Source organism: Streptosporangium subroseum, from assembly GCF_900188345.1.
GTDB classification, from domain to species: domain Bacteria; phylum Actinomycetota; class Actinomycetes; order Streptosporangiales; family Streptosporangiaceae; genus Streptosporangium; species Streptosporangium subroseum.
In genome coordinates this window covers 1-115343 of record NZ_FZOD01000005.1, presented here as the reverse complement: position 1 = coordinate 115343, position 115343 = coordinate 1, and the positions used below count along the sequence as shown (strand labels likewise).

The 115343-nt window shown below is 69.0% G+C and carries 100 protein-coding genes; 45 read left to right on the top strand and 55 right to left on the bottom strand.

All coding sequences use genetic code 11. The features are described from left to right. Window positions 1–28 precede the first annotated feature (28 nt). The gene (locus tag CHC08_RS07125; protein WP_089206378.1) at window positions 29–1009 is read left to right on the top strand and encodes a DUF4349 domain-containing protein; all 981 of its coding nucleotides are present in this window, start codon (window positions 29–31) and stop codon (window positions 1007–1009) included. Between the two features lie 62 nt (window positions 1010–1071). Here CHC08_RS07125 and hemE read toward each other — a convergent pair whose 3' ends face one another. Then, entirely contained in the window at window positions 1072–2109 is a 1038-nt protein-coding gene (gene hemE / locus CHC08_RS07120; RefSeq protein WP_089206377.1) for a uroporphyrinogen decarboxylase, read from the bottom strand. Between the two features lie 684 nt (window positions 2110–2793). Between hemE and CHC08_RS07110 the strand changes: the two genes are divergently transcribed. Together CHC08_RS07110 and CHC08_RS07105 are read left to right on the top strand one after the other, a co-directional pair. Then, window positions 2794–3390 carry a DUF3000 domain-containing protein gene (locus tag CHC08_RS07110; protein WP_089206376.1) on the top strand — a complete coding sequence of 199 codons (597 nt, stop codon included), beginning with the start codon at window positions 2794–2796 and terminating at the stop codon, window positions 3388–3390. Next, on the top strand, window positions 3387–4613 hold the full coding sequence (locus CHC08_RS07105) for a ribonuclease D (protein WP_089206375.1): 1227 nt from the start codon (window positions 3387–3389) through the stop codon (window positions 4611–4613). Before CHC08_RS07110 ends, CHC08_RS07105 begins: the two co-directional genes overlap by 4 nt. Window positions 4614–4742: 129 nt before the next feature. Here CHC08_RS07105 and CHC08_RS07100 read toward each other — a convergent pair whose 3' ends face one another. Beyond that, window positions 4743–5375: an HNH endonuclease family protein gene (locus CHC08_RS07100; protein ID WP_089206374.1), complete on the bottom strand. Its 633-nt coding sequence runs from the start codon at window positions 5373–5375 to the stop codon at window positions 4743–4745. A 446-nt stretch (window positions 5376–5821) separates the two neighbouring features. Continuing rightward, window positions 5822–6403: a TetR family transcriptional regulator gene (locus CHC08_RS07095; protein WP_245878177.1), complete on the bottom strand. Its 582-nt coding sequence runs from the start codon at window positions 6401–6403 to the stop codon at window positions 5822–5824. 84 nt (window positions 6404–6487) lie between these two features. On the opposite strand from CHC08_RS07095, the gene CHC08_RS07090 reads away from it, so the two are divergent. The 5 genes from CHC08_RS07090 to CHC08_RS07070 all read left to right on the top strand — a co-directional run bounded on the left by CHC08_RS07090 (window position 6488) and on the right by CHC08_RS07070 (window position 10852). Continuing rightward, window positions 6488–7219, top strand: a complete 732-nt coding sequence (locus CHC08_RS07090; RefSeq protein ID WP_089206372.1) for an SDR family NAD(P)-dependent oxidoreductase — start codon at window positions 6488–6490, stop codon at window positions 7217–7219. Between the two features lie 5 nt (window positions 7220–7224). Continuing rightward, a complete protein-coding gene (locus CHC08_RS07085) occupies window positions 7225–7542 on the top strand; it encodes a DMT family transporter (protein ID WP_089206371.1) in 318 nt (105 codons plus the stop codon). A 192-nt stretch (window positions 7543–7734) separates the two neighbouring features. Next, window positions 7735–8877 carry a Gfo/Idh/MocA family protein gene (locus CHC08_RS07080; protein ID WP_089206370.1) on the top strand — a complete coding sequence of 381 codons (1143 nt, stop codon included), beginning with the start codon at window positions 7735–7737 and terminating at the stop codon, window positions 8875–8877. Further along, window positions 8877–10007, top strand: coding sequence for a dihydrodipicolinate synthase family protein (locus CHC08_RS07075; RefSeq protein WP_089206369.1), 1131 nt, complete (start codon window positions 8877–8879; stop codon window positions 10005–10007). Before CHC08_RS07080 ends, CHC08_RS07075 begins: the two co-directional genes overlap by 1 nt. Continuing rightward, complete coding sequence (locus CHC08_RS07070) at window positions 10004–10852, top strand: sugar phosphate isomerase/epimerase family protein (protein ID WP_089206368.1); 849 nt, start codon at window positions 10004–10006, stop codon at window positions 10850–10852. Before CHC08_RS07075 ends, CHC08_RS07070 begins: the two co-directional genes overlap by 4 nt. A 116-nt stretch (window positions 10853–10968) precedes the next feature. Here the strand turns inward: CHC08_RS07070 and CHC08_RS07065 are convergent, their stop codons facing one another. Continuing rightward, window positions 10969–11961 carry a LacI family DNA-binding transcriptional regulator gene (locus tag CHC08_RS07065; RefSeq protein WP_245878176.1) on the bottom strand — a complete coding sequence of 331 codons (993 nt, stop codon included), beginning with the start codon at window positions 11959–11961 and terminating at the stop codon, window positions 10969–10971. Between the two features lie 224 nt (window positions 11962–12185). Between CHC08_RS07065 and CHC08_RS07060 the strand changes: the two genes are divergently transcribed. The 3 genes from CHC08_RS07060 (at window position 12186) to CHC08_RS07050 (ending at window position 16014) form a co-directional block, all read left to right on the top strand. Continuing rightward, a complete protein-coding gene (locus CHC08_RS07060; protein WP_089206366.1) occupies window positions 12186–13385 on the top strand; it encodes a thiolase family protein in 1200 nt (399 codons plus the stop codon). Further along, window positions 13382–15454 carry a 3-hydroxyacyl-CoA dehydrogenase NAD-binding domain-containing protein gene (locus tag CHC08_RS07055; RefSeq protein ID WP_089206365.1) on the top strand — a complete coding sequence of 691 codons (2073 nt, stop codon included), beginning with the start codon at window positions 13382–13384 and terminating at the stop codon, window positions 15452–15454. The genes CHC08_RS07060 and CHC08_RS07055 overlap by 4 nt, the downstream gene beginning before the upstream one ends. A gap of 95 nt (window positions 15455–15549) precedes the next feature. Beyond that, window positions 15550–16014, top strand: coding sequence for an SSI family serine proteinase inhibitor (locus tag CHC08_RS07050; protein ID WP_089206364.1), 465 nt, complete (start codon window positions 15550–15552; stop codon window positions 16012–16014). Between the two features lie 9 nt (window positions 16015–16023). On the opposite strand, the gene CHC08_RS51285 is transcribed toward CHC08_RS07050, so the two are convergent. Beyond that, entirely contained in the window at window positions 16024–17961 is a 1938-nt protein-coding gene (locus tag CHC08_RS51285; protein WP_089206363.1) for a maleylacetate reductase and hydroxyquinol 1,2-dioxygenase domain-containing protein, read from the bottom strand. 106 nt (window positions 17962–18067) lie between these two features. Then, complete coding sequence (locus CHC08_RS07040; protein ID WP_089206362.1) at window positions 18068–18949, bottom strand: AraC family transcriptional regulator; 882 nt, start codon at window positions 18947–18949, stop codon at window positions 18068–18070. Window positions 18950–19245: 296 nt separating this feature from the next. Here CHC08_RS07040 and CHC08_RS49360 point away from each other — a divergent pair, with 296 nt between their 5' ends. Continuing rightward, window positions 19246–19413, top strand: coding sequence for a hypothetical protein (locus tag CHC08_RS49360; RefSeq protein ID WP_162641950.1), 168 nt, complete (start codon window positions 19246–19248; stop codon window positions 19411–19413). Between the two features lie 73 nt (window positions 19414–19486). Here the strand turns inward: CHC08_RS49360 and CHC08_RS07035 are convergent, their stop codons facing one another. Beyond that, window positions 19487–20989 (bottom strand): amino acid permease, encoded by a 1503-nt coding sequence (locus CHC08_RS07035; protein WP_089206361.1) that lies wholly within the window; start codon window positions 20987–20989, stop codon window positions 19487–19489. A gap of 141 nt (window positions 20990–21130) precedes the next feature. Between CHC08_RS07035 and CHC08_RS07030 the strand changes: the two genes are divergently transcribed. Beyond that, window positions 21131–21787, top strand: coding sequence for a DedA family protein (locus tag CHC08_RS07030; protein WP_089206360.1), 657 nt, complete (start codon window positions 21131–21133; stop codon window positions 21785–21787). Here CHC08_RS07030 and dxs read toward each other — a convergent pair. Beyond that, window positions 21732–23663, bottom strand: coding sequence for a 1-deoxy-D-xylulose-5-phosphate synthase (gene dxs / locus CHC08_RS07025; protein ID WP_089206359.1), 1932 nt, complete (start codon window positions 23661–23663; stop codon window positions 21732–21734). The two genes, CHC08_RS07030 and dxs, sit on opposite strands and share 56 nt — an antisense overlap. A gap of 179 nt (window positions 23664–23842) precedes the next feature. On the opposite strand from dxs, the gene CHC08_RS07020 reads away from it, so the two are divergent. The 3 genes from CHC08_RS07020 to CHC08_RS07010 all read left to right on the top strand — a co-directional run bounded on the left by CHC08_RS07020 (window position 23843) and on the right by CHC08_RS07010 (window position 26235). Beyond that, on the top strand, window positions 23843–24703 hold the full coding sequence (locus CHC08_RS07020; RefSeq protein WP_089206358.1) for a neutral zinc metallopeptidase: 861 nt from the start codon (window positions 23843–23845) through the stop codon (window positions 24701–24703). Window positions 24704–24793: 90 nt separating this feature from the next. Further along, a complete protein-coding gene (locus tag CHC08_RS07015; RefSeq protein WP_089206357.1) occupies window positions 24794–25576 on the top strand; it encodes a neutral zinc metallopeptidase in 783 nt (260 codons plus the stop codon). Between the two features lie 251 nt (window positions 25577–25827). Then, entirely contained in the window at window positions 25828–26235 is a 408-nt protein-coding gene (locus CHC08_RS07010) for a hypothetical protein (protein WP_143653130.1), read from the top strand. A gap of 158 nt (window positions 26236–26393) precedes the next feature. Here the strand turns inward: CHC08_RS07010 and CHC08_RS07005 are convergent, their stop codons facing one another. The 7 genes from CHC08_RS07005 to CHC08_RS06975 all read right to left on the bottom strand — a co-directional run bounded on the left by CHC08_RS07005 (window position 26394) and on the right by CHC08_RS06975 (window position 36406). Then, the gene (locus tag CHC08_RS07005) at window positions 26394–27596 is read right to left on the bottom strand and encodes an ROK family transcriptional regulator (RefSeq protein ID WP_089206355.1); all 1203 of its coding nucleotides are present in this window, start codon (window positions 27594–27596) and stop codon (window positions 26394–26396) included. 35 nt (window positions 27597–27631) lie between these two features. After that, window positions 27632–28879 (bottom strand): sugar ABC transporter permease, encoded by a 1248-nt coding sequence (locus CHC08_RS07000; protein WP_089206354.1) that lies wholly within the window; start codon window positions 28877–28879, stop codon window positions 27632–27634. Next, on the bottom strand, window positions 28876–29640 hold the full coding sequence (locus CHC08_RS06995) for an ATP-binding cassette domain-containing protein (protein WP_089206353.1): 765 nt from the start codon (window positions 29638–29640) through the stop codon (window positions 28876–28878). The genes CHC08_RS07000 and CHC08_RS06995 overlap by 4 nt, the downstream gene beginning before the upstream one ends. 178 nt (window positions 29641–29818) lie before the next feature. After that, entirely contained in the window at window positions 29819–30946 is a 1128-nt protein-coding gene (locus CHC08_RS06990) for a sugar ABC transporter substrate-binding protein (protein ID WP_089206352.1), read from the bottom strand. 530 nt (window positions 30947–31476) lie between these two features. Beyond that, entirely contained in the window at window positions 31477–34272 is a 2796-nt protein-coding gene (locus CHC08_RS06985) for an aconitate hydratase (protein ID WP_089206351.1), read from the bottom strand. A gap of 191 nt (window positions 34273–34463) precedes the next feature. Next, complete coding sequence (locus tag CHC08_RS06980) at window positions 34464–35192, bottom strand: metal-dependent hydrolase (protein WP_089206350.1); 729 nt, start codon at window positions 35190–35192, stop codon at window positions 34464–34466. Between the two features lie 761 nt (window positions 35193–35953). Further along, complete coding sequence (locus CHC08_RS06975; RefSeq protein ID WP_089206349.1) at window positions 35954–36406, bottom strand: hypothetical protein; 453 nt, start codon at window positions 36404–36406, stop codon at window positions 35954–35956. Between the two features lie 221 nt (window positions 36407–36627). On the opposite strand from CHC08_RS06975, the gene CHC08_RS49355 reads away from it, so the two are divergent. The 3 genes from CHC08_RS49355 to CHC08_RS06965 all read left to right on the top strand — a co-directional run bounded on the left by CHC08_RS49355 (window position 36628) and on the right by CHC08_RS06965 (window position 38193). Then, window positions 36628–36780, top strand: coding sequence for a hypothetical protein (locus tag CHC08_RS49355; protein ID WP_179281927.1), 153 nt, complete (start codon window positions 36628–36630; stop codon window positions 36778–36780). A gap of 71 nt (window positions 36781–36851) precedes the next feature. Further along, window positions 36852–37631, top strand: a complete 780-nt coding sequence (locus CHC08_RS06970; protein ID WP_089206348.1) for a PadR family transcriptional regulator — start codon at window positions 36852–36854, stop codon at window positions 37629–37631. A 7-nt stretch (window positions 37632–37638) separates the two neighbouring features. After that, a complete protein-coding gene (locus CHC08_RS06965) occupies window positions 37639–38193 on the top strand; it encodes a DUF1707 SHOCT-like domain-containing protein (RefSeq protein ID WP_089206347.1) in 555 nt (184 codons plus the stop codon). 320 nt (window positions 38194–38513) lie between these two features. Here the strand turns inward: CHC08_RS06965 and mug are convergent, their stop codons facing one another. The 6 genes from mug to CHC08_RS06935 form a co-directional block, all read right to left on the bottom strand. Next, a complete protein-coding gene (mug, locus tag CHC08_RS06960) occupies window positions 38514–39107 on the bottom strand; it encodes a G/U mismatch-specific DNA glycosylase (RefSeq protein ID WP_089206535.1) in 594 nt (197 codons plus the stop codon). 63 nt (window positions 39108–39170) lie between these two features. After that, on the bottom strand, window positions 39171–40580 hold the full coding sequence (locus tag CHC08_RS06955) for a sugar porter family MFS transporter (protein WP_089206346.1): 1410 nt from the start codon (window positions 40578–40580) through the stop codon (window positions 39171–39173). A 78-nt stretch (window positions 40581–40658) separates the two neighbouring features. Continuing rightward, complete coding sequence (locus CHC08_RS06950; RefSeq protein ID WP_089206345.1) at window positions 40659–41822, bottom strand: VLRF1 family aeRF1-type release factor; 1164 nt, start codon at window positions 41820–41822, stop codon at window positions 40659–40661. A 109-nt stretch (window positions 41823–41931) separates the two neighbouring features. Next, the gene (locus CHC08_RS06945; protein WP_089206534.1) at window positions 41932–44553 is read right to left on the bottom strand and encodes a polynucleotide kinase-phosphatase; all 2622 of its coding nucleotides are present in this window, start codon (window positions 44551–44553) and stop codon (window positions 41932–41934) included. Further along, on the bottom strand, window positions 44546–46456 hold the full coding sequence (locus CHC08_RS06940) for a 3' terminal RNA ribose 2'-O-methyltransferase Hen1 (RefSeq protein ID WP_338055664.1): 1911 nt from the start codon (window positions 46454–46456) through the stop codon (window positions 44546–44548). The genes CHC08_RS06945 and CHC08_RS06940 overlap by 8 nt, the downstream gene beginning before the upstream one ends. Before the next feature lie 325 nt (window positions 46457–46781). Further along, window positions 46782–47705, bottom strand: coding sequence for an LLM class F420-dependent oxidoreductase (locus CHC08_RS06935; RefSeq protein WP_089206344.1), 924 nt, complete (start codon window positions 47703–47705; stop codon window positions 46782–46784). A gap of 146 nt (window positions 47706–47851) precedes the next feature. Between CHC08_RS06935 and CHC08_RS06930 the strand changes: the two genes are divergently transcribed. Both CHC08_RS06930 and CHC08_RS06925 read left to right on the top strand, forming a co-directional pair. After that, window positions 47852–48925 carry a glycoside hydrolase family 18 protein gene (locus CHC08_RS06930; protein WP_143653129.1) on the top strand — a complete coding sequence of 358 codons (1074 nt, stop codon included), beginning with the start codon at window positions 47852–47854 and terminating at the stop codon, window positions 48923–48925. A 256-nt stretch (window positions 48926–49181) separates the two neighbouring features. Then, entirely contained in the window at window positions 49182–49988 is an 807-nt protein-coding gene (locus tag CHC08_RS06925; protein WP_089206342.1) for a Clp protease N-terminal domain-containing protein, read from the top strand. A 31-nt stretch (window positions 49989–50019) separates the two neighbouring features. Here the strand turns inward: CHC08_RS06925 and CHC08_RS06920 are convergent, their stop codons facing one another. Then, complete coding sequence (locus CHC08_RS06920; RefSeq protein ID WP_245878175.1) at window positions 50020–51321, bottom strand: class I SAM-dependent RNA methyltransferase; 1302 nt, start codon at window positions 51319–51321, stop codon at window positions 50020–50022. Window positions 51322–51395: 74 nt separating this feature from the next. Next, window positions 51396–53438, bottom strand: coding sequence for an APC family permease (locus CHC08_RS06915; protein WP_089206341.1), 2043 nt, complete (start codon window positions 53436–53438; stop codon window positions 51396–51398). 115 nt (window positions 53439–53553) lie between these two features. On the opposite strand from CHC08_RS06915, the gene CHC08_RS06910 reads away from it, so the two are divergent. Next, window positions 53554–54219, top strand: a complete 666-nt coding sequence (locus tag CHC08_RS06910; protein ID WP_089206340.1) for a potassium channel family protein — start codon at window positions 53554–53556, stop codon at window positions 54217–54219. Next, window positions 54219–54890 (top strand): potassium channel family protein, encoded by a 672-nt coding sequence (locus CHC08_RS06905; RefSeq protein WP_089206339.1) that lies wholly within the window; start codon window positions 54219–54221, stop codon window positions 54888–54890. Before CHC08_RS06910 ends, CHC08_RS06905 begins: the two co-directional genes overlap by 1 nt. Before the next feature lie 87 nt (window positions 54891–54977). On the opposite strand, the gene CHC08_RS06900 is transcribed toward CHC08_RS06905, so the two are convergent. The 7 genes from CHC08_RS06900 to valS form a co-directional block, all read right to left on the bottom strand. Further along, the gene (locus tag CHC08_RS06900; RefSeq protein WP_420823559.1) at window positions 54978–55652 is read right to left on the bottom strand and encodes a DUF3159 domain-containing protein; all 675 of its coding nucleotides are present in this window, start codon (window positions 55650–55652) and stop codon (window positions 54978–54980) included. A 21-nt stretch (window positions 55653–55673) separates the two neighbouring features. Next, window positions 55674–56066, bottom strand: coding sequence for an OB-fold nucleic acid binding domain-containing protein (locus CHC08_RS06895; protein ID WP_089206338.1), 393 nt, complete (start codon window positions 56064–56066; stop codon window positions 55674–55676). Between the two features lie 48 nt (window positions 56067–56114). Continuing rightward, window positions 56115–56810 carry a DUF3710 domain-containing protein gene (locus CHC08_RS06890; protein WP_089206337.1) on the bottom strand — a complete coding sequence of 232 codons (696 nt, stop codon included), beginning with the start codon at window positions 56808–56810 and terminating at the stop codon, window positions 56115–56117. A gap of 139 nt (window positions 56811–56949) precedes the next feature. Next, the gene (gene dut / locus CHC08_RS06885; protein WP_089206336.1) at window positions 56950–57393 is read right to left on the bottom strand and encodes a dUTP diphosphatase; all 444 of its coding nucleotides are present in this window, start codon (window positions 57391–57393) and stop codon (window positions 56950–56952) included. Continuing rightward, window positions 57390–57563, bottom strand: coding sequence for a hypothetical protein (locus CHC08_RS06880; RefSeq protein ID WP_179281926.1), 174 nt, complete (start codon window positions 57561–57563; stop codon window positions 57390–57392). The genes dut and CHC08_RS06880 overlap by 4 nt, the downstream gene beginning before the upstream one ends. A gap of 144 nt (window positions 57564–57707) precedes the next feature. Continuing rightward, window positions 57708–58907: an AI-2E family transporter gene (locus CHC08_RS06875; protein ID WP_089206335.1), complete on the bottom strand. Its 1200-nt coding sequence runs from the start codon at window positions 58905–58907 to the stop codon at window positions 57708–57710. 405 nt (window positions 58908–59312) lie between these two features. Then, window positions 59313–61853 carry a valine--tRNA ligase gene (valS, locus tag CHC08_RS06870; protein ID WP_089206334.1) on the bottom strand — a complete coding sequence of 847 codons (2541 nt, stop codon included), beginning with the start codon at window positions 61851–61853 and terminating at the stop codon, window positions 59313–59315. Window positions 61854–61933: 80 nt separating this feature from the next. Between valS and CHC08_RS06865 the strand changes: the two genes are divergently transcribed. Continuing rightward, window positions 61934–62230, top strand: coding sequence for a DUF4235 domain-containing protein (locus CHC08_RS06865; protein WP_089206333.1), 297 nt, complete (start codon window positions 61934–61936; stop codon window positions 62228–62230). Window positions 62231–62269: 39 nt separating this feature from the next. On the opposite strand, the gene CHC08_RS06860 is transcribed toward CHC08_RS06865, so the two are convergent. From CHC08_RS06860 to CHC08_RS06840, 5 genes are all read right to left on the bottom strand, one after another. Next, window positions 62270–63577, bottom strand: coding sequence for an alpha,alpha-trehalose-phosphate synthase (UDP-forming) (locus CHC08_RS06860; RefSeq protein ID WP_476718281.1), 1308 nt, complete (start codon window positions 63575–63577; stop codon window positions 62270–62272). 119 nt (window positions 63578–63696) lie between these two features. Continuing rightward, the gene (locus CHC08_RS06855) at window positions 63697–64503 is read right to left on the bottom strand and encodes a hypothetical protein (RefSeq protein ID WP_089206331.1); all 807 of its coding nucleotides are present in this window, start codon (window positions 64501–64503) and stop codon (window positions 63697–63699) included. 81 nt (window positions 64504–64584) lie between these two features. After that, window positions 64585–64884 (bottom strand): DUF4193 domain-containing protein, encoded by a 300-nt coding sequence (locus CHC08_RS06850; RefSeq protein ID WP_089206330.1) that lies wholly within the window; start codon window positions 64882–64884, stop codon window positions 64585–64587. Between the two features lie 273 nt (window positions 64885–65157). After that, window positions 65158–66540 carry a sensor histidine kinase gene (locus CHC08_RS06845; RefSeq protein ID WP_245878174.1) on the bottom strand — a complete coding sequence of 461 codons (1383 nt, stop codon included), beginning with the start codon at window positions 66538–66540 and terminating at the stop codon, window positions 65158–65160. Continuing rightward, window positions 66537–67190 (bottom strand): response regulator transcription factor, encoded by a 654-nt coding sequence (locus tag CHC08_RS06840; RefSeq protein WP_089206328.1) that lies wholly within the window; start codon window positions 67188–67190, stop codon window positions 66537–66539. The genes CHC08_RS06845 and CHC08_RS06840 overlap by 4 nt, the downstream gene beginning before the upstream one ends. Window positions 67191–67407: 217 nt before the next feature. Between CHC08_RS06840 and CHC08_RS49350 the strand changes: the two genes are divergently transcribed. After that, a complete protein-coding gene (locus CHC08_RS49350; protein ID WP_179281925.1) occupies window positions 67408–67572 on the top strand; it encodes a hypothetical protein in 165 nt (54 codons plus the stop codon). A gap of 68 nt (window positions 67573–67640) precedes the next feature. On the opposite strand, the gene CHC08_RS06835 is transcribed toward CHC08_RS49350, so the two are convergent. Next, the gene (locus CHC08_RS06835) at window positions 67641–68435 is read right to left on the bottom strand and encodes an inositol monophosphatase family protein (protein WP_089206327.1); all 795 of its coding nucleotides are present in this window, start codon (window positions 68433–68435) and stop codon (window positions 67641–67643) included. Between the two features lie 58 nt (window positions 68436–68493). Further along, complete coding sequence (locus CHC08_RS06830) at window positions 68494–70476, bottom strand: S9 family peptidase (protein ID WP_089206326.1); 1983 nt, start codon at window positions 70474–70476, stop codon at window positions 68494–68496. Window positions 70477–70615: 139 nt separating this feature from the next. Here CHC08_RS06830 and CHC08_RS06825 point away from each other — a divergent pair, with 139 nt between their 5' ends. Beyond that, entirely contained in the window at window positions 70616–71578 is a 963-nt protein-coding gene (locus CHC08_RS06825; protein WP_089206325.1) for a ferrochelatase, read from the top strand. Here CHC08_RS06825 and CHC08_RS06820 read toward each other — a convergent pair. After that, complete coding sequence (locus CHC08_RS06820) at window positions 71569–72837, bottom strand: lytic transglycosylase domain-containing protein (protein WP_179281924.1); 1269 nt, start codon at window positions 72835–72837, stop codon at window positions 71569–71571. The two genes, CHC08_RS06825 and CHC08_RS06820, sit on opposite strands and share 10 nt — an antisense overlap. Before the next feature lie 173 nt (window positions 72838–73010). Between CHC08_RS06820 and CHC08_RS06815 the strand changes: the two genes are divergently transcribed. The 3 genes from CHC08_RS06815 to sepH all read left to right on the top strand — a co-directional run bounded on the left by CHC08_RS06815 (window position 73011) and on the right by sepH (window position 77956). Then, entirely contained in the window at window positions 73011–74201 is a 1191-nt protein-coding gene (locus tag CHC08_RS06815) for an MFS transporter (RefSeq protein WP_089206323.1), read from the top strand. 140 nt (window positions 74202–74341) lie between these two features. Further along, entirely contained in the window at window positions 74342–75658 is a 1317-nt protein-coding gene (locus tag CHC08_RS06810) for a D-arabinono-1,4-lactone oxidase (protein WP_089206322.1), read from the top strand. A gap of 558 nt (window positions 75659–76216) precedes the next feature. Then, window positions 76217–77956, top strand: coding sequence for a septation protein SepH (gene sepH / locus CHC08_RS48040; RefSeq protein WP_143653128.1), 1740 nt, complete (start codon window positions 76217–76219; stop codon window positions 77954–77956). 228 nt (window positions 77957–78184) lie between these two features. On the opposite strand, the gene CHC08_RS06800 is transcribed toward sepH, so the two are convergent. Together CHC08_RS06800 and CHC08_RS06795 are read right to left on the bottom strand one after the other, a co-directional pair. After that, the gene (locus CHC08_RS06800; protein WP_245878173.1) at window positions 78185–80170 is read right to left on the bottom strand and encodes a PH domain-containing protein; all 1986 of its coding nucleotides are present in this window, start codon (window positions 80168–80170) and stop codon (window positions 78185–78187) included. Continuing rightward, the gene (locus CHC08_RS06795; RefSeq protein WP_338055663.1) at window positions 80167–80775 is read right to left on the bottom strand and encodes a PH domain-containing protein; all 609 of its coding nucleotides are present in this window, start codon (window positions 80773–80775) and stop codon (window positions 80167–80169) included. The genes CHC08_RS06800 and CHC08_RS06795 overlap by 4 nt, the downstream gene beginning before the upstream one ends. Before the next feature lie 152 nt (window positions 80776–80927). Here CHC08_RS06795 and CHC08_RS06790 point away from each other — a divergent pair, with 152 nt between their 5' ends. From CHC08_RS06790 to CHC08_RS06760, 7 genes are all read left to right on the top strand, one after another. Beyond that, window positions 80928–81896: an ATP-binding cassette domain-containing protein gene (locus tag CHC08_RS06790; RefSeq protein ID WP_089206321.1), complete on the top strand. Its 969-nt coding sequence runs from the start codon at window positions 80928–80930 to the stop codon at window positions 81894–81896. Next, window positions 81893–82699 carry an ABC transporter permease gene (locus CHC08_RS06785; protein ID WP_089206320.1) on the top strand — a complete coding sequence of 269 codons (807 nt, stop codon included), beginning with the start codon at window positions 81893–81895 and terminating at the stop codon, window positions 82697–82699. The genes CHC08_RS06790 and CHC08_RS06785 overlap by 4 nt, the downstream gene beginning before the upstream one ends. A gap of 111 nt (window positions 82700–82810) precedes the next feature. Continuing rightward, entirely contained in the window at window positions 82811–85942 is a 3132-nt protein-coding gene (locus tag CHC08_RS06780; protein WP_089206319.1) for a DEAD/DEAH box helicase, read from the top strand. A 1-nt stretch (window position 85943) separates the two neighbouring features. Further along, window positions 85944–86165 (top strand): hypothetical protein, encoded by a 222-nt coding sequence (locus CHC08_RS06775; protein ID WP_089206318.1) that lies wholly within the window; start codon window positions 85944–85946, stop codon window positions 86163–86165. A gap of 500 nt (window positions 86166–86665) precedes the next feature. Next, window positions 86666–87139 (top strand): YbhB/YbcL family Raf kinase inhibitor-like protein, encoded by a 474-nt coding sequence (locus CHC08_RS06770; protein ID WP_245878172.1) that lies wholly within the window; start codon window positions 86666–86668, stop codon window positions 87137–87139. A gap of 183 nt (window positions 87140–87322) precedes the next feature. Then, complete coding sequence (locus tag CHC08_RS06765; protein WP_089206316.1) at window positions 87323–88867, top strand: hypothetical protein; 1545 nt, start codon at window positions 87323–87325, stop codon at window positions 88865–88867. Window positions 88868–88939: 72 nt separating this feature from the next. Then, on the top strand, window positions 88940–91189 hold the full coding sequence (locus CHC08_RS06760) for a SulP family inorganic anion transporter (protein ID WP_089206315.1): 2250 nt from the start codon (window positions 88940–88942) through the stop codon (window positions 91187–91189). 224 nt (window positions 91190–91413) lie between these two features. Here the strand turns inward: CHC08_RS06760 and CHC08_RS06755 are convergent, their stop codons facing one another. After that, window positions 91414–92079 carry a TetR/AcrR family transcriptional regulator gene (locus CHC08_RS06755; protein ID WP_089206314.1) on the bottom strand — a complete coding sequence of 222 codons (666 nt, stop codon included), beginning with the start codon at window positions 92077–92079 and terminating at the stop codon, window positions 91414–91416. Between the two features lie 109 nt (window positions 92080–92188). On the opposite strand from CHC08_RS06755, the gene CHC08_RS06750 reads away from it, so the two are divergent. Then, window positions 92189–93136, top strand: a complete 948-nt coding sequence (locus CHC08_RS06750) for an SDR family NAD(P)-dependent oxidoreductase (RefSeq protein ID WP_089206313.1) — start codon at window positions 92189–92191, stop codon at window positions 93134–93136. On the opposite strand, the gene CHC08_RS06745 is transcribed toward CHC08_RS06750, so the two are convergent. Further along, window positions 93088–93246, bottom strand: a complete 159-nt coding sequence (locus tag CHC08_RS06745) for a VOC family protein (RefSeq protein ID WP_420823558.1) — start codon at window positions 93244–93246, stop codon at window positions 93088–93090. The two genes, CHC08_RS06750 and CHC08_RS06745, sit on opposite strands and share 49 nt — an antisense overlap. Before the next feature lie 435 nt (window positions 93247–93681). Further along, window positions 93682–94137, bottom strand: coding sequence for a hypothetical protein (locus CHC08_RS06740; RefSeq protein ID WP_089206312.1), 456 nt, complete (start codon window positions 94135–94137; stop codon window positions 93682–93684). Between the two features lie 153 nt (window positions 94138–94290). On the opposite strand from CHC08_RS06740, the gene fxlM reads away from it, so the two are divergent. From fxlM to CHC08_RS06720, 4 genes are all read left to right on the top strand, one after another. Next, window positions 94291–95487 carry a methyltransferase, FxLD system gene (gene fxlM / locus CHC08_RS06735; RefSeq protein WP_089206311.1) on the top strand — a complete coding sequence of 399 codons (1197 nt, stop codon included), beginning with the start codon at window positions 94291–94293 and terminating at the stop codon, window positions 95485–95487. Window positions 95488–95613: 126 nt separating this feature from the next. Further along, entirely contained in the window at window positions 95614–96123 is a 510-nt protein-coding gene (locus CHC08_RS06730; protein ID WP_089206310.1) for a SigE family RNA polymerase sigma factor, read from the top strand. Beyond that, on the top strand, window positions 96120–97226 hold the full coding sequence (locus tag CHC08_RS06725; RefSeq protein ID WP_089206309.1) for a cytochrome D1 domain-containing protein: 1107 nt from the start codon (window positions 96120–96122) through the stop codon (window positions 97224–97226). The genes CHC08_RS06730 and CHC08_RS06725 overlap by 4 nt, the downstream gene beginning before the upstream one ends. A gap of 221 nt (window positions 97227–97447) precedes the next feature. Continuing rightward, window positions 97448–97915, top strand: a complete 468-nt coding sequence (locus CHC08_RS06720) for a hypothetical protein (protein ID WP_089206308.1) — start codon at window positions 97448–97450, stop codon at window positions 97913–97915. 90 nt (window positions 97916–98005) lie between these two features. Here CHC08_RS06720 and CHC08_RS06715 read toward each other — a convergent pair whose 3' ends face one another. After that, complete coding sequence (locus CHC08_RS06715; RefSeq protein WP_089206307.1) at window positions 98006–98647, bottom strand: LysE family translocator; 642 nt, start codon at window positions 98645–98647, stop codon at window positions 98006–98008. Window positions 98648–98743: 96 nt separating this feature from the next. Next, a complete protein-coding gene (locus CHC08_RS06710) occupies window positions 98744–99571 on the bottom strand; it encodes a helix-turn-helix transcriptional regulator (protein ID WP_089206306.1) in 828 nt (275 codons plus the stop codon). Between the two features lie 423 nt (window positions 99572–99994). On the opposite strand from CHC08_RS06710, the gene CHC08_RS06705 reads away from it, so the two are divergent. After that, window positions 99995–100522 (top strand): hypothetical protein, encoded by a 528-nt coding sequence (locus tag CHC08_RS06705; protein ID WP_089206305.1) that lies wholly within the window; start codon window positions 99995–99997, stop codon window positions 100520–100522. A gap of 18 nt (window positions 100523–100540) precedes the next feature. Here CHC08_RS06705 and CHC08_RS06700 read toward each other — a convergent pair whose 3' ends face one another. Then, the gene (locus CHC08_RS06700; RefSeq protein WP_089206304.1) at window positions 100541–101857 is read right to left on the bottom strand and encodes a cytochrome c biogenesis protein/redoxin; all 1317 of its coding nucleotides are present in this window, start codon (window positions 101855–101857) and stop codon (window positions 100541–100543) included. Beyond that, on the bottom strand, window positions 101857–102075 hold the full coding sequence (locus CHC08_RS06695) for a hypothetical protein (protein WP_089206303.1): 219 nt from the start codon (window positions 102073–102075) through the stop codon (window positions 101857–101859). Before CHC08_RS06695 ends, CHC08_RS06700 begins: the two co-directional genes overlap by 1 nt. A 110-nt stretch (window positions 102076–102185) precedes the next feature. Between CHC08_RS06695 and CHC08_RS06690 the strand changes: the two genes are divergently transcribed. Together CHC08_RS06690 and CHC08_RS06685 are read left to right on the top strand one after the other, a co-directional pair. Continuing rightward, window positions 102186–102749, top strand: a complete 564-nt coding sequence (locus tag CHC08_RS06690; protein ID WP_218825146.1) for a CGNR zinc finger domain-containing protein — start codon at window positions 102186–102188, stop codon at window positions 102747–102749. Window positions 102750–103360: 611 nt separating this feature from the next. Continuing rightward, window positions 103361–104671 (top strand): epoxide hydrolase family protein, encoded by a 1311-nt coding sequence (locus CHC08_RS06685; protein WP_089206530.1) that lies wholly within the window; start codon window positions 103361–103363, stop codon window positions 104669–104671. A 50-nt stretch (window positions 104672–104721) separates the two neighbouring features. On the opposite strand, the gene CHC08_RS06680 is transcribed toward CHC08_RS06685, so the two are convergent. From CHC08_RS06680 to CHC08_RS06655, 6 genes are all read right to left on the bottom strand, one after another. Beyond that, window positions 104722–105318: a hypothetical protein gene (locus tag CHC08_RS06680; RefSeq protein WP_143653127.1), complete on the bottom strand. Its 597-nt coding sequence runs from the start codon at window positions 105316–105318 to the stop codon at window positions 104722–104724. A 106-nt stretch (window positions 105319–105424) separates the two neighbouring features. Then, window positions 105425–106645 carry an ArsB/NhaD family transporter gene (locus tag CHC08_RS06675; RefSeq protein WP_245878171.1) on the bottom strand — a complete coding sequence of 407 codons (1221 nt, stop codon included), beginning with the start codon at window positions 106643–106645 and terminating at the stop codon, window positions 105425–105427. Between the two features lie 430 nt (window positions 106646–107075). After that, complete coding sequence (locus CHC08_RS06670; RefSeq protein WP_089206299.1) at window positions 107076–108062, bottom strand: zinc-dependent alcohol dehydrogenase family protein; 987 nt, start codon at window positions 108060–108062, stop codon at window positions 107076–107078. A gap of 315 nt (window positions 108063–108377) precedes the next feature. Further along, window positions 108378–108953 (bottom strand): TetR/AcrR family transcriptional regulator, encoded by a 576-nt coding sequence (locus CHC08_RS06665; protein WP_179281923.1) that lies wholly within the window; start codon window positions 108951–108953, stop codon window positions 108378–108380. A gap of 157 nt (window positions 108954–109110) precedes the next feature. Next, a complete protein-coding gene (locus CHC08_RS51280) occupies window positions 109111–109818 on the bottom strand; it encodes a thermonuclease family protein (protein ID WP_089206297.1) in 708 nt (235 codons plus the stop codon). 161 nt (window positions 109819–109979) lie between these two features. After that, window positions 109980–110369 (bottom strand): hypothetical protein, encoded by a 390-nt coding sequence (locus CHC08_RS06655; RefSeq protein WP_089206296.1) that lies wholly within the window; start codon window positions 110367–110369, stop codon window positions 109980–109982. A 637-nt stretch (window positions 110370–111006) separates the two neighbouring features. Between CHC08_RS06655 and CHC08_RS06650 the strand changes: the two genes are divergently transcribed. Beyond that, window positions 111007–113922 (top strand): family 20 glycosylhydrolase, encoded by a 2916-nt coding sequence (locus tag CHC08_RS06650; protein ID WP_179281922.1) that lies wholly within the window; start codon window positions 111007–111009, stop codon window positions 113920–113922. Window positions 113923–114042: 120 nt separating this feature from the next. Here CHC08_RS06650 and CHC08_RS06645 read toward each other — a convergent pair whose 3' ends face one another. Both CHC08_RS06645 and CHC08_RS06640 read right to left on the bottom strand, forming a co-directional pair. Continuing rightward, on the bottom strand, window positions 114043–114525 hold the full coding sequence (locus CHC08_RS06645) for a MarR family winged helix-turn-helix transcriptional regulator (protein WP_089206294.1): 483 nt from the start codon (window positions 114523–114525) through the stop codon (window positions 114043–114045). 65 nt (window positions 114526–114590) lie between these two features. Further along, the coding region (locus tag CHC08_RS06640; protein WP_143653126.1) for a YceI family protein at window positions 114591–115343 on the bottom strand (753 nt) is incomplete at its 5' end.

The following is a 115343-nucleotide window of genomic DNA, read 5'->3' as shown; positions in this document are numbered from 1 at the left end:
CCGCCGCCACCGGACCCGTCACAAGAGCATGAACAGATTCCGGTACGGCCCGCGCCTCGCGATCCCCCTCGCCGGCCTGGTGTTGCTGTTGTCCGCCTGCTCGGGCTCAGAGTCCACGAGCGGGATGTCCTCCACGAGCGGAGCGGCGGCACCCGCCGCCGGCATGGCGGGCGCGGACAGCGGCACCGTCGCGAAGCCCCAGGCAGGGGAATCACAGACCGACCAGTCGAAGACCAGCCAGGTGAAGGTGGTCCCGCAGGATCGGGCGATCATCTACACGGCGGAGATGACGGTCAGGGCCAAGGACGTCACCGTGGCGTCCGACAGGGCCCGGCAGATCGTCACCGCCGCGGGCGGCTACCTGGCCATGGAGAAGTCGGGCTCCTACTCCGGCGGCGAGGGCTCCGCGAACCTGGTCTTCAAGGTCCCGCCCGGCGTCTATCCCAGCACCGTCGACCGCCTGGGCAAGGAGCTCGGCGCGCGTGAGTCGCTGCAGCAGAACACCGAGGACGTCACCGAGCAGGTGGCCGACGTGGAGAGCCGCCTGAAGTCGGCGAAGGCCGCCCTGGACTCCCTGCGCACGCTGATGAAGAGGGCCGAGACGATCGGCCAGGTGCTGGAGGTCGAGCGCGAGGTCTCCAACCGAGAGAGCGAGCTGGAGTCCCTCCAGGCCAGGCAGAAGTCCCTCGCCTCGCAGACGAGCATGGCGACGCTGACGCTGAACCTGGTCGGCCCGGCGACCGTGATCCCCGAGGTCGAGGAGGAGCCCTCCGGCTTCCTCGCCGGGCTCAAGGCGGGCTGGAGCGGCTTCGTCACGGCCGTCAAGGTCGCCCTGACCGTCCTGGGCGTGCTGCTGCCCTGGCTGCTCGTGATCGTGCCCGCCTGGCTGCTGGTGGCCTTCGTGCTCCGCCGCAACAGGAGGAACGAACCGCCGCGGGCTCCACAGCCCACCGTCCGTCCGGGCGAAACCGAGCGGGAGGAGGACCCGGTTCCGTACGAACGGTCATGACCCGCGCCCGCGGTGCTCGCGGGCGGCCCCTCCGGGCCGGAGACGGGCCCGGAGACGGGGGGTCAGCGGGCCGAGGCCTCGTGCACAAAATCCGTGAGGCGGGCGAGCTGGTCGGGGTCGGTGCTGGGCAGCACGCCGTGGCCGAGGTTGAAGACGTGTCCCTCGGCCTTGGCCGCGCGGGTGAGGATGTCGCTCGCGCGGCGCTCCACGACCTCCCAGGGGGCGAACAGGATCGTCGGGTCCATGTTGCCCTGCAGCGCCTTGCCGGGGCCGACCCGCCGGGCGGCCTCGTCGAGCGGGACCCGCCAGTCGATGCCGACCACATCGGCCCCGGCCTCGCCGAGCAGGCCGAGCAGCTCGCCGGTGCCGACGCCGAAGTGGATGCGCGGGGCGCCCAGGTCGGCCAGGCCCGCGAAGATGCGGCTGGTGTAGGGGAGGACGAACTCCCGGTAGTCGTCGGGCGACACCGCGCCGACCCAGGAGTCGAAGAGCTGGACGGCGGAGGCTCCGGCGGCGAGCTGGACGCGCAGGAACCCGAGGGTGATCTCGGTCAGCCGGTCCATCATGGCGTGCCACAGGTTCGGCTCGCCGTACATCATGGCCTTGGTGTGGTCGTGGTTCTTGGAGGGCCCGCCCTCGATCAGGTAGGACGCCAGGGTGAACGGCGCGCCCGCGAAGCCGATGAGCGGGGTGGCTCCCAGCTCCTTCGTCAGCGCCTGGACGGCCTCCGTGACGTAGGAGACGTCGTCGGGCTCGATCGGGCGCAGAACCTCGAGCGCGGCGGCGTCCCTGATCGGAGCGGCCACCACCGGGCCGATTCCGGGCTTGATGTCGAGGTCGACGCCGATCGCCTTGAGCGGCACCACGATGTCGCTGAAGAGGATGGCCGCGTCCACGCCGTAACGACGGACCGGCTGCATCGTGATCTCCACGATCAGGTCCGGGGTGGCGCAGGCGGTGAGCATCGCCACGCCTTCGCGCAGAGCCCGGTATTCAGGCAGCGAACGGCCGGCCTGACGCATGAACCACACAGGCGTGTGGGAAACGGGCTCGCGGCGGCAGGCGCGCAGGAACGGAGAGTCGGCAAGCTCGGGAGTCACCCCCCCAGGGTGCCACGTCAAAGGGCCGGTCCGCTCATCAAGGCTGTTGACCGGCGCACTGAGTACGAAATCACCGGTTATTCGATGAGATTGCGCCTAACAACACATAGACAGTTCCAAGTGCCGATAATGATCGCGTCTTACCCGTTTGGAGTACTTCGTCCTCCAAAACCCGATGTCAGCACGCCTTAGGCGGCGCTGGACGGCACGACACGATCATGTTTCCGGGTACAGTTCCTCCCATTGGGGAATCTGGCCCAGCCCCCGGCTGGTCCAAATGTTCGCCAAGTCACCGCGCGGCATCGATTCCTACACCACTTTCGGGACACGCCGAGCACGCTGCGCGGAAATGTCGGCGCGACGTGCCAACGTCGGACCACGACCCGACGAAAGGCCCGTGCGATGTCCACAATGTGGAGTTCACCCGAACGTCGCGGTGAGCACTGTGCTTCCTGTGCCGACGAGCGGGTTTTCGAGCAACCACCCTGCCTCGACGGCCACCAACCGGGCGAATGTCCCGAGTGGGCCTGCGTCGAGTGCGGTCACGCGCTCTTCCTGGGAGTTCCCCACGGCGGAGGCGCGTCCGCGTCCCGCAGGTCGATGGCAGCGGCTTGATCGGCTCCCATGGCTTCTACACGCACCCCAGTGGTCCCCATGCGCTCAGTTTCGACCTACTCTTCCGATATGACCCTCGGTGATGCGCCGCCCGCTCCCGCCGCCTTCCGGCGCGCGGCGGCCAGCATGCGCCCGGCGGAGGTCAGGCCGGAGATCGAGCTGGAGGACATTCCAGCGCCGCAGCGCCTGGCCCCCTACTCGGCCGCCATCGGCGCCTCGGTCTACCGCGACGACGACGAGCTCGCGGTCGGCCGCCTCATCATGCTCTTCGACCCGGACGGCCAGCGCGGCTGGGACGGCCAGTTCCGTCTCGTCGCCTACGTCCGGGCCGACATGGAGCCCGAGATCACCGAAGACCCGCTGCTCGGCCCCGTCGCCTGGAGCTGGCTCACCGAGTCGCTCGAAGCGCACGACGCCGGTTACACCGCCGCCGGGGGCACCGTCACCAGAGCGGTCTCCGAGGGCTTCGGCAACAAGGCCGAAGATCCGGTGACCACGGAGCTGGAGTTGCGCGCGTCCTGGTCCCCGCTGCAGGAGGACCTCTCCGGGCACGTCGCGGCCTGGTGTGACCTGATGTGCCTAGCGGCGGGCATACCACCCCTGCCACCCGACGTGACGGCGCTGCCGTCGCGTCGTCGCGAGGATCCGGAGCCCTTTCGAACGTGACCGACGAGACGACCGTAGTTCCGCTGCTGGAGCCCCGAGACGGAATACCACCGGTCATCGAGGGCCCGGCCGACCTCGCGCGCGTCGTGCGCGCCTTCGCCGAGGGCACCGGCCCCGTCGCCGTGGACGCCGAGCGTGCCTCCGGCTACCGCTACAGCGGCCGCGCCTATCTCGTACAGCTGCGCCGCACCGGCGCGGGCAGCGCTCTGATCGATCCGACCTACTGCCCGGACCTGTCGGAGCTCGACGCCGCGCTGGCCGACGCCGAGATCGTCCTGCACGCGGCCTCCCAGGACCTGCCGTGCCTGGCCGAGCTGAACTTCCATCCGCGTGAGCTGTTCGACACCGAGCTGGCCGGCCGGCTGCTCGGCTACGAGCGGGTCGGGCTCGGCCTGATGGTGGAGAACGTCCTCGGGCTCAAGCTGGAGAAGGGTCACTCGGCCGCCGACTGGTCCACCCGTCCGCTGCCGGAAGACTGGCTGCGTTACGCGGCGCTCGACGTCGAGGTCCTGATCGAGCTCCGCGACATCCTCTACCAGGAGCTGAAGGACAGCGGGAAGCTGGCGTGGGCACAGGAGGAGTTCGCCGCCGTGCTGGCCCACAAGACCCCCGGCCCGCGCACGGATCCGTGGCGGCGCACCTCCGGCATCCACAAGGTCCGCTCGCTGCGCGGGCTGGCCGTGGTCCGGGAGCTGTGGACGCTCCGCGACGAGTTCGCCCGCGAGTCGGACGTCGCTCCCGGCCGGGTCCTGCCCGACTCCGCGATCGTCTCCGCCGCCCTGGACATGCCCCGCACCACCAAGGCGCTCACCGACATCGCCCCGTTCACCGGCCGCAGCGCCCGCCGGCACCTGCGCGAGTGGCTGGCCGCCATCGGCGCGGCCCGCGCGCTGCCGGACTCGGAGCTTCCGCAGCCCAGCGCGGCGGGAGACGGACCTCCGCCCGCCAACCGGTGGATGGACCGCGACCCCGTGGCCGCCCGGAGACTGGCCGCCGCCAGGGCCGTGGTGGCCGCGCTCGCCGACGAGCACCACATGCCGACCGAGAACCTGATCCAGCCCGACTCCGTACGCCGCCTGACCTGGGAGCCCCCACCGGTCATCAGCGACGAGACCGTCGCCGCCCGGCTCCGTGAGCTCGGAGCCAGGGAGTGGCAGATCGAGCTGACCGCACACCCGATGGCCAAGGCCCTCATCCGCCTGGAGACCAAGGGCGAGGTCTGATCCGACCGCGAGCCGGCCCCTTTACAAAGTAGATCATAATTTCTTCCGCGGGAATCCGACGGCCCGCCGGTTCGGAGGCCCGACGCAGGGTCACAGGCCCGGGCCCGGGCCTGTGACCCATGAGCTTGTTCAGCAGGTGGCGAGCATGCTCTGCAGGGCGCTCTTCTCGGCGCTCTGCAGCTTCAGCTTCCAGTAGTACTTCACCTGGATCCACGCCCTGGCGTAGGTACAGCGGAACGAGGCGACCGACGGCTGCCACGTCGTCGGGTCCTGATCGCCCTTCGACTGGTTGACGTTGTCCGTCACGGCCCACAGCTCGGGCCCGCCCAGGTCGTTGGCGTAGGTCTGCCGCTGCGCGCTGGTCCAGGCGTAGGCGCCGGACCGCCAGGCTTCGGCGAGCGGCACCATGTGGTCGATGTCGACGTCACTCGCGGCCGTCCAGGTGGCGCCGTCGTACGGGGAGTACCAGCTGCCCGAGGTGGGCGCGCAGTTGGAGCCGGCGACCACGCCGACGCCGTCCCTCTTGAGGACGGTCTCCCTGGTGTTGCACGCGCCGCTGATGGTTATCCAGTGGTTGAACAGTGACCGGTCGTAGGAGGACTGGTTGGTTTCCGGAGCGACGGTGAGCGTCGCGAGCCGGGTGGCGGCGGTGGCCGCCGAGGGAATGCTGGGCGGGGTGGCCGACGCCGTTCCCGTGGTCAGGGAGAGCGTGAGAAAAGTCGCTGTGAGGGCAGCGAGAACCGCGGTGACGACTCGTTTCACGAGTGGCCCCTTCTGTCCGCCACCTCGGCCAGTCGGGGGGTCTGGGCTCTGCGAGGCGGGACAGACGGAACTTCTCAAGTCCTGACAAATACAGAAATGTCAGGGTTTGACGATGAGTCAAGGCGCGTTTGGTCGGATCATGCCTCTGATTCGCGAAAGAGCCCTTACGACCTGCTGCGATGCCCGGATGGAAACGACCGGACGACGCCTAACAGCGCCGAACGCGCCGTGAAACTCTGGTAAACAACCTTGCACTGGCCTCCGACTACGCCGGGCCATGTGGCCAGAAGGCACAGAGGAAAAGGGCCGGGAAGAAAACCGCTGGGCGGCGAGACACGGGGCGAATCCGTTCGATCGCACATTCCGCCCGGCTCGGGCGAACGGGACCGACCCTTCCCTTCTCCGGCGAACCGAGCCGCGTCCGGCGGCCGGAGAACGCCGGACCCTCAGGTGGCGAACCCGGCCAGCAGGTCGTCCAGCCCCGCCTTGACGCGCTCGACCGTCACCCCGCAGCCGCGCAGGCGGTGTGCGAGCAGCGGGGCGGCCAGTGGAGCCAGAAGGGCGTCGGCCAGAACGTAGGCGTCGGCGCCGGGCCTGGCCTGGGTGACGAGCATCGACAGGTGAGCGTGGTAGCCGTCGTAGGCGCCGCCGAAGCGGGCGAACGGGGCCGCGGTCTCGGCCATCAGCAACAGGTCCAGTTGCTCCACGGTCCTGTCGGTCAGAGCGTGCAGGAAGGCGCTGATGCGGGCGAACACCCCGGCGCCGGGCCCGAGGGGTGGCGGCCCCTCGATGAAGGCCTCCTGGAACTCGCGCTCTCGCTCGTCGATGAGCGCGTAGGCCAGCCCCGAACGATCACCGAACCGGCGGTACAGCGTGCCGACACCGACCCCCGCGGCGGCGGCCACCTCCGCCATCGACAAGCCCTCGACACCGTGAGCGGCGACGATGTCAGCGGCGGCGGCGAGGATCTTCACCCGGTTACGCGCCGCGTCGACCCGCTCGCGTCGCGGGTTCGTGACGAGATTCACGATCACAGGCTACTGGAGGACTTGCAAGCGGAATCAGTTCCGTTTTAAGGTTAAGCGGAACTTATTCCGCTTAAGGGAGACGCCATGGCACGCAGAGTCGCGCTCGTCACCGGAGGGAGCCGTGGGATCGGCGCCGCCATCGCCCTGCGACTGGCCGCCGAAGGCACCGACGTGGTGATCACATACACGCGCTCGGCGGAGCGGGCGGCAGCGGTCGTCAAGGAGATCGAGGCCGCCGGTGCCCGCGGGCTGGCCGTGGCGATGGAGGCCGCCGACGCCGGCATGCTGGTCTCGGCGGTCGAACGCACGGTCGCCGAGTTCGGGCGGATCGACATCCTGGTCAGCAACGCCGGTGTCGCCCCGTTCGGGCCGCTGCACGAGGTGACGCTCGCCGAGGTCGACAGCACCCTCGCGATCCACTCCCGCGCCTCGTTCGTGCTGGCCCAGGCGGCCGCCCGGCACATGGGCAGGGGAGGCCGGATCATCTGCATCGGCAGCAGTCTCGCCGAACGCGTGCCGTACCCGGGATGGACTCTCTACGCGATGAGCAAGTCCGCGTTGACCGGCCTGACCAAGGGGCTCGCCAGGGACCTGGGCCCCCGGGGCATCACGGCGAACCTCGTCCATCCCGGTTCGACCGACACCGAGATGAACCCGGCCGACAGCCCGGACGCGGAAGAGGAGCGACGTTTCACCGCCCTGGATCGTTACTGCAGCCCCGGCGACATCGCCGCCACCGTCGCCCATCTGGCGGGCGAAGGCGGCAGGAACATCACCGGAGCCGCCATCACCGTCGACGCCGGCACCACGGCCTGACCGCCATGGCCTGGGCTCTGCTCTTCCTGGCGGCCGTGCTGGAGATCGTCTGGGCCACCGCGCTCGAGCGCTCGGACGGATTCACCCGGCCCTGGCCGACGGTCGTCGGGGTGACGGCGGCGGCCCTGAGCTTCGTCATGCTCACCTTCGCGCTCAAGACGCTGCCCATGGGCACCGCGTACGCCGTCTGGGTCGGGCTCGGCGCGCTCGGAGTCGCCGTCGCGGGCATCGTGGTCCTGGGCGAAAGCGCGGCGCCCGCCCGGCTGGCCTGCCTGGCGCTCATCCTGATCGGCGTCATCGGCCTCAAGCTCCTGGACGGGTGACGGACCGGGCGCCGCCCGTGTGAGAACGGTGGGCGGAAAGTGCGCGGCTCACCCCCCGGTCGCGACGGGCATGGCCGGGGGGTGGGCGCCGACCGGGTCCCCGGAGCAGGCGAGATCGGATGAGTCTTGCCGAAGACATGGCGGCTGCCGTACCGTATGATGGAAAGCGCTTTCCCTAGGAGGCCCGAAAAGATGTCCCCGCGAAGCATCGGTGTCGTGATGAACGGTGTCACCGGCCGCATGGGTTACCGCCAGCACCTGGTCCGGTCGGTTCTGGCGATCAACGAGCAGGGCGGCGTGGCGCTGGCCGACGGCAGCCGGATCATGCTCAAGCCGGTGCTCGTGGGCCGGAACCCCGAAAAACTGGCGAAGATCGCCGCCGACCACGGCATCGCCGGCTGGACCACCGACCTCGACGCGGCCCTGGCCGACGATGACAATCTCATCTACTTCGACACCCAGGTCACGCAGGCCAGGGTGAAGGCCGTCCTCAAGGCGGTGGAGGCGGGCAAGCACATCTACGCGGAGAAGCCGATCGCCGAGACGTTCAGCGACGCCCTGGCGCTGGCCGAGGCCGCGACCGCCAAGGGTGTGAAGAACGGCGTCGTGCAGGACAAGCTCTTCCTGCCGGGCCTGCTCAAGCTCAAGCGCCTGATCGACGGCGGCTTCTTCGGCCGGATCCTGTCGGTGCGCGGCGAGTTCGGCTACTGGGTCTTCGAGGGTGACTGGCAGGCCGCGCAGCGCCCGTCGTGGAACTACCGCGCCGAAGACGGCGGCGGCATCGTCCTGGACATGTTCCCGCACTGGGCCTACGTGCTGGAGAACCTCTTCGGCCGCATCCGGTCGGTCTACGCGCAGGCCGTCACCCACGTGCCCGAGCGGGTGGACGAGCGGGGCATGACCTACCCGGCCACCGCCGACGACGCCGCGTACGGCGTGTTCGAGCTGGAGGGCGGGATCATCGCGCAGATCAACTCCTCCTGGAACGTTCGAGTGAACCGGGACGAGCTGGTGGAGTTCCAGGTGGACGGCACGCACGGCAGCGCGGTCGCGGGCCTGCGCAACTGCCGCGTCCAGCACCGCGCCACCACTCCCAAACCGGTCTGGAACCCCGACCTGCCCGCCACCGCCCGCTTCCGCGACGACTGGCAGGAGGTGCCCGACAACGCCGAGTTCGACAACGGCTTCAAGATCCAGTGGGAGATGTTCATCCGCCACGTGATCGAGGACGCGCCCTTCCCCTACGACTTCGTCTCCGGCGCCCGCGGCGTCCGCATCGCCGAGCTGGGCCTGCGCTCCTCTGCCGAGGGGCTCCGGCTTCCCGTGGAGCCGTGATGAGAATCGCGCTCCCCGGCGGGGACCACACCCTGCGCGAGCCGGTGACCTGGGCCAGGCCCGCCGGTCCCGCCAGGAGCCGCATCGCCTACGCCGCCGCCCACGTGACCGCCGACCCGCTCGGCGACAACACCCCGGGCTCCCCCGCCGTCGTGGACTGGGAGACCACCCTGCGGTTCCGCCGCCACCTGTGGTCGTACGGCCTGCGGATCGCCGACGCCATGGACACCGCCCAGCGCAACATGGGCCTGGACTGGGCGGCCACCCGCGAGCTGATCCAGCGCAGCGCCGCCGAGGCCAAGGAGTTCGGCGACCCGGCGACGCTGGTGGCGTGCGGCGCCGGCACCGACCACGCGCCGCGGGCCCGGACACTGGACGAGATCGTGGCCGCCTACACCGAGCAGATCGAGACCGTGCGCGACGCCGGCGCCGGGGTCGTCCTCATGGCCAGCCGGCAGCTCGCCGCGATCGCGCGGGGCCCCGAGGACTACCACCGGGTCTACGGGCGGCTGCTGACCCAGACGGACCGCCCGGTGATCCTGCACTGGCTGGGTGAGATGTTCGACCCGCAGCTCGCGGGCTACTGGGGCTCGGGGGACGTGGCCGAGGCCACCGCGTCGTTCCTGGCGCTGATCCGCGAGCACGCGCCGATGGTGGACGGGGTCAAGGTCTCACTGCTGGACGCCGACCACGAGATCAGGCTGCGCGCGGCGCTGCCGAGGGGCGTCAGGCTCTACACCGGCGACGACTTCAACTACCCCTCGCTGATCAAGTCGGGGAGCCACGCGCTGCTGGGCATCTTCGACGCGATCGCCCCCGCGGCCGCGGCGGGTCTCCAGGCACTCGACGAGGGTGACTACGACCGGTACGACGAGATCATGGACCCGACGGTCCCGCTCTCCCGGAAGATCTTCGAGACACCGACCTACAGCTACAAGACCGGCATCGTCTTCCTGGCCTGGCTCAACGGCCACCAGAACGCCTTCACCATGATCAACGGCGCCCAGGCGGCCCGCTCGATTCCGCATCTGTCCGAGGTGTTCCGCCTGGCCGACCGGGCCGGGCTGCTGGTGGATCCCGAGCTGGCGGTCTACCGGATGAGGTCCCTGCTGGCGGTGAACGGATTATGAGCGGGCGGAGCGAACGTCGTTTCTCGCTGAACCAGTGGACCACCAAGCGGTGGTCGGTAGCCGAGGCCGTCGACGGGTGCGTGCGGCACGGCGTCGAGGCCATCGGCCTGTGGCGGCAGAACGTCGCCGAGCAGGGCCTGGACGAGACCGTGAAGCTGGTCGCGGACGCCGGGCTCCGGGTGTCGTCCCTGTGCCGGGGCGGCTTCCTCACCTCCGGCGGCCCGGAGGCCCTGGACGACAACCGCAGGGCGATCGACGAGGCCGCGGAGCTGAACGCCGCGTGCCTGGTCATGGTGGTCGGCGGCCTGCCCGGCGTGGTCCCCGGTGAGCCCCTGGGCACGATCTCCCGTGACCTGTCCGGAGCGCGGGAGCGGGTCGCCGAGGCGTTGGCCGTGCTGGCGCCGTACGCGGGCGAGCGGGGGGTCAGGCTGGCCCTGGAACCGCTCCATCCGATGTACTGCGCCGACCGGGCCGTGCTCTCCACGCTCGGTCAGGCCCTCGACCTCGCGGAGCCGCACCCGCCCGCGCAGGTCGGCGTCGTCGTCGACACCTTCCACGTCTGGTGGGACCCGCAGGTCTTCCAGCAGATCGCCAGGGCGGGCGGGCGGATCGCGAGCTACCAGGTGTGCGACTTCCTGTCCCCCCTCCCGGCCGACGTGCTGCTCGGCCGGGGCGTGATGGGCGACGGTGTGATCGACTTCGCCCCGCTGACCAGGGCCGTGGCCGAGGCGGGCTACACCGGGGACATCGAGGTGGAGATCTTCAACGCCGAGGTGTGGGCCGCCGACCCCGACGAGGTCCTGACCAGGGTCAGGACCAGGTTCGGCGAACTCATCGGAGGCTGACGCGGCCGGACGGCGCGAAGCGGCCCGCGCCGCAGTCCGCCCGGGGCCCCCGGGCCGCCCGGCCGCGGTCCACAAAGGTCCACAGAAGGCTGCGAAGGGTCGCGCCCGCGAAGTCCTCAGATCAGCTCGCGCGTGCTTTCCCGCAGGACGACCTCGCCGGCCACGGACTCCACCCGGATCCCCATGTCCTCCTCCAGGGCCAGCTCCAGCGCGCGGGCACCCATGTACGCGAGCGGCAGCCGTACGGTGGACAGCGCCGGAACCAGGTCCCGCAGCGTGACGATGTCGTCGAACCCCGCCACCGAGACGTCGTCGGGCACCCTGATCCCCCGATCCCTGAAGGCCGCCAGCGCGCCCACCGCCATCACGTCGTTGACCGCGAACACGCAGGTGGCGCCGGACACCTGGGACGCCGCCGTGTAACCGCCGTCCCGGTCGAAGGAGCCGTGCACGACCTGCGGCGCGGGCAGGCCGAGCGCGTCAAGGGCCCCGGCGAACCCCGCCACCCTGTCCCTGGCCGTGATCAGCCCGGGAGGGCCGGCGAGCACGGCGAAACGCCGGTGCCCCAACTCTGCGAGGGCCCGGGCCAGCGCGGCGGCGCCCTCGTGGTTGCTCGGCACCACCGTGTTCACGCCCAGCAGGTCCTGGCCCACGCAGGCCACCCGCCCTCCGGTGTCCCGGTAGCGATCGAGCTCCTCGCGGAGCCTGCGGGTCACGTGGGGGTCCGCGATCCGCGATCCGGCGAGCAGCACGGCGCAGACCCGCTGCGCGTTCAGGGTCGAGACGAAGGCGATCTCCCGTTCGGCGTCGCGATGCGTGGTTCCGACCATGACCATGAGCGCTTGGCTCTCGGCCACCCGCATGGCTCCGTCCGCGAGAGCCGCGAAGTAGGGGTCGGTGAGGTCGTGGACGACCAGCCCGATCACGTTGCTGGCTCCCTTGGCCAGGGTCTGCGCGGCCACGTTGGTGCGGTAGCCGAGCTGGGCGGCGGCCAGCTCCACCTTGGCGCGCAGCGAAGCTCCCACCTGCCGGGTGCTCCCGTTGAGCACCCGCGACGCCGTGGCGAGCGAGACGCCCGCGTGCCGGGCGACATCCTCGAGCGTGGCCACAGAAAACCTCCAGGAAAGCGTTTTCCAAACTGCCAGAGATGCTTTCTTCTCGCATTCCGAGCACATCGGCGAGGCGCGGCCCCAGACCCGCGCACGCCTGTAAGAAACAATCTACTTTCCTGTCCGTCCCGTCCCGCGATCTATCCGGGCACCTGGTCGCGTCAAGCGTTGTTACCGGCGAGTAGCATAGGGGTGAAGCAATCCAGCAACGAGGAGCGAACTCCGTGCCTTCGTCTCGTGACGTCGTATTCGTCGACGGTGTACGCACGCCTTTCGGCAAGTCGGGTCCCAAGGGCCTGTATGCCGGGACGCGCGCCGACGACCTGGTGGTCCGCGTCATCCGCGAGCTGATTCGGCGTAATCCGAACCTGCCGCCCGACCGCGTCGACGAGGTGGCCATCGCGGCCACCACGCAGATCGGCGACCAGGGCCTGACCCTCGGCCGCTCCGCCGCCATCCTGGCCGGGCTGCCCAAGAGCGTGCCCGGATACTCGATCGACCGCATGTGCGCCGGCGCCATGACCGCGGTGACCTCGCTCGCCGGGGGCATCGCCTTCGGCGCCTACGACGTCGCCATCGCCGGCGGCGTCGAGCACATGGGCCGCCACCCGATGGGCGAGGGCGTGGACCCCAACCCCCGTTTCCTGGCCGAGCAGCTCGTGGACGGCTCCGCCCTCGTCATGGGAATGACCGCGGAGAACCTGCACGACCGCTACCCGTCCATCACCAAGGACCGCGCGGACGCCTTCGCCCTCGCCTCGCAGGAGAAGGTCGCCAAGGCCTACTCCGACGGCAGGATCCAGCCCGACCTGGTGCCCATGGCGACCCGGTCGGCCGAGGGGGGCTGGGGTCTGGCGACGGTGGACGAGGCTCCTCGCCCCAGCACCACGCTCGACGGGCTCGGCGCCCTGAAGACCCCGTTCCGCCCGCACGGCCGGGTCACCGCCGGCAACGCCTCCGGGATCAACGACGGCGCGACCGGCTGCATCGTGGCCGCCTCCGAGGTCGCCGAGGAGCTGGGTCTCGCGCCCAAGATGCGCCTGGTCTCCTACGCCTTCGCGGGCGTGGATCCCGAGGTCATGGGCGTCGGGCCCATCCCGTCCACCGAGCGGGCGCTCCGCCTGGCCGGGCTGTCCGTCTCCGACATCGGCCTGTTCGAGATCAACGAGGCCTTCGCCGTACAGGTGCTGGCGTTCCTGGAGCACTTCGGCATCGCCGACGACGACGCCCGCGTGAACCCCTACGGTGGCGCGATCGCCTTCGGCCACCCGCTGGCCTCCTCCGGCGTGCGCCTGATGACGCAGCTCGCCCGCGAGTTCGGCGAGCGCCCCGACGTCCGGTACGGCGTGACCACGATGTGCGTCGGCCTGGGCATGGGCGGAACGGTCATCTGGGAGAACCTCAGCTGGGAAGGTAAGAAGTGACGGACATCAAGGAACTCTTCGCCGACGAGGTCGTCACCAAGGCGATCACCCGCGACGTGGAGCTGCCGTACGGCGCGGGCACCATGGCACTGATCACCCTGGACAACGGCCTGGACCACACCAAGCCGTCCACGTTCGGCCCCGGCGGCCTGACCTCGCTCGGCGAGGCCCTCGACGCGATCTCCGCCCGCGGCGACGTCGTGGCCGTGGGCGTCATCGGCAAGCCGTTCATCTTCGCGGTCGGCGCCGACCTCAACGGCGCCGCCCTGGTCTCCGAGCGGGACCAGGCACTGCGGATCGGCAAGCTGGGCCACGACGTGTTCCGCCGTCTCGGCGAGCTGGACGTGCCGTCGTTCGCGTTCGTGAACGGCGCGGCCATGGGCGGCGGCCTGGAGGTCGCGCTCCACTGCACCTACCGGACCATCTCCTCCGGCGTGCCCGCGGTCGCGACGCCCGAGTGCTTCCTCGGCCTGGTTCCCGGCTGGGGCGGCACGCAGTTGCTGCCCCGGTTGATCGGCCCGGCCGCGGCCATCAAGCTGATCATCGAGAACCCGCTCTCGCAGAACCGCATGATCAAGGGCAGGGACGCCTTCGCGTCGGGGATCGCCGACGCGATGTTCGAGCCGGCGGACTTCCTGGAGGAGTCGCTGCGCTGGGCCGCCCGGGTGCTGCGCGGCGACGTGAGCGTCTCGCGAACCGACCACACCGCCGATGACTGGTCCAAGACCGTCGCCGACGCCCGCTTCCTGCTCGACATGAAGCTGCACGGCGCCTCCCCCGCCCCCTACCGGGCGCTGGACCTGATCGAGCTGGCCCGCACCGCCTCCCGCGACGAGGGCTTCGACGCCGAGGACCAGGCCCTGGCCGACCTCCTCATGGGCGACGAGCTCCGCGCGGGCCTCTACTCCTTCGACCTGGTGCAGCGCCGGGCCAAGAAGCCCGCGGGCGCACCCGAGGCGGCCCTGGCCCGCAAGGTCACCAAGGTCGGCGTGGTCGGCGCGGGCCTGATGGCCTCCCAGATGGCACTGCTGTTCGCCCGCCGCCTGGAGGTCCCGGTCGTGCTGACCGACCTGGACCAGGCCCGGCTGGACAAGGGTGTCGGCTACGTCCACGCCGAGATCGCCAAGTTGCTCGGCAAGGGCCGCGTCTCCGCCGACCAGGCAAATCGGCTCAAGGCCCTGGTGACCGGCTCGCTGACCAAGGACGCGTTCGCGGACGCCGACTTCGTCATCGAGGCCGTGTTCGAGGACCTGGCGGTCAAGCGGCGGGTGTTCGCCGAGGTGGAGGAGGTCGTCTCCGCCGAGTGCGTGCTGGCCACCAACACCTCCTCGCTCTCCCTCACCGAGATGGCCTCCGGGCTGCGGCACCCCGAGCGCGTCGTGGGATTCCACTTCTTCAACCCGGTCGCCGTGATGCCCCTGCTGGAGATCATCCGGGGTGCCGAGACCGACGACGCGACGCTGGCCACGGCCTTCTCCGTCGGCCGATCGCTGAAGAAGTCGTCCGTGCTGGTCAAGGACGCGCCCGCGTTCGTGGTCAACCGGCTCCTGACCCGGTTCATGGGCGAGGTCATCGGCGCCGTCGACGAGGGCACCCCGCTGGAGGTCGCCGACCACGCGCTGGACGGGCTCGGCCTGCCGATGACCCCGTTCACGCTGCTGCAGCTCGTCGGCCCCGCCGTCGCGCTGCACGTGGCGGAGACCATGCACGAGGCCTTCCCGTCCCGCTACTCCGTGTCGGAGAACCTCGCCAAGCTGGTCGCGGCGGGCAAGCCCGGCGTCTACGCGCCCGACTTCTCACTGGACGCCGAGGCGGTGGCGCTCTTCTCCGGCGGGACCTCTCCGTCGACGGCGGAGGAGGTACGGCTGCGCGCGCTGCGGGCCCTCGCGGAGGAGATCCGCCTCATGCTCGACGAGGGTGTGGTCGCGGCGGCCCAGGACATCGACCTGTGCATGGTTCTCGGAGCGGGCTGGCCCTTCCACCTGGGCGGCATCACCCCCTACCTGGACCGGACCGGCATCTCCGACCCGCGCTTCCTCGCGCCGGGCGTTGCCTCACTCCCCGCCTGAGTCCTCGGCCTATCGGATCGCCGGGTAAAAAACCAGGAGAATCCTTGACGTGAAAAAACTCGGATCTTGATCCGGCAGAGGGAATCACCCCTCACATGAGAACCGTCATGATCGTGTCCGCGGGCGCGATGTTCGCGCTCGCGACCGCGCTGCCCACGACCGCCGCGCCCGTCTCGGACAATCGATCGTCGCCGCCCGTCTCGCCCGCTCCGGACGGCCGGTCTCAGCCGCCGGTGGCCGCCGTGCCCGCCGGGGAGGGCCGGTCCTCCCTGGCGCTCAGCGTCTCCGTCGCGGGTGCCCCGGCCAAGACCGCCTTCCTCGACTGCGACCGGGGTCACGGCGGCGGCGCGGCCCTCACCACGTCCTGCGACATGATCCGCAGGGTCGGCGGCGACCTGTCGAAGATGGCGTACGACATCGACATGATCTGCACCGACGAGTACGCCCCGCGCACGGTGAGAGCGATCGGCACCTGGGAGGGCAGGTTCGTCTGGTTCACCAAGACCTACGACAACGGCTGCGAGATGACCGCTCTCACCGGTGCCGTCTTCTCCATCTGAGCCGGCGGGTCAGCGCGGGGTCGCGGGGGCGAGGTGGAAGGTGTACTCGAGGGAGTGCCACGGGCCGTCCAGCTCCCGGCCGTCGGGCGCGGGGCCCTTGCGCTCGGGGAAGTCGACGACCAGTGCGTCCTTGACACCGAAGACCACGTCGGAGTCCTGGTGGGGGTCGCCGGCGACAAAGAGCTGGGTGACCAGGCGCTGCCGCCCCGGAGCGCTGATCATGAAGTGTACGTGCGCCGCCCGGTAGGCATGCCTGCCGGCGGCGTCGAGCATCTCCCCTACAGGACCGTCACCGGGGATGGGATACGCCGAGGGCAGGATCGACCAGAACTCCACCAGCCCTTCGGCGTCCGAGCGGAAACGTGCCCGCAGGGCGGGACCGTCGAGGTCATGGAGCTGGACGTCGTAGAAACCCTCGTCGTTGGACTGCCAGACGTCCACGACCGCGTCCGGCAGGGCGACGCCCTCCGGGTCGGTGATCCGTACCGAGGTCCACAGCGGTGTGCCGCTCATGCCCTGGGAGATGTCCGCCCCTACCGGTAGCGGCGGCGGGCCCTCGACGTAGAACGGGCCGAGCACGGCGGAGGGCGTGCTCTCGGCCGTACGAGAGTTGGTGAGCAGGTCGACGGCGCTGGAGACGCCGAGCGTGTCGGAGAGCAGGATGAACTCCTGCCGGGTGTCGCTGGACATCTGCCCGGTGCGGGTGAGGAACCCGATGGCGTACTGCCATTCGTCCTCGGTGAGGTCGTTGTCCGCCACGAAGCCGTGCAGCCGCCGGACCAGGTCGGTGAGCAACCGCCGCACTCGCGGGTCGGGGGTGCCGTCGAAGCTCGCCACCACCTGGTCGGTGAGTGTACGCAGCTCGGCGGTCGGCAGTGCCCGGCTCTCGGAGGCGGGCCCGCGTCCCTCCCAGGCGTCGCGGAGCAGCGCGGCGACGCCGTCTGCGGTGATCTCCCGGGGGTTGGGGTACGACGCGCCGACCGCGAGCTCGACCACCCTGGCCAGGTTCTCCTCGCGCAGGCCGAGCTCACCCAGCGAGACGGGCCCGTGCAGGGCTGAGACCAGGTCGTACACGGCGGCCGGCGCGTCCGCCGCGCCGAGGGCTCCGGCGATCCGCCGCATGGCGTCCGGCGCCGCCCCCGCGTTGTAGGCCATGACGTGCGGCAGGACGACCGTGTGGGTCGCGGCGTGCGGCAGGCCGAACGAACCGCCGAGGATGTGACACAGCCTGTGGTGCAGGCCCATGCCGACGGCGCCCAGGCAGGTGCCCGCCAGCCAGGCGGCCTGCAGGGCGTCCGCCCGTGCTTCGCGATCGGTGGGATCTGCTGCGATCCCGGGGAGGGCGGCGGACATCAGGGCGATCGAGCGCAGCGCCAGCTCGTCGGTCACCGGATTGGCCTGCGGTGCGTACAGCGCCTCGATCGCGTGGGCCATGGCGTTGACGCCGCTGGTCACCGAGATCGGCACCGGCAGGCCCAGGGTGAGGTCCACGTCGTAGACGACGGTCTCCGGCAGGATCTCCGGGGAGGACTGGGTGGTCTTGACCCCGTTGTCGGTCTCGCCGAGCACCGGCGTGACCTCGGAGCCGGCGTAGGTGGTGGGGACGATGATCTGCGGCAGGCCGGTGCGTACCGCCAGTGCCTTGGACAGACCGGTCGTCGAGCCCCCGCCGATCGCCACGACGCAGTCGGCGCCCAGCTCACGAACGAGGTCGAGGGCGGACGCGGTGACGTCGGTCGGGGTGTGCGCCACGGCCCGGGTGAACTCTCCGGCGGCCAGCGGTCCGAGCAGCTCCCGCGCGCGGGCGACCAGGCCCGCCTGGCGCGCGGTGGTCAGGACCACCGCGCGCGAGCAGCCCAGCCGTTCGACCTCCTCGCGCAGCCGAGCCAGCGTCCCGGCACCGAACACGACCCGTGCGGCCTGTCTGACGTAGGTGAATTCCTGCATGACTCGCTCCTGTCGCACGGCTGACTGTCACCACAAGTCTCGGGCCCGCGGGCGGGGAATCTCCTGCACGATCCCGCCGCCGGAGATGCACAAAAAGCGCGGGACCTCAGCCGCTCCGCCGCAGGGCGGCGGGAGTCCTGCCCAGCTGCGCCCGGAGCACGCGCGTGAGGTGTTCCTGATGGGAGAAGCCGCACCGAGCCGAGACGTCGGCGATGGGCAGCGTACTCGTGCGCAGCAGCCGTACGGCCTGCTCCACGCGCAGCCGCATCAGATACCGGTGCGGAGGTTGCCCGGTGCGGGCCTTGAAGGCGCGGGCGAACTGGCTGACGCTCAACCCCGCGACCTCGGCCATGTCCTTCAGCGGCAGGGCCTCGGAGATCCGGACGTCCAGGAGCTCCCGCACCGCGGCGAACCGCCTGTCCGTCAGCCCGGACGGACCCGCCGGTTCCGGGGACTCTCGGCGGCGCGTGCTGTGGTGCCGGGCCAGCTGCGCGGCGACCGCGACGGCCAGCTGGTCGGCATACGTCCGGTCGCCGGGCTGCCGGTCCCTGACGACCCGGTCCAGGGCCAGGACCAGCTGCTCCAGCAGCGGATCCGTGCCGCCGAACGCCTCTTCCAGCCGGACCGGCCGCCTTCCTTCTCCCGCCTCCTGAAGCGCCTCATCGGTCAGATACGCGTGCACGGTGTTCAGCGGTCCGCCCAGCTCGACGTTGAGCGTGGTCTCGGCGGGGTGCAGGAACAGTCCTCCGGCGGGCACCCTCTCCGTGGAGACGAGCCCGCGCCGCCCGCGTCGCACGGTGACCGGGCCGTCCAGATGCAGGACCATCAGGTGGCACGGCGCCCCGTCGAACGCGTCGTGGTAGGGAAGCTCCCGCTGGGTCGAGAGATACAGGCTCCCCCAGCCCAGACCCTCGCTTGTCCGGGCTGGGCGCACCCCCGGCCGCGTCAGGATGCCCTGGGTATCGCTCAGCCCCAGCTCCCCCGTCATGATGCCGTCCTCCTGCCCGTGCCGATCCCGCAGTTCACGATATAAGGCGTTTTGCACCCTTATCGGACACGAATCGAGCCACAGGTCGGTTCAGAGCAGGACATCCGCCCGGCGGCATCCCGGCGCCACGAGCCCCGGCTCTGATTCCCCATCGTTGTCCAGGCCAGGGCAAAAGATCACAACACAGGGCGCGGCTCTCGAATATTCGAACATACGAGCGGTTACATAGCTGGTGACGGGAACCGGTCGCCCGGCTGCCGCTGAATGAGAGGTCACCAAACACAAGGAGTCTCCCGATGCTGCTCACCACACGGGCCGCTGTCATCTTCGGTCTCGGAATAAGCGTCTCGGCCACCGCGGTGGCGCTGAAGCGCACCGAGGGGAAGTCGTGGCCGTCCTCACTCATGTACGGTGGCGCCACGTTCGGCGCGGTCGTCGTCTTCGCCAACAGCGTCATCTCTTGACCGCGGCGCGGGCCTGCGGACGACGACGCCGGCGAGGCGAACGACCCCGCCGGCGTCCGGATCGGCGGCGCCGCTACGACGCCGGAGCCTCGTTGGCGCTCGTAGGTCGCCGGTCCTCCGGAGAGTGCCCCGACAGCCTGCTGTGGCGGTAGCCGTACCCGATGTAGACCACGACCCCGATGAGCATCCACACGACGAACCTGAGCCAGGTCTCCACCGGCAGGTTGAGCATCAGGTAGAGGCAGGCCAGCACCGACAGGATCGGCACCAGGGGCACCAGCGGCGTCCGGAAGGAACGCGGCAGATCGGGGCGGGTGCGGCGGAGGATGACCACGGCGATCGAGACGATCACGAACGCGAAGAGCGTGCCGATGTTGACGAGCTCGGCGATCGTGGCCAGCGGCAGCAGCCCCGCCAGCAGAGCGACCACGACGCCCATGATGATGGTGATCAGGTACGGCGTGCGGTACGTCGGGTGGACCTTGGCCAGCCCGCCCGGCAGCAGGTTGTCCCGGCTCATCGCGAACATCACCCGCGACATGCCCAGCATGAGGATCATCACGACCGTCGTCAGCCCGGCCAGGGCTCCGATGCTGATCAGGGTCGCCGCCCAGGTCAGGCCGACCGCCTTGAACGCGTCCGCCAGCGGCGCGGACTCGCTGAGCCGCTGGTAGGGCTGTATGCCGACGACCACCAGGGAGACCGCGACGTAGAGGATCGTGCAGATGGCCAGCGAGGCGATGATGCCGATCGGCAGGTCGCGCCGGGGGTTGCGGGTCTCCTCGGCCGCGGTGGCGACCACGTCGAACCCGATGTAGGCGAAGAACACGATCGCCGCGGCGCTGAAGATGCCCAGGACGCCGAAGGCGACGGGGGTGACCCCGAACAGCACCTGGATCAGCGGCGCGGACAGGCCCTCCACCGCGGGGGTCTGCTTGGAGGGCGGGATGAACGGGACGTAGTTCTCCCGATTGATGAAGAACAGCCCCGCCACGATGACCAGGGCGATCACCGCGAGCTTGATCGAGACGATGATCAGGTTGACCCGGGACGACAGCTTGATCCCGATGACCAGGACCGCGGTGAGGATGAGCACGATCAGCGCGGCGGGCAGGTTGAACACCGGGTTCTCCCCGGCGATCACATCGGGCAGGGGGATCCCCAGGGACTCCAGCAGCGAGTTCAGGTAACCCGACCAGCCGACCGCGACGACCGCGGCGCCGAGCATCATCTCCAGCATCAGATCCCAGCCGATGATCCAGGCGGGAAACTCGCCGAGCGTGGCGAAGGCGAAGGTGTAGGCCGATCCCGCCACCGGCACGGTGGAGGCGAACTCGGCGTAGCAGAGCGCGGCCAGCGCGCAGACGATGCCCGCGACCACGAACGACAGGGCGACCGCCGGCCCGGACATCTCCCGGGCGACCCGGCCGGTGAGCACGAAGATGCCGGTGCCCACGATGACGCCGATACCGAAGACGGTCAGGTCGAGCGCGCTGAGGTCCTTGCGCAACCGATGTTCGGGAGCCTCGGTGTCCTGGACCGACTGTTCTACCGACTTGACGCGTAAAGCATCCATGCCGTTCACCTTGACCGTCCGGAGTCGTCGTTCTCTATGACTCAAGTCATGCCCACCCGGTCAACCGACGAACGGCAAACTCGGGGTTCTTCGGGGGAAAGTCCGGATGTCTCCGGGGTTCCCGGGCGACACCCTTGAGCCATGCTCATGGAAACTCTCGGACAGTTGGACCCATATCTGGTCGGTGCGGTGCTGCTGGCGGTGCTGGCGCTGGACGGTTCGCTGCTGATCGGAGTCGTGCTCCCCGGAGACGCGGCGATCATCGTGGCGGGAACCGCGCTGACCGGCCCCTCCGAGGTCGCGCTCGTGGCGGTCGCCGGGGTGGTCGGGTGTCACCTCGGCGCCACCGGCGGCTGGCTGATCGGCCGGCGGTACGGTTCGCTCGTCCGCCACAGCAGGGCCGGACGGTGGATCGGCGAACACCGGTGGGCCCGCGCCGAACGACTGGCCACGGGCGAGGGCAGCGGCCCCGCCCTCGCCGCCGCCTATTTCCTGCCCGTGGTCAACGCGCTGACCCCGGTCCTCGCCGGGACCCTCGGCATGTCGTACGGCCGCTTCATCCGCTGGGCCCTGGCCGGCAGCACGGTGTGGGTGAGCGCCTATCTGGTGCTGGGCTCCGTCGCCGGCGAGTTCGTCCGGAACAACGAGCACCTGATGGTGCCGGTCGCCGGATGCGTCGCCGTCGTCGTCGCGGGCCTCATCGTGATCAGCCGACGGGCCCGCGCGAACAGAGAAATGGAGATCAGCGAGCCGGCTGGTTCTCGAACTCCGGAGACCGCTTCGCGACCGCTTCAGTGATCTCGCGGGCGATGTCCTGCGAGGTCAGCCCGATCTCGCCGAGGATCTTCGCCCGCTTGGCGTGCTCCAGGAAGCGCTGCGGGATGCCGTAGGTGCGGACCGGGACATCCACGTCGGCGTCGCGCAGCGTCCGGGCGACCGCGTCGCCGACGCCACCCACCCGGCCGTTGTCCTCGACCACCACGACCAGCTTGTGCGCGCGGGCGGCCGGCACCAACGCCTCGTCCAGAGGCTTGACCCAGCGCGGGTCCACCACGGTGGCCGAGATCCCCTGGGCGTCGAGCAGGGCGGCGGCCTCCAGGCACAGCTCGGCCATCGGGCCGACGGACACGATGAGCACGTCGGACGGCACGTCGAGGTCGCCCGTGCGCAGCACGTCCATCTCGCCGAGCCGGCCGACCGCCTCGATCTCGGCGGACACCGGCCCCTTGGGGTAGCGGAGGACGGTGGGGCCGTCGTCGACCTCCACGGCCTCGGCCAGCAGCTCGCGCAGACGAGGCTCGTCACGCGGGACCGCGATGGACAGGCCGGGGACGACCTGCAGGATCGACAGGTCCCACATGCCGTTGTGGCTGGCGCCGTCGTCGCCGGTGACGCCCGCCCGGTCGAGCACGACCGTGACCGGCAGCCTGTGCAGGGCGACGTCCATCAGGAGCTGGTCGAAGGCCCGGTTGAGGAAGGTGGCGTAGAGGGCGACCACCGGGTGGAGCCCGCCGAGCGCCAGTCCGGCGGCGCTGGTCAGAGCGTGCTGCTCGGCGATGCCGACGTCGTAGAGGCGGTCGGGATAGGCCTGGGAGAACGGGATCAGACCGGTCGGGCCGAGCATCGCCGCGGTGATCGCCACGATGTCCTGCCGCTCGGCGCCCAGCCGTACGATCTCCTGGCTGAAGACGTTGGTCCAGCCGTGCGGCTTGGGCTTCTCCTCGCCGGTCAGCGGGTCGAAGACCCCGGGCGAGTGGAAACAGTCCTCGTCGTGGTTCTCGGCGGGCGAGTAGCCGGCGCCCTTCTTGGTGAGCACGTGCACGATGACCGGGCGGCGGAACCCGCGGGCCTTGCGCAGCGCGGTCTCCACGGCCTGCTCGTCGTGGCCGTCGACCAGCCCGATGTATTTCAGGCCGAGGTCCTCGAACATGACCTGCGGGGCCAGGACGTCCTTGATGCCCTTCTTCACGCCGTGCAGGGCGTCGTAGACCGGAGGGCCGAGCACCGGGACCTTGGTCAGGTTGCCCTTGACGAAGTCGAGCATGTTCTCGTAGCGCTCGGTGGTGCGCAGCGAGGCCAGGTGCGACGCGAGCCCGCCGATGGTCGGCGAGTAGGAGCGGCCGTTGTCGTTGACCACGATGATCAGCGGCAGATCCTTGTGCGCCGCGATGTTGTTGAGCGCCTCCCAGGCCATGCCGCCGGTGAGCGCTCCGTCGCCGATCACCGCGACGACCGCGCGATCGGACTCGCCACGCACCTTGTAGGCCTTGGCCAGGCCGTCGGCGTACGACAGCGCGGTGGAGGCGTGGGAGTTCTCGATGACGTCGTGCTCGGACTCGGACTGGCTCGGGTAGCCCGACAGGCCGCCCTCCTGGCGGAGCGTGTCGAACTGCCCGGCGCGACCCGTGAGCATCTTGTGGACGTAGGCCTGGTGGCCGGTGTCCCACAGGATGCGGTCGTGCGGCGAGTCGAAGACCCGGTGGAGCGCGATCGTCAGCTCGACCACCCCGAGATTGGGCCCCAGATGGCCGCCGGCGCGGGCCGTGGAGCTGATCAGCAGGTCCCGGATCTCCACGGCGAGCTGTGGAAGCTCGTCGGCGGACAGGAGTTTCAGGTCCCGTGGCCCCTTGACCGACTCCAGAAGACTTCCAGGCTGCCCGGTCCGCTCGCTCACGGAATCATCCCCTCTGTCCAGTCATCGTCGAAACGAGTGTAGTTCGCGCGGAGGGCGCTGCCTCCAAGAGGTGAGATCCTGCGCGCTTTATCCACACTTGCCCTAGCCTTTTCCTCACAATGGACACCCTCCCCCCCAGGCGACCATCGTCACTGCTCCTCGCCTCTTTAGTCTTCCTGGTGGCGGCCGCGGGAATCGTCATCATCGCCACTCCGTCCTCCACCCCCTCCAGCGCCCCACCCGCCGCCGAGGCGGCCCCGCCCGCCTCCAAAGTGGTCCCACCCCCCGCCAAGGCCCCTTCCGCGGCCAGGGTCCCCCTCGCCAAGGAGCGGGCGGCACCGAGCGGTCGCGCCGCCGCGACCGCGAGCCCCCTCTACCGGGTCGGCGCGATGCCCAAGGTCAGATGCCGGGCCGGGCAGATCCAGCCGGGGAACGCGGCTTCCTACCGATCCTTCATGACCGGCGTGAACCGGTGCCTGAACCTGGCCTGGAGGACCCAGTTCAAGAAGGCCCGGCTCCCCTTCTCCCCGCCGAAGCTCCGCTTCGTGACCTCCCAGGTAAGCAGCCCCTGCGGCCGCTGGCCCACCGGAGCGGGCGGTTATTACTGCTCCGTCAACCGCACCATATACATCGGGGTGACCCGCAAGATCTTGAAGGACGCGTACGGCCCCAACCACGCCCAGTTCATGGCACATGAGTACGCTCACCACGTACAGCAGCTCGCCGGCATCCTGCCCTACTACGGCCAGAGCTCCTGGCACGCCAAGCCGTCCGCCAGGCTCGCCCTCTCCCGGCGCCTTGAGCTCCAGGCCGACTGCCTGGCCTCAGCCTTCCTCCGCGAGGCCGCGGGCAGCCTGTCGGTCACCCGGCAGCACTGGGACGCCATGGTCCAGTGGATCTCCGCCAATGGCGACAAGACCTGGCCGCGCAACGACCACGGCAAGGGCCGCAACCAGGCCTACTGGATGGAACGCGGTTTCGCGTCCGGCTCCCCCGCCTCGTGCAACACCGGGCTCGCCTCTCCGCGCAGTGTCAGCTGACACCCCCGATCACCCGGCCGGCGTGGCCACCCTGCCCGCGCAGCTTATTTCCGCTTTACCCCGGCTTACGGGCTCCCATAGGGTTTGATCATGCGTCCCCCCATCATTGCGCTGCTGTGCGGCGTGCTGGCGAGCGTGTTGTTCACCGGTACGGCGAGCGCGGGCATCACCGAGCGGAACGGGCCGGTGCCCACCGGCGCCGCGGCCCTGATTCACAACCCGATCTACAAGACCGGGAAGCTCGACCCTGGAACGTGCCAGCAGGAGGAGTCGCTCAGCCCCGGCGATCGCGAATCCGCCCGGGTCTATCTCGAGTTCGTCCTGGACTGCCTCAACGACAGCTGGCGGCAGCAGCTCACCAAGGCCAAGCTGCCCTTCACCAAGCCCAGGTTCGAGACGACCTCCCGCCTCGGCTTCCCCACGGGCTGCGGCCCGTTCCCCAAGGACGCCCAGGCGCTCTACTGCTCCCGCAACAACAAGATCACCTTCTTGCTCAGCCCGGGGATCCTCTCCCAGGCGAACGAACTGTTCCTGTTCCAGACGATGGCCCACGAGTATGGCCATCACGTGCAGCAACTCACCGGGATCATGCGGACGTACGCCTCCCGGAAGTACAGGACCGAAAAGGAGTTCCTCGCCGAGGTCCGCAAGGTCGAACTCCAGGCCGAGTGCCTGAGCGGCGCCTTCACCGGCAGCGTCTGGCGTTCCCTGAACCGCCGCCCCTCGGACTTCACCTACGTCCTGAGCTACGCCCGCAGCACGGCCAGCCACGGCAGGGGCCAGAACGTCGCCTACTGGCTGACCCGCGGCTTCGAGCAGGAGAGCCCCGGCGCCTGCAACACCTTCTCCGCGCCCAAGTCCAAGGTCGCCTGACCACAGCCCGAGCTCGCCCGACCACCACCCGCCGGACAGACCACCCGTCGCCGTTTGTGCGCGACGGGTGGTTCTTTTTCCCACCCGGTGGAACCGCCGCCACCCCGGCCGACTCGCGGACGCCACTCCGAACCGATCACGAGTGGCAAGTCGTTCGTGACCGTGCGTAGTCTGGTGCTGCCACCTGAGCGCCCTCCATGGTCACGAAACCGCCGGCTCTGGCTCCCCCTACTGTTCGACTGCGAGGAGAGATGACATTGGACGCGAACGTGGAAACGCGGGTAAAGGTCGTGGAGGGCGAGATCGTCACGCTCCGCGAGGAATCCAGGGAACATCGAGCAACCTCGGCGGCGATCATGGTCGTCCTCAGTGATCTCCGCACGATCACGAACGATCTCCGTACAACCACCAACGAGCTCCGTACGACCACCAACGAGCTCCGTACGACCACCAACGAGCTCAAGGTCGGCCAGGAGGAACTCCGTAAGTCCACCGACGAGCTCAGGATCGGCCAGGCCGAGATCCGGGAGGAAATCGGCACACTCAGACGCTCCGTCGGGAACCTTGAGGTCTCGATGAAGCGGGTCGAGGGTGACGTGGCCGAGGTCAAGGCCGGGCACATCGAGCTGCGCAACCTGGTCGCCGGCCTGATCAGGTAATGCGCGACGGCCGGCGGCGCCTCGGAGACCCGGGGTGCCGCCGGTCGGCGGCAGGCACGGGACCGCGCATGAGGACGGTCCCGCCCGGAGGTGCGAGAACGGCGAGGCCACCGGATCCGGCCGGACGAGGGCGGCGGGCGAGAGGCCCGGCGGGAGGGTCAGGAGCCGGCGCGGGCGAGGACTTCGATGGGGTCGGCGAGCACCTGGGCGAAGGCCAGTTCGGCGGCGCCGACCAGGGTGGCGTCATCGCCGAGGGCCGAGGTGCGCAGGCGCAGGTTGTCGCGGCAGGTGGGGAGGGCGTCGACGGCGAGGCGGCTGCGCACCTGGGCGGCGGAGCCGAGATAGATCTCGCGGAGCATGCCCCCGAACACGACCATCTCGGGGTTGAAGATGTTGACCAGGTTGGCGACGCCCAGACCGAGCCAGTCGCCGACGCGGCTCAGGGCCGCCTGGGCGCCGATGTCGCCGCGGTCGGCGGCGTCCACCACGGCACGGACCGCGTCCCTGCCGACGCCGGAACCGAAGAGGCCGGCCGACTCCAGCAGTGCCCGCTCCCCCACTTCGGCCTCCAGGCAGCCGAGCGAACCGCACCCGCACGAACGGCCCTTGGGGTTGACGACCATGTGCCCGACCTCGCCGCCGAAACCCCCGTGACCGCCGAGCAACTGGCCGTTGACGATCACGCCGCCGCCGATGCCGACGTCGCCGTGGAGGTAGACGAGATCGCGGCAGCCGACGCCGACCCCGCGGGTGTGCTCGGCGAGAGCGGCGAGATTGGCGTCGTTGCCCACCATGACCGGCAGGCCGAACGCCAGTCTGCGGGCCATCTCATCGGCGAAGGGCACGTCCACCGCACCCATGTTCGGCCCGAACCTGACAACGCCGTCACCGCGGGCCACTCCCCCGGAAAAGGCGGCCGCCACCCCGACGCACACCGTGTCGGCCCGGGTCTTGCGGTGCATCTGCCGCGCGAAGGCGGCCAGCGGCCCGACGATCTCGTCCAGGGAGAAGGTGCCGCGTCGCCGTACCGTCTCTCGCCGGTCCAGGATCGTGCCGCCCAGGCCGACCCGGGCGGCGACCAGCCGGTCGACGCCCACGTCCAGGGCGAACACGTAGACCCGCGCCGACTCCGGACGCACCACCAGGGACGGGCGCCCTGCCCTGCCCGTCTCCCTGGGGAGCTCCTCCCTGACCAGGCCCGCGGCGGTCAGGTCCGCCGTAAGGGCCATGATCGTACTGCGGTTGAGCCCCATCCGGCTGGTGAGTTCCGCGCGCGAGGTCGGCCCGCTCAGATGGACGTGGCGGAGCAGAGCACCAAGATTGTGGCGCCGGATCTCCTCTTGGGAGGGGCCTGCCCGCATCGCGTGAGATTCCTTCGGTGGATCGAGGTCGCTGATCACCTTAGACCAGTGGCGGCCGCCCGCTTGCGGGACAGCGCGTCCACCATGGCGGCCAGCAGCAGGACCGATCCGGTGACCATGAACTTGATTCCGGCGCTGTAGCCCATCAGGCCCATGCCGTTCTCAATGATCGCGACCACGGCGCCGCCGAGGACGGCGTCCAGCACCCGGCCCTTGCCGCCGAACAGGCTCGTGCCGCCGATGACGGCGGCGCCGACCGCGTAGAGCAGCACGTTGCTGCCACCGGTGTTGGGGTCGACGGAGCTGGCCCGGGAGGCGGCCATGATGCCGCCGACCGCGGCCATGGAGGAGCAGATCACGAAGGCGCTGATCTTCATCCGGTCGACGTTGATGCCCGCCCGGCGCGCGGCCTCGGCGTTGCCGCCGACCGCGTAGAGATGGCGTCCGAACGCGGTACGGCGCAGCACGAACGTCAAAACCACCAGCAGCACCACGATGATGGGCACCACGATCGGCACGCCCGCGAGCGACACGACCGCCGCGTTGCGGCTGCGTTCCAGGTTGAGGAAGTAGACCGCGAGCCCGCCGAGCAGGGCGAGGGCGGCCACCCGGATCGCGATCAGTGAGATCGGGTCGAAGGTCAGGCTCCGGGCGGCGCGCTTGCGGGCGCGCAGAAGCTGGAGCCCCGCGTAGGCGGCGACTCCGACGGCCAGCAGGATCCAGCCCAGCACGGGCGGGAGGTTCTTGTTGGCGATGGCGAGGATCGTCTCATCGCGGATGGCGATGATGGTGCCGCCCTGGACCAGCAGCAGGACGAGTCCCTGGAAGGCCAGGAAGGCGGCGAGCGTCACCACGAAGGACGGGATGCCGAGCTTCGCGACGATGGAGCCGAGCGTGGTGCCGATCACCACGCCGGTGAGGATGGCCGCGCCCACCGCGACGTACCAGGGCAGTCCCTGATTGCTGAGCATGATCGCGAGCACCGCGGCGCAGACCCCGCTGGCGAAGCCCGCCGACAGGTCGATCTCGCCGAGGAGCAGCACGAAGACCAGGCCCATGGCGATCACGGTGACCGCGGCGCCCTGGGTGAACAGGTTCGCGAAGTTGCCGTTGGTCAGGAAGGCGGGACGCAGGATGGCGAAGATCGTACAGAGCACGACGATGCCGAACACGGCGGGCAGCGCACCCATGTCGCCACCGCGGACCCGCTCGGCGTAGCCGCGGACGTTGGTCCTGATCGAGGGTGACTCGTGCGTACGCTTCGGGGAAATCGTGGCGGTCATACGGTGACTCCGTTGGTGAGGCCGAGGTCCCCGCTGCGGCCAGAGGTGATCAGTTCGACGACCTGCGCGTGGGTGACGTCCGAGGTCTTCACCTGGGCCGCCATCCGGCCGAGATAGAGGGTGGCGATCCGGTCGGACACGGCGAACACGTCGTTCATGTTGTGCGAGATCAGGACGACGGCCAGTCCCTGGTCGGCGAGGCGACGGACCAGCTCCAGCACCTGCGCCGTCTGTGCGACGCCCAGTGCGGCGGTCGGCTCGTCGAGGATGACGACCTTGCCGTTCCAGAGCACGGCCTTGGCGATGGCCACGGTCTGCCGCTGCCCGCCGGAGAGGCTGGCGACGAGCTGGCGGATGGACTTGACGGTCCTGACCGACAGGCTCTCCAGCGTCCTGGCCGCCATCTCCTCCATCGTGTCCTCGTCGAGGACGAGTCCGCGCTTCTGCTCGCGGCCGAGGAACATGTTCTGGACGATGTCGAGGTTGTCGCAGAGCGCGAGGTCCTGGTAGACGATCTCGATGCCCAGGGCGCCGGCGTCGCGAGGGCTGTGGACCTGGACGGCCTTGCCGTCGAACAGGTAGTCGCCGGAGTCGATCGGGTAGATCCCGCCGACACACTTGACGAGGGTGGACTTGCCGGCGCCGTTGTCTCCGACCAGCGCGGTCACCTCTCCGAGATGGACGGAGAAGTCGACGTCGTGCAGGACCTGTACGGGACCGAAACTCTTGTCGATCCCACGAAGTTCCAGTACGGGGGTCATTAGGTGCTCCCTGTGTTCATTTCCCGTAGCGAGGCCCGGGCGCCTGAGGCCTGTGCCTTCCCTCGTGGCTCGGAAGTGCTCGTGACGCGCATTTCCTCGTCCCTCGGGGCACCGTGACCGCACCCGGGCGCGGGGGCACGACCGGCGGAAGATCACCGGCCGTGCCCCCCTCAGCGCGTTACTGGATTCCGGCCTCGGTGCACTTGGCGGCGAACTCGCCGGTGCACAGCTCGTCCTTGGTCACGAAGCCATCCGCGACGACGTCCTTCACGCTGTCGAAGAAGATGGGCTGCGGGTCGAGGAGAACGGCGGGCACGTCGGCGCCGCTCTCGGTGTCCTTGACCGTGGCGGGCGCCGTGGGCTTCTCACCCTTGGCCAGGCCGATGGCGAGCGCGGACGCCGCGTCGGCCTCCTTCTTGATCGCCTTGTAGACCGTCATGCACTGGTCGCCGGCGAGGATGTTCTGCAGTCCCTGCACGGTGGCGTCCTGGCCGGTGACCGGGACCTTGCCGTTGAGGCTGTTCTTCTTCAGCACCGCGATGGCGGCGTTGCCCAGGCCGTCGTTGGCGGCCAGCACGCCGGCGATCTTCGGCTGCTCGGTGAGCATCTGCTCGAAGATCGTGCCCGCCTGCGCGTTGTCCCAGTCCGGAACCGACTGGTCCGGGCCCGCGACATACTCCTTGGAGTCGTACTTGGGCTTGAGCACGCCGTCATAGCCGTTCTTGAACAGCGTGGCGTTGTTGTCGGTGGGCGAGCCGTTGAGCTCGGCGATGATCGGCTTGTCGGCCTTCTTGTCCGTCAGGCACTTGACCAGGCCCTCACCCTGCAGGGTGCCGACCTTGGTGTTGTCGAAGCTGACGTAGTAGGAGGCGCCGCCGTTCAGCGTCAGGCGGTCGTAGTCGATGGTCGCCACACCCTGGGCCTTGGCCTTGTCGAGCACAGCCTTGCCGGTGCCGCTGTCCAGGTTGACGATCATCAGGACCGTGGCGCCGTTGGTGATCATCTGGTCGGCGATGGTCTGGAACTGGGTCTTGTCACCCTGCGCGTTCTGGATGTCGTAGGCGACACCCGCGGCCTTGAAGGCCTCCTCCAGATACTTGCGGTCCGCGGTCTCCCAGCGGGCGGAGGACTTGCTGTCCGGCAGGATGACGCCGACCTTGCCGGCGACGGCGGCGGGGGCGGACGCGCTTCCGGAGGACGCTGCGTCGCTCGGGGCAGCGGTGGTGGCACCATCGCCCCCGCAGGCAGTGAGGCCGAGGGTCATTACCGCGGCGGCGGTGGTCAGGCTGAGGATCCCCTTGCGCATGATGCACGGGTCCTTTCTTCGAAAAAGGTGGGGGGTCTGGGAGTGCGGCATGCCGAATTCACGGGGACGGCGCTCCGGGTCTCGGCTCACCGTTCCGTTGAATGTTGTTTGCGGCAACGTATTCCGCTGTTGGCCTGGAACACCAGACCCCCTGCAGGTAAAGTTTGTTGTGGCTGGTAACAATCCAGAAACGCACTCTTAACCCCAGGTGCTCTGTGCGACCAACAACAGAGCGGATACCCCGGCCAGCACGAGAATCGTGCCTCTGACCAGCCCACCGTCCAGAAAGCGCCGCAACGGCCTGGATGCCAGAAAGCCCACGACAAGAAACGGGATCAGCAGCGCCCCGGATGTCAGCGCCTGCGCGGGGAGCTTGCCGAGGAGCGCGAGAATGCCCAGCGACCGGTGTGGCGGGGAATCCGGCCGAAACGCAGAACCGCCCGGAGGGATGGTGTCCCTCTGGGCGGCTCTGGTTTTCGGGGTGTTCCCCCGATGCGGGCGGGAGCTTGCGTACGGCCCCGCCCCCCTGCTCAGCTCTTGGCGAGCAGGGAGCGCAGGACGTACTGCATGATGCCCCCGTGGCGGTAATAGTCCGCCTCTCCGGGGGTGTCGATGCGCACGACGGCCTGGAATTCCTTGTCGCCCGCCCTGACCGTCACGGTCTGCGGGGTGCCGCCCTTGTTGAGCTCCTCGACCCCGATGACGTCGAAGGTCTCCTCACCGGTCAGGCCCAGCGACTGCGCCGTCTGGCCCTCGGGGAACTGCAGCGGCAGCACGCCCATGCCGATCAGGTTGGAGCGGTGGATGCGCTCGTAGGACTCGGCGATGACGGCGCGGACGCCGAGCAGCGCGGTGCCCTTGGCAGCCCAGTCGCGCGAGGAGCCGGAACCGTACTCCTTGCCCGCCAGGACGACGAGCGGGATGCCCGCGGCCTGGTAGTTGGCGGAGGCGTCGTAGATGAAGGACTGCGGGCCGCCGTCGAGGGTGAAGTCACGGGTGTAGCCGCCCTCCACGCCGTCGAGCAGCAGGTTCCTCAGCCGGATGTTGGCGAAGGTGCCGCGGATCATCACTTCGTGGTTGCCGCGGCGGGAGCCGTAGGAGTTGAAGTCCTTGAGCTCGACGCCGTTCTCGCGCAGGTACTGCGCGGCCGGGGTCCCGGACTTGATGGAGCCCGCCGGGGAGATGTGGTCGGTGGTGACCGAGTCGCCCAGCTTGGCCAGCACCCGGGCGCCGGAGATGTCGGTCACCGGCTCCGGGGAGGCGGGCATGCCGTCGAAGTAGGGAGGCTTGCGGACGTAGGTCGAGGTCGGGTCCCACTCGAAGATGTTGCCGGTCGGGATCGGCAGCGAGCGCCAGGTCTCGTCGCCCTCGAACACGTCGGCGTAGTCGTGCAGGAACATCTCGCGGTCGATCGAGGAGGCCACGACCGCCGCGATCTCCTCCTGCGACGGCCAGATGTCGGCGAGGAACACCGGCTTGCCGTCCGAACCCACGCCCAGCGGCTCGTTGTTCAGGTCGAGGTCCATGGTGCCCGCGAGGGCGTAGGCGACGACCAGCGGCGGCGAGGCCAGGTAGTTCATCTTGACTTCGGGGTTGATCCGGCCCTCGAAGTTGCGGTTGCCCGACAGCACCGCGGTGACCGCGAGATCGCCTGCCTGAATGGCCGTGGAGATCTCCTCCTGCAGCGGGCCCGAGTTGCCGATGCAGGTGGTGCAGCCGTAGCCGACCAGGTTGAAGCCGATCTTGTCGAGATACGGCTGGAGGCCGGAGCGCTCGAAGTAGCCGGTGACGACCTGCGAGCCGGGGGCGAGGGAGGTCTTGACCCACGGCTTGCGGGTCAGGCCCTTGTCCACCGCGTTCCTGGCGAGCAGCGCGGCGCCCATCATGACAAACGGGTTGGAGGTGTTCGTGCAGCTGGTAATGGCCGCGATGGTCACCACGCCGTGGTCGATCTCGAAGCTCGTGCCGTCGGCCAGGGTGACCTGGACCGGGTTGCGCGGCCGGTCGCCGTTGAGGCCGGGGGCGTGCGGCTCGTCGCCGTTGCCTCCGTGCGAGATCGACGGGGAGTCGGAGGCCGGGAAGGACTCCTCGGAGGCCTCGTCCACCGGGCCCGGGACGCTCGGGGCGTAGTCCTTGACGGCCGCGCGCCAGGCGCTCTTGGCGTCCGACAGCGCGATGCGGTCCTGCGGGCGCTTGGGACCGGCGATCGACGGGACGACCGTGCTCAGGTCCAGCTCGATGTATTCGGAGAAGACCGGCTCCTCGCTCGCCGGGTCCAGCCACAGCCCCTGGGTCTTGGCGTAGGCCTCGACCAGGGCGACCTGCTCCGCGGGGCGGCCGGTCAGCGTGAGGTAGTCGATCGTCTGACCGTCGATCGGGAAGATCGCACAGGTCGAGCCGAACTCGGGGCTCATGTTGCCGATCGTGGCCCGGTTGGCCAGCGGCACGCTGGCCACGCCGTCGCCGTAGAACTCCACGAACTTGCCGACGACGCCGTGCTTGCGCATCATCTCGGTGATCGTGAGCACCAGGTCGGTGGCGGTGGCCCCCGCGGGGAGCCTGCCGGTCAGCTTGAAGCCGACCACGCGCGGGATCAGCATGGAGATCGGCTGGCCGAGCATCGCGGCCTCGGCCTCGATGCCGCCGACGCCCCAGCCGAGAACGCCGATGCCGTTCTCCATGGTGGTGTGGGAGTCGGTGCCGACGCAGGTGTCGGGGTAGGCGGTCAGCACCGCCTCGCCGTCCTTGCCGACGCCGCGCGTCATGACGACGCGGGCCAGGTGCTCGATGTTCACCTGGTGCACGATGCCGGTGCCCGGCGGGACGACCTTGAACTCGTCAAAGGCGGTCTGGCCCCAGCGCAGGAACTGGTAGCGCTCGCGGTTGCGCTCGTACTCCTTGTCGACGTTGCGCTGGAAGGAGTCCTGCCCGCCGAAGAAGTCGACGATAACCGAGTGGTCGATGACCATCTCGGCCGGCGCGAGCGGGTTGATCTTGGCGGGGTCGCCGCCGAGGTCGCGGACGGCCTCGCGCATGGTCGCCAGGTCCACCACGCAGGGAACCCCGGTGAAGTCCTGCATGATCACGCGGGCCGGCGTGAACTGGATCTCCACACTCGGCGTGGCCGCGGGGTCCCACTGGCTGAGGGCACGCACGTGGTCGGCGGTGACGTTCGCGCCGTCCTCGGTGCGGAGCAGGTTCTCAAGAAGGATCTTCAGGCTGTACGGGAGGCGTCCCGACCCCTCGACGGCGTCCAGCCGGTAGATCTCGTATCCCGCGTCACCGACGCGGAGCGTGTCACGGCTGTCAAAACTGTTCGCGGACACGGTTCGCCTCCCTCATCACCCTGGTGTCTGGCGCGCCGGTACTGAAGGCGCAGTTGAATCCTGCCGCACCGTCGGAGTGCCCGAGTCTGTTAGGTATGCCTAACTCGACGGCCACCTGCGGATCGCAGCGGATGTCTCGATATCAAGATATCCCTACAGATATCTCGACATCAAGTTACTCGCCAGTAAACTCACAGGGGGGCGAGGCGGAAGTACAGCAGCCCGAGAACGACGACCGAGAGCACCGGGGCGAGGAACTTCTGCTCGAACTTCTTGCCCGTCTTGATCCCGATCTTCCACGGCAGCAGCCAGTTCTGCTGGAGCGGCCACAGCACCGGGCAGCCCTTCTCCGTGCAGCAGTCTCCTAGGACGTGGATGAGACATCCGACCGCGACCGCCAGCCCCAACCAGGCATAACCCACGTTCTCACTGCGGAAGACCACGAACAGTCCGGCGGTCATGCCGATGTTGAGGATCGCCGAGGAGAACTTCTTGCCCGGGATGCCGATCCCGATCGATCGCAGCGACAGACCGATCAGCAGCACGACCATGATGTCGCGGCCGATCATGAAGTTGCTGGCCAGATAGTGGGTGCCGAACCCCATGGCGATCGCGAACGCCAGCGAATGCGTGGCGTTGCGGTGACCGCCGCTCAGCCATGCCACGACCTTGCTCAGTCCCCAGGTGATCGGCCCGAAGGTCTGCGCGATCGTCGCACTGGGATGGTCCAGGTCGGGCAGCATCGCGGCCCCGGCACAGACGATCGCCCCGGCCACGAACTCGGCCGGCGTGAGCGCGTTCACCATGATGCCGGTCTCCGTGAACCTGGAGGTCTCGGTGAGCAGCGGCAGGGCCGCCAATGCGGGCGCCACACCCAACCAGGCGATCGCTCCCGTCAGCGCGTGCGTATGCCCCATCATCGCTCAAACACCACCATCAAGATCACCCCGGGCGACTCTACGGCAAAGCCTCCTCCGGGCGGAGGACCGTGCCATTTTGCAGTATCGGTGCGTCGCCCAAGCGAGATCAACTCGCCACGGTGGCACTCTTTGCTCTTCCCCGGTTTCGCGGTCATGCGAGGGGACAAGGGCCTGTCTCGATCCGTCCGCCCGTCCGCGTGCGTCTCGCCTGGTCCGGCCCTTCGCGACCGCGCCGGCGGCGATTGCCGGCCGCGAGGACGGCGGTCACGGGGTGATCACGAATGTCTCTGCGGACGGTCTCCATGGACGGAGAACGGATGAGCCCGGCGATCAGTGCCGCCGATCAGGAAGGGTGGCGGTCCCCGGCGTCGGCAAGATCCCGGCCGATGCGGCCTTCGCCCGGAGAGAGTCGCGATCCACCGAAGATTCTTCGGTGGATCGGCGTCAGAGTCCTGAAACGACAGACGGGACCGTTCCGCACCGAAAGCACCCCCCAGCCCTTCCGGCACGGAACGAATCCCGTCTATGTCATTTGTAACGTGCAGGTCTCAATGCTTGTTCCAAAAACGGCCAAGATTTAGGTGATCTGCCTCACTTCTTCTCTGCGCAACGACAAGTTCACTTTAGGTAACGACCTCCGGGGCGGCGCGGCGGACGGGATCCGCCGCCGCCGATCCCGGGGAGAGGGCCGCCCCCGGCGCCCGGGTCGATCTCCTCGGCCCCCGGCCCGGGTCGGCACCGGGCTCTCGATCCGGGCGAGGTCAGGGACGGGTCAGGCGCCTGTAGACCACCGCGGTCGTCAGGCCGTAGACCAGGTGCGGGACGATGTCCGAGGCCCACGAGACCGCGTCCCACTCGCGCGGGTCGGTCAGCCGGAGCGCGGTGTAGGGGGCGTCGCCGGCGGCCATCCCCGCCACCGACAGCCCCAGGGCGGCCACCGGAAATGGAACGTTCCGGTCGCCCGCGAGCAGCCCGTAGAGTCCGCCGACTCCCAGGCCCACCGCGTATCCGAGCAGCGCGCCCACGCCTTCGCGCCTGCTCTCGGCGACCTCTCCCGAGCCGAGGTCGGCACCGGCCCGCTCGGCCAGCTTGCCGGCGGCCCGAGCCGGCAACACGCTCGCCGGCCGGCCGCGTACGGTCATGTCCAGATAGGTGACGATGTCCAGCGCGGTGGTACCCGCCGCGCCCGCGAAGATTCCCGCCATCAGGCTCATGAAAGTCGCCTCCTCCGCTGTGGGCTCCCCGGTAGGACGCCGCCGTACCCGGGCGGGGCGATGCGGCCGTGGAGTCGTCCGGCCCCTTCGAGGATCTCGCGGTCGGCGAGGCAAGCGATCCACATCTCTGGCCGTCGCCGCCGTCGTTTTCGAGTGATCATCACGTCATCGTGCCGCCCCTGTGACATGCGCGTTCTCCCCATGTCGACGATGAGGGCGATATGCCCGTCGTCGCCGCGACCAACCGCGCCGTCCACATCCACGGCGACGCCGACGCCCCGTTGATCGGCGCGGCCGACACGGGCGCGGTACCCCGTTCTCGATCAGGGTGCCTGACCAGCCAAAATGCCTTTTTTCACCACATGGGCTTGTAGATAGAATGCTATCGATATATCTTTGAAGCATCGAGAGCGATCTAAAGACGATCGCGAGATGAGGAGATGACATGAATTCGGCAGATGCGATGGGCGGCCAGTGGGCCGGCGTCGTCCCGCAGGAGGTCCGGCGCGAGATGAAGCGCGCGGCCAGGGAGGCCTTGCGGACCATGGCCACCGGCTGGCACCACGGAGGGCCCCACCACGGAGGACCGCACGGACCGCACGAGGGGGGACCCCAGGAGGCGGGCCCGCACGAGCACCGGCACCGCGGTCACCGCGGTCCCTTCCCCGGCGGCTTCCCCTGGGACTTCGGCCGGGGCGGCCGAGGCCGCGGCGGCCCGTTCGGCGGCGGTCCCTTCGGAGGAGGCCCCCCGTTCGGCCGGGGACGCAAGGCGAAGCGGGGCGACGTCCGCGCCGCGATCCTCGCGCTGCTCACCGAGGACTCGCACAACGGCTACCAGATCATCCAGGAGATCGAGCAGCGCAGCCAGGGCGGCTGGAAGCCCAGCCCGGGAGCGGTCTACCCGGCGCTGCAGCAGCTCACCGACGAGGGACTGGTCCTGTCGGAGGAGAACGACGGCCGCAAGACCTTCCGCCTCACCGACGCCGGCCGGGCCTACGTGGCCGAGCACTCCGACGAGGTGCGCGCTCCCTGGGAGGAGATGACGCCCGACGTCGACGGCAGCACCTGGGAGCTGATGGACATCGCCCGCCAGTCGGGGTTCGCCATGCTCCAGATCCTGCAGACCGGCAGCGACGCGCAGATCCAGCAGGCCAGGCAGACCCTGTCCGAGACCCGCCGCAAGCTCTACCAGATCTTGGCCGATGGCGACCCCGGCGAGGAGTGACCAGACCATGACGTCCCGAGACGATCTCCGCATCGGAGACGCCGAGCGTGACGCGGTGATGACGGCCCTGCGCGAGCACTACGCGCAGGGCCGCCTGACCCACGAGGAGCTCGACGAACGCCTCGAACTGACCCTGTCGGCGCGCACCGGGCGCGAGCTGGCCCTGGCCGGCGCCGATCTCCCCGACCTGCACGGCTCACACTCCGAAGACCCCCGGGGATTCTCAGATCACGACCACCGCGGACACGGGGGGCCCGGCTGGGCCTGGCGGCACGGCGGCGCGGAATGGGCCTCGCGGCACGGGGGCGCGGGCTGGGGTCATCACCGGCACGCTCCCCATCCCGGGGCCTGGCATCATCGCCACCCGGCCCGCCGGGGCGGGGCGCCGTTCTTCCCCCTCCTGATCCTCCTGCTGATCGTCGGAGTGGCGACCGCCGGGTTCGGAGTGCTGAAGTTCATCTTCCTGGCCTGGCTGGTGATGACCGTGCTGGGCATGTTCCACCGGAGGCACCGGCATCCCCGCGCCCGAGCCCGCCGGGGCAACCACCCGGGCCCTTTCTGAGCGGCTTCCGAGCCGGGACGCATATCGAGTCGCCGAGCGCGACGACGGCCGTCCCGAACGCACCGGCCGTGACCGCGGGGGCTGTGGGGGTCGTGGTCGTGTCGGCTCCCGAAGACGCCCGTCCACTCGGCGAAGACCCGATCTCCGTCGGTGGCGGGCGTCACGTCTGACGTCCTCCCCCGACTGAAGAGCGGGGATTCACCGGCGATCACCTCGCAAGGAGGATGCCTCCACGCCGTAGGCGCTCGGTGACACCGCCCCCTGATCATGGGGGTCGGGGGGCGGATATTCCCCGGTCATGCGGGTGAAGGCCGGGTTCGTTACTTGAGGGACTCCCGGAGCCGCCGCATCTCGTCCGCGATCCGGTCCAGCGGCCAGTGGGCGTTCAGGCCGCTCGGGTTGGGAAGCACCCACAGCCTCGCATCGCCGATCCTGGACTCTTGCGGCCCGATCACCGCCTTCGGTTCCCCGAACGCCATCCGGTACGCGGTGACCCCCGCCACCGCCAGCACCTTCGGCCGGACCTCGGTGACCAGTCTCACCAGCCGCTCCCCGCCCGCGCGGAGCTCCTCGGCGGACAGCTCCGCCGCCTGCGCGCTCGCCCGTGTCACCACGTTGGTGATGCCCAGCCCCAGGGAGGGGAGCAGTCCCTGCTCCTCGGGGGCCAGCAGCCGGGGCGTGAAGCCCGAACGGTACAGCGCGGGCCAGAACCGGTTGCCCGGCCGGGCGAAGTGGTGACCGGTCGCCGCCGAGTAGAGGCCGGGGTTGATGCCGCAGAACAGGACGTCCAGCGACGGCCCGAGCACGTCCTCGATCGTCCGGTCCTTGGCCGCGTCGAGGTCGGCCTTCGTCGGCCGTACGGCTCTCTCCCGAGGTGCGGCCGCCGCCGACGGCACACGCTCCGGTTCGGACATCCGCTCTCCCGAGGATTCGCGCTCCGGCCCGGACATCGGCTCTCCCGAGGACATCGGGCGAACCTATCCCATCTCCTCCAGTTTCCGGCCCTTGGTCTCCCTCACCTTGAACCACACGAAGACGAAGGACAGCACGGCGAAGAAGGTGTAGCCCACGTAGGCGCCGGCCAGGCTCCACGCCGCCAGCGACGGGAACGACACCGTGATCAGCCAGTTGGCCACCCACTGGGCGGAGGCGGCCACCGAGAGCGCGGCGGCCCTGACCCGGTTGGGGAACATCTCCCCGAGCAGCACCCAGACGACGACGCCCCACGACAGTGCGAAGAACAGCACGAAGACGTGCGCGGCGACCAGGGCGACGAAGCCCTGCGCCTCCGGCAGCCTGACGGTGTCGCCGGACGGGACGCCCGAGCTGAACGCCCACGCGGCCACGGCCAGCGCGACCGCCATGCCCGCGGAGCCGATCAGCAGCAGGGGCCTGCGGCCGATCCTGTCGACCAGCGCGATGGCGATGAACGTGCCGACGATGTTGATGATCGAGGTGGAGAAGCTGATCAGCAGCGAGTTGCTCTGGTTGATGCCGATCGACTGCCAGAGCGACGCCGAGTAGTAGAAGATGACGTTGATACCCACGAACTGCTGGAAGACCGAGAGCAGGATGCCGATCCAGACGATCGGCAGCAGGCCGAACTTCGGGCCGCGCAGGTCGCGGAGCCGGGGCCGTCGCTCGCTGCGCAGCGAGTCCTGGATCTCCGCCAGCCGCGCGTCCACGTCGGAGCTCTCGCCCTCCACCTCGGCGAGCACCCTGCGCGCCTCCTGCGTCTTCCCCGCCGCGACGAGGAACCGCGGCGACTCGGGGATGATCGTCGAGAAGAGCAGATAGAGCAGGGCCGGCACCAGACAGGCGCCGAGCATCCACTGCCAGGCCTCCAGGCCGGCCAGCTTGTTGTTGACGTTGCCCCCGGCCGTCTCCGCGATCGCGTAGTTGACCAGCTGGGAGACCGCGATGCCCAGCACGATGGCGAGCTGCTGGAAGGATCCCAGACGCCCCCGGTAGGCGGGTGGCGAGACCTCGGCGATGTAGGCGGGCCCGATCACCGAGGCCATGCCGATCCCCACGCCGGCGAGCACCCGCCAGAAGGCCAGATCCCAGACCGCGAAGGGCAGCGCCTGGCCGACGGAACTGATCGCGAACAGGATCGCGGCCACCTGCATGGTCCTCGTGCGTCCCCAGCGGTCGGCCAGTCCCCCGGCGATCCACGCGCCGAGCGCGGAGCCCAGCAGCGCGATCGCGACCACGAACCCGATCTGGACCGGACCGACAGCGAAGTGTTTCTGGATTCCGGTGACGGCCCCGTTGATGACGGCGCTGTCATAGCCGAAAAGAAATCCGCCGATCGCCGCCGCGGCGGTGATGAAGACGACGTGACCAATGTTCTCGCTGGAAGTACCCGATGGGGCGGTGCCGGCCATGACAGTCCTTTCCCCCGAAAGGAAGTATGAGACGTCAATACCCCAACCAAATACAGGTGATCACCCAGAGGTCGTCATCTACCAGCGAAGAATCGCGGCGACCCCGTCGAAATCAGCGAGAATCTCCGATGCCCCGGAGTTCAGAACGGTGACCTCCGCATCGATGTCCAGAGCTCGCTCGATCATGCGCTCACCCATCGCGGGCTCCGGGACGAGCGTCCGCTCCGACTCCCCCGGCGGGATCTCGCCGGGCAGGTGGAGCATCCCGTAGGCCGTACGGCTGCCGCTCCATTCACGGGACTCGTCCAGCAGCAGGTTCGCGACCCGGCTCTCGTTCAGCGCGTGGAGCGTGTCCCTCAGCCCCAGGGCGCCGCGTCCGCCGGCCAGCGTGGCGTCCTTGGCCCGGTTCGCCAGGTCGGTGCCGTGCCGGGTCCTGGCGGCCTTCAGGTGTGGGGCAACGTACTCGACGATCTTCGCCGAGGGCAGCGGGTCCACCACCGCGTCAACCTGGATGACGTCTCCGGTCAGCTCTCCCGCCAGGATGTCGGTCAGCTGGACGTCGCCGACCAGCACGAGCGTGGTCCAGCCCAGGGCCGCGGCATGGGTGCTGACCTGCGGCGCGTCCGCGCGCAGCAGCCTGGAGAGGTTGTCCTCGATCCGGCTGGCGAACCTCTCCCGGTGCGAGACGCCCTGCTGGGAGAACTCCGAGGGCGCGGGGCCGCGCATATCCCGCCAGTCCTCGATGTCGACCTCGTACCGCGATTTCCCGACGTCCTCGACCATGCCGTAGCGGTAGTCGATCACGCGCAGTCCGTCCCTGCACACGACGACGATCCCGGCGGGCGGTGCGGCCTCCACCGTGTTGACCAGAGGGCGCACGTAGGCCGTCGGCTCCAGCACGATCTGGTCGACGACCGGTAGCTGGAAGGAGAAGACCCTCGCCTCGCCCCCGCAGACCGGGGCGAACAACACGCGCCCCAGCCCGGACTCGGCGGGGTCGAGCAGATGCTGGAAAGGTTGATCCAGCTCAGCCAGCCGCTGGAGGACCGCCTTCTTCCGCGTCCCGTCCCTGTCTGCCATGACCCGCTCTCGCAGATCGGACAGTTCGTTGCGGAAACGGATCCGCCAGGCGGGCCGGAAGGACTTCTCCTCTCGTGGGTCCGCGTTCAGATAGAACGACAACACCCCGATCTCATCTCTGATCGAGACGACTTCCCGCAGGGCAGCGCGATCGAATTTCACTGCGTTCCTCCCTGGTGGTCGGCCCTTAAAAGCCTAAAGACCAGGGAGAAGAATTCCATCATCGCAATCCGGAATATGTCTTTCTACTTCACCTGCCTTTATCCAAAAATCACAGACGCGGATCCACCGGCTCGGATTCCAGGGCCAGGACCGCGAAGACCGCCTCGTGGACCCTCCACAGCGGCTCCCCCTCGGCCAGCCGGGACAGCGCCTCCAGCCCGAGCGCGTGCTCGCGCAGGGCGAGCGAGCGCTTGCGGCCCAGGAACCGGTGGCGCAGAACCTCCAGGCTCTCGGTGTAGTCGGGGCCGTAGATGATCCGCAGGTATTCCCGCCCGCGCACCTTGACCCCCGGCTGCACCCGGCTCCGCTGTCCCGTCGCGCCTGCGCCCGGGTCCGACCCCGCGTTCGCGCCTGGGCCCGTGTTCGCGCCCGATCCGGCCTCCACGGGCAGCTCCGGTCCCGCTCCGCTCACCACCGGGCTCTGCGCCCGGCCGTCCGGGGGTCCCAGCGGCTTGACCACCATGCCCTCCCCGCCCTCGGCGGTCAGGCCGGACCACCAGGCGGTCGCCGCGTCCCTGGACTCCTCCGAGGTCAGATCCACGAACAGGTGCCGGGTGGGCACGATCAGCGGGTCGTCGAGCCGGGACAGCATCTCCAGGTGCCAGGAGTGCGGCTCCAGCACCGCTGTCGCCCGGCCCTCGCAGGCGAGAATCTGGAACGGCGCCAGGCGCAGATCATCCAAACTGGAGACAGGCCAGCAGTAACGGGCATATGCGTCCCTGAATCGGGCAGCGTTGGTGGAGCGGCGGCGGGTGCGGTCCAGTAACAAGCCCACATCCAACCCGCGCCCGGCCGCCGCTTCCAGCACCGTGACCGCCTCAGGCAGCACCGTGCGGGCCGCGGCGCCCACCGACGCGTACTGGCTGCGGATCAGCCCTTCCGCCTTGGCCGACCAGGGCAGCAGCTCGCAGTCGAGAACGATCCAGTCCGATCCCAGCTCGTCCATGATCGGCGTGCACGCCTGCCTGAGCCGGTCCACCAGCTCGGTGGTGTCGGCGAAGAAAGGCCTGCCGGTCCGGGTGTAGACCGCCCCCGCGCTCCCGTCCACGACCCCGAACCGCGCGGCCGCCGCCTCCGGGCTCCGGGCCAGTACGGCCACCGCCCGCGAACCCATGTGCTTCTCCTCGCACACGACCCGGGTGACTCCGGCCGCCGCGAACTCGGCGAACGCCTCGGCCGGATGCTCCAGGTAGCCGTCGAGCCTGGAGGTCTCCGGCGGTGCCATCGTCGGCGGCAGGTAGACCAGCCAGCGCGGATCGACGGCGAACCGGCTCATGATCTCAAGTGCGGCGGCCGAGTTCTCCTTCCGGATCTTGATGTGACCGCCGCCGTGACGCACCTCGATGTGCTTGGCGCCCTGCACGTCCCCGATGGAGAGCACGCCCGGGTCACGGTGGCCGGGGGCGGCGAACGGCTTGACCGACTCGTACCAGACCTTCTCGGCGGGCACCGAGACGATCTCCTTGTCCGGGTAGCGCAGCGCGGTCAGCCTCCCGCCGAAGACCACTCCGGTGTCCAGGCAGATCGTGTTGTTGATCCACTCGGTCTCGGGGACCGGGGTGTGGCCGTAGACGACCATGGCCCGGCCCCGGTACTCCCGCGCCCAGGGGTAACGCACCGGCAGGCCGTACTCATCGGTCTCGCCGGTGGTGTCGCCGTACAGCGCGAAGGAGCGCACCCGGCCCGAGGCACGGCCGTGGTAGGCCTCCTTCAGCCCGGCGTGCGCGACGACGAGCTTGCCGCCGTCGAGACGGTAGTGGCTGATCAGCCCGTCCATGAAGGCCAGCGCCGCCCGCCTGAACTCCTCCGGCTCGGCCGCGAGCTGGTCCAGCGACTCCTGCAGGCCATGGGCGATCTTGACCTTGCGGCCGTTGAGGGCGCGGGCCAGTTTCTGCTCGTGGTTGCCCGACACGCACAGTGCGGTTCCGGCCGTGACCATGCCCATCACCAGCCTGAGCACGCCGGGTGAGTCCGGCCCCCGGTCGACCAGGTCGCCCACGAACACCGCCGTCCTGCCCTCCGGGTGGGTGGCGCCCGTACCGCCGGGGGCGATCTCCCATCCCAGCGTGCGCAGCAGCGTCTCCAGCTCGGAGCGGCAGCCGTGCACGTCGCCGATGATGTCGAACGGCCCGGTCAGCTCACGCCTGTCGGTCCACGACTTCTCCCTGACGACGACCGCGGCCTCGATCTCCTCGGTCCCTCGCAGCACGTGGACCCGGCGGAAACCGTCCCGGGAGATCTTGGCCATGGACCGCCGCAGGTCCTTGCGCTGCCGCCGGACCACCTGGGGCCCGAAGTTCCGGTCGGGCCTGTCCTCGTTGCGCGCGATCGCCACCTCCTCGGGCACGTCCAAGACGATCGCGTCGACCAGCACGTTGTGCTCCTTGGCCAGCTCGATCAGGCTCTTCCGCGCCTCCCACTGGACGTTGGTGGCGTCGACGACCGTGAGCAGCCCCCGCTTGAGCCGGGTGCCGACGATGTAGTGGAGCACGTCGAAGGCGTCGGATGTGGCGGCCTGGTCGTTCTCGTCGTCGGACACCAGCCCTCGGCAGAAGTCCGAGGAGACCACCTGGGTGGGGATGAAGTGCTTGCGAGCGAAGGTCGACTTCCCGCTCCCGGACACCCCCACGAGCACGACCAGGGACATCTCCGGCACGTTGATCTCAGTCATCTCCACCTCCCACACCTACGATGTTTCCAGCGTTTGCGACGTTTGCGGCGCTTACGGCGTCTCCAGCGCTTGCGGCGCTTGCGGCATCTTCAGCACCCGTGGCATTTACTGCGACTTCAACACGTGCGGTGCTTGCGGCATTTACGACGCCTTCAACACGTGCGGTGCTTGCGGCATTTACGGTGCCTTCGACACGTGCGGCGTTTTCAGCGCCCCCGCCACTGAATTTTCCGGCATTTGCGGCATTTACGGCGCTGAACAGGGCCATCTGGGTGGGCGAGCCCACCTCGGGATCATCGTCGCCGACCGGCCGGAACGCGACGTGGTAGCCGTACTCGCCGCAGACCTTCGCGGCCCACGCCTGGAACTCGGCCCGCGTCCACTCGAAACGGTGGTCGGAGTGACGCATGCCCTCCAGGAAGTCATAGCGCACGTTGTACTCGACGTTGGGCGTCGTGACGATCACGTGCACCGGCCGGGCGGTGCCGAAGACCACCCGCTCCAGCGCGCTCAGCCTGGACGGATCGACGTGCTCGATGACCTCCATGAGCACGGCGGCGTCATATCCGGCGAACCGGTCGTCGGTGTAGGTCAGCGCACCCTGGAACAGCTCCAGCCGCTCCAGCTGCCTGTCCGGCATCCGGTCGAGCTTCAAGCGCCTGGCCGCGATCGCCAGCGCCTGCGCCGACACGTCCGTCCCGGCCACCTTGGTGAATCCCGGCCGGCCCAGCAACGCCCCCACCAGCTGACCCGATCCACAGCCCAGGTCGATCACCCTGTGCGCGCCCAACTCCTCCAGCACGCCGACCACGGCCTCGCGCCGCAGGGTGTTCAGGGGCCGCTTCCGCGTCGAGTCCCCGGCCCCGCCGTCCGGCGTCACCTCGTCATCTGCGATTCCGCCGGATGGAGCCACCGCACCATCCACGGCGCCGCCGGACGGCGCGGCCCGACGATCCACCGCCCCGCCGCCCCACACCGCCTCACCATCCACGGCGCCGTCAGACGGCGCAGCCTGACGATTCGCGGCCTCGCCGTCCGGCACCATCTCGTCATGAATCGCCGGGGACCCCTCATCCCGCAGGGCACCGGCGTCCTCCTCCGGCGGGACGGAGAAGGTCTCGGCGGACTCCTCCTCGACGGGAGGCTCAAGGTCCTCCTCCACGTCGTCGCCGATCTCGGCCAGGCGGGCGAAGGCCGTGCGGGTCAGCGCCCAGCGGCGGCCAAGGTAACGGCGGGTGATCAGCCCTCTCTCCGGGTGGGCGGCCAGCCAGGACTCGCCCGCCCTGATCAGCTTGTCCACCTCGTCGGAGGCGACCCAGTAGTGCTTGGAGTCGTCGAGCACCGGAAGCAGCACGTAGAGCTGGTTGAGCGCGTCGGCCAGGCGCACCTCGCCCCGCAGCGACAGCCCCACGTAACGGGAGTCGCCCCACTCGGGAAACCCCTCGTCCAGCGGTACGGCCCGTGCCTCGACCTCCCAGCCCAGCGGCTCGAACAACCGGTGCGCCAGCTGGGGACCGCCCCTGCAGGGCAGCACAGGCAGCGCGATCTCCAGCGGAATCGGCCCGGCGGCCAGCTCCGGACGGCTGTCGCAGCGTCCGGTGCGTGCCGTGCGGAACACGTCCCCCAGCGCCACGGCCAGCAGTGACGACGCGGCGTAGGGCCGGTCGTTGACGTACTGGCCCAGCGTGTAGTCGGGCGTGGAACGGCCGCGCGAGCGCACCAGGCGGACCGGGTCGACGTCGAGCATCAACGCCGCCGTGCAGCGCTCCTCGTCCGCCTCCGGATAGAAGACGCGGGCCATGCCGTATGACTGGCCGAACTCCTGAACCCGGTCCGGATGCTTGTGCAACAGGAATCCGAGGTCGGTTGCGGGCCGTACGGTCGTGGAGATCGTTAGCAACACCCGGCTCAGTGTGCCTCACGTCCGGCAAGCCCGGCCATCGGTTAACCGTTCCGGCTCACGCCTGAGCCGCGGACTCCCGTCCACGAGCACCCTGCCGCGACGGTCACGCGCATCCGGCCCTGGATCCGTCTCTCAGACCTCGGCTCGCTGAGGACGCGGACTCCGTCCACGACGGTCCCGCGTATCGGCCCTGGGCCCGTCCCTCAGTCCTCGGCCCCTCTGAGGACGCGGACTCCGGCTGCGACGGTCACGCGTATCCGGTCGTGGGCCCGCACCCCTGGCCTTCGCCCCTTGAGGATGAAGTGCGGACCCATGGCTCTGCGCCCTACACGTGGGGCAGGACCTCGGCGGCGATGAGCTCCAGGTGGTCCAGGTCCGACAGGTCCAGCACCTGCAGGTAGATCCGCTCGACGCCCAGCTTCGCGAACTCGCCGATCTTCTCGACCACCTCGGCGGGAGTGCCCGCCAGCCCGCTCGCGCGCAACACAGCGAGGTCGTGTCCGGTGGCTTCGGCCCGGCGCGCGATCTCCGCGTCGTCGGTGCCGACGCAGACGGTCTGGGCGACGGAGAACCGGATCGACTCACGCCCCTCCGCCTCGCACGCCTGCCGGACCCGGTCGAAGGCGATCGCGGTGTCGTCCAGGGGGTGAAACGGCAGGTTGTACTCGTCGGCGAACCGCGCGGCCAGCCGTGGGGTGCGCTTGGCGCCGGCCCCGCCGATGATGATCGGCGGCTTGGGGCTCTGCACGGGCTTGGGCAGCGCGGGCGAGTCCGCCAGCCGGTAGTGGGCGCCCTCGAACGAGAACGTCTTGCCCACGGGAGTGGTCCAGAGCCCGGTGATGATCTCGAGCTGCTCCTCGAAGCGGCCGAACCGCTCGCCGATCGGCGGGAACGGGATCCCGTAGGCGGTGTGCTCGACGTCCAGCCAGCCGGTGCCGAGGCCGAGCTCGACCCGGCCCCCGCTCATCTGGTCCACCTGGGCCACACTGATCGCCAGCGGGCCGGGCAGCCGGAAGGTGACCGGGGTGACCAGGGTGCCGAGCCTGATCGTGGAGGTCTCCCTGGCCAGGCCCGCCAGGGTCGTCCAAGCGTCGGTGGAGCCGGCACCGGGGTCGCCGGAACCGAACCGCACATAGTGGTCAGAACGGAAAAAGGCGTCGAACCCCAGCCGCTCCGCGGTCTGTGCGACCGCCAGCAGCTCATCGTAGGTGGCGCCCTGCTGTGGTTCAGTGAAGATCCTCAACTTCATACTCACCATTATCCGGGCACTCCGGACGGCATCCGCTGAAAGCCCACGCCGCGACGTGAACGCTTGCTAGCGTTCAGACCTCAGCTGCAATCAGTAGTCGACCAAGCACCGATAGCGATAATCATGTCGTCGAGAAGGTGGAGCACGTGCCGGTGGTGACGGGTCGTCCCGCCGCTCGCCAGGCCCGCGAGCCGGGCACACCGCCCCGCTCTCTCGTCGTGCTGGCCTCGGCGGCGCTCGCCCTGGCAACCGGCGTCGCGATCTGGCTTCTGCCCACCAAGGCGGGCGGCGACCAGAGCGTGCCCGGCCTGGCCGCGCGGGCCGGGGTGACGGCTTCCGGACTGGCCACCAGATCCTCCGTCGGGCAGAAACCCGCGCCGGCCCCCGTCTCCCCCACCGACCGGCCGTCGGGCTTCGTGACGTTCGTGAACACGGTTCAGGATCCGCTCTTCACCCTGCCCGAGGTAGCGGGGAAGGACCACGTCCGCTGGTTCACCCTCGGCCACCTCACCACCGGCCGTAAGGAATGCGTCCCCATGTGGGGTGGCACGCAGGACGGCGAGCTCGTCGCCGATCGCCTGGGCCGTCTGCGCGCGGTCGGCGGCGATGCCGGTCTCGCCTTCGGCGGCCCCGTAGGCCGCGAACTGGCCGCCGCCTGCACCGACCTCGACCGCCTCGTCGCCGCCTACCGGCAGGCGATCGACACCTTCGACGCCACCTACATCGACTTCGAGGTCCAGGACCCGGCCAGCGCCGCGACCGTGCTGCGCCGCGCCAGGGCGATCGCGACCCTGCAACGCGAGGCCGCGGCCAAGGGCCGTCCCCTCACCGTGAGCTTCACCCTCCCGGTCACGGGAACGGGCCTGGCCCCGAGTGATCAGGCCATGCTCCGATCCACCCGCGAGGCCGGCGCCGAGATCACCGCCGTGAACCTCCTGGCCGCCGTCGGCCCCGAATCCGGGCTCGCCCAAGACCGCCTGCGCCCCGTCGCCTCGGCCGTCCGCGCCGCGCAACCCCAGATCGCGGAATCTCTTGGCGAACCCGTCGCCTGGCGCAGGATCGCGCTCACCCCCGTCCTGAGCAGCTCCCACGACCTCACCCCGGCCAACGCCCACAGGCTCATCGCCTTCGCCGGCCGCAACAAGCTGGCCTGGCTCTCCGTCAGGGGCGCCGCCCCCACCCCGAACGTCGCCCGGTTCCTCACGAGCGCGACACGCTGACGCCCCTGCCCCGAAGATCGCCCACGACAGCGGCCGGCGCTTTCGATGATCTTGTCTATGCCTCCGGCGATACGAGCGGCCGTCTCGTTTTTTCTGTCACCCCTCCACGAGATGACGAAATCCACAACCCAGGCACCGGACCGGTTCCTCTCCTATGAGAAAAGGCGCGTCACATCAAGCAACGCACTGGACAGCCACCCCCCTCAGGGGTTATGAATGGGTTATAACCCTTCAGTAACCCCATAGGGGAGACAACATGCCGAAGATCAATGTCTATCTGCCCGACGAGCTGGCCGAGGCGGTGAAGAAGGCGGGGGTGCCGGTCTCGGCCGTCTGCCAGCGAGCCCTGGAGCAGGCCGTACGGCGGGTCACCGCCATCCGTGAGACGGCGCTGAACGCCTCCGACATCGACGACCTGACCGCACGTTTCCCGCACTTCACCGCCCGGGCCCGTACGGTGATCAAGCTGTCGGTGGAGCAGGCACGGGCCCTGGGGGCGGCCGAGATCGGCACCGAGCATCTGCTGGGCGGCCTGCTGGCCGAGGGCGGCAACCTGGCCCTCCAGGTCCTGGGCGTTCTGGAGATCGAGCGCGAGGAGGTCCGGCGCCAACTGGACCGCCTGAGCCTCGAGACCCCCGGGACGTCCGGCTCCTCCGCGGTCTCCGCCACGGGCGACGACGCCGAGCTCACCTTCAGCGCGTCCGCGGCCGCGGCTCTGGAGATGACCGTCACCGACGCGACCGCCCTCGGCCACAACTACATCGGCTGCGAGCACCTGCTCCTCGGTCTGGTCGCCGAACCCGACGGGGCGGCGGGTCACATCCTCCGGGGACTGGGCGCCGAGCCGCGGCTGACCCGCCGCGCGGTCTCAGCCGCCCTGGCGGGCTACGTGCACCTGCGGGCCCAGACCCAGGCCTCCACGGCCTCCACAGCCTCCACGCCGTCACCGGCCCCCGCCGACGCGGCGAGTGCCCTCTCCGCAGCTCTCCGCGAAGAACTGCGGCCCATCCTGCGGAGGCTCGAGCGGCTGGAGGAGCATCTGAGCCTCGCGGAGGAGGCATAAGACCGATCGGGGTCACGCGCGAAATGCAGGGCTAGTCCTCTCCGGCCTGCGAAACGTCATCCGTCGCGCGCTCGCCGGTCGGGACGCCGTCCGGATCATTGATCAGCAGCGCCACGCACTCCACATGGTGGGTCATCGGGAATCCGTCGAAGGCCCGCAGGTCGGCGAGGCGGTAGCCCTGCTCGCCGAACCAGGCGAGGTCGCGGGCGAGGGTGGCCGGGTCGCAGGAGACGTAGACGATCCGGCCGGCCTGAAGGGTGACGAGACGGTTGACGACCTCGCGGCCGAGACCCGCGCGGGGCGGGTCGACGACGACCAGGTCGGCGCGCTCGATGTCGAAGTGGTCGAGGGCGTTCTCGACCCGGCCCCGCGCGAAGCGGGCCTGAGGGAGGTCGCGGAGGTTGCGTTCGGCGTCGCGGACGGAGACGGACTCGGACTCGACGCCGAACACGGCGCCCTCGGGGCCGACCGCCTCCGCCAGGCCCGCGGCGAACAGGCCGACTCCGCAGTAGAGGTCGAGGGCCCACTCCCCCGGCTTCGGGTCGGCGAACTCCAGGACCGTGCCGAGCAACGTGGCGGCAGAGCCGGGGTGGACCTGCCAGAAACCGCTGCCGGTCACCTGGAAGTCGCGCTCGCCGACGCGCTCGGTGAGGTGGTTGCGGCCGTGGACGACGCGGGTGCGGCCCTTGCCCTCGTCGACGAAGACGGCCACGCTCGTGTCGAGATCGGGCACGGCCACCGTACGGCGGGGCTTGGGGGCGACCACGACGGCCTGGTCCCCGCCCGAGGAGGCGATGACCTCGACGGAGGAGGCGTGGCGCCAGTTCATGACCTCGGCGCCGACGTTCTCCACCTCGGCGTGGGCGATCAGACAGGCGTCGATCGGCTCGATGTCGTGGGAGCGGTGCCGGCGCAGGCCCGGGACCCCGTCACGGTTGACGGCGAACTGGACCCGGGTACGCCAGCCGAGGCCGTCGGGGGCACCGGGGACCTCCTCGACGGTTCCCTTCCAGTCGATGCCCGCCAGGCGCTTGAGCTGCTCGGCGACCACGTCGGCCTTCAACCGGCGCTGGGCGTCGAGGGAGGCGTGCTGCCAGTCACAGCCGCCACAGCGGCCCGGTCCCGCGAACGGGCACGGCGGGACCACCCGGTCGGCGGAGGGTTCGAGAATCTCGACGGCGTCGGCTCGCAGGAAGCGGGTGGTCTCTTCCGTGATCTCGGCCATGACGCGCTCGCCGGGAAGCGCGTGCCGTACAAAAACCACCCGGCCGTCATGGCGAGCGACGCACCAGCCACCGTGTGCAACCGGTCCTACCGTCAGCTCTATAGCCATGGCCACGCCCCCAAGGTTCGTCAGTCAAGCCTCCATGCGGTCAGGAGTGCATATGAAGGTAGTGCATGTAAAGGTTATGCCTTGGCGTCCCCGTCCTGGGCCACCTCCTGCCAGGGGCGGCGGACGGCGCCGGGGGCGAAGGGCTCGGGGCGGCCCTTGAGACGGTCGGAGGAGTGGAGCTGCCAGGGCACGCTGATGACCATCACGCCGGGCTGGAAGAGCAGACGGCCCTTCAGGCGCAGCGCGCTCTGGTTGTGCAGGAGGTGCTCCCACCAGTGGCCGACGACGTACTCGGGAATGTAGACGCTGACCACGTCGCGGGGCGATCGGCGGCGCAGCGACTTGACGTATTCCAGGACCGGCCGGGTGATCTCGCGGTAGGGCGAGTCGAGCATCTTGAGCGGCACCGGGATCCCTCGCCGCTCCCACTCCTCACGAAGCGCCTTGGCGTCCTCGCCCTCCACGCCCACGGTGATCGCCTCCAGCTTGGACGGCCGGGTGGCGCGGGCGTAGGCGAGGGCGCGCAGGGTCGGCTTGTGAATCTTGGAGACCAGGACGATGGCGTGGTTGCGCGCGGGCAGCATCGACTCGTCCACCTGCAGGTCCTCGGCGACGGCGAGTTCGGCGGCCACGTTCTCGTAGTGGCGGTGGATGCCCTTCATCATCAGGAACAGCACGGGCATGGCCACGCAGACGATCCACGCCCCGTGGGTGAACTTGGTCACCAGCACGACCACCAGCACCACCGCGGTCATGACACCACCGAAGAAGTTGATGGTCCGCGAGCGGTGCATCTGGTGCCGGACCTTCGAGTCGCCCTCGGTCCTCAGGAGCCGGGTCCAGTGCCGGACCATGCCGATCTGGCTCAGCGTGAACGACACGAAGACGCCGACGATGTAGAGGTTGAGCAGGCGGCTGACATCGGCGTTGAAGCCCCACAGCAGCAGGCAGGCTCCGGCGGCCAGGATGATGATGCCGTTGGAGAAGGCCAGCCGGTCGCCCCGGGTGTGCAGCTGCCGGGGCAGGAAGCGGTCCTGGGCCAGAATCGAGCCGAGCACGGGGAAGCCGTTGAAGGCGGTGTTCGCGGCGAGGAAGAGGATCAGCGCGGTGACCGCGGCGATGACGAAGAAGAAGACCGAGCCGCTGCCGAAGACGGCGTCGGCGATCTGGGCGATGATCGGCTGCTGGTAGTAGCCGGGACCGGCGGGCATGCCGTTGATGATCACGTCACGGGCGGCGGTGGCGGGGTCGGCGACCTTGACGCCGGACGCCAGGGCGAGCGCGATGATGCCAACGAACATCGTGACCGCGACCAGGCCCATCATCAGCAGCGTGGTCGCGGCGTTCTTGCTCTTGGGCTTGCGGAAGGCCGGCACGCCGTTGCTGATCGCCTCGACGCCGGTGAGCGCCGCGCAGCCGGAGGAGAAGGCGCGCAGGATGAGGAAGGACGCCGCGAAGGCGGTGAGGTTGCTCTGTTCGGCGACGATCTGGTAGCCGGAGGTGGGCGCGTGCAGCTCCTGGCCCAGGACGAGCAGCCGGAAGGCACCCCAGAGGATCAGGCCGATGACGGCGGCCATGAAGGCGTAGGTGGGGACCGCGAAGGCCGCGCCGGACTCCCGGATGCCGCGCAGGTTCACCACCGTCAGCAGGATGACGATGACGATCGCGACCAGCGGCTTGTGCTCGGCGACGTAGGGAATCGTGGCACCCACGTAGTCGACGCCGTTGGCCACCGACACCGCGACGGTGAGGATGTAGTCGACCATGAGCGCGCTGGCGACGGTCAGCCCGGCGTTCTGGCCCAGGTTGACGGTGGCCACCTCGTAGTCGCCCCCGCCGCTGGGGTAGGCGTGCACGTTCTGCCGGTAGGACGCCACGACGGTGAGCATCACCACGACAACGGCGGCCGCGACCCAGGGGCTGAAGTTGTAGAACGAAATTCCTGCCAGCGAAAGGATGACGAGGATCTCCTGCGGGGCATAGGCCACCGAGGAAAGGGCATCACTCGCGAAAACCGGCAGTGCAATCCGTTTGGGGAGTAGTTGCTCGTGCAACTGCGTACTGCGCAGCGCCTGCCCAATGAAAAGGCGTTTGACAAGGTCCGTCACCTTCGACACGTCTGCAGATGCTAGTCCCCATCACTTAACCCCGCTGACACGGCACTCCCAGAGCGGGCCATACTGACTAAATACATCAGACCAAGATCCGCCTCAACCCGACCGGCGGGGGAGCATGCATATCGTGATCATGGGGTGTGGCCGAGTGGGTTCGACCCTGGCGCACATCCTTGAGGACAGCGGCCACTCGGTTGCGATCATTGACCGCGATCCACAGGCGTTTCGCCGTCTGCGGGCCGGTTTCAGGGGCCGCCGGGTGACCGGGATCGGTTTCGACAGGGACGTCCTGGAAGAGGCGGGCATCGAGTCCGCGGGCGCCTACGTGGCGGTGAGCAGCGGCGACAACTCGAACATCATCTCCGCCCGGGTCGCCCGCGAGACGTTCGGCGTGGACAACGTGGTGGCCAGAATCTACGACTCCCGGCGCGCCGAGGTCTACCAGCGGCTGGGCATCCCCACCGTGGCCACCGTCCGCTGGACCGCCGACCAGATCCTGCGCCGTGTCCTTCCCGAGGGCGCCGAGCCGCTGTGGCGCGACCCCACCGGGGCCGTGGTGCTGGCCGAGGTGGCCTACCACCCCGGGTGGGTCGGCACCACGGTCAAGGACCTGGAGCAGGCCGCAGGCACCCGTCTGGCGTTCATCAACCGGATGGGCGAGACCCTGCTTCCCAAGCACGACTCCGTGGTGCAGGAGGGTGACGTCCTGCACGTCATGGCGGTCGAAAGTGACATGGATCGCATCAACAAGGTGCTGTCCGGGGCCCCGGAGGAGGACCACTGATGCGCATCACCATCGCGGGTGCCGGGGCGGTCGGGCGATCGATCGCGGCCGAGCTCCTGGAGAACGGCCACGAGGTCCTGCTCATCGACATCGACCCCAAGGCCATCAAGATCGACACCGTGCCGCGGGCGGAGTGGCTGCTCGCCGACGCCTGCGAGATCTCCTCGCTGGACGAGGCCGGCCTGGCCGACTGCCACGTGGTCGTCGCCGCCAGCGGTGACGACAAGGTCAACCTCGTCGTCTCGCTGCTGGCCAAGACCGAGTACGGCGTGCCGCGAGTGGTCGCCAGGATCAACCACCCCAAGAACGAGTGGCTGTTCAACGAGTCGTGGGGCGTCGACGTGGCCGTCTCGACCCCGCGCCTGCTGAGCGCGCTGGTCGAGGAGGCGGTGAGCGTCGGTGATCTGGTCCGCCTGATGACCTTCCGCCAGGGCCAGGCCAACCTGGTCGAGCTCACCCTGCCGGAGGACGCGCCGGTCGTCGGGCAGCGTGCGGGCTCGGTCCCGTGGCCGAACGACACCGCTCTGGTCGCGATCCTCCGCGAGGGCCGGGTGCTGGTGCCCACCGCCGACGACCCCCTGGAGGCCGGGGACGAGCTGATGTTCGTCGCCAGCCAGGAGGTCGAGGAGGAGCTGGCCGAGCTTCTGTCCCCCCACCGGACGCCGCACTAGCGGCCCGGCACGGCGGACCCACAGACACAACGGCCGCACTGAAAGATGAGGGTCCGGTACGGCGATGCCGTACCGGACCCTCATCTTTCAGGAGACGGCGGCCTTGACCGGGGTCCTGCCCCGGGTCAGGAGCCACACCATCGCGGCGAGACCCGCGATCTGGAGCGGCCAGCCCATCACGATCTTGAGGATGCCCAGCTCGGCGACCGCCTCGTCCCTGCCGATCAGGTAGACGGGGAGCTGCACGGCCACCCGGACCACGCACGGGATCATGAGCAGCCAGGTGAGCTTGACACACAGTTTCACCACGGCCGGATCGCTGCGCCAGGCCGTCGGGTCACCGGTGACGGATCCGATCAGGAAGCCCACCACCGGCCACCGGGTGACGATCGAGAGCAGCATGACCACGGAGTAGCCCGCGTTGTAGAGGATTCCCGGCAGGAAGACGTCTTGCGCGGCGCCGGTGCGGGAGGCGAAGAACGCGCCGACGCCGATGCCGACCAGGCTGTTGAGCACAAACTGCGGCGTCGAACGCTGCAGCAACCGCACCGCCAGCAGCACCACCGCGGCCGCGATGCTGACGATCAGGGACAACTTCAGGTCCGAGGTGCCGATCCACATGCCGGTGAAGGCGATGGTGGGCACGGCGGCCTCAATGGTGCCACGCACTCCGCCGAAGGCCTTGACGAGCTGACCGCGGATCACGGCCTCTACCGTGTCGTGCGCGGTGGCCTCGTGGGAGGTGGTCATCTTCTCGCTCACCGCTCCGTGATCGTCGATCGCTCACGCACCGCCAGCCGGACGGAGCTCGTATCGGGGATTGAACATCACCTTGCGCCCATCCTGCATGCTGACGAGCCCTTCGGCCAGCACCAGCCGTCCTGGCTCGATTCCGGCGATTTTCCTACGGCCCAGCCAGATCAGATCGATCACGTCCGAGCCGTCGTAGAGCTCCGCCTCGAGGGCCGGCGCACCCCCGCGAGGCCGCAGGGTCACGGTCCGGAGTGTCCCGGTGACGCAGAACCGGCGACGCCCGCCACACGAGACGATGGGCGTGGCACCATGACGATCAAGGTCCTGCTGGAGTTCGTTGGCCTCCAGCTCGGCCTGGCTGGTCGCCAGCCGCCGGAAAAAGCCTCGAAATCCGCCTTGTTTATGCGGTTCCTGAGAACCCACGACCGCTCCTTCACATACGAGTTGAATCAGCGTACGCGATCCCCTACGTCAGCGAATCTCAGCGATCTCCGGGCCACGCTCGAAAGGGCTGAGATCGGGCACGTCTCCGCCGGTCTCCTGCTGCTCCATCGCGTTCCTGGCCTCCGGCGGAAGCCTGAGCTCGATCGCCTCCTTGGGCGCCATCGGCTCGTCACCGCGGACCACGACGATGTCGCGGATGACACCTTCCAGCGTCGCGGCGACCTCCGCGTCCACCGCGGCACGCCCGCTGATCACCGCGCGGAGGAACCAGCGCGGACCGTCGACACCGAGGTAGCGGACCGGCTGGGGGGCTCCCCCGTCGGCGGGGACCTGGGCGGACAGCTCGATGCCGAACGGTCCCTCTCTCTCCTCCGCCGTGCCTCCGGCGCTCTTCACGCCCTCGGCGAGCTCGCCCCGGACCTCGTCCCAGATGCCGCTCCGCTTCGGCGCCGCGAACGCGTGCACCTGGAGGGCGCTCTCGTTGAACATGACGACCGCGCCGACGATCTGATCGCCGGCCAGGTTGAGCTGCACCTCGAAACCCGGGTCGACCGGCAGGCGCATGCCACCGAGGTCGACCCGCTCTCGCTCGGAGTGCGACTCCTCCGAATCCCACGGACCCGACTCACGGACCGAGGCCCGTTCGACCTGCTCGACCTGCTCGGTCTGCTCAGCCTCCACGGCCTCGGCCGGGGACTCCTCGCGACGGCGACGTCCGAACACTTTCCTCACGCTCCTTGAAATTTCACTGGTCGCTCACCACTCGTCGTGCGTGCCCCGCGGCCGATCTCCGGGCCGGAGGGCCGTTCCGGCCGCGGACCCTCATCCGCCACATCGCCCACCTCGCCGGGCTTGCTTCCTGTCAACGGCCGGTGGACCCGAACCCGCCGGCGCCTCGCGCCGATCCGGGCAACCGGTCCACCTCGTAGAACACGGCCCTCTCCACCTTCTGGATCACAAGCTGTGCGATGCGATCCCCCCGGCGCAGCCGTACCGCGTCCTTGATGTCGGTGTTGAGCAGCGTCACTCTGATCTCGCCCCGGTAGCCGGCGTCCACCGTGCCGGGGGCGTTCACGAGGGTCACACCGTGCTTGGTGGCCAGACCCGAACGCGGGTGAACGAACGCCGCGTACCCGTCGGGCAGGGCGATCGCCACACCGGTGCCCACCGTTACCCGCTCCCCGGGGAGCAGTTCGACGTCCTCGGCGGCGTGGAGATCCGCGCCGGCGTCGCCGGGATGGGCGTAGGACGGCAGCGGCAGCTCGGCGTCGATCCGATGGATCAGCACCTCGACGGTGTCGGTCACGGGTTCCCCTCGTACTCGTGGTGCTCGTCAACGATGATTGTGGCGTCACCGCGTCCGGCGAAGTGCTCGATGCCCACCTCGACGAAGAGCGCGACGGCCCGCACGGCGACCGGGCCGTCCGGGAAACCGGTTCGGCCCTCAGCCTCAAGGTACGCCCTCCGGCCGGACATGCCGGTGCACCGGGCACTCGGATGCAGGATCGTACCAACCGAGACGGAACCGGGTGCGCCCGCATGTGCCCTCTGGCGGGTCACTCCTGACGGAGAGGCCGCCACCGGATGTTCAGGGCGGGGAGGACGTCAAGAAGCAGAAGATTACCCCTTGGGCTGCGAGGATCCCGCATTCATCCGCCCACCGGGCTCGCCGGGTTCACCGGACTCGCCGGACTCCGTGGATTCGGCGGGCGGTGGCAGCGGTGGTGGCGGAGGCGACGCCGGGACGGGGGGCAGGGCGATCGGCGGGTCGCTCCTGAGCTCGGGCAGGGCCCGGTAGAACACGGCCGCGACCGGCACCGCCACCACCGCTCCGGCGATACCCGCCAGGATGCCGCCCACGGCCAGCACCAGGATGATCGCCAGCGGGTGGAACCGCACGGCCCGGCCGACGATCAGCGGCTGGAGCACGTGGTTCTCCAACTGCTGCTCCACCAGCAGGATGCCGAGGAAGATCAGGGCGTAGATCGGGCCCTTGGCGCCGAGCGTGACCAGCGTGGCGACGCTGCCGGCGATGATGATGCCGACGATGGGGATGAAGCTGGCCATGAAGATCAGCACAGCGAGCGGCGCCCAGAGGGGCACACCCATCGCGGCGAGCACGATGCCCATGACAACGCCGTGTACGGCCGCCACCGCCACCGTGCCCTGCACGTAGTGCGAGAGCGTCACCCAGGCGGCCCGTCCGGCCCTGTCCACGCGAGGCGCGGCCGAGCCGAAGCCCTTCAAGAACCACGACCAGATCTGCTCGCCGTCCTTGAGGAAGAAGAAGGTGACGAAGAGCAGCAGCACCAGCGCGGTCAGCACCTCCAGCGCCACCGTGGCACCGGTGAGCACCGTCTGGGTGATCTGGTTGCGCTGCGTGGTGATCTGCTTGGCGATCTCGTCGACCCACGAGGTGATCTGGCTCGGCTGCAGGTGCAGCGGCCCGGTGTAGAGCCACTGCTCAACGGTCTTGGAGGTGACCCTCACCTGGTCGACCAGCCCGGGGAACTCCTCGTTGGCCCGCACGCCGATGATCCAGCCGGTGCCGCCCAGCACCGTGAACGCGATCAGCATGGTGATCCACGTGGCGTAGATGGGCTTCATGCCCCTGCTTTTGAGACGCCGGGTGATTGGGAACAGCAGCGCGCTGAGCAGCAACGCGATGGCCACCGGCAGGACCACGATGCGCAGGGTCGCGATGAATTGCGCAAAGTAGAAGACGGCCCAGCCAATGATGATCAGGCACAGGCTCCACATCGCCAGGCGGAGCAGCGTGCGCGGTACCAGCCGCGTCAGACGTTCCCGATCGGAGATCACGTCTTCCAGACTGTCATGCCACGGCGGGGAATGCGCATGGTTATCGCCCGGACACGGTCGGGCACAGAAGAAAGGCCCGGTCACGTGACCGGGCCTCTCCCCGTACAGTTCGGATCACCGCGCCAGGTCGGCGCAGATCAGCGCTCCTGCGGCGGCCGGGAAATCACCCGGTCCTCGAGGTAGCAGCTGCAGTTACCGCACCCTGGGATCATGGTCTGGTCCTCCCTCACCTGTGGTACCTCGACCGTACGACGGGACCCGCCTTCCCGGAGGACAGATTCGCGTGCCCGGAAGGGGAGAACCGTACGGCCCCGGGAGCCGCCCGGGCGAGGAGCGAACCGCACGGAAGCGGGTGCGGCTACCAGTCGCCGGGTCCGCCGATCGGGCGGACCCGGCGACTCCCCGTCAGGCGAGGGTGACCTCCACCAGCAGCTCGCCCTCGCCCGGCCGGAGCACGAACTCCTCGATGACGCCCGCACCGCACAGATCGTCCTGTGCCTGCCGTACGAGATCGACCTGCGCGCCGGTGACGGTCAGCCGGGCGACCTCGGCCCGCATCGAGAGCCTGGCGTCCGACTTGGCCTTGCGGACACGGCCGAGGACCGCGGCCACCACCGGGAGCAGCTCCGGGTCGCCGCCGCGCGCCGACGGCGTGGGCCAGGCCTCCCGATGCACCGGGCCCTCGTGCCACCAGGACCAGACCTCCTCGGTGACGAACGGCAGGAACGGGGCGAGCAACCGGAGCATGACGCCGAGCGCCTCCCGCAGTGCCGCGTGGGCCGAGCGCGCGGGTCCGTCCGTGTCGTCGTAGGCCCTGGTCTTGACCAGCTCCAGGTAGTCGTCGCAGAACTCCCAGAAGAACCGCTCGATCCGCTCCAGCGCCCGGGTGTGGTCGTAGGCCTCGAACGCCTCGGTGGCCTCACCGACCACCTCCGAGAGCCGGGCCAGCATCGACAGGTCGATCGGCTCGGTGACCTCGCCGCCGTCCTCGCCCAGGTTCAGGACGAACCTGGAGGCGTTCAGGATCTTGATCGCCAGACGGCGGCCGATCTTGATCTGGCCGGTGTCGAAGGTCGCGTCGGTGCCCAGGCGCCCGCTGACGGCCCAGTAGCGGACCGCGTCCGAGCCGTACTCCTGCAGCAGGCCCATCGGCGTTATGGCGTTGCCCTTGGACTTGGACATCTTCTTGCGGTCCGGGTCGAGGATCCACCCGGAGATCGCGGTGTGCTTCCAGGGCAGCACGCCGTGCTCCAGGTGGGAGCGGGCGACGGTCGCGAACAGCCAGGTGCGGATGATGTCCTGACCCTGGGGACGCAGATCCATCGGATAGACCCGCTCGAACAGGTCGTTGTCCCGCTCCCAGCCGCCCACGATCTGCGGGGACAGGGACGAGGTCGCCCAGGTGTCCATGACGTCCGGGTCGGCGGCGAAGCCTCCCGGCTTGCCTCGCTGGTCCTCGGTGTAACCGGGCGGCACGTCGCTGGAGGGGTCCATGGGCAGCGTGGACTCCTCCGGCAGGATCGGCGAGGAGTATCCGGGCTCGCCCCCGTCGTCCAGCGGATACCAGACCGGGATCGGCACGCCGAAGAACCGCTGCCGGGAGATCAGCCAGTCACCCGCCAGGCCCTCGACCCAGTTGTCGTAGCGGACCTTCATGTGGGGCGGGTGCCAGGAGATCTCCTCCCCCCTGCTCAGCAGGGCGTCCCGCAGGGCGCGGTCGCGTCCTCCGTTGCGGATGTGCCACTGGCGGGTTGAGACGATCTCCAGCGGCCGGTCCCCGTTCTCGTAGAACTTCACCGCGCGCTTCACCGGCCGCGGCTCGCCTTCCAGGTCACCGGAGCCGCGCAGCAGCTCCACGATCCGCTCCCGGGCGCCGTGCACCGTCTTGCCCGCCAGCTCGGCGTACGGCTCCGCCGGGACGCCGGCGGGGGCCTCGGGGAGCAGCCTGCCGTCCCAGCCGATGACGGCCCGGGTGGGCAGGTTGAGCTCGCGCCACCAGATGACGTCGGTGACGTCGCCGAAGGTGCAGATCATCGCGATGCCCGAGCCCTTGTCGGGCTCGGCCAGGTGATGGGCCAGCACCGGCACCTCGACGCCGAAGAGGGGCGTCTTGACCGTGGTGCCGAACAACGGCCGGTAGCGCTCGTCGTCGGGGTGGGCGACCAGCGCCACGCAGGCGGGCATCAGCTCGGGGCGGGTCGTCTCGATCCAGACCCGGTCGCCGAACCCCCTGGCCCGCTGCTCCTGCGACAGCGTGAAGCCGACCCGGTGGAAGGCGCCCGGCCACTCCCTGTCCTCCAGCTCCGCCTGGGCGACGGCCGTGCGGAAGGTGACGTCCCAGAGCGTGGGCGCCTCCGACACGTAGGCCTCGCCGCGGGCCAGGTTGCGCAGGAACGCGCGCTGGGAGGCGGCCCTCGCGGCGTCGCCGATGGTGGCGTAGGTCAGCGACCAGTCCACCGACAGGCCCAGGCGGCGCCAGAGCTCCTCGAACGCCTTCTCGTCCTCGACCGTGAGCCGCTCGCACAGCTCGATGAAGTTTCTCCGCGAGATCGGCACCTGCCGTCTGGCATCGGGCGTGGCCGGCGGCTCGAACGAGGGGTCATAGGCGATGGAGGGGTCGCAGCGCACGCCGAAGTGGTTCTGCACCCGGCGCTCGGTGGGCAGGCCGTTGTCGTCCCAGCCCATGGGGTAGAAGATCTCACGGCCTCGCATGCGCTGGAAGCGGGCGATCGTGTCGGTGTGGGTATAGGAGAAGACGTGGCCGACGTGGAGGGAACCGGAGACCGTCGGCGGCGGGGTGTCGATCGAGTAGATCTCGTCTCGCGTGCGCGACCTGTCGAAGCGGTAGGTGCCCTCGGCCTCCCAGCGGGCTACCCATACGGCTTCCAGGCCGTCGAGAGTCGGTTTCTCGGGCATGGGCGCAGGGCGCGGTCGCTGCTTCGTCATGCCTCCCTATGGTATGGCTTCCCGGGAGTCCCGTCCGAGGCGACTAGTGTTCTCATGCAGACCGCAAAGAGGAGGAACCCATGGCCGGCAAGACCGAGAAGCAAGACATGGCGTGGAGAGCCATCGGTGGTCTGATAGGGATCGCGACGGCTTGGGGCGCCAAGAAGGTCATTGGATTCGCCTGGGAGAAGACGACGGGCAAAAAACCGCCGGCCGACAGCGAGTCGCTGGAGATCAGCCTCGGCGAGGCGATCGGTTACGCCGTGGTGATGGGAGTGGGCATGCAGGTGGCGCAGATCGTGGTCGCCCGCACCGCCAGGAGGCGCTACGACGCGTGGAAGGGTCTGAAGGACTCGGCGAAGGATGTCGTCTCCTGACGGCGGGCGTGCCCCTGGGGGCACGCCGTGCCGTGGAGGTCAGGACTCGAGGGCGTCGAGAAACTCCTTCGCCCAGCGGTCCACGTCGTAGGTCGCCACCCGGCGGCGCAGTGAGCGCATCCGGCGGGACAGATCGTGCGGCGTGGCCCGCATCGCGGCGAGCATCGCCCTCTTGAGACCGTCCACGTCATAGGGGTTGACCATGAACGCCTGGCGCAGCTCGTCGGCCGCCCCGGCGAACTCGCTGAGCACCAGCGCGCCGCGCAGGTCGTTGCGGCAGGCGATGTACTCCTTGGCGACCAGGTTCATGCCGTCGCGCAGCGGCGTCACCACCATCACGTCCGCCGCGAGATAGAGCGAGGCCAGTTCGTCGCGGCCGTACGACTGGTGCATGTACTGCACCGGCTGCTGTCCGAACTCTCCCTGCTCACCGTTGATCCGGCCGACCTGGAGCTCGATCGAGTCGCGCAGGCGCATGTATTCCTCGACCCGCTCCCGGCTGGGCGTCGCGATCTGCACGAACGCCGCCTCACCCGGCTTGATCGAACCCTCCGTGAGCAGTTCTCCGAACGCCTTCAGGCGCTGGCCGATGCCCTTGGTGTAGTCGAGCCGGTCCACGCCGAGCAGCATGCACTCGGGGTCGCCCAGCTCCGCGCGGATCTCTTTCGCCCGCTCGATGATGTGCGGCTCGCGGACCAGGGAGTCCAGCTCGCCGAAGTCGACCGAGATGGGGAAGGCCCTGGCCCGCACGATGCGGCCTTCCACCTCGATCTCGTGCTTGTGGTGCTGGAGACCGAGCAGGCGGCGGCAGAGCCGGATGAAGTTGGACGCCCCGCCGGGGCGCTGGAACCCCACCAGGTCCGCGCCGAGCAGGCCCTCCAGGATCTCCCGGCGCCACGGGAGCTGGTAGAACAGCTCGCCCGGCGGGAAGGGGATGTGAAGGAAGAAACCGATGCGCAGGTCGGGGCGGAGCTTGCGCAGCATGGCCGGGACCAGCTGGAGCTGGTAGTCCTGGATCCACACGACCGCGTTCTCCGCGGCCTCCGCGGCGGCGGCACGGGCGAAGCGCTCGTTGACCGTGCGGTAGGCCTCCCACGTGACCCGTGAGTACGTGGGCGGGGCGACCACGTCGTGGTACAGGGGCCAGAGCGTGGCGTTGGAGAAGCCCTCGTAGTAGAGCTCCACCTCCGACTCCGACAGGGGCACGGGGATGAGCTGCATGCCGTCGTGCTCGAAGGGCTCGAGTTGCTCGCCGGGAGCGCCGTGCCAGCCGATCCAGGCGCCCGCTCGCCCCTGTAGGACGGGGGCGATCGCCGTGACAAGGCCGCCAGGACTGCGCCGCCACATATCCTCACCGACCCGATCAACGGGAAGGCGGTTGGCGACGATCAAAAATGAACTGCGGCCCTGCACAAATTCCTCCAGGTAGTCGTCTTAACTGCTCTAACTACCCAATTCAGGCCTTTTTATGACTTTCCGGGTGGAAGAGCTCGATGAACCCTGAGATCGGCCCGGACGGCCTCGGAGAGTTTTCTTGTGGCGGAACGATTGAGAAACCCACCGGCCACGGCTCCCGTGAGGAAGGGGCCCAATGTGGTCATATGCCGCCCGAGAGTGCGCATCAACCGGTTGCGCATGGCGGTCTTGGTCGCGGCGCCCAGCGCGATGGTGACAGAGGCGGGGGACATGGGATCCACGCCACGCTGTTTGGACCAGGCCGTCGCGAAGGCCACGGCCCGCTGGGAGCCGCTGCCGGGCACCTGGACGCCGTACACCTCGTGAAGCTCGGCGATGAGCTTGACCTCGATCGCGGCGACCACGAGGGTCTCGGCCACGAGCTGCGCGGGGGCGGAGAGCAGGAGCGGCGGGGCGGCGAACTGGACCGCCGCGACGGCTCCGCCGATGGCGCCGACCGTCATGGTGGCCTTGGTGGCGGTGCTCACGAGGTCGTCGGCCAGCGCCTCGGAGGTGAGGCCCTTGTGGTGCTCGGAAAGGGTTTGCAGATCACGGATCGGGATGCGAGGGGCCACGGCCATGAACACGTCGGTCAGCCAACGACTCCGGCCCACACCGGAGGCCTTGGCGTTCTTCGCCCCCACGGCCAGCGACTTCGTCAGGCGGCCGAGCAACTGTCGCCGCTCGGCGCCATCCAGGTCGTCAGGCTCGGCGAGCCTGCCGACGATCTCGGCTACTTCCTGCTCCGACGCGCCGACCGACTCCTCGGCCGCGGAGTCGGCCGGCTCGGCGCCGGTCTGTTTGTTCTCTGACGTCATGTCGCGGAACCTCCTCAAGGCTGTCCTGGGGCCCTACCCGTCCAGGGGCGGACACACATCGGACAGGCCATCGGAACATCGTCAGGCCGCGCACTCCCGGCAGATCTGCTGACCGTTTCTTTCGACGGCAAGCTGACTGCGGTGGTGCACGAGGAAGCAACGCGCGCAGGTGAACTCGTCGGCCTGACGAGGGATCACCCGGAGCGAAAGCTCTTCGTTGGACAAGTCCGCGCCCGGCAGTTCAAGCGACTCGGCGAGATCCGTCTCGTCGATGTCAATGCTGCCCGAGGACTTGTCGGTCCGGCGCGCCTGCAGTTCCTGAAGACTGTCCTCGCTAAGATCATCGTCAGTCTTGCGTGGGCTGTCGTAATCGGTAGCCATCAGTTTGCTCCATCCCCCTCATCTATCTGTCTGCGCTTAACTCGCGCGTGTGTAACGTTCGAGAGGCACAACTTGTGCCCAATCCGCCAAAGAGATTCCTGCTTCGGTACCCCGCCGGAATGGTCACTGAACCTCCCTACACGTGAGGGACTCACTGCCAATGGGCACGGTTAGCCAAATATGGCGTAAACCACAGCATTGGCGGCATGCACCACCGTGTTCGACGGCACATCCAACCACATGTACGGCGTGAACGAGACGCCCCCCGCCGGATCAACGTGACTGAAGTCTCACGGTGATCACAAGACCTCCTCCATCCCTGGGTATGGCGGTCACGTTGCCCCCGTGAGCCCGCACGACCGCACGGACGATGGACAGCCCGAGACCCGCCCCCTTGGCCGAGTCGACCCGATCTGCATTGAGTCGCCGAAACGGCTCAAACAGGCTGTTCACCTCATATGCGGGAACGTGTAGCCCCGTGTTCGCCACCTGAACAACGAGGGCACCCTCCACCATTCCCGCACGGACCCACAGACGTCCGGATTCAGGAAGATTATGCTTTATACCGTTCTCCACGAGGTTGGCCACGCAACGCTCGAGAAGCACCGGATCGCCTATGGTTTCGGCACTTTGGAGCTCGGTGGTCACCATGACCCCCGCCTCCTCCGCGCGCGAGGAGAGCTGGTCGATGGCGGTCTCCGCCACGTCCTTCATGTCCACCGGCTTGCGCACGCTGAGCTCGCGCTCGCTGCGGGCCAGCAGCAGCAGGCCCTCGATGAGGCGCTCGTTGCGGGCGTTGACCTCCAGGAGCGTACGGCCCAGCGCCTTCAGGTCACCCGACGCCTCCGGGTCGCCCAGGGCGATCTCCAGGACCGTCCGGTTGATCGTCAACGGGGTGCGGAGCTCGTGTGAGGCGTTGGCCACGAATCTTCGTTGTGTGTCGAATGCCACATTGAGTCTGGTCAGCATGGCGTCGAAGGTGTCGGCCAGTTCCTTGAGCTCGTCGTCGGGTCCCTTGAGGTCGATCCGCTCATGGGCGAGCGTGGAACCCGACAGCTTGCGGGCCGTGGCGGTCATCTGCTGGATCGGCTTGAGCGCCCGGTCGGCGACGATGTAGCCGATGATGATCGCCAGGATGCCGACGCCCAGCAGGGCCAGCAGCGAGCGGGTGAGCAGCAGCTTCTGCGCCCCGGACACCGCGTCTTGCTGTTGCCAGTACCACTGCCCTTGGATCTTGCGCACGGCGTCGGGAGATATCAGCCCGTCCAGGTCGAGCGGGAATGCGGGCCATGCCGCATTGAGCGCCCAGCCCACCATCAGGTAGATCACGAGCATGAGCAGCGCCCCGGCCATGAAGAACAGCACCCCGTAGGTGATGGTCAGTCGCCATCGGATGCTCAGGCGGTCAATGATCATTCGCGCTCGGTCCAGCACCGTTTGCCGTACGGGGACGGCACCCACCGGAGGTGGGCCGTCCCACGCCGGTGGGCCGTTCGGCGGCGGGGGCCGGTTGCCCCCCTGCACCGGGCCGCCGGAGGCCGACTGCTCGCTCCTCCAGGCCTCCCGCTCGGAGTGCGGGCTGATCATCGGGTGGGTCGGCAGGGACCCGAGTGGCGTGTTCGAAGGCCGCTCTCCCCCGCCCTGCGGCGTGCTCACAGCTTGTATCCGACCCCGGGCACCGTCTCGATCACCTGAGGATCGCCCAGTTTCTTCCTCAAGGTCATCATGGTGACACGCACCACGTTGGTGAAGGGGTCGATGTTCTCGTCCCACGCCTTGTCCAGCAGGTCCTCCTGGCTGACCACCGCGCCCTCCGCGCGCATCAGCTCCTCCAGGACCGCGAACTCCTTCTTGGTGAGCGCGATCTCCTCGCCGTTCCTGGAGACCAGCCGCTTGCCCGGGTCCAGGCGGACCCCGGCCCGTTCCAGCACCGGCGGCAGCGCCGGGGCGGAACGGCGCCCGAGCGCCCGCACCCGCGCGACGAGCTCGATGAACACGAAGGGCTTGGCCAGATAGTCGTCGGCGCCCAGCCCCAGCCCCTCCACCTTGTCGTCGACGTCACCCGACGCGGTCAGCATCAGGATCCGGGACGCGGTCCGATCGGCCACCAGGCGGCGGCAGACCTCGTCCCCGTGGACCTTGGGAAGGTCCCTGTCCAAGACGATCACGTCATAGTCGATGTAACCGGTCCGCTCCAGCGCGCCGGCGCCGTCGTAGGCGACGTCCACGGCCATGGCCTCACGCCGGAGCCCGGTCGCGATCGCATCCGCAAGCACCCGCTCATCTTCAACCACAAGCACTCGCACGGCTTTTGGCACCTCCCGTGAAATCTGTCAACAGCGGCTGGAACGGCTCTCCATTGTCGCCACATCCCCTGTAAGCCGACGGTAAGCCCACCTCTACGGTAAGCACTGCGCGTGACGTGAAAAACACACATGTTTAGCCCGTGTAACTTGTTGGGTAACAGCCGGGTTCCAGTCCCCTACCGGCGAACCTTCCGTCCCCCGTGAGAAAGAAGGTGAGATGGGCGAGTTCACGACGACGATCGAGCACCGCCTCGACCAGGCCTACAAGAACCTGCAGGAGGCCCGGACCACCGGCGATGACTATCTCGCCGACACCTTCACCGCCGAAATCGAGGATCTCCGCCGTCTGGCCACAGACAACGGCGTTCTCATCCAGCGCTGAGGCGTGAAAGAAGCCCCCCGGCCGATCGTTGGGGGGCTTCTTTCATGCCGTGGACGTCCTCACACGCCTCAGCCGTCGCGTTCGGGGTCCAGCGGCGCCAGCAGGTCGTGCAACTCCTCGAACAGTCCCGGTGCCGCGCAGAGCGTGAGCCCCGGATTGCACGGCTTGCCGTTCAGCCCGCCGACCCTGGCTCCGGCCTCGGCGGCGATGAGGCCACCGGCCCCGTAGTCCCAGTACTGCGGACCGCGTTCGTAGTAGCCGTCCACCCGGCCGGCCGCCACCGAACACAGGTCCGAGGCCGCCGAGCCGCCCCGGCGGATGTCGCGCACGCGCGGCAGCACGTGGGCGAGCACCTCCGCCTGCACCGCGCGCCGCCTGCTCTCGTAGCCGAACCCGGTGGCGATCAGGGCCCGGTCCAGCGGCACGCCGGTGTTGCAGCGCAACCGCTCCCCCGCCAGCCACGCGCCCTCGCCCTTGACCGCGGTGAAGATCTCGCCGCGAGGCACGACGTTGACCACACCCGCGATCACCTCGCCGTCGACCTCGACCGCGATGCTGACCGCCCACTCCGGCACGCCGTACAGGAAGTTGACCGTCCCGTCGATCGGGTCCACGATCCAGCGGACCCTGCCGCCGCCGGTCGAGCCGCCCTCCTCGCCGAGGATCGCGTCATCGGGCCTGGCCGCCTTGATCCTGGCGCGGATCAGCTCCTCCGACGCCTGGTCGAGCGCGGTCACGACGTCGGTGGGACTGGACTTGGTGACCAGCACCTCGGGCCGGGCCGGGCGTTTGGCCAGGAGCATCTCCCCGGCCTCCCGCGCGATCTCCTCGGCCAGCCGGCCGAAGGTCACCCCGCTGTCCACGACGGCTCCCCGTTCCCCGCTCGCCGTACCAACCGCTCATCCTGCGCGGACATCGGGTTCATGAGAGCGACTCCGGCCGCTTCCACTCCCGGCCGAGGACGTGCTGAGCCAGGAAGGCGAGGACGGTCTCGTACCAGACCACGGCGTTGCCCGGCTTGAGCACCCAGTGGTTCTCGTCGGGGAAGTACAGGAACTTCGACTCCACGCCCGAACGCTGCAGGTCCCACCAGAGCCGCAGGCCCTCGCCGATGGGCACCCGGTAGTCCTTGTCGCCGTGGATGACCAGCATCGGGGTGGAGATCTCCGCCAGCGACAGGTGCGGGGAGAGCTTCTCGTACAGCTCGGTCCCCGGTATGCCGAACTCCCGCTGCCAGTACATGGACGCGTCGGTCGTGCCGGCGAACTGGTCCAGGTTCCAGAGCGAGGCGTGGGTGACGATCGCCTTGAACCTGTCGGTGTGCCCGGCGATCCAGTTGGCCATGTAGCCGCCGAACGAGCCGCCCATCGCGGCGGTCCGGGTGGCGTCGATCTCCGGCAGCTCCAGGGCGGCGTCGGTGATCGACATCAGGTCGGCGTGGGTGCGGGGGCCCCAGTTCGCCCAGCCGCGCCGGATCATCTCGGATCCGTAGCCGGTGGACAGGCACGGGTCGGGCAGCAGCACGGCATAGCCGTTCTGGGCCATGATCCACGGGTTCCAGCGCCAGGACCAGTCGTTCCAGCTGGACAGCGGACCACCGTGGATCCAGAGCAGGAAGGGCGCGGGGTTCTCCGCCGAGGCGCCCTCGGGCAGCACCAGCCAGGCCCTGATCGTCGTACCGTCGTCGGCGGTCGTGGTGACCTCGGTCAGCGTGCCGGGCAGCTCCAGGCTCGGGGCCGGCGAGGCCAGCTCCTCCACCGTGCCGTCGGCGGCGACCCTGACGGGCGCGGAAGGCACGTTCACGGCGCTGCGCAGCGCGTAGACGGCGCCGTCGGGCGCGACGTTCAGGGACGAGTACGCGGCGTCGCCGGAGGTGAGCCGTACCGGCGCGGAGCCGTCGGCCGGCACCTGGAAGATCGGGCGGCGGCCCTGCTCGTCGGCGATCACGTACAGGGACCGCCCGTCGGGCGCCCAGGCGACGTCGGCCGGCCACAGCTCGCCGCCGGCGGCGTGTCCCTCACCGGTGGCCAGGTCGACGATCCACAGGGTGTTCTCGGGGATCCGCGTGGTGTCGGCGTGGTTGCCCCGGGAGCACGTCACCAGGCGCCCGTCGGGAGAGACCCTGATCGGGCCTTCGAAGTCGTGGCCGTCCTGGGTCGCCAGGGTCCGGCGGGCTCCGCCGTTGGACGTCTCGATCGCCACCAGGTCGAACCGGATCTCGCCGTGCGGAAGGGGCACGGCCCACGTGGTCACGACGGTGGAGCCGTCGGGGGTCACGTCGTAGGAGGCGTTCGTCAGCGCCTTGCCCGGCTGCGGGGTGAGGTCCCTGATCTCGGTCAGGCGGTCGTCGTCCCCGATGGTTCCGGCGAACAGCCGGGGCTCCCCCGGGCCGAGGTCGTGGTCCCAGTAGCGCACCGGGTAGCTCTCGTGCAGGATGGCGCTGATCCCGGCGTCCTTGCGGGTCGTGCGCCGCTCGGCCTCCCCCGCCTCGTCGCCCGGGAGCACGTCGGAGCCGAAGACCACGGTCTGCCCGCCGGTCGCGAACCCGGTGACGCCACCGGGCCTCGACGCGACCTGCCGGGCCTCGCCGCCCGCCGCGGGCAGCAGCCAGAGCGCCGGAACCTCCTCGTTCGGATCCTTGACCGTCGGGTCGGGCCTGCGCGAGCCGAACAGCAGGTCGCCGCCCTCGGTGAACTCGGCCCCGGCCTCGCCCTTGAGGGACCTGGTCAGCCGGTACGGCCTGCGCTCGTCAAGGGGGATCTCCCATAAGGACGTCCCGTAGGACTTGCCATCGGGATTGAGCGCCTGCACTACGGCGACCAGACGGGTTCCATCGGGGGAGAGCCGCAGGGATGCCACCCGCGGCACGCCGACATAATCACGGATGTCGTTGAATGGGGTCACGGTTTCGAACCTACCCCCGCGCCTACCCCCGCGATCGTCGCGGAGATGTATCCGTCATGCATCCATCCGCACGGTCGACGCCGAATGACCCTACGTGACCATGCGAAAGGACACCCCGGCATGCGGTTTGATAAATGTCATGGGGACTTACGACGCACTGCTCGTCGTCTCGTTCGGGGGCCCGGAGAAGCCCGACGACGTGATGCCGTTTCTGGAGAACGTTGTGCGGGGCCGGGGCGTCCCGCGTGAGCGACTGCTGGAGGTCGAGGCGCACTACCAGCGCTTCGGCGGGTCCAGCCCGATCAACCAGCAGTGCCGCGACCTGATCGCGGCCGTCGAACCGACCATCGACCTGCCCGTCTACTGGGGCAACCGCAACTGGCATCCCTACCTCGAGGACACGCTCAGGCAGATGGCCGCCGACGGCGTGCGCAAGGCGGCGGCCTTCGTCACGTCCGCCTACAGCTCGTACTCGGCCTGCCGGCAGTACCTCGAGGACATCTCGCTCGCCAGGACCGCGGTCGAGGGCGCCCCGGAGGTCGTCAAGCTCCGGCACTACTTCGACCACCCCGGCTTTGTCGCGGCCATGGTGGACCACACCCGCGAGGCCCTGGACCGGTTGCCCGCCGAGCACAGGGACGCCGCGCGGCTGGTCTTCACCGCGCACAGCATCCCGATCTCGATGGCCCGCACCGCCGGGCCGAGCGGCGGCGCGTACGAGGCGCAGCTCCGTCAGGCGGCCTCGCTGATCACCGCGGAGCTGGGCGGCGAGCGGGAGTGGGACCTGGTCTGGCAGAGCCGCAGCGGCCCCCCTCACATCCCGTGGCTGGAGCCCGACGTCTGCGACCATCTGGCAGAGATCGACGCCCCCGCGGTGGTGCTGGTGCCCGTGGGTTTCGTCTCCGACCACATGGAGGTCGTCTACGACCTCGACGTGGAGGCCGCCGAGGTGGCCGGCAGACTCGGCCTCCCGCTGGCCAGGGCCGCCACCGCGGGCACCCATCCGCGGTTCGTCTCGATGGTCGGCGAGCTGCTGGCCGAGCCGGAGCCGATCATGTGCGCGGCCACCTGCTGCCCGGCTCCGCCCCGCCGTCACGGATAGGCGGCGGCGTAGCCCCGGGAGATGGCCATGACCTTGGCGACGTACGACCAGGAGTGGTTGTAGAACCAGATCGACTTCTCCAGCTTCTTGCCGCCCTGGCCCGCGCCGTTGGCGCACAGGTAGTTGGCCGCGGAGGGAACCGCGTCGTACGGGCTCCAGATGTCGGCGACGCCGTCGGCGTCGCCGTCCACCCCGTAGGACTTCCAGGTGGCGGGCATGAACTGCATCGGCCCCTGCGCACCCGCCGACGACGGGCCGTTGTTACGCCCGTGCGAGCTCTCCACCTGGCCGATCGCGGCCAGCACCGTCCAGGACAGTCCCGGGCAGACCCCGGCCGACAGGCGATACAGCTCCAGGTAGCTGCCGGGCCTTCCGACCGTCGCCCGCGGGGCCGCCACCGGCTCCTCCTTGGCGGCGGCGTCGGTGGCCGTCCTGTCCGGCACGGCCTTCTCCCCGGTGGTCCTCGTGGTTCCGGCGGTACGGCTCCGGCCCACCGCGACCACCTGCGCTCCCGGGCTCAGCAACTTGCTCACCCCGGCCTTCAGGGCGGCGGCCGCCTTCTCGGGTCCGTTCACCAGCAGCGCCACGCCCGGCAGCAGTCCGAGGCGCCGCCCGGTCTCCTCGCTCACGAGGCCGTCCACGCCGGGCAGGCCGAACGGGGCGGAGGCCGCGGCCCGCAACCGGGGCCCGCCGTCCACCTGGTAGGCCGCGCCGAGGACCAGTCCGAAGCGGCGCATCGCCGAACTGTCGGCGACGAACTCCCCCCTGTCCAGGGCGCTCCACACCCCCGGCTGATCGGCCACGGCCTTCGGCGCCCAGGCGCGGAAGCGGGCGGGATCGACCGCGAGCAGGTTCAGCCCGGTCCCGGAGATCCTGACCGCTCCGCCGTCGAAGGAGTCGATCTTCTGGACGTGTTTGAGCCGGGAGATGCCGTCCTTGGTCTGCTGGGGCAGCGTCGACTGGGAGATCACGAGCAGCCTGGGCGGGGTGAGGGTGAGACCGGGCCCGCCGGCGGCCCGGGTCCTGGAGGGCGCGGGGGTCGCGGGAGTCACTGCGCTCGCGGGGTCCGCAGGGTCTGCGGGATTCGCCGGATCCACAGCCGCGGCGGTCGGTCTCGCGGCCAGGGAGCCGGTCAGCGGGGCGAGCCCGGTCAGCTCCCGCACGTCGGACTCGGTGGACACGACTCTGCGGACATCGGCCGGGCGGGTGGCGGCGAGCACGGCGAACACCGCGCCGCAGGCAGCCGCAAGGACAGTCATGACGGCCAGCACTGGGACGAATGCCCGCAACCCGGGAAGATGCGACACTGCGCTCACGTTAGCCCCAACGGCCCACCATCTGGGCCATTGTCCGGAAATCACTTGCCGAACAGCGGCTTTGTGAGGAATCGTCGATACGCTCCACGCCGGAAACGCACCGAAGAGGAGAGTCAGTGGTCGGGCCATACCGGGGGCTGTTCAGCGCACCCGGCGTCAAGGGTTTTGTCGTCGCCGGATTCGTCGGGCGGATGCCGATGTCGATGCTCGGCATCGGTGTCATCCTGCTCATCCAGAATCTCACCGGTTCCTACGCTCTGGCGGGCGCGGTGGCGGCCACCTTCAACGTCTCGTTCGCCGTAGCCGGCCCGGTGTCCGCGCGCCTGGTGGACAGGTTCGGTCAGGCCAGGGTAATCGTCCCGCTCGTCCTGATGCACGGCGCCGCGCTGACCGCGATGATGCTCTGTGCGAGGTTCGGGACACCCCGATGGGTCCTGTTCGCCACCGGCGTCACGGCCGGCGCGACCGCGATCTCCCTCGGCTCGCTCGTGCGCGCCCGCTGGTCGCACCTGCTGACCGGGTCTCCCAGGCTGCACGCGGCGTTCTCCTTCGAGTCGGTCGCCGACGAGGTCATCTTCGTCACGGGACCCGCGCTGGTCACCCTCCTGGCCACCATGATCAACCCTTACGCGGGCCTGATCGTCGCCCTGACCTGCACGATCGGGGGCACCATCGCCTTCGCCCTGCAGCGCGGCACCCAGCCGCCGGTCCGGCACGGCGAGCGACGCTCGGGCAGCCCGATCACCATCCCGGGGGTGGCCCTGCTGTCCGGCTCCTTCCTGGCGATGGGCGCGGTGTTCGGCTCGGTGGATCTGATCACGGTGGCGTTCGCCGACGAACACGGCGCCAAACCGGTCGCGGGGCTGCTGCTCGGCGCGTTCGCCGGGGGGAGTCTCGTCTCCGGGCTCTGGTACGGCGCGCGCCAGTGGAAGGTCTCCCTGCGCCTCAGGTTCGTCCGCGCGCTGGCGGTGTTCGCGCTCGGGCTGGCCCCGATCGCCCTCATCGGCGACCTCAGGGTCATGGCCGCCGCGCTGTTCCTCGCCGGGCTGGCCATCTCCCCGACCATCATCACCGGTTACACGCTGATCGAACAGCTGGTCCCGGCCCGCCTGCTCACCGAGGGCATGGCCTGGATCTCCACCTCGGTCGGGTTCGGCGTGGCGCTCGGCGCCTGGGCGGGCGGCAGGCTCACCGACTCGTTCGGCGCTTCCAACGCCTACGGCTTCTCCTTCGTCTGCGCCCTCCTGGCCGTGGCCATCGGCATCGGCGGCTCCGCCTGGCTGCGAACCCCTGTTGCCCAGCAGTAATCATGAGTACTGTTCATGTTCACTGGCGGAGCGAGCGACCCGGCGAACGCGACAGCACGCGGCATAGGCCGTGACCAGGGCGTCAACGCCCCACGGCCGCGCCGCGAAAGCCTGGCGAGACCGGCCGGGCGGGAGGAAGCATGAGCGAGGTCTTCCACAACTGGGCCGGGAACCAGGTCTTCGCCCCGGCGGAGGTCCGTACGCCGTCCTCGGTGGAGGAGGTGGTGCGGGCCGTACAGGACGGCGCCGCGACGGGGCGCCGGGTGCGCATGATCGGCACCGGGCACTCGTTCACCGGGGTCGCGCTCACCGACGGACTCCTGCTGCGGCCGAACGCGCTGACCGGAATCCGCGAGGTGGGCGACGGCTGGGTGACGGCCGCGGCCGGGACGACGCTCTCCGTGCTCAACGAGGAACTCGACCGGATGGGCCTGGCCCTGGCGAACATGGGCGACGTCACCGCCCAGACCCTCGCCGGAGCCCTCCAGACGGGCACCCACGGCACCGGCAGGGAGATCGGCGGGCTGGCCGACCAGGTCCTGGCCCTGGAGCTGGTGCTCGCCGACGGCGAGGTCGTCACGGCGCGCGGCGACGGTGAGGGAAAGATCCACGACGAGGTGAGCGAGCGGGACCTGTTCGACGCTGCCAGGGTCGGCCTGGGCGCGCTCGGCGTGGTGACCGCGGTGACCTTCCGGGTGGAGCCGTCGTTCCTGTTGCGCAGCACCCGGCAGCCGATGTCGCTGACGGAGATCCTCGGCTCGCTCGACGCGATCACCGCCGGCAACGAGCACCTGGACTTCTTCTGGCTGCCGCACACCGACACCTGCCTGACCAAGCGCAACAACCGGAGCGAGGGACCGGCCGACCCTCCGAGCGCGTTCAGGCACTGGCTGGACAACAGGTTTCTGGAGAACACGCTGTTCGGCGCGCTGTGCGACGTCGGCAGGCGGTTCCCCGGCGCGATCCCCCGGCTCAACACGTTCTCGGCGACGGCGCTCTCGACCTCGACCCGCACCGACGCCTCGTACAAGATCTTCACGAGCGTGCGGGACGTACGCTTCCTGGAGATGGAGTACGCCATCCCGCGCGAGCATCTCGGCCAGGCCCTCCGTGAGACCCGCGAACTGGTGGAACGGCGGGACTGGAAGATCACCTTCCCGATCGAGGTGCGGGTCACCCCGGCCGGCGACGCGTGGCTGTCCACCGCGTACGGCAGGGAATCGGCCTACATCGCCTGCCACGTCTACCGGCGGACCCCGAATCCGGCCTATTTCGAGGGCGTCGAAGAGATCATGACGAGATTCGGCGGCCGCCCGCACTGGGGCAAGATGCACACCCGCGACGCGGCCTACCTGGCCACGGTCTATCCCCGGTTCGCCGACTTCCGGGCGCTGCGAGACCGGCTGGACCCGCGGCGCGTTTTCACCAACGACTATCTGGGCACCGTCCTGGACTGACCCCGGGCACCCGTTCCCCGAATCGACCGCTTCCTGCAACCTTTCGGTAAAGGGGTGCGCAAAGGCTCCCTTGAAGAGTGACGCGTCCGCGTGTCCTGTTGTTCCTGTGACGCCGGTGACAGGCAGATTCGGCAGACACCCGCGCCGCTCAACCCCGAGGGAGTCCGCTGGAGATGACCTTCTCCCGCCGTCCAGGCCCACCGCCACAGTCCACCGCTACGGATGGTGACGGTCTGCCTCCGCATACCTTTGCAATCGTGACATTTCATCCGAGGGTTGGCGGGCCGGACTCACCACCATCTTCCGGCTCTTGGTCGAAGTCCACAGCGGTATCCGGAGTTATTCGCGAGAATCCGATGAGGACCGCGAACTTGCTGCTCCATACCGGTGTCCTGTAAGTAGATGAATGGAGCAAATGTGACCGGCGTCACATCGCTGCGAGCCCCATCCAGGAAGGCGATGTTCGGACATGCCGGGTACGGTGCTGGCAGGCAACCGGCACACGCGAGAGACTCAAGGGTCCGGGGGAAGATTGAGCACGACGACGAAGGGACTCGCATGCAGGAGCTCCGACTCGTCGCGGTGAGCGAGGACGGGACCTACCTCGTGCTGGCGACAGCCGGCCGGGGCACCCGGTTCACGCTGCCCGTCGACGACCGGCTCCGTGCTGCCGTCCGCGGCAACTTCTCCCGTCTCGGCCAGTACGAGATCGAAGTGGAGAGTCCGTTGCGCCCCAAGGAGATCCAGGCCCGGATCCGTGCCGGCGAGACCGCTGAGGAGATCGCCGCCACGGCGGGCATCCCGGTCGAGCGTGTGCGATGGTTCGAAGGCCCCGTCCTCCAGGAACGTGAGTACATGGCTCAGCAGGCGCAACGCTGCGCCGTGCGGCTGCCGGGTGACTCCGCTCCCGGTCCCACCCTCGGCGACCTCGTCGCCGAACGGCTGACCCGTCGCGGCGTGCCCGCCGACGAGATCGAGTGGGACTCCGCCAAACGGGACGACAACCTGTGGCGGATCAAGCTCGGTTTCGTCTGGAACGGTCACACCCGTAACGCCGAATGGATCTTCGATCCACGACGGCGCCACATCACGCCGCACGACGACGAGGCCATGCGCCTGTCCGCGGGCGAGTACGTCGAGCCGGCCGAGGACAGCACGGTGACCCCCTTCGTGCCGCGCGTGGCCAAGCTCGCCCCGGTACCGCCGCTGGCACCCGAGCCGCTGAACCAGCCGCCCGTGTCCTTCCCCTCGGTTCTCCGGCACGAGCCACCGGCTCCGGCCCGGCCCGTCTATGCCCAGACCGAGCCGCCGGCCCAGCCCCGGCCGGCCTACGCCCAGACCGAGCCACCCGCCGCCTACCAGCAGCCGCCGATGCCGCCGCTCCCGCCCGGCTACGAGGCGCCGAGGGTGTCGGTGCCCCCGCTCCGCGCTCCGGACCCGGCCGGCTACGAGCCGGACAGGCCCCAGGAGCCGGTCCGGTCGGCTGAGCCCGTCGCGCCTGTCGCGCAGGCCTCTGCGCCCGTCGCGCAGGCCTCCGAGCCGGTCGCGTGGGCCACGTCTCCCGAACCGGTCGCGCGGGTCATGCCCCCCGAGCCGGCGCCCGTGGCGGCCGAGCCCGCGTCCGTGACGGCACCCGCGGCACCGGAGCCCGCCCCCGTCATCCCGGAGCCCATCGCACAGGAGCCGGTCCGCCCCCCGGAGCCCGTCGCGCAGGAGCCGGTCCGCCCCCCGGAGCCCGTCCGCCCCGTGGAGCCCGCCCCCGCACCCGTCGTGGCTGCCAGGCCGGAGCCTGAGCCGGTCACCCAGAGCGCTCCAGAGGTCGTCGAGGCCCTGGAGCCTCAGCCTGACCCTCCCGTCGCCGCCGAGGTCAAGGCCGAGCCTGCCAAGACCGAGCCCGAGCCCGTCCGTGAGCGGCCCTCGGCTCCCGAGGCCGTCGTTCCCGAGGTCGTCGCCGGGCCGAAGGCTCCCGTGGTGGACAGCACGCCCAAGGCGAAGGAGACCCCCGCTCCCGAGCCCGTAGTGGAGACCCAGCCGGCCCAGGAGGGCCCGCTGGCAGTACCGGCGGCGCGCATCAGCGTGGACAAGGCCGAGCCGGTCAAGGAAGAGACACAGGGGGACACGGGGGCAATGCAGGAGACCGAGGCCGAGAAGCCCGCGGCGGAGAAACCCGCGGAGCCGCCGAAACCCGTCGAACCGCCGAAACCGGCTCCGGCACGGCCGGCCAAGAAGGCCCGGGGCCGGCGCGCGTCGGTGCCGACCTGGGACGAGATCATGTTCGGCGCTCGCCGCCAGGACTGATCGCACTGCGAAAGCGGGGGTGACCGGTGTTCCGGTCACCCCCGCTTTTGTCGTACAGGGAAACTTCGCCGTACAGGGAAACCCGTGCCGCGCCGCCGTCGTCGGGCGTCCCGGGGGTCTCGGAGACTTCCAGCACTCTGCGCGTCCCGGGGACCTCCGGAATCGCGAGAACCTCGGGGACCACCGGGGAGCGCGGAAACTCCGAAGGCCCCTGGATCTACGAGGCCCTCAAGGATTTCCGAGGCCGCGAGAGCCTCCGGAGGCCTGGGCCGCCTCGGGGGTGACGAACGAGGCGAACCAGTCGGGGGTGACCTCGGCGGCGAAGGCCACGCCCTCCACTTCGCCGACGTCGAGAGCCGCGTAACCTCCGCTGCCCGCGCCCACCCCGGCGGTCACGGTGAGCACGCCGGCACGCCGCTGGAACCAGGTCTGGCTCAACGTCCAGCCCACGACGGCCCGTTCCTCCACCACGGCCTGGGAACGGCGCAGCGAGCCCGAGCGGACCGACAGGCGGGTTCCGTCGTAGGTGTGGCCGAGGGACCGGTAGCGGTCCAGGCCGAGCGGGATGCCCAGCAGCGCGAGGATCGCGGCCGGCGCCGCGAGCCACCACCAGTATGTGGACCACATCAGCGCGGCGGCCGACGCGCAGGCGACCACCACCAGCCACGGGAAGACCGCGCGAAACAGCCGGCGCCTGCGTGCCGCCGCCGGATGCGGACGCAGTCCGGAGGGAGCCGCGCCGATCGCCTCGCCCACCACGCCGAGCACCGTGTCGCGGGGCACCACGGGCAGCAGCTGGCCCCGGGTCGCCGAGTCGCCGAGACCGGTCACGATCGCCCACGCGCGGGCGAGCCTCATGCGGCGCTCGACCAGCCCCTCGACCAGCTCGAACCCCCGCACCCTGCGCCGCTCCAGCGACACGCTCCTGCGAGTGATCAGACCGCGCTCGGCGATGAGGTATCCGTCCCGGCCACGCAGGGTGAAGTCCCAGTTGAACACGCCGTACATGATCATGCCGACGACCGGCATGGCCAGCACCAGCACTATCAGGGCTCCGGCAAGGAGGAGAGGGTGTCCCCAGAGCCACTCCCCCGCGTCCACCACGACCCGCCCGTCGATCCTGAACTCGCTGCCCCACTGGAACGCCAGACCGACGGCACCGGCCAGCAGCGCGAAGGGGGTCAGCAGGTAGGCGCCCGAGAGGGGTCCGTAGACGAGCCACTTGCGCGGCAGCACGAAGAACACCCGCTCCGGAGTCGTGTCACCGACCTCGTGGCCGACGGCCGCGTGAGCCGGGGTCTCCCGCGGCGCGCCGGAGGTGGCGGGAAGCGTGCCGGAGGCGTCGATCGCCGCCGGGAGGTCGGATCCCGTCCCGGGGACGGTTCCGCGCGCCTGAGCGCGTCTCGCCATCCGGGCGCGGGCATGCCAGAGCAGCACCGCCTTGAGCCGGTCCGCCTCCGCGACGGTCACGCCGTTGAGCTCGCCTTCCTGCTTCTCGTCGCCGCTCGCCCCGGTGTCGATCCTGAGCACGGCGATGCCGAGCAGGCGGTGCAGCGGCGGCGTGCTGACGTCGACGCCCCGGATCCGCTCCAACGGGATCGTCCGTACCGACCTGCTGATGAGCGACCGGCTGAGCTCCAGCCGGTCGTCGACGATCCGGTAGGTGAAGGTGACCCAGCGGACGGCGGCGAAGGCGACCGAGCCGACGACGGCCACCGCGGCCCACACGAACGATCCGGGCGAGAACCCGCCGAGGAACAGAACACCGGCCAACGGCAGGAGGAGCGAGGGCAGCATCCGGATCGGATCGGTCAGCAGCACCTTCGGGCTGAGCCGCAACGGCACGCCGATCGGCAGGCCGTACTCCCACACCTCCGGTACGGCCCGCACAGCCGCGGACCCGCCCTCGGGTACAACCTGCGGGGCTCCAGCCCTCACATCCGACGCGGCCTGCGCAGGCCGGCCCTCGGATTCCGCAGGCCCGCCCTCGGATACGGTCCGCGGGGCCGATCCGGCCCGCGCATCCGCGGGCCTGTCCTCCGGTACGGCCTGGGCCGATCCGGTCTCCGCGTCCGGACCGACCTGCGGGGCCGCGCGCCCGTCCTCCGGTACGGCCTGGGCCGATCCGGGGTTCTCCGGGTCTCGCCGGGGGCGGAGGTCTTCGGAGGCGTCCGGCTGTCCGGGAGGAGGCATGTCACCGGGAGATTCGGTCATGTCGCGTCGTCCCTGAGCTCCTCGGCCCGGCGGGCGAGCCCTTCGGCGAGGCCGGCCGCGACCGCGTAGTCGAGGCCCTTGATCGTGGACGAGCCCGCGTGGGAGGCGGTGCGGATCTCGACCGTGGCCAGACCCAGCATCCGCTCGAACCAGCCCTGTTCCTTGTCCACCGTCTGGATCCTGCTGACCGGGACGAACACCCACTCCCTGCTGATCCAGCCCGAACGCGCGTAGACCACGTCCTCGCTGAACTCCCAGCGGTGCACGGCGTAGCGCCAGAACGGCTCGATGAACGTGCCGGGAACCAGGAGCACCGCCACCAGCACCGGCAGCCACCAGATGTTGTCCGTCGCCCAGCCGGGCAGCCAGGACCACCTGTCGCCGTCTATCCACCGGGCCAGGAAGTAGGAGCCGCCGATCAGGATGACGGCCCAGAAAACGGCTTCCAGCAGCCACAGCACGATGGCCTTGCGGGAGACCGGGTTGGCGGGGTCACGCAGGGGAACACGACCGCGCCCCGGGATCCGCCGGTCACGCTCGCTCTCGTGACCGGCGCGCGCCGCCACGTTCGTGACATCCCTGTGTTCATCGGCTCGGTCGCTCACGCTGTCAGCCTAAACGGTCTTGCCCGGACGGGCCGACCCCTGTGTCGACGATCTGTCAGGGCGCCTTCGCCAAGGGTCGGTCCGCGGTCGGAAAAATGTCGGTGGGGCCGGGCATCCTGAGTGGCGTGAAAACCTAGGGAGAGGTGTCGCCGATGCAATATGCCATTCAGGCAGAAGGTCTAGTGAAACGGTACGGGGAGACCCGCGCGCTCGACGGGGTCGATCTCGTCGTGCCCCCGGGGCGTCTGCTCGGCGTCCTGGGACCGAACGGGGCGGGCAAGACCACCGCGGTGCGAATTTTGGCGACGCTGCTGAGACCCGACGAGGGCACGGCCTCGGTCGGCGGGTTCGACGTGACCAGGCAGGCCCATCAGGTGCGATCGCTGATCGGCCTCACGGGACAGTACGCCGCGGTGGACGAGATGCTCACCGGCGTGGAGAACCTGATGATGATCGGCCGCCTGCTCGGCATGTCAAGGGCCGACTCGAGGGTGCGGGCGGCCGAGCTCCTGGAGCGGTTCGATCTCTCCGAGGCCGGCGGGCGAGCGACCAAGACCTACTCGGGCGGCATGCGCCGCCGCCTGGACCTGGCGGCGAGCCTGGTGGGGCGGCCACAGGTGCTGTTCCTCGACGAGCCGACCACCGGGCTCGACCCGCGCAGCCGCACCGAGCTGTGGAGCGTCGTGCGCGGCCTGATGGCCGACGGGGTGACGGTGCTGCTCACCACCCAGTACCTCGAGGAGGCAGACCAGCTCGCCGACGACATCGTGGTCTTCGACCACGGCAAGGTGATCGCCTCCGGCACCTCCGACGAGCTGAAGGCGACCACAGGGGCGCAGGTCCTGGAGGTCCGTCCGCTCCAGGCGGACCACCTCGACCTGGTCGCCCAGGTGCTCGGCGACGTCCTGGGCGAGGCGCCGAACCTCATCGGCGGAAAGGTCGTGACGTCCGTGCACGATCCCGCGGTCGTGCCCGTCATCGTGCGCCGCCTCGACGATCTCGGCGTCATCGCGACCGAGCTGGCACTGCGCAAGTCCAGTCTCGACGAGGTGTTCCTGGCTCTCACCGGGCATCCGGCGGAAGACGAGCCCACCCCCGAGATGGAAGGTGCCCTCGTATGACGACGCTGTCGACGGCGATGCCCGTCGTGGCCAGGCGCGTCACGCCGCTGGCCACGCTGCAGCAGACCATGACGCTCGCCTGGCGGAGCCTGGTCCAGATCAAGCACAACCCGTGGGAGCTGCTCGACCTGAGCATCCAGCCCATCATGTTCCTGCTGCTGTTCACCTACGTGTTCGGCGGCGCGATCTCCGGCTCGACGGGCGACTACCTGCAGTTCGCCCTGCCCGGCCTTCTGGTGCAGAACGCCCTTTTCTACACCCTGTCCACCGCGATCGGTCTGAACACCGACATCACCAAGGGGGTCTTCGACCGGCTCCGCAGCCTGCCCATCGCCCGCACCGCTCCGCTGTCCGGGCGGATCATCGCCGACACCGTCAAGCAGGTGTGGGCGTTCGTCCTGCTGGTCGGGTTCGGCATGATCCTTGGGTTCCGCGTCACGACGAGCCTGCTGGGCGCTCTGGGAGCTCTGGCGCTGCTGGTGGTGGTCGCCCTGGCGATGTCGTGGATGTCGGTGCTGATCGGGCTCAAGGCGTCCAGCCCGGAGAAGGTGCAGATGATCTCCTTCTCGACGATGATGCCGCTCACGTTCACCAGCAGCGCGCTCGTGCCCTCCGACACCTTCCCCGGCTGGCTGCAGACCTGGTCCGACATCAACCCCGTCACTCACCTGGCCAACGCCATCCGCGGCCTGCTGATCGGCGGAGAGGTCGCCGGGGCCACCCTCGTTTCGCTGCTCTGGGCGGCCGGCTTCGCCGTGGTCTTCGCTCCTCTGGCGATCCTCGCGTTCCGCAGCCGCGTCTAACCTGGCCGGGGCACCCGGCCGGGACGACGATGCCCGAGCGTCGCGGCAACACGATGAGATCGCGGCAACGGTGCGGCCGCGATACACGATGAGGAAGAACGGGGTGGTTGCGTGCTCGTGGTCCACGGCGCATGGGTGGACGGACGGCTGGGAGTCTGGGCGGAGGACACCGCCCGGGCGCCCCTGCCCGCCTCCCGAGCCGCGCTCCGCCGTCACCCGTTCGCGGCTCCCGCGGCCACGCTGATGGCGGCCCTCAACGGCGCCGCCACCCGCGAGGCGGGTCCGGCGGGGCCCTTCACCGGCGTCATGGCCAGAGCCGAGGATCGCGAGCTCACCATCCGGCTCCCCGGTTCGGCCACGGGTCCGCTGCCCTCTCCCGAATCCGGCCTGACGAGCCGCGCGCGGAGCCCGAAGATCTCCACCTGGCTCGTCCCCGCGCTGCTGTTCAGCCCCGTCGACGTGCTCTCCCTGCTCGGCCCCCTGTCCGATCCGAGCTCGGGCTCATCCGACATCGGCGCCGGTCCGTCCGGCGTCGACTCCGTCTCCGGCTCATCAGGCTCCGAAACCGGGCGCGGGGGCGCAGTGGAGCCCGATCGGGGGCCCGAATGGGGGCCCGGGCTCTCCCTCCGATACTTCGCCGTGGTCGCCGAGCAGGCGCGCGGCCTGGTGCGGCGTGGCCGGATCCTGCCCCAGCTCGTCGTCGAGAACGGCGAGCACTCGGCCCGCTGGCGCCCCGTGCTCACCGGTGCCGACCTGGCGATGCTGCTCGACCTCGCCGCCGCGATGCCTCCGGTCTGCAGGGCCGTACCCGGGGAGAGGCCCTCGTCGGACGTGCTGCGCGAGGCGCTGAACGGCCTGGCCGACGGAGCGGCCCGGCTGTCACTGCCCGACCGCCTGATCCTCAGCAGCCGGCCGGGGCTCAAGACGGCCCTGCCCGATCGCTGGCTGTACGCGCTGACCGGCGAGGACGCCTCGCTCCCCGGCGCCAGACCCGCCGAGGCCGTGGCGCTCGGCGACGCCCTCGCCGGATGGTTCGCCTCGGCGCACGAGCTGGACGGGCCGGTCCGGGCCTGTTTCGAGCTCATCGAGCCCGCCGGTGACGGCGAATCCTGGAGGGTGGAGTTCGGTCTCGCCCCGGCCGGTGACCCGGCCGGCTACCTGTCCGCCGATCAGATCCGGGCCGGGCAGCGCGCACCCTGGCTTCCCGAGCGTCCGGAGGAGCTCCTCCGGACCGACCTGAACCGCGCCGTACGCCTCCACCCCGACCTCTACACCGCGCTGCGCACCCCCGAGCCGTCCGGCCTGAAGGTCGAGACGGCCTGGGCGTTCTCCTTCCTGCGCAACGGCGCGCCCATGCTCAGGGCCGCCGGGTACGGCGTGCGGCTGCCGGCCTGGGCCGGGCGCCAGGGACTGGGCCTGAAGCTGACCACGCGCGCGGTCGCCGGCGACGAGGCGTTCGGCCTGGAGCGGCGGGTGAGCTTCCGGCTGGACGTGGCCATCGGTGACCACACGATCAGCGGCGAGGAGCTGGCCGAGCTGGCCAGGCTCAGGATTCCCCTGGTCCAGGTCAAGGGGCAGTGGGTGGAGCTGGACGACCAGCAGCTCAAGGCGGCTCTGAAGATCGTCGAAGAGCGCGGCGACGGCGAGAGGACCGTCAGCGAGGTGATCCGCGAGGTCGTGGAGGGCGGCGAGGAGGAGCTGCCGCTGGTCGCCGTCGACGCCGACGGGCTCCTCGGTGATCTCCTTTCCGGCGAGGCCGACCGACGCCTCGCTCCCGTTGCCGTGCCGCGGGCCCTGATGGGCACGCTGCGCCCCTATCAGGAGCGCGGCCTGTCCTGGCTGAGCTTCCTGTCCGGACTGGGCCTGGGGGGCATCCTCGCGGACGACATGGGGCTCGGAAAGACCATATCCACCCTTTCGCTGCTTCTGTCGGAGCGTGAGAGCGGCCCGCACAGCCCGACGTTGCTGGTCTGCCCGATGTCCTTGATCGGCAACTGGCAGAAGGAGGCGGCCAGGTTCGCCCCCTCGCTGCGGGTCTACGTCCATCACGGCGCGACGCGGAGGCGGGAGGAGGAGCTCGCCGCGGCCGTGCGGGAGGCCGATCTGGTCGTCACCACGTACGGCACGACGCTGCGGGACCTGGGGGCGCTCGCCGCGCTCGAATGGGGCCGGGTGGTCTGCGACGAGGCCCAAGCGATCAAGAACAGCTCGGCGCAGCAGTCCCGGGCGGTGCGATCCATCCCCGCCCGCACCCGGCTGGCACTGACCGGCACGCCGGTGGAGAACCACCTCTCCGAGCTCTGGTCGATCATGGAGTTCTGCAACCCCGGCCTGCTCGGCCCCGCCAAGCGCTTCAGGCGCCGCTATCAGGACCCGATCGAGACCCCGATGACACAGCGCGACACCGCCGCCACCGCCACCGCCGCGCTGAAGCGGGCCACCGGGCCGTTTGTGCTGCGACGCCTCAAGACCGACAAAACGATCATCTCCGACCTGCCGGAGAAATTGGAGATGAAAGTCTGGTGCACACTCACCGAAGAGCAGGCGAAACTATACAAAGCCGTGGTGAACGACATGCTGGGCAGGATCGACGGCTCCGCGGGCATCGAGCGGCGCGGCAACGTCCTGGCCACGATGACCCGGTTGAAACAGGTCTGCAACCATCCCGCGCATCTGCTGAAGGACGGCTCTCGGCTGGCGGGCCGGTCGGGGAAGCTGGCCCGGTTGGAGGAGCTGGCCGAGGAGATCCTCGACGAGGGTGACAAGGCGCTGGTGTTCACCCAGTACACCGAGTTCGGCTCGCTCCTGCAGCCCTATCTGGCCGCCCATCTGGACCGGCCGGTGCTCTGGCTGCACGGAGGACTGCCGAAAAAACAGCGCGACGCGCTGGTGGAGCGGTTCCAGGACGACGACGAGCCGATGCTGTTCCTGCTCTCCCTCAAGGCCGCCGGCACCGGTCTCAACCTCACCGCCGCCAACCACGTGATCCACGTGGACCGATGGTGGAACCCCGCGGTGGAGAACCAGGCCACCGACCGGGCCTTCCGGATCGGCCAGACCAAGAACGTCCAGGTCAGAAAATTCATCTGCCTGGACACGCTGGAGGAGCGGATCGACGAGATGATCGAACGCAAGAAGACCCTCGCCGAGAGCGTCGTCGGCACCGGCGAAGACTGGATCACCAATCTCTCCACCGACCAGCTGCGCGAGCTGTTCCAGCTCGGCCCCGGGGCGGTGAGCTGACATGGAGCCCGTCCTCGGGGTTGAGGATGCGCCGTTCGACGAGCGGCTGAACGACTTCTACTCCCCCTCCGTCTCCCTGAACCGGTTGCGTCCCCGGCCCGACGCCGCAACCGCGCCCGCGGATCTGCTGCTGCGAGCGCTGGAGCCGCCCCCGGTCAAGGTCCGGCACATCCCGCTCGTCGACCTGCTCAGGAAGCCCTACCGGGAGCTGAGCGATGACTGACCCCGCCTCTTCCCGCACGGGCTTTCCTCGCGGGTCGCACCACGGGCCCGGACCGGCTCCGCCGAGCGGCCAGGGCGGCACCCGACCGGGAAACGGGGTCCGCAGCGCGTTTCCCAGCGCGTTCGGCGAATGATCCTTCCACATCCCGACGACCAGCCGGGCGATCGACACGTTCCACCTGCGCCGAGAGGCGACGGGCCAAGAAAGGAGAACGGGCGCTGTCTCGCGATCTTCGCCGTCTCGCCGCGGCGGTGGGCCTCCGGGGAACCGAGGGCCGCGAAACTCATTTCGGTGTCCGGCCTCAACCCTTCCGTCCCTCGATTCTGCCCGATTCCGGAGTATTTCCGCCCGGCGGAACCTCGCGATCGGGTCTGCGCATCCGCCAGACACGCGTAGCATCATCGGGCATGGGGCAGCCAAGCACGTCTACGCGCCGCCCGCGGCAAGCCGCCGGATTGGCGATGGCCGCGGCGGTTGTTGTCGTGTCCTCAGGTTGTGGCATGTTGGGCAGCACCGCTTCCGCAGAGCGGTTGCAGCTTGAGCTGATCAGCGTCTCAAGCCCTCGGGTGAGTGACGGTGATCCCCTGCCGGCCGACTATTCATGCAAGGGCTCGGTCGGCAATCCGCCGTTGCGCTGGTCGCGCGTGCCGGACGACACCACGTCCGTCGCGGTCGTGACCGACAGCAACGGTCTCACCGGCGGCGAGGTGAACTGGGTCGTGTTCGACATCGACCCCCGCACCAACGAGCTGGCAGAGGGCAGCGTCCCGGTGGGAGCCGTGGAGGGGCGCACAACGAGCGGCAAGGTGGGCTACAGCCCCCCATGCGACGCCCGGGAGAATTATCGTTTTACCGTCTATGCGCTCAAGGGCAAGCTCAATCTTAAAAAGGGTGAATCCCTCGACACGACCTTGAAGAGCATCGCGGCCAAGACGATCGCCTGGGGACGGCTCACCACGGCACACATTGAGTGACTGGCCAAACACCGGAGGTAGTAATGGTTACCAATTCTTCACTTAGGGTGTGACAACGCTCATAGTGGTCCGACACAATCAGATCCAATGTCCGAGCGCAGGTGATCCAAGGGGGCAGGTCGCGTCGATGGCCGCGCGATCTCACCGGCGCCGCTGGAAGGCCATGGCCTTGAGGGTGGTGCAATGATCGCGGTCGTAGTAAGTCTGGTCGCCGTCGTGCTCCTCGTGCTCGTCGTCGTGGCACTGGGAATGCGGTCGATGAACCGCAGAGAGAGCGCGCTCCCCGCGGAGCGTCTGCGGGAGATGGCCGAGAAGGAGGCGCTGACCCCTGCCCGGTCCAGCGACGACTTTGCCACGAGAGAGCCCAACATGGGCCACTTCACCCCAGATCTGACTCCGTTCGACGAGCCCAAGCCGCCACGCCAGCCACGTCCACCGAGCTCTCGCGGTAAGCGCGGCCTGAACGAGTTCGGTCAGGCCGACGACTATGACGACGACTACTGGACCCGGCTCCAGGCTGACGAGGGCGGTTTCGGAGGTTCCCTGGCGGCCCGGATGGGCGCGAGCCGTCCCGTCGAGCAGGACCTGCCCCCGGTGGACGCCGACGCGGTGACCATGCAGGCACCCCTGCCCACCAGGCCGCAGCCCCCTCGGCCCGCTCCCTCCCAGGAGCCCGCCATTGCCTCGGCCTCCCTGCCCTCGAATCTCACCGACCTGATCGCGCCGGTCCAGCCGAACCCGGCTCCCACGTCCGCCTCGCTCGCCGAGCAGAAGACGGTCACCTTCGCGGCGCCCACCCCGGGCGCCTTCTCCCCCGCCCCGACATCCGGCGCCTTCGGCGACAACCGTCCCCAGCGGTCGAGTTCCCGCCGGAGCGGCGGCAGGACTCCCGCCCAGGGCAACGGCGCCCCTTCCAGGCCCGACCCGCTGAACGACCCGCTCGGCGGCTCTCAACCGCGTGGTGGCGGCAGGAACGGCGGCAGAAGCCGCCCCGTAGGCCCCGTGACCGCGAGCGGCTCGATGCCCGCGCTCGGCGCCAACGGTGGCTCCCCCGGCCCGAACACCGGTACGGGACCGCTTCCTCCCATGTCCCCGATGGGCCCCACGACCAGTGGCGGATTCCCCGCCACGCCGAGCGCCGACCCGTTCGCGGCGTCATATCAAACCCGTCCCGAGCCTCGCCGCCCCCAGCCCGAACCGCCCAAGGCCGTTTCGGACAACCCCTGGGCCCAGGCCACGGCCCCCCAGTCCGGGGGCTGGCCCGCGACTCCGAGCACCGCCGACATCCTTGACGACCCGGGACCGGCGTCCTACAGCTCCTACCAGACGCCCGTCTACAACGGCCCCCCCGTCGCCGCCTCCTACGAGGTGAGCGCCGGTTGGGCGACCATCGACGAAGATTCGATCACCGGACCGACCCCGGCGGTCTCCACTCCGACCGGGCCCTCCCGGACCGTTTCTCCTCACGACCGTTCGGCCGACCCCCGGTCCGGAGCGACCGGAGGTTACGGCTACGAGCCGCCGCGACCGACCACTCCGGGGGCCCCTGCCGCCTGGCCCGAGCCGCCCGTTCCCGCCGGAAGCGACGGGGCGAGCTGGCCCACCTATGGCGACCTCTACGGTGCCGGCCCCGAGCCGGCCACCGCCGCTCCCGACGGGCGCGACCACGCCAACCGGGGCAACCATCACCGGTCACAGGAGCCGGACTACCCCGACTATTACCGCTGATTCTCCCCGCCCTCCGTAAAAGCTTTCGATAACGGCTTAAGCGACGGGGGGCGGCAGCATACGGTCTCCTACATGGGGACGGACACAAAGAGCGATACGGCGCTCACAAAAAGTAACATCACCTCCGTACTGCGATACGATCTGCCCGCCTCCCTGGTGGTCTTCCTGGTGGCGGTGCCTCTCTCACTCGGCATCGCGATCGCCTCGGGAGCACCGCTGGCGGCCGGGCTCATCGCCGGGGTGGTAGGCGGCGTGGTGGCGGGCTTCCTGGGCGGTTCGGTCGTCCAGGTGAGCGGGCCCGCCGCCGGCCTCTCCCTGGTGGTCGCCGACATCGTCATGACATACGGCTGGCGGGCCACCTGCATGATCACTCTCCTTGCGGGCGCCTTACAGCTGCTGCTCGGGGTGTTCCGGGTCGCCCGCTCGGCCCTGGCGGTCTCACCCGCCGTGGTTCACGGCATGCTCGCGGGGGTCGGCGTGGTGATCGCGCTCTCCCAGTTGCACGTGGTGCTCGGCGGAAGTCCGCAGCGCTCCGCGATCGAGAACCTGATCGAGCTGCCTCAGCAGATCGTCAACAACCACGACCACGCGGTCTTCGTCGGCCTGCTCACCATCACGGTCCTGATTCTCTGCGCCCGGCTGCCCCAGCGGCTCCGGATCGTTCCCGCGCCGCTGGCGGCCCTGCTCGTCGCCTCGGTGACCGCCTGGGCGTTCGGCTGGGACATCACCCGGGTCGATCTCTCCAAGAGCCTGAGCGAATGGGCCACCCCGATCTGGCCTCAGGGCGACTGGCACGGGATCATCGCGGCGGTGATGCTCGTGGCGCTGCTGGCCGGAGTGGAGTCGCTGCTCTGCTCGGTGGCCACCGACAAGCTGCACGACGGCAAGCGGTCCGACCTGGACAAGGAGCTCACCGCCCAGGGTGTGGCCAACATGGTGACCGGCGCGCTGGGCGGTCTGCCCGTGGCCGGGGTCATCGTCCGCAGCACCACCAATGTCCGCGCCGGGGCCCGGAGTCGCTGGTCCACGATCCTGCACGGCGTCTGGATCCTGGTGTTCGCCGTCTTCCTCGGCTGGATGATCACCCTGATCCCGATGGAGGCGCTGGCCGCCCTGCTGGTCTTCATCGGCATCCAGATGGTCAACATGGGACATCTTCGCAACCTGCGCGGTCATGGCGAGGTCCCGGTATACCTGATCACGATGGCCGGAGTCGTGCTGCTCGGCCTCGCCGAGGGAGTGCTGCTCGGCCTCGTCCTCGCCGCGCTGCTCGCGCTGCGCCGCCTCACCTGGGTGACCGTGCAGGCCAGGCCCGACTCCGACGGGCGCTGGCATGTGCTGATCGGCGGCTCGCTGACCTTCCTCGGCGTGCCCATGCTCACCTCCGAGCTACACGCCATCCCCGCCGGAGCCGCGGTGGAGCTGGACCTGAACATCGACTTCATGGACAACGCGGCCTTCGAGGCCATCCACGCCTGGCGCCACGACCACGAGCGTGGCGGCGGCACCGTCGACATCGACGAGATCCACGACGAGTGGTACGCGATGGCCGCCAGCGGTGCCCGAATGTTTCCGGCCAAGACCCCGCCGCGTGCCCCGGACCGTTGGTGGCTGCCCTGGTCCCACCGGCGGCATGGGCGGCGGAACCCCGATTACTCGCTGGTCCCGGCCCAGCACATGCCGGAAGAGGATGACCTCGCCGTGCCCGACCTGCTCGCCGGGGCGCGGGAGTTCCACCGGCGCACGGCCCCGCTGATCCGCCCGCTCCTGCACGGGATGGCTCGCGGCCAGGACCCCTCGCATCTCTTCATCACCTGCGCGGACTCCCGGATCGTGCCGAACCTCATCACCTCCAGCGGTCCCGGTGACCTGTTCACCGTCCGCAACATCGGCAACCTGGTTCCCCGGCAGGGCTCGACGTGCGCGGACGACTCGGTCGCCGCCGCGATCGAGTACGCGACAAAAATGCTCAATGTCCGGACCATCACCGTCTGCGGCCACTCCGGCTGCGGGGCCATGGCCGCGCTGCTCAGTGGGGGCGAGAAGACCGTGGAAGGGTCCGCGCTCTCCCGCTGGCTACGCCACGGCCACCACAGCCTGGCCCGGTTCGTCACCACCGAGAGCGACGGGACCGACGACGGCCCGCTGGACCGCCTCTGCCGGGTCAACGTGACCCAGCAGTTGGAGAACCTGCGGACCTACCCTCAGGTGGACGAGCTCTTCCGCGCCGGACGCCTGGAGCTGGTGGGCGTTTACTTCGACATCGCCACCGCCCGGGTCCACATTCTCGAATCACCTCCGGTCCCGGCCGGTCCGCCCTGAGCGGACGGCTTGCGTCAGCGGTGAAAGAGCTCATGGTCCCGCTCCGGCGCGAAGCGCAGGATGAGGCGGGGGACGTCGGCCGCCTGCCCCGGTGATCCGACCGGATCTCCCGGGGCGGGCAGGTCCTCGCTCCGGGAGATCCGGATGTGATGATGCAGGGCATCCGTCCGGAGAAGGAGGCCAAGATCCTGGCGGGGTGGGCGCAGGAAACCGGCACCCACGCGTCAGCGGCGGGGTAGCACGCCCAGGAGGGTTGCGGTCAGGGCCAGCTTCAAGGAGTCCTTCAGCTCCATGTGGAAGCGGGCCAGGTCGGGCTCGGCCTGGTAGGCCGCCTGCAGGCTGGGTGGAGGCGTGCTGTACGCCGACAGCGCGCCGGCCATGACCATGGTTTGCAGACTGAACGGTGTTGCGTTCTCGCCCAGCTCCGGCAGGTGCTCCTGGATCAGGGCGGTCATGGTTGTCAGGCGGTCCAGGGAGGCGCGCTTGTAGCGTGCTACGACCTCGACGGAGACATTGTGCTCCAGGACGCTGCCCTGTGCGCCGAAGAGGTCGCACAGCACCACTCGGCCGGAGAGTGAGCGGCTGAGGATTTCGGCCACCGCTGCCGCTCGCTCGGCCATGGGTAGATTTTCGTCGATGCCGGCGGCCAACTCGCCTGCCAGTTCCGTCAGCCACTCCTGCAGGAAGTGGTCCAGCAGTTCTAGCAGTACCGCCTCGCGAGACTCGAAGTAGCGCAGCACGTTCGGCTTCGCCAGGCCTACCCGGCGGCTGAGCTCGTTCAGGGTGACCGCGGCCACGGGCATCTCGTCGAGCATCGCCGACGCCATGTCGAGGATCGCCCGTCGGCGGATCTCCCGCTGCTCTTCGGTTCGCGCCCGCTGGAAAGTCACGATCGCCAGCCTAGCTTAAGTACCTTCGGTACGTTGACAACGTACCGAAAGTACTTTAACGTCGTCGATACAAGATACCTTCGGTACGTTATCTAGTTGGGAGCCTGACATGAGCGAGAAGTGGACGACGGCGAACATTCCGGACCAGCGCGGGCGGGTGGCCGTGGTGACCGGGGCCAACACCGGACTGGGGTACGAGACCGCCAAGGCGCTCGCCGAGCGCGGGGCGTCCGTGGTGCTCGCCGTGCGCAACGTCGAGAAGGGCGAGCAGGCCGCGGCCCGCATGACCGGCGACGTGACCGTGCAGGCGCTGGACCTGACCTCGCTCGACTCCGTCCGGACCGCGGCGGCGGCGCTGCGGTCCCGGCTCGACCGGATCGACCTGCTGATCAACAACGCCGGTGTGATGTACACCCCGAAGCAGACCACCCGGGACGGTTTCGAGATGCAGTTCGGCACCAACCACCTCGGCCACTTCGCGCTCACCGGGCTGCTGCTGGACCTGATGCTGCCGGTGCCCGGCTCGCGCGTGGTGACGGTCAGCAGCACCGGCCACCGCATCCGGGCCGCGATCCACTTCGACGACCTGCAGTGGGATCGGTCGTACAGCCGGGTCGCCGCCTATGGTCAGTCCAAGCTGGCCAACCTGATGTTCACGTACGAGCTGCAGCGCCGGCTCGCCACGCACGGCGCCACCGTCGCGGTGGCCGCGCACCCCGGCATATCCAGCACCGAGCTCGCCCGCAACACCCCCGCGGCCCTCCGGCTTCCGCTCACCTGGCTCGCGCCGCTGATCACCCAGACGCCGGCGATGGGCGCACTGCCGACCCTGCGCGCCGCCACCGACCCCGCCGCGCTCGGCGGCCAGTACTACGGTCCCGGCGGACGCAACGAGGTCATGGGCCACCCCCGGCTGGTCACCTCCAGCCCGGAGTCGTACGAGGTAGCCGTCCAGCAGCGGCTGTGGGCCGTCTCCGAAGACCTCACCGAGGTGAAGTTCCCCGTCGTTCAGTCCACGCAGAACTCGTTTCCCTCCGGATCGGCCATCACGATGTAGCCCGCACCGGCAGGAGGCGCCGGCTCGTCGCGGCGCAAGCGGGTGGCGCCGAGACCGACGAGGCGCTCGCACTCCGCTTCGAGGGCGGCCGTTCCCAGACCATTCGCCATCCTCGGACTCACACCATGATCCACAATCTCAAAACGGCCACGGGCACGGAGCTTCTTCCGGTGCGGGCCGGAGAGAAAGGGAATCGCCGCATGTGGCGATCGATCCGGCGGGTAACGATCTCCGCTTGTGGCGAGGATGCATTTCTACACATACAGAATGTGGCCGCCTGAATTAGATTCACCTTCGTCCGGCTCCGTCCCCCGAATGCCGGACAGCGGCCCATGCTCCCAGGGCCGGGGGTGGAGAGCGGCCGATGGAGGGTTCAAGAAACCCTTACCCCACGTCGGACCCTGGAGTTCGGCCCTGCGACCAAGCGGTGAAAAACAAAAAGATACGTTCGCGTATCGGCCACCGCGAGAAGGGCCGAACTCCACTCCCCCGAATCGGATCGAGTCACACGGACGGAATTCCGGTGGAGACCGGTCGCCGTTTCCTTACCCGCGACGCGTGTGGGCCATCGTCCAGTTGGTCTCCCAGGTCTTCTCCCCGTCGGCGGAGAAGGCCTGCTCCCACAGGGCCGAGGTCGGCGTGATCTCCGACCACACGTAGCGCATCCGGACCGGGATGCCCTCGTGGGTTTCGTCGCCGTAGAACTCGCCCCTGCCGTCGGTGAACCTGCCGAAGACCGGCGCCTGGAGCGTCCCCAGCCTGCTGTCGACCCAGTAGATCCCCCACTGCTCGCGCTCGGGGTCGAACACCCGCAGCGTCATTCCCGAGAAGCCCTTGGTGGGGAAGACCATCTCATCGAAGATGCCCGCGCCATTGAAAAAACCATGGCAGGTCGAGATGGCCGGGAACTCATCCCACTCGGTGCTGCCGGTGAGCGGCTTGACGAGCCTGCGGTTGACCACGTCCCAGGTGCCATGCAGAAAGTCGAAATCGCTGTTCATGCCTTGAGCATAGGGGCCCCCACCGGAACCTTCCGTCCGTGGAAGCATGGATCCAGATCGACACGCTATTAAACAGGACAGAAACGAATATTTCACCCATTCCCCTCAAGTTAGCCAAGGCATGTAAATTAGTGCATAAATTGGCATACAGAGATGAATTTGGCTTGGAGGTTGGCGATGGCCGGGTGGCAGGCACTACGGGAAGAGCTGGTCACGCAGGTGCGCGCGCACGGAATCAGCGGGGGCGTGGCCGAGGCCTTCCGGGCTGTGCCGCGGCACGTTTTCCTACCGGATCTTCCCCCCGAGACCGTTTACCGGGACGACGCGATCGTGACCAAGCGTGATGCGGACGGCCGGCCGATCAGTTCCTCCTCGCAACCGGCGATCATGGCCCTGATGCTCGACCAGCTCGGGGTGGAGCCGGGACAGCGGGTGCTGGAGATCGGGACCGGAACGGGCTACAACGCCGCGCTCCTCGCCCACCTGGTAGGGCCCGGAGGCCAGGTCGTCAGTGTCGACATCGACGCCGACCTGGTCGAACGCGCTCGGGAGCACCTGATCGACGCCGGCCATCCCGAGGTGACCGTGGTGTGCGGCGACGGTGGCGAAGGGTTCACCCCGGCGGCCCCCTATGACCGGGTGATCGCCACCGTCGGCGTCTGGGACCTCTCCCCTGCCTGGCTGGATCAGCTCGGGCCCGAGGGGCGCGTCGTCGCGCCACTGGATGTGCGCGGGGTCCAGCGCTCGGTGGCCATGGAGCGGGCGGGCGGGCACTGGACGAGCCGCTCGGTGGTGCCCTGCGGATTCATGCGGATGCGGGGTCCATTCGCCGGCCCGGAGACGACCCTGATGCTGGACAGGGCGTCCGACCTCGCGATCTCCCTTCCCGGTGCGGGCGAGATCGGCGACGTGCTGGCCGCGCTCGAGGGCCCCGCGGTCGAGATGCCCACCGGGGCGAGCGCGAGCCGCGCACAGCTCCACGACGGGCTGAGCCTGTGGCTGGCGATGCACGAGCCCCGCTGGTGCATGATGTCCGAGGCACAGCCCCGCTGGCTGGCATCGCCCCCGCTCGACCTTTCGGGATTCACGATGGCCGCCGGAATCATCGACGGCGACAGCCTCTGCCTGCTGGAGCCCGAGGTGGACGACACGCTGATCGTGCGCGGCTACGGACCGGAAAGAACGCGGCTCGCCACCGATCTCGTCGACCACGTCAACGCCTGGGACGGGGCAGGCCGCCCGATGACGGCCGGACTGCGCATCGACGCCTACCTCGAAACCGCGCCCCCGGAGGGACTGCTCATCCACAAGCGGCACACCACGCTCGCCCTGTCGTGGAACGCCGACTGAGCGTCAGCGCCGAGCCGTACCGGCTGCGACTTTTCGAGTCGGTACGGCGCTTGATCATAAACCGGAGACAGATGTGCAACCTTTCGCCCGGCGGGTCGCGTTGGGTACCGGTGAGAGGAGAGCACATTGAATCGTCACGACGGCTTCCGCGAGTTCGTGCTGGCCCGCCAGCAAGCTCTGATGCGGACCGCGTACCTCCTCGTGGGAGACGCGCATCTCGCCGAGGACCTGCTTCAAAGCGTGCTGGCCAGGGTCGTCGGGCACTGGCCCAAACTGTCCAGGGACGGGGGCAATCCCGAGGCGTACACGCGTAAGGCACTGGTCAACCAGTACATCTCCTGGAGGCGCCGCCCCCGTCCCGAGTCACCGAGCGCCGACCCGCCCGAGCGGGGCTCATCCTCCGAGGAGGCCACGCTCGACCGGATCGTCCTCCACCAGGCGCTGGCCAAGCTGACCCGCAAGCAGCGGGCCGTGATCGTGCTGCGCTTCTGGGAGGACCTCACCGAGGCGCAGACGGCCGACGCGCTCGGCTGCTCGATCGGCAACGTCAAGAGCCAGACCCATCACGCGCTGGCCCGCCTGCGTGCGCTCGCGCCCGAGTTGTCGGACCTGCACATCGAGGAGGTGGCCCGATGACAAGGCTGCGTAACACGCTGAGGGACCTCGCGGAGGAGGCCCCGCTGGTGAACCTGGCCGACGCGGCCATCGCGATCCACCGGCGCAGGCGGCGCACCATGCTGGCGGTGTCCACCGTCGTGACGGTCGCGGCGCTGGTGGCGACGACGGCGGGCGCGGTGGTGGTCTGGCCCCGTGGCGACCACATGGCCACACCGCAGCGTACGGACACGGTGCCCGACCTGCCCGACGGCAAGGTGGGGGCGATCAAGCACGCGTACCAGACGTCCTGCAAGGTCAGCGATCCGGCGCGCAACCTCGACTGCGGTGCCGTGGAGTGGCGGGTGGTCACCCGGAGCGGCGAGACGTACAGGGTGCCGCAGGCGCTCGTCTCGTCTCGCAAGGCTCCGCGGGCGCCCGTCGCGATCAGCCGGGACGGGCGCATGCTCGCCTACTACAGCCGTGATGCCCAGGCACACGTGGTCCGCGACCTGGTGAGCGGCGTCAAGGTGACCTCCCCCGTCACGGTGAAGGAGGACCGGATCGGCGCGGGCTCCATGCTCGCGGTCTCCGAGGACGGCCGATACGTGGCCTTCGACCCGCGCGAGGGAAGCAAGGATCCCGGCCTGCTGATCGACATGCGCACCGGCAAGACGGTGTCGATACCGGGCAAGTACGAGGTGATCAGCATCAAGAACGGCGCCGCCGAGCTGATCCGGTACCGCAAAACCGACCTGTGGCTGATGCCGGTCACGGGTGGGGGCAAACCGGTGCGCTTCGACGGTGTGTTCATCATGTTCAGCGAGCTGTCTCCGGACGGCCGTACGGTGGTCGCCGTCGATTTCCCAGAGGTCGGCAAACGCGTGCTCACCCTGCTGGACGCCAAGACCGGGCGGACCCTGCGGAAGGTGCCCGTCCGCGGCCTGCCGAAGGGCGGCTGGATCGACGGCACCGCCACCTGGCTGAGCCGATCCGAGATCGTGATCGTCGGCGGTGACAAGGGACACAGGTCCTCCTACGCGGTCGACGTCAACACCGGGCGGGCCCGGCTCTGGGTCGCCTACCCCGCCCAGCTCGGCCAGAGCCTGACCCTGACCCTGCCCGGAGTCAGCTACAGCTGGTGAACGGATCGTCCCGGGTTCGGTGGAGACCGACGTTCCCCGGCCCCGGGACGACTCACCGGAGTGGTTCGAGCGGGCTTTTGCCCCCTGCTCGCGATGGTGCGTTCCTTGAGGGACGATCCCGGCAAGCAACCCCGTACAAGGAAATATCAAGCCAGCTGCAAGCCTGCTGGCCTATTTCTTGAGGTGGACAGGTAATCCCACCGCCTCCGGGAGAGAACTTCATGCGGGTCGATCTTCGTTTTCTGCTCGGACTCACCGCCGCCGCTCTGGGGCTTGGCCTGACGGCCACCGCGACGGCGTCCGCCGCCGTAACCACATCGGGAGTGTCCGCCACGACGGTCGCGGCGCCCGCGGCCGAAACCTGGCACTGGGGGCCGACCACCTCCTCCGACAGGAAAGGCCGGGCCGGCGGCATCATCCGGAGCACCGGCTCAGGCCTGCGGATCTCCGGCAACCTCTACGACGGCGCGGGCGCGCACACGTGCTCATGGCTGAAGATCAAGTGGCTTACGGACAAGGGCAGATATCGCACCGCGACCTTCAAGAACTGCTCGCGGTCGAAGGCTCTCCCCTTCCAGGTGAACGCCGGATACATGCTGTCCTCCCAGGCCAGGGTCTGCCGGGGCACATCCGCCAAGATCACCGGCAAGTGCTCCAGCTGGGACGGTGTCTGGTCCCAGGGCGGCTGAGCCCGCTCATACCCGGCGTAGTGCGCCATCGGCCCCGGCGGGTGCCCGCGCGACCACGACGGAGTTCTGGCCCATGCGTGGCAGGTGAGGTCAGTCGCCGATGGCCAGGCGCAGTCCGAAGCCGGCGATGACGGTTCCGGTGATCCGGTCCAGCAGGTTCTGCGCGGAAGGGCGTTGGAGCCAGCCGCGCAGCGCCTGTGCGAAGGCGATCAGCACGGTCGACCAGACGATGCCCAGCACGATGTGGACGCAGGTCAGCAGGACACCGGTAGCGAAGTGCGGTGCGGTCGGCGGGATGAACTGGGGCAGGACCGCGACGTAGAAGACGCCCACCTTGGGGTTGAGAAGATTGGTGAGCGTTCCCTGGCGCCAACCGCCGTACAGGCCGTTCCTGTCGGAGAGAAGCTGGGCGTTGGTGGGCCCGTCGCCGCCGGGGGCGCGGTGCCAGGTGTCCCACAGCATCCGGGCTCCCATCCACAGGAGGTAGGCGGCTCCCGCCCAGCGCAGGGTCTCGTAGGCGAGGTGGGACGCGGTCAGCAGCACGGTGACGCCGAGAGAGGTGAGGGTGCCCCACAGAAGGGTGCCGGTCTGGATTCCCAGGACGACTCCCCAGGCTCGGCGGCGTCGGCCGAGAGCGGCGGTGCGCAGGATGAGCGCGGTGTCAAGACCGGGGGTGAGGGTGAGGAGCCCTACGACCAGGGCGAACGACCACAGTGCGGTGGTGATGGTCACGAGGGATCAGCATATTCCTGCGGTTACGACGTCTGATGTCCGGCTCCTCCGGAATACTCCCCTTCGGACGGTGACACGGAGCCGAGTGGAAGGCCGCTATGACGTCACGCCGGCGAGACTGCCCAGCCTGGCCATGCCGCGTTCGGACGGGCTGCCGGGCTCGGCCTGGGCGATGATGATCTGCTGGCCGTAGGTGCCGTTGATGGAGAACGTCTCCTGCCAAAGTGTCAGGTCACCGACCTCGGGGTGGCGGAAACGTTTGGACTCGTAACTCCTGACCCGTACGTCGTGGCGAGCCCACATCCGGCGGAAGTCCTCGCTTCCGAGGGAGAGTTCCTCGATCAGATCGAACAAGTACGGGTCTTCGCAGTCCCCTCCCGTAACGGCGCGCAGGTGGGCCACCTTGGACCAGGCGTCATGTTCCCAGTCCCGGTAGAACTCGGGTGCCGCGGGATTGAGGAAGGCCAGCCGGATCAGGTTGTCGCTGTACTCCAGCCCCTTGAAGAAGGCGATGGCCATCGCGTTCCTGGCCAGCACATCCCACCGGCGGTTCACCACGATCCCCAACGCGTAGTCCCAGCTCTCGATGAGCCGCAGCACGTACGGGCTGACCTGGTCGGCCCGGTCGCCGGGCCTGTGTTCGCGCGCCCGGGGGCGTGCGAGCTCGTGAAGGTACGCGGTGGCCTCGGGGTCGAGCTCAAGGACCCGCGCCAGGGCGTCGAGCACCTGTTCGGACGGACGGCGTTCACGCCCCTGTTCCAGACGGACGTAGTAGTCGGTGCTGACGCCGGCCAGCGTCGCCACCTCCTCCCGTCGCAGTCCCGGCGTCCGGCGAGAACCGATCTCCAGCAACCCCACCTGCGCCGGCCTCGTGAGCTGGCGTCGAGCGCGTAAGAACTCCCCCAGAAGCTTATTGCCGTCCATTTCGTCACGGTATGTTACGAACCGATGGACAGGGTGGCCGTGATACTCCCAGGAGCGGTCTTCGCCGCCGACAAACTCGGCAGGATCGGCCTCTCCTCCCGGTGACCCTCGACCGCGGGCCGCCCTGGCCGATCCGCGGGGTGATGCGCCCGGCCCGAGGGCGGCAGACGTACCGCACGGGGCATGAGCCCTGATCGGACCGGGCCCGGCTGTGCACCAGCCTAAGATCACACCGATCGCGCCCCACAATCTTCGGTTATGTGCTCCAATTCGGAAATAACGGACCACGCGCCACGGTGAACCCGCCGGACGTGACCACTTCCTCGTTGATCCCGACCCGACTCGGCTGAGGATGAAAGTGATCATCTACCACGTAGAAGCCTCTCCGTTCGGGGACAGACCGGCGGAGGAAGAGGCGGCCCCATGACCGGCCGTGTCTCGGTCGGCTGCAGCGTGATCGTCGACACGCTGCTCCACAGCCACGCCTCGACCCGCGCGATCCATGACCTCATCGGCAAGCCGGGCTACGTCGTCCGGCTCATCCCACGGGGAAGTTCCACCTACGCGCTGACCGAGATGTTCGACCTGGTCCGCGGCTACCCGGAGCAGCGGAAGTGGTCGTTCCACGTGGACGACCTCTACGTGGTCACCGGTCCCGGCCCTGCTCCCCCGGCGCACGGGCCGGGCGTCTACACGGTTGGGTTCGAGGCCTACCCGGCTGAGTTCCGGGTGATGCGCGGGACGAGACACGCCGTACCGGCCTCCAGAGGCCGGCAGCCTCTCACCGAGTCGGTGTGCGGGCTGATCGTGCGGCCGGTCCATTCGCCGACGTGGGCCGTTTACTTCGACCCGGCCGCGAGGATCTCCTGTCCCGGATGCGCCGAGGGCCTGGTCACGCGCCATCCGGACCTGGCCGTCGGAGGGGCGGCCTCACCGCGAAGGTCGTCGTGATCGCCGTCGGCGTACGACTCATGGGACCTGTTTCTGGCTCGGCGAGGTGGTGGCAGCCGGTTCGGCGAGCAGCGTGCGGATGAGCTGTTCGGTCTCGTCGTAGCCGCCCTCACCGATCGAGACCTGTCGAACGGTGCCCGTGGCGTCGATGAGGAAGCTGGTGGGCCACGCCGAGACGCCGTAGTCGTTCCAGGTCGAATAGTCGTTGTCGAGCGCCACCGGGTAGTCGATGTTGAGCCGCCTGGCTCCATCGATCACGTTGCCGGTGTCGCGCTCGAACGTGTACTCGGGCGTGTGGACCCCGATGACCTCGAACCCGGCCGCGTGGTAGGTGTCGTACCAGCTCGTGATGTGCTCGATGGTTCTCTGGCAGTTGATGCAGGAGAAGGCCCAGAAGTCGACGAGCACGACCTTGCCCCGCAACGACCGCAGGTCGAGATCGCCGTTGCCGGGTGTGTTGAGCCATCGCTGGATGCCGGTGAGCCGTGGAGCGGTCCCGCAGTCCTGGAGCGTGTCGGCGTGCCCATCCCAGGCTCCCCGCACGCACGAACTCAATTCCTGACTGACCGGAGCGCCACCCGGGGCGACGACCGGCGCCGGCACCGCTCGCTCGATGCCCTCGCTGAGGGCCGAGGTGTAGTTCGGAATGGCGCGCTGTACGACATCGGTGAGATTGAACGTCAACCCGGCGGCCAGAGCGATCACCGCGATTCCCGCGCCCACACGCACCCGTCGCTGACGGCGGCGGAACGCCGCCGCCCGCTCGGCGATCGCACGACCGGCGAGGGCGAAGGCCAGGAGTGGAACAGCGGTGCCGACCGCGAACGAGACGGTCAGGACCACGGTGCCGATGCCGATGGTTCCCGTCGCACCGGCGATGGTGATGGCCGCGAGCACCGGTCCGGCGCACGGCACGTACACGGCGCCCAGCACGAGCCCGAGCACGAACCCGCTCCGGCCGGTGCCGACCTTTCGCTGGGGGATCCGCGAGAACGGCTTCTCCAGGATCGACTCGAATCGGGGAGAGATCATCCCGATGCCGAGCAGCACCAGTGCGATGATGCCCGCCCACCGGATCACCGTCTCCGGAATCGGGAGCGAGGACAGCACCAGCGTGCCGAGCAGGGTGAAGACGCTGAAGCTCAGCACCAGGCCTGCCACCACGAGGTACGGCCGGCGAGTGTCGCCGGCCCTCGACGGGTTACCGGCAGGAGAGAGTCGCGCTCCCTGCGCGCCGCCCGAGAGGAAGAGGACCGGGAGCACCGGCAATATGCACGGTGAGATTCCCGTGATCAGCCCTCCGAGCAGGCCCAGCAGGGCAAGGGTCGGATCCATCAGGCTGCGGCGCTCCCCAGTCCGGCCGGCTCGCGGGCGCCGTCCGCCCGGCGAGCGATCACCGGAAGGCCGGCGCCGAGCCGCGACCGCTCGACCAGGGCGGCGATCGTACGGCGGGGCACGCCGTTGAGCACATCGTGCCTGCCGCCCGCGAGCACGATGACCGTGCCGCCTCCGTGGCCCGTCGCCTCGTTCCATGCCTGAACGGGATTTGTCATGATCCGTGCCCTTTCTTTCGCGAGCCGGGTGAGACTCACGCACTGATGCGTCACCGGTTCAACTGGTGACGATCGTTGCGCACGAATGCGTCACCTGTCAAGATGGTGACGTGAAACACGTCTTCCTGAGCGGCGACCCGGCGCTCGACTTCGCCGCGACGCTGCGTTCGCGACGCGGCGTGCCCTTCGAGATGTTCACGTCGCCGGAGAGTCTCGACTCGTGGTTCCGCGAGTCCGGGGTCGTTGACGGGAACATCGGCTGCCGGCCGTCCGATGTCGAGGAGGCGGTGGCCGTCCGGGAGGCGATTTACTCGCTCGTCATCGCCAAAGTGACGAACGACCTTTATGACGAGGGCGCGCTCTCGCTCGTGAACCGCGCCGCTCGCACACCCCCCGCGATCCCGCAGCTCACCCTCACGGGGCGCCGGACCGAGGCCACCCCGGCGCAGGCGCTGTCGTCCGTGGCGCGGCACGCCATCGAGATCCTCAGCGGGCCGGAAGTGCCCCTGCTCAAGGAGTGCGCGAATCCCGAGTGCACGCGGGTCTACGTCGACCGTTCGCGGGGAACGCGCCGGGAGTGGTGCGGCATGGACCCGTGCGGCAACAAGATGAAAGCGGCGGCCTACCGCGCTCGCAAGAGAGGGGACCAACCGCGGCCGGACACCACGAACTAGAAGATGCCGACGCCATCACCCACTAGACATGATCACCGGTCTTTGACACCCCTGACGGATGCCCATTCCAGGGCGGCGATCGGGTCGGGGAGGCACGTCCAGGGCAAGCTTCCCTCCCGGTAAGGACATGCGCGGTCGGCGACGGTTGACGCATAACAACCGAATGGAGTATTTGTCCAAATACAGCCACCGTGCCGCTCGAAGGAACGGCCCGCATGGCCGCCCACACGTGCACGCACAACTCGGAACCGGGCTTCATGACGCTCGTTCCCGACGGGGAGCGCCCAACCGGCGCGTACGCCGGTGGCCCCGGCGCAGACTGGCGGCTTCGGCGAATCTGGCCATGCGCGTACCGCTCAGAGTGCTGAACGACGTGATTCAGCCCTTTTCCACGTTCTCGGGGTCGTCCCCGCACACGTTGCCCAAGGTGCCCGCCGCGGCGTGAGCCCTCCGCATCCCCTGGTGCTCGTGCGCCCTGCCGCAGATGCCCTGACATGCCGCCCGACATTCACAAGAAGGTCGTCGGCAGGAACGGCCAATCACCCGATCAAAGCGACAGAAAGACGAATACACCTACGATCGCGCCGGCTTTTCCACCAAGGAGAATGATCATGTCCGAAATACCGTCCGCGCACACGCGGCGCAGCTTTCTCGCCACTGCTCTGCTCGCCACCGCCGCAGGATCGAGTGCTTACAATCTCCTCTCCGAGCAGCCGGCCGCCGCGACCGCGGGTAGCCCATCGCCGTCGGCCGGAGACACCGCGATCCGTCCTTTCCGCATCAATGTCCCGGAAAAAGACCTTGTCGATCTCCGCCGGCGCATTGCGGCGACACGCTGGCCCGCCCGGGAAACGGTCGCCGATCGCTCCCAGGGGGTTCAGCTGGCAAAACTGCAGAACCTCGTGCGCTACTGGGGGACGGGCTACGACTGGCGAAAGGCGGAGGCCAAGCTGAACGCCCTGCCGCAGTTCGTCACCCGGATCGACGGACTCGACGTCCAGTTCGCGCACATCCGCTCGCCGCACCCGGACGCCCTGCCGCTGATCATGACCCACGGCTGGCCGGGCTCGGTCCTGGAACTGCTGAAGGTCATCGGCCCGCTCACCGACCCCACCCGGCACGGCGGACGGGCCCAGGACGCCTTCCACCTGGTGCTGCCCTCGATGCCCGGCTACGGCTTTTCGGGCAAACCGCAGGCCCCGGGCTGGAACGCCGACCGCATCGGGCTGGCCTGGGACGTGCTGATGAAACGCCTGGGCTACAACCGCTATGTGTCCCAGGGCGGCGACTGGGGCGCGGTGATCTCCGACAAGATGGCGCACCGGGCCTTTCCCGGACTGCTCGCCATCCACGTCAACATGCCCGCGACCGTGCCGCCGGACATCGCCAAAATCCTCAACAACGGCGACCCGGCCCCGGCCGGACTGTCCCCCGCGGAAAAGGCGGCGTTCGACTCCTTGGATGCCCTCTACAAGAAGAACAGCGGCTACGCCATCATGATGGTGACCCGTCCGCAGACCGTGGGCTACGGCCTGACCGATTCACCGGTCGGTCTGGCCGCGTGGATGTATGACAAGTTCGCCGAATGGACCTACAGCGGCGGCGATCCCGAGCGCTCGCTCACCCGCGATGAGATGCTCGATGACATCTCGCTGTACTGGCTGACCAACAGCGCGGTCTCTTCGGCGCGGTTGTACGCGGAGAACAACGAGAACAATTTCAATGCCGTGGACATCTCCATTCCCGCTGCCATCACGGTCTTTCCCGGGGAGATCTACCGTGCGCCCCGCAGCTGGGCCGAGCGCAGCTATCACCACCTGATCTATTTCAACGAGGTCGGCAGGGGCGGTCACTTCGCGGCGTGGGAGGAGCCGGAGCTCTTCAGCACCGAGATCCGCGCAGCGTTCAGATCACTGCGCTGACGCCATTCCATGGGGCGGCGAGTCGAAGTTCCTTCGTTCGCCCGCATCGGTCAGGGCTGTCGGTCCCGGACCGGTGGGGCCAGCTCGAAGGTTTCGACGACCTCGACGCAGGTGCCGTGCTCACCCATCACGCACAGGGCAAGGGTGCGGTAGATCTCGTCGAACGACTCCGCCGGGGGAAGCGGACCGGAGGGGACCTGCTGATCGCGCTGCTGGAACCGGGCCACGGTGATGTGCGGCCGGAACAGCTCGCCGATCTCGTCGTAGCCGTGCCGGTCAAGGTTGGCGCGGGCGACGGGGGGTGCGACGAGGCGGTGGGCGGCCAGCACGCGACCGACCGGGTCATGCTCGCGCAGCCCGACGCGCAGCGGGTCGAGCCCGGCGATGATGTCCTCCTGAAGCCGCGTGACCGCTTCGGTCTTGCGGTAGAACAGCTCGAACATACCTTGATCGTTTCCGGCGAAACGGTCGGCTTCGAGAGGAATCTCGAAGGTCCGCTCACTGACCCGTCCCAGTTTTTCCAGCACTGCCCCAAGCTGCGCCGACGCGAAATTCGCCATGTACAGCGAGATGTGCGGATACAGCCGGCCGGCCTGCAGGATGAATTCGGTCGGGGCCAATTCGGCGCACCATTCGCTCAGCCGCACCGAACGCGCGTTGACGTCCGCGCCGGGCAGGAGAACCGCGTCGTATACCGGAAGGTCTGACATGGCCCCAGTGTAAAGGGGTAACGGCTGATCTCCGGATGCGAATTCAGCTCAGCAACAACACGCCGACCACCGCAGGCAGCAGGCATATCGCAAGAACCGCACCAGTCAGCATGAATGTGAGGAGCGGCACTCGGACGCCCCGGCGGCGGCACCATTCGAACCAGAGCAGGGTGGCGAGCGAGGCCCATGGCGTGATCACCGATCCCAGATTGGTACCGGTCAAGAGGGCCAGCAATTGGTCGTGATTGGCCAGGGGCACCACCTGCTCACCCGCCACATAGGCGGGCAGATTGTTGACCACATTGGACAGGCTCGCACCCGCCGTGGCCGTGCGGACCAATCCGCCGAACCCCTCCTCGGTGCCGATGAGCGAGGTCATCAGATCGCTCAGGCCATGCCGCATCAACGTCGGCACCACGAGAAACAGCCCGGTGACAAAAACGAGCAGCTGCCACGGGATCAGCGAGAGGCGTAGCGATCCCCGATCACGGATCAGATAGGCGGTGATGGCCAGGGCGGCCGCGACGATCGCCGCGATCTCGATCTGCAGGCCCGCCAGAATGGCCGCGATGAACAGCACGCAGGCCACCGCGGTGCCCCAGAACAGCAGCGTGTCCTTGATCGGTTCTGGTTCCGCGGGCTCGTATCGGTCGGCGCCCCGCGCTCCCCTACGCCAGTAGAACACCCAGAGCAGCGCCATGGTGATCGCGATCGAGACCGTTTGCGGCAGCCACATGCGGACCGCGAACTCCGGCGCGGAAAGCCCCACCTTGTTCAGTGCCAACAGGTTCGTCAGGTTGCTCACCGGGAGCAGGAGGCTGGCGGTGTTGGCCAGCCAGACGGTGGTCATCGCCAACGGCAGCGGCGCGATCTTCGCCTTCGGCGCGAGCGCCAGCATGACGGGAGTGAGCAGGACCGCCGTGGTGTCCAGGTTGAGGAAGATCGTCGTGGCCGAGGCGAACGCGACGCACAGCAAGAAGAGTGCGGGATAGGCTCCCCGGCCGAGCAGCGCCAACCGCGCCGCGATGACGTCGAACACCTGAGCCTGTTTGGTCAATTCAGCCAGCACGATAACGCTGGCCAGAAATAACATAAGGGGAGCTATTCGCTCGACACTCGCCCGGGCCTCCACAATCGGCAGCAAACCCGTCAGCACACAACCAATTCCGGCGACAAACAGCGCGATGCGAATCCAATCGAGTGCGCTTGGCGCCAGTACGGCCCGTTTCCACAAGGGCACAGACGGTGGCCCCTGGTCGTCCACAGTTGAAAGTATCATGGCATCAATCCGGTGAGGGTGGGTGATACCAACGCCGTGGAGCGGCCAATGGAAATTTCATCAGCTATTCTCCCGCTGACGAACGCCGGGCGTCGTGGTCGGCCTGAACTTGAAGCAGCAGGATACCGCACGATGCCGAAGGTCCGGGGTTCCGCGCCCGGCACGAATTCGTCGACTTCATGGAGCGCGGAGCCAAAGAGAGGCCGCGATCGCGATCGCCCTTCTCATCAAAAACCATTTGGGCTCACGATTCGGAAAAGTCGAATGGCAGGCGGCGCTCCGTGCCAATCCGGATAATCCAGAAAACAAAACGCCCCGCCTCCGCCACACCTCGACGACACGATGGAGAAGGATCACCCGGCGGAGCCTCTGAGCGTGACGTCTGCCAGATGATCTCCCAAGCGGTTCGGTGGTGTCAGTGCCGGACCGTGACGACGATCTTGCCCACCTGAGCGTTGGACTCCATGTAGCGGTGGGCCTCGACGATCTCGGTCAGGTCGAAGGTGCGGTCGATCACCGGAGTGAAAGCACCCGCGGTCAGGCCGTCGTTGACGAATGTGACGGCCCGACTCAACCACTCGGGGTCCTTCGCCACGTCGAAGATGAGGAAGGAGCCGACGTTCAGCTCGGGGAAGCCCTGCGGGTCGGGCATGGGCCGGGGGTCCAGCATGCCGTAGATGACAAGATTCCCGCCGGGAGCGACGGTGGCGGCGATGGTGGCCGCGCCTGGGCCTCCGATCGGGTCGAACGCGGTACGGACACCTCGGCCGCCGGTGATCTCCTTCACCCGCTCGGCCAGGTCCTCCTCGTCGGTGACAACGACGTGAGCGGCACCGGCGTCCAGCAGTCGCTGCTTCTTGCCCCGGCTGCGAGTGGTCGCGATCGACACGGCTCCGATGCGGTTGGCGACCTGGATGGCGGCCAGGCCGGCACCGCCCGTGGCGGCGGTGATCAGGACCGCGTCACCCGGCCGGACTCCGCCGTCCGCGACGAACCCGCCGTACGAGGTGACGTACGCCATCCACACGGCGGCCGAGGTGACCGGATCGACCTCGGCGGGACGGTGCACCGTCGCTGCCGCCGGGACCAGCACGTGGTCACCGTAGGTGCCGTAGTCGGTCAGATCGAAGGCGGGCACGACGCTGACGGTGTCGCCGACGGCGAAGTCCCCCGCATCCGCACCTATGGCCTCCACCACGCCCGCGGCCTCGTAGCCAAGGCCGGAGGGAAAGTTCGGCTGATAGAAGTAGTGACCCCTGCGGAACATCACCTCGGCCCGGTTCAGGCCGATCGCCTCCACTCTGATCCGCAGCTCGCCCACCCCGGGCTCACCCACCTCCACCTCGCGCAGGGTGAGGACCTCCGGGTCGCCGAGCGTGTCGAACTGTACGTGAACGGCCATGTGCGTCTTTCCTCAGATCTCGCAGAAAGCAGGTGTCCGGTCCCATCGGTTGAGACCGCTTACGAAGGGTCAGTGCCCCAGGAAGTCGTTGACCTCGTCGGAGAGTGTTCTCTCACGAACGCGAGGAAACAGATCTGTTTCCTCGCTCGGTCAAGGTACACCGATCTGTTTCCTCAAACAAGCCGGAGAGGGACGCCAGCTGGCGGCCCGCCGCCGAAACACTGGAGGCGGGCCGGAGAACCAGGGTCAGGGCAAGAAAAACCCTCCTGAACCTTCAGGGTTCAGGAGGGGATGCGACGGCCGGGGAGCCGGCCTTCAGCGCGGCAGCTGGGCCTCGATGAGCGCCTGGGCGGCAGCGTGGCAGCTGCCGGGAATGGTGGTGTCGTGCACGAGGGCATAGGACATGCCACCGTCAAAAACCATCATGAGCTGCTGGGCGAGGCCATGTGGATCGAGAGCTCCGGCAAGAGCGGCCTGACGCGCGAAGAACCCCTGCAGCAGCAGCTTGTTCTCCACCGCCGTCGCCCGGGCCGGATGCGCCGCGTCCGCCAGCTCCGCCGCCGCGTTGATACAGGGACAACCGCGGAAGTCCGTCTCGAAGGACTTGTTCTGGAGCCCGGAGAAGACCGCGAGCATCCGGTCGCGAGGAGTCCGCTCGTCATCCTCCGACGGCACGACGCCGTCCAGGTACGCGGCGCCGGCGGCGACCAGGTAGGCGACCACGAGCTCGTCCTTACTGGCGAAGCGCTGGTAGAGGCTTCGCTTGGACACCCCGGCGGCCTCGCTGATCCGGTCGACACCGGTCGCGTTGATTCCCTCGCAGTAGAACAGCTCGCCCGCGGTCTTGAGGATCCGATCGCGGACCTTGTCGGGCCTGGTTTCTGTGGACACGCCAAAGAGTCTAGGTCTCCGATCGAACAATGGAAACAGATCGGTTTACCTTCACTCTGGCGCCGGGAGGCGCGTACTCGAAGTTCCAGGGGCGACGACCTCTGGAACTCAAGGGCCCGAAGACCGAGAGGCCACGGAGGCCTCTCGGTCGCCGAGATCAACGCTCGCAGACGATCCCGTCGCCGTCGCGGTCCTGGTACCAGCCATACTCGGCGTCGGTTCCGCGCCGGTACGGCCCATAGCCGGCGTCGTTCGCTGCCCCACACGTCGGGAAACGTGGATCGTTCCCACCCGACGGCGGGTCAGGGCTCGGAGCCGGAGTCGGAGTCGGAGTCGGAGTCGAGGTGGGCCGCGGGGTCGAGGCACCGACGACGTCACACTTGCCGGACCAGATACGTAGCCGCTCCCGCTGCGCCTTGACCTGCTCGGCGCGCATCACCTTGATGTACTTGTCATTTGACTTGTACAGCGTCGCCTTGCCGTATCCGTACCGGACGAGGTTGCGGTTGACGAACACGCCGCCGGCGTTCCACGCGTAGTACAGGGACTGGCCGTAGCGATCCTTCGGGTCCTTGTCCGCGAGCAGGTACGTCGTCTTGCCGACCGGCAGAAGCGCCACGGTGCGCTTCGTCGCCGTCTTGAACCAGCACTTTCCACGCTCGGGGGTATCGACTTCCAGGAGTCCAACGCGAACGATGGGACCGGTCCGCGTGAAGCGGACGTCGATCGTGTCACCATCCACGATCTTGACGACGGTGGCCTTCTTCGTACCCTTCGGCACGGCGGCGGCCTCGGCGGGCGCGGATACCGCCAGGGGGATGGTGAGAGCGAGGACAAGCAGGGACGCGCTGGCACTTCGTTTCATGGAGGCCCTTCACTGGGGTGGGGCCTCGACCGTAGCCACGTGAATCCAACTCGGGGCATTTAGTGACCAACCTGGAATTCGCGAGCACCTTTCACTTTGACAACTCCAGATATCCGCCGCACTCAGCCCGGTCTTCACACACCGTTGTACAAGCTGCGCCCCTAAGCATTCCGGCACCAGCCGCCGGCCTCGATGAGCTTCACGATCGCCCGCGCATCCGCCGTGCTGATCCGCGCTGTCCCGTCGAACCGTTGACGAGTCCGCTCAACCACCGCTGCCCGCTTCTCCTCCGCGAGGATGTCCAAGCAGGTGTTCCGTGCTCGATCAATTGAGCGCGTCCTGCCCAGCTCCCTGTCGATCTGCCCCAGCCCGTAGAGCAGGTCCTCCGCCTGGTCCGCGTCCGGCTCCGGGATCGTGGAGGTGGGAATCACCTCGGATACCACAGGCAGCTCGACCGTACTGATCGGCTTCACGGTCGGCCGGCCTCCCAGATACCGCCCGACCATGAACATCACCACCAGGGCGACGCCGAGCGCGAGGGCCGCTCGCACCCCTCGGCTCTTCCGACGCGGTGGCGGCGATGATGGCCCCCACCCGGACGATGAATGCGGGAACCGTTGCCGAGGTGGCCGGCGCTGCTGTGAGGGGTGCATCCGCGCACCATATGCCGCGTCTGATCTCCCGGTCGACGACCCCGCCCATCGGGTTCCGGCTCACTCCCGAGATGCCGCCGACGTCACCCGCCCCGGTATAGACCGGCTGTGACAACAACCCCCGTCGTTGCGAATCCGATACATGGCGGTATAGACCAAAACTTTAACTTCTGTTTACCCTAACAGCCTGAGACCCCCACATAAGGGACCTATCCGCCGCCCATGGCCGCCAACCGGTATAGACCAGCCACCCCCCAATAGCAAGGCGGTAATCGAGATGAGCAAGAAGATCGCCGGGACGGTCGGCCTCCTGGTCGCGTGAACTCCCCCACCACATCAGGAAGCTGCACGGACGCTGCAGCGTCGAGCGGGTTCGCCGGACATGTCCAATCAATGCCCGAACGCGGCCCGTGCTGGAGGTATGCGGTACCCCGATCTAAGGAGTGACGTGAAGATCTCGTTCCTGTCGGCGAAGCGCGAGCAGAGAGGGGGCCGTGGCGCAAGCCGACGGCCCCGGGCCCGCGCGGTCTCTGCTTTGGCAATCGGTGCGCTCCTCGCCACCTCCCTCACCGGTGTCATGGTGAGCACCGCGCAGGCCGGCACGGTGTCGACCTCGCCGGCATCATCACAGACCGTCCCCCTCCCGGTTTCGACGAGCACCACGGCCGAGAGCGTCAATCTCGCCCTCCTGCCGGGCGTGGTCGCCTCCGCCAAGTCTCAACGTATGACCAGTCCCGCCGCGACGTACGCGCCCGCCAACGCCATCGACGTCTTCGTCCACAACGGTTGGACCTCGAACTACGCGTCGGTCGGGGGTGGCTATGACCCGGCTCAGGACTGGTTCCAGGTCAAGCTGGCCAAGCCCGCCCCGGTCTACGAGGTGTTCAGCCGCTGGACGTCGCCGGCCAAGCCGACGGAGTACGACCTACAGGTCGCCACGGACGCCGACTGTCAGACGTGGTCGACGGTCGCCCACGTGGTGAATCCGAGCGACAAGGATTCCCAGGTGATCGATCGCAAGGATCCGATCTCCTGCGTCCGGATGCAGTCCCTGTCCACGAATTCCACGACCGGATACACGATCAACGAGTTCGAGGTGTGGTCCGGCCCCAAGCCGGCGCCGGTCGTGGGTCAGATCATTCCCGTGCCGGTGCAGCAGACGCCCGGCACCGGTCAGCCGTGGGAGCTCACGGCCAAATCCCGGATCGTGGTCTCCGGCAGTGGCCTCGCTGCCACGGCTGGAGTTCTTGCGGGCTACCTGCGGCCGGCCACCGGGTACGAACTCCCCGTGGTGACGGGTTCTGCCACCGCCGCCGATATCGCCCTCACCCTCGCGCCGGTGCCCGGCCTTCCACAGGGCAACGCGGTCGCCGCGGCCGAAGGTTACTCCCTCACGGTGTCACGTGCGGGCGTAAACGTCGTGGCCCCGAACGCGCACGGCCTGTTCAACGGCGTTCAGAGCCTTCGGCAGTTGTTGCCGGCGGCGATCCACTCGCCTTCCATCGGCGTGGGGCCATGGACGGCACAGCCCATAACGGTCGTGGACTACCCCCGTTACGCGCATCGAGGTCTCCAGCTCGACCCCGCCCGTAACTTCCTGACGGTGGCCGAAATAAGGTCCATGATCGACCAACTGGCGGCGTTGAAGGGCGACCAACTGCACCTGCACCTGAGCGACAGCCAGTCCTGGCGCCTTGAGATCAAGGGCTACCCGGCACTGGACGGCACCGGGTGCAACGGAGCGGGCTGCCTGGCGGGTTTCTACACGCAAGAGGACTTCAAGGGCCTGGTCAAGTACGCGGCCGATCGGTTCATCGAGATCGTCCCCGAACTGGAGGGCCCGGCCCATGCCACGGCGGCGGTCACGGCCCTGGGTGGCCGCGCGGTCATGGGGTGCCAGGGCCAGACCCAGACCGACCGGTTCTGCACCAATCCGAATGACCCGGCCAGTGCGCGGGCCCTCGCGTTCTGGAGAGACGCGATCGCGCAGCTTGCCGCGATCTCTCCCGCACCCATCATCCACATCGGCGGGGACGAGGCCATCGGGATGCCCCACGAGGACTACAAGTGGTGGATCCGGCAGATGGAGATCATCGTCAACGACAGCGGCAAGCGGATGATGGGCTGGAATCCGGCGCTGGAAGGATACGCACCCGGTTCCACCTCCATCAACCACTACTGGTCCGACTACACCGGCGGTGGGCCCGCTCTCATCAAGCCCGAGTGGTTCAACCAAGGCCGGGACGTCATCGTGACCCCGGAGTACAACGCCTATCTCGACTTCGGGTATGACGGCTCCCCCGGCAGGACGCCGCGGACGGAACTTCTCCAGTCCTACTCGTGGGACCCGGAATGGGTGTACGAGAAGTACCGGTCGGTCTGGGCTCAACCCGCCTACGGCGGGCCGAAGGCGGAGGACATCCTCGGTCTCGAGGCGCCCATCTGGGGCGAGCAGATGCGTGGGCTGGCCACGAACGAGTACATGGTCTTCCCGCGGCTGGCCGGAATCCTCGAAAAGGCCTGGTCCCCCAAGGTGCTCACCCAGGACTACGACGCGTATCGGCAGCGGCTCAGCGTGGCCGGACCCCGGTGGGCGTTCGCGAACGTGAACTTCGGCACCATCTCCCAGGTCACCTGGGGCACGGCGGCGATGGGGACGGTCGCCCGTTTCGGCGCGGACAAGACCCTGAGCAACGTGCCCTTGACGCGTATGACCGCCGGCTCGATTCCGCCCGGTAATGTCACAGCCGTGATCGATTGGGGCGACGGATCCCCGACGGAGCCGGCCGGCGTCACGGGGCGCGATTACGTGGTGAGCCAACGGCAGGGTAGAAGCCTGATGTCGGTCAGCGGGAGCCACACCTATCCGGCGGACCAGGTGTACCACGGAACCGTCACCTACAGTTATCAGGACCAGACCTGGGTCGTGCCGTTCACGGCGACCGGCGTCCCGTCCTGCACAAAGACGATCATTGGGTCCTTCTCCGGCCCGTTGACCGTCTCCTCTGGTGTCACGTGCCTCGAAGGCGCGACGATCACCGGACCCGTGACCGTGCGTACAGGTGCCGGGCTTTACGCGTCCGGATCCGAAGTGCGCGGCCCGCTGACGGCGTCCGGCGCCGTCGACGTCCTGCTGTGCGGCACCACGGTGTCCGGGCCGGCCACCCTGAACGGTGGGACGCGAGTCTGGCTCGGCAACCACAAGGGTGACTGCGCACCGGCGACGATCAAGGGCCCGGTGACGGTCACCGGCGTGACGGGTCAGGTGACGATCGACGGCTCGACGGTCAGTGGCCCGCTCGTCCTGCAGAACAACAGGGCGACGACGATCGTCGCCGGTAACCACATCGGCGGCCCGCTGTCGTGCGCGGGGAACTCCCCCGCGCCGAGCAACGACGGCCGGCCCAATACCGCGTCCGGCCCGAAGTCGGGGCAGTGCGCCGGGCTATAGCCGGACGAGATGACCGGCCGAGGCATTAAGCCCAGCAGGTGAACGCCGGTCACGGCGGCCCTCCCGATCTCACGAATGCGGGAGGGCCGCCGTGACCGGTCAGGAACGGGCGGCCGTTCATCAGGCGTACGGGTCGCCGGGCTCGCCGGTGAGGGCGTTGAAGCGGGCGAGCATCCTGCCGACCAGCCGGATGTCCTCCGTCGGCCAGGTGGCCAGGAGTGCGTGGAAGCGCTGCCTGCGGCCGGACCTGGCGCGGTCGAGCCGTTGCCGCCCCTCGTCGGTGAGGTCCAGCAGGTGGGCGCGGCCGTCCACCGGGTCGGGCTCGCGCTCGATCAGCCCCAGCTCCTGCAACACCTTCAACTGACGGCTGATGGTCGCCTTGCCGACGCCGAAGTAGGCGGCCAGGTCGGTGGAGCGCGCCGGAGCGACCTCGCAGATGCGCACCAGCAGACTGTAGGCACCGGCCTCCAGCCCGGGGTGCACCACGCGGCCTATCTCCGCGGACAGCGCGCGAGAACGCCGGAAGAGCACGCCGAGCTGGTGCTCGACCGCGCAGTAGGCTTCGAACTCCTCGCTGGAGGCGGTCGCCGCTGTCTTGGCCATCGTGATCCTCCTTCCCGGCTCCCTGCCGGTTCGGCGTCGGCTCTTGGGGTTGGCCGCGTGAACGGTCAGGACGACGGCGGGAGTTCCCCTTGGACCGCCTGGATGTCGAGTTCGACCTTCAAGGTGGCTCCGATCAGGGAGATGCCCGCCTGCACCACCTGGTTGTAGTTCATCGCGAAGTGCTCGCGGTGCAGCTCGGTGGTCGCGCGGAACGCGGCCCGCAGGCCGCCCCACGGATCGGGGCTCGTGCCGAGATAGCTTAGATCGAGGTCCACCGCCCGGGTGATGCCGGCCATGTGGAGCTCTCCGCGCAGCGTCCACCGGTCCGGACCCGCCGCGGACAGCCCGACGCTCCGGTAGAAGATCGTCGGATGCGTGGCGACATCGAGGAAGTCGGCCGAGCGCAGGTGGTCGTCGCGCGTGCCGTTGCCCGTGGTGATCGACACCGCGTTGATCGCGGCCGCGACGCTGGACGTCTCGGCGGTCGCGCCGACGTCGATCCGGCCGGAGAACTCGGTGAACCTTCCCTGCACGCTGGACAGCCCGAGGTGCTGCGCGGTCGCGGCCACCTTCGAATGAGCGGGATCGATGGTCCACACGCCGGGCGGCGGCAGTTCCACACCGCCCTGCCGGGCGAGCACGAGGACGCCCAGCTCGGCGGTGCCGGACGTGGTCGCGATCGCCGTCGAGGCGATGGGTGAATAGCCGACCGCGGTGACGACGACGGTGTAGACGCCGGGCGCCAGCGGAGCGGTCATCACCGCGCCCTCGGCGTCCGCCTCGGCCCGCACGACCTGGTTGCCGTACCCGTCGGTCAC

Coding starts and splice junctions, on each gene's coding strand:
- CHC08_RS07050 (WP_089206364.1), top strand. CDS start 15,550: ATGAGAACCGTCATGATCGTGTCCGCGGGCGCGATGTTCGCGCTCGCG.
- CHC08_RS07125 (WP_089206378.1), top strand. CDS start 29: ATGAACAGATTCCGGTACGGCCCGCGCCTCGCGATCCCCCTCGCCGGC.
- CHC08_RS07070 (WP_089206368.1), top strand. CDS start 10,004: ATGAGCGGGCGGAGCGAACGTCGTTTCTCGCTGAACCAGTGGACCACC.
- CHC08_RS06740 (WP_089206312.1), bottom strand. CDS start 94,137: ATGAACAGCGATTTCGACTTTCTGCATGGCACCTGGGACGTGGTCAAC.
- CHC08_RS06765 (WP_089206316.1), top strand. CDS start 87,323: ATGATCGCGGTCGTAGTAAGTCTGGTCGCCGTCGTGCTCCTCGTGCTC.
- CHC08_RS07110 (WP_089206376.1), top strand. CDS start 2,794: ATGACCCTCGGTGATGCGCCGCCCGCTCCCGCCGCCTTCCGGCGCGCG.
- CHC08_RS07010 (WP_143653130.1), top strand. CDS start 25,828: ATGACATTGGACGCGAACGTGGAAACGCGGGTAAAGGTCGTGGAGGGC.
- CHC08_RS06790 (WP_089206321.1), top strand. CDS start 80,928: ATGCAATATGCCATTCAGGCAGAAGGTCTAGTGAAACGGTACGGGGAG.
- CHC08_RS06910 (WP_089206340.1), top strand. CDS start 53,554: ATGCATATCGTGATCATGGGGTGTGGCCGAGTGGGTTCGACCCTGGCG.
- CHC08_RS06955 (WP_089206346.1), bottom strand. CDS start 40,580: ATGGCCGGCACCGCCCCATCGGGTACTTCCAGCGAGAACATTGGTCAC.
- CHC08_RS06980 (WP_089206350.1), bottom strand. CDS start 35,192: ATGATGGGGCATACGCACGCGCTGACGGGAGCGATCGCCTGGTTGGGT.
- CHC08_RS07015 (WP_089206357.1), top strand. CDS start 24,794: ATGCGTCCCCCCATCATTGCGCTGCTGTGCGGCGTGCTGGCGAGCGTG.
- CHC08_RS06760 (WP_089206315.1), top strand. CDS start 88,940: ATGGGGACGGACACAAAGAGCGATACGGCGCTCACAAAAAGTAACATC.
- sepH (WP_143653128.1), top strand. CDS start 76,217: ATGCAGGAGCTCCGACTCGTCGCGGTGAGCGAGGACGGGACCTACCTC.
- CHC08_RS06905 (WP_089206339.1), top strand. CDS start 54,219: ATGCGCATCACCATCGCGGGTGCCGGGGCGGTCGGGCGATCGATCGCG.
- CHC08_RS06880 (WP_179281926.1), bottom strand. CDS start 57,563: ATGTCCGGCCGGAGGGCGTACCTTGAGGCTGAGGGCCGAACCGGTTTC.
- mug (WP_089206535.1), bottom strand. CDS start 39,107: ATGTCCGAACCGGAGCGTGTGCCGTCGGCGGCGGCCGCACCTCGGGAG.
- CHC08_RS06990 (WP_089206352.1), bottom strand. CDS start 30,946: ATGCGCAAGGGGATCCTCAGCCTGACCACCGCCGCCGCGGTAATGACC.
- fxlM (WP_089206311.1), top strand. CDS start 94,291: ATGAATTTGGCTTGGAGGTTGGCGATGGCCGGGTGGCAGGCACTACGG.
- CHC08_RS06750 (WP_089206313.1), top strand. CDS start 92,189: ATGAGCGAGAAGTGGACGACGGCGAACATTCCGGACCAGCGCGGGCGG.
- CHC08_RS06860 (WP_476718281.1), bottom strand. CDS start 63,577: ATGTGGCGGCGCAGTCCTGGCGGCCTTGTCACGGCGATCGCCCCCGTC.
- CHC08_RS07075 (WP_089206369.1), top strand. CDS start 8,877: ATGAGAATCGCGCTCCCCGGCGGGGACCACACCCTGCGCGAGCCGGTG.
- CHC08_RS06825 (WP_089206325.1), top strand. CDS start 70,616: ATGGGGACTTACGACGCACTGCTCGTCGTCTCGTTCGGGGGCCCGGAG.
- CHC08_RS06725 (WP_089206309.1), top strand. CDS start 96,120: ATGACAAGGCTGCGTAACACGCTGAGGGACCTCGCGGAGGAGGCCCCG.
- CHC08_RS07030 (WP_089206360.1), top strand. CDS start 21,131: ATGCTCATGGAAACTCTCGGACAGTTGGACCCATATCTGGTCGGTGCG.
- CHC08_RS06920 (WP_245878175.1), bottom strand. CDS start 51,321: ATGGCTATAGAGCTGACGGTAGGACCGGTTGCACACGGTGGCTGGTGC.
- CHC08_RS06995 (WP_089206353.1), bottom strand. CDS start 29,640: ATGACCCCCGTACTGGAACTTCGTGGGATCGACAAGAGTTTCGGTCCC.
- CHC08_RS06775 (WP_089206318.1), top strand. CDS start 85,944: ATGGAGCCCGTCCTCGGGGTTGAGGATGCGCCGTTCGACGAGCGGCTG.
- CHC08_RS06855 (WP_089206331.1), bottom strand. CDS start 64,503: ATGACGTCAGAGAACAAACAGACCGGCGCCGAGCCGGCCGACTCCGCG.
- CHC08_RS06785 (WP_089206320.1), top strand. CDS start 81,893: ATGACGACGCTGTCGACGGCGATGCCCGTCGTGGCCAGGCGCGTCACG.
- CHC08_RS49350 (WP_179281925.1), top strand. CDS start 67,408: ATGGGCGAGTTCACGACGACGATCGAGCACCGCCTCGACCAGGCCTAC.
- CHC08_RS06770 (WP_245878172.1), top strand. CDS start 86,666: ATGTTGGGCAGCACCGCTTCCGCAGAGCGGTTGCAGCTTGAGCTGATC.
- CHC08_RS06810 (WP_089206322.1), top strand. CDS start 74,342: ATGAGCGAGGTCTTCCACAACTGGGCCGGGAACCAGGTCTTCGCCCCG.
- CHC08_RS06695 (WP_089206303.1), bottom strand. CDS start 102,075: ATGACAAATCCCGTTCAGGCATGGAACGAGGCGACGGGCCACGGAGGC.
- CHC08_RS06800 (WP_245878173.1), bottom strand. CDS start 80,170: ATGACCGAATCTCCCGGTGACATGCCTCCTCCCGGACAGCCGGACGCC.
- CHC08_RS06685 (WP_089206530.1), top strand. CDS start 103,361: ATGTCCGAAATACCGTCCGCGCACACGCGGCGCAGCTTTCTCGCCACT.
- CHC08_RS06820 (WP_179281924.1), bottom strand. CDS start 72,837: ATGACTGTCCTTGCGGCTGCCTGCGGCGCGGTGTTCGCCGTGCTCGCC.
- CHC08_RS07000 (WP_089206354.1), bottom strand. CDS start 28,879: ATGACCGCCACGATTTCCCCGAAGCGTACGCACGAGTCACCCTCGATC.
- CHC08_RS06965 (WP_089206347.1), top strand. CDS start 37,639: ATGACGTCCCGAGACGATCTCCGCATCGGAGACGCCGAGCGTGACGCG.
- CHC08_RS07085 (WP_089206371.1), top strand. CDS start 7,225: ATGGCCTGGGCTCTGCTCTTCCTGGCGGCCGTGCTGGAGATCGTCTGG.
- valS (WP_089206334.1), bottom strand. CDS start 61,853: ATGACGAAGCAGCGACCGCGCCCTGCGCCCATGCCCGAGAAACCGACT.
- CHC08_RS06670 (WP_089206299.1), bottom strand. CDS start 108,062: ATGGCCGTTCACGTACAGTTCGACACGCTCGGCGACCCGGAGGTCCTC.
- CHC08_RS06710 (WP_089206306.1), bottom strand. CDS start 99,571: ATGGACGGCAATAAGCTTCTGGGGGAGTTCTTACGCGCTCGACGCCAG.
- CHC08_RS07035 (WP_089206361.1), bottom strand. CDS start 20,989: ATGGATGCTTTACGCGTCAAGTCGGTAGAACAGTCGGTCCAGGACACC.
- CHC08_RS51285 (WP_089206363.1), bottom strand. CDS start 17,961: ATGCAGGAATTCACCTACGTCAGACAGGCCGCACGGGTCGTGTTCGGT.
- CHC08_RS06975 (WP_089206349.1), bottom strand. CDS start 36,406: ATGAGCCTGATGGCGGGAATCTTCGCGGGCGCGGCGGGTACCACCGCG.
- CHC08_RS49360 (WP_162641950.1), top strand. CDS start 19,246: ATGCTGCTCACCACACGGGCCGCTGTCATCTTCGGTCTCGGAATAAGC.
- CHC08_RS07005 (WP_089206355.1), bottom strand. CDS start 27,596: ATGCGGGCAGGCCCCTCCCAAGAGGAGATCCGGCGCCACAATCTTGGT.
- CHC08_RS07090 (WP_089206372.1), top strand. CDS start 6,488: ATGGCACGCAGAGTCGCGCTCGTCACCGGAGGGAGCCGTGGGATCGGC.
- CHC08_RS06705 (WP_089206305.1), top strand. CDS start 99,995: ATGACCGGCCGTGTCTCGGTCGGCTGCAGCGTGATCGTCGACACGCTG.
- CHC08_RS06745 (WP_420823558.1), bottom strand. CDS start 93,246: ATGGCGAATGGTCTGGGAACGGCCGCCCTCGAAGCGGAGTGCGAGCGC.
- CHC08_RS06935 (WP_089206344.1), bottom strand. CDS start 47,705: ATGAAGTTGAGGATCTTCACTGAACCACAGCAGGGCGCCACCTACGAT.
- CHC08_RS06700 (WP_089206304.1), bottom strand. CDS start 101,857: ATGGATCCGACCCTTGCCCTGCTGGGCCTGCTCGGAGGGCTGATCACG.
- CHC08_RS07040 (WP_089206362.1), bottom strand. CDS start 18,949: ATGACGGGGGAGCTGGGGCTGAGCGATACCCAGGGCATCCTGACGCGG.
- CHC08_RS06720 (WP_089206308.1), top strand. CDS start 97,448: ATGCGGGTCGATCTTCGTTTTCTGCTCGGACTCACCGCCGCCGCTCTG.
- CHC08_RS06970 (WP_089206348.1), top strand. CDS start 36,852: ATGAATTCGGCAGATGCGATGGGCGGCCAGTGGGCCGGCGTCGTCCCG.
- CHC08_RS07080 (WP_089206370.1), top strand. CDS start 7,735: ATGTCCCCGCGAAGCATCGGTGTCGTGATGAACGGTGTCACCGGCCGC.
- CHC08_RS06850 (WP_089206330.1), bottom strand. CDS start 64,884: ATGGCTACCGATTACGACAGCCCACGCAAGACTGACGATGATCTTAGC.
- CHC08_RS49355 (WP_179281927.1), top strand. CDS start 36,628: ATGCCCGTCGTCGCCGCGACCAACCGCGCCGTCCACATCCACGGCGAC.
- CHC08_RS06945 (WP_089206534.1), bottom strand. CDS start 44,553: ATGACTGAGATCAACGTGCCGGAGATGTCCCTGGTCGTGCTCGTGGGG.
- CHC08_RS06645 (WP_089206294.1), bottom strand. CDS start 114,525: ATGGCCAAGACAGCGGCGACCGCCTCCAGCGAGGAGTTCGAAGCCTAC.
- CHC08_RS51280 (WP_089206297.1), bottom strand. CDS start 109,818: ATGAAACGAAGTGCCAGCGCGTCCCTGCTTGTCCTCGCTCTCACCATC.
- CHC08_RS06865 (WP_089206333.1), top strand. CDS start 61,934: ATGGCCGGCAAGACCGAGAAGCAAGACATGGCGTGGAGAGCCATCGGT.
- CHC08_RS06925 (WP_089206342.1), top strand. CDS start 49,182: ATGCCGAAGATCAATGTCTATCTGCCCGACGAGCTGGCCGAGGCGGTG.